Below are 115,343 nucleotides of genomic sequence, written 5' to 3'. Positions count from 1 at the left end.
TAACAGAAAATTTTCAACCGCAAAAAAATACGACTTTTGTTGCCGTCTGCGGTTTGCATATGAGAGGGTTTCCGCTCGAAAATGAAATGCATCAATTCGGCGGCAAATTCGTATGTGAAGCAACAACTGCTCCTAATTACCGGCTGTATAAGCTGCCTACGGATCCTGCCAAACCTGGGCTTATCAAAACAAACCACAATGGCGCCTCCATTCAATTGGAGATATGGGAAATGCCATTAGCTTCATTTGGTGCTTTTACAGCATCTATTCCAGAACCTTTAAGTATAGGAACAGTAGAACTGATCAACGGAAACAAAGTGCCGGGCTTTCTTTGTGAAGCGTATATAGCCAATCAAGCGGAGGATATTACAGCTTTTGGAGGATGGCGTTCCTATTGCCTGAAAGAACTCAATTCATAATACAAAAGCCGTCAAACATGTTGGCGGCTTTTTCACGTTCAAGCGCAAAATTCTAATTTTAAGAGATTGACAGGATGGAGTGACTGAACTATTTAGATAAAATCGACGTGTACGTACAGTGTATTAGGAGACAGAAAGTTAGCTGCATACTTCTGTTTTGTTTATTTTTTAAACTGTAAAATACGACTTTTACCTCTGCTGGTTACTTGAATATTGAAAATACCAATGTATCAATTCATTTCCAAATTGCTTGAAAAAATAGTATTTCCTCTTAGTTAGATTTATTACATAAAATTTTAAAATATTGTATTTAAATTACAATTTTGGTAAAATTACTATATATTGTAAAAATAACTAGGGGGTGTGGGAATTTATAAAAATTAAGAAAACTATTTTTTTTATAATATTCTTCATCTTCTTAGCTTCATGCAATCATCAATTATCCTATGATCAAAAAATTGATTGTAATCAGAATTGGGCTCTATGCTCCATACAGAAGGAATATGCTGATCCTAACTCTTTAACAGACACACCTATAAAAATTGCCATTATTGATAGTGGAATTGATGAAGAAAAGGCTCGTGTCAAAGTATCAAAAAGGTTCAACGAGAAAAATAATCAAATAGATTCATACGGACATGGTACAGCGGTTGCTAGTATCATTAGAGAATGGAGAAATCATTACTCAACATTTTGATGTAGTGTTGCAAGAAATTGACGGCACCGATTTTATTGCAACACTCATTGATCAAGATACTGGAGAATCTTACCAGATCAATACCATTGATGCTCAAGCTTCGGTTCTGCCGGCGGTTATAATCGGAGTAGTTGCAAAACATGGAATCAAGTATGCCATAAAAAAATTTGGAAAAAAACTTATCGTTAAGTCGATAAAAAGCTCTAAAGCCGTTCTTAACACATTTGCAAAGGCAGCCGTTAAAGCAGCAAAAAGTAAAGTTTCCAAATTCAATGTAAGTAATAAGCATTTAAAAAATGCTGGAGGTAATTTTTCTAAATTCAATACTACTGATAAAAGCCAAATACGTAATTGGGTTAAAGAAGGATTAAATTCTAAGAACGCATCTTATTCTTTAAATCCAGAGGAAGAAAAAAAGAATGCGGATTTGTCATTTGTAGTTATAGCGGACCTTGGTAAAGTAATAGGTACAAAAGGTCAGAAAAAATAAAAATTGTAGTAGGGTGGGATGGTGAAATATGGACAGCATATCCAATCAATTAGAGTTTGTCTATCACTTTACAACCGATGAATCTTACATTCCTAAAAAGTGGAAAAAAGATTCTGCTATCGTACTTAGAGTTGATGGAGATTTTGACATAAAAGTAGATGGAATCTCCTATTTCCGAGATGATATCGCATTGTTGGAGTTTTATTTATACCTAGAGAGATGGCTCGCCATTATCGAAAGTGGCAAATATGATATCCCGGAATTTCATTATTATACTCTTGAAATTGACGAAGATGAGCCGTTAATTTCAATCATCCCTTTTGACAATAACGATAAGGCTCGACTCACTTCTATTTGGAGAAAGGAACCGTTTGATCCTGTATTTAAGATGGATTATATAGTGAACCAATTGACAGAATTACGCGATCAATTAAAAAAAGATATCGAGGCACATTATAACATTTCAGTAGAACCGTTTATTGATAAATTTCCGATAAAAGCTTTAGCAGTTGTAGACAAAAAAAAGGGTAAGACGAAATGGCTTTAGTCATTGAACGTTACTTGTTAAAGACTATGTCAATGTTTGTAGTTGATAACATTTCTTGGGGCTGCCTATTATTTTTGAAGCCCCATTTATTTTTTCAAAAAGTGTCCGAATTATGCTAATTCAACACTACTGATAAAAGCCAAGTACGCAATCGAATGAAAAGGATTCAATTCTATAAATCCAGAGGTAGAAACAAAGAATGCTGATTTATCATTGTAGTGATAACCACTCGGTAAAACATAGGTACGAAAGAGTAATAGGGGATGGGATGGTGAAATATGGACAGCATATCCAGTCAAATAGAATTTGTCTATCACTTTACAACCGATGAATCTTATATTCCTAAAAAGTTGAAAAAGAATGCTGCCATTGTGCTTAGAGTTAGTGGAGATTTTGACATAAAAGTAGATGGAATCTCCTATTTCCGAGATGATATCGCATTGTTGGAGTTTTATTTATACCTAGAGAGATGGCTCGCCATTATCGAAAGTGACAAATATGATATCCCGGAATTTCATTATTATACTCTTGAAATTGACGAAGATGAGCCGTTGATTTCAATCATCCCTTTTGACAATAACGATAAGGCTCGACTCACATCTATTTGGAGAAAGGAACCGTTTGATCCTGTATTTAAGATGGATTATATAGTGAACCAATTGACAGAATTACGCGATCAATTAAAAAAAGATATCGAGGCACATTATAGTATTTCAGTAGAACCGTTTATTGATAAATTTCCCATTAGAGCTTTAGCTGTCATCGATAAAAAGAGAGGCAAGAAGAAATGGTTTTAGTATTCTGTAAAAAATTAGGGATACAAATCCTTTAGAGTATAGGAACAGTAGAACTGATCAACGGAAACAAAGTGTCGGGCTTTCTTTTGGAAGGCGTATATCGCCAATCGATTCGAGGATATTACAGATTTTGGAGGATGGCGTTCCTATTGCCGAAAAGAAGCCGAATCATAATGGCAAAAGTGGCTGTCAAAGTAGTCGATTTTTTCGGCTTATAGGTGCCCTTTCAATATTCAATGTTTATGTTTTTCGTTTCCAAAAGATTTTGGCTTTCTGGACAACTGCTTTTCCTATGTTTCCCTATCTTGATCATGTCCTTCGGGAATCTTATGAAGGACTTTTTCTATGCACGCCATTTTCATTCTGTCCTTCAAAAGTTATGACGGACATTCAGTATATGCAATTTCCTTTTTTTGGATTCCATCACCTCCATGAAGGACGTTTATAAATTTTATTAGATTATTTTTGTCCTTCACAGTTGTATTTCTTTAAAATCCATCTCAGTTCGGATTCTAAAATCAAATCAGTGAACCTTTAAGTAATAAAAAAAGGTTTCTGCCTTTTTGTTCATCTCAACATTTATTAAATGGAGAGATGCTTCCAAAAGTTTGAACAACTTTTGTGAAGCATCCTCCTGTTTTAATTATGTGGTTTAAATATTTTTAACATAGTTTTCATGTCATCATTGTCACTAACGATGTTTCACTTGTGAGTTAGACAGAAATTTAAAACGATACTGAACTTTTTTCTTGTTTGATCCGTATTAAAAGATGAGAGGAGGAAAATACATGACGTTGAAGCTAGAGCAAGTGACGAAAAAATTTGGCGATTTCACCGCTGTGGATAAGCTGTCTTTATCCATTCCGGAAAAAGAAATGTTTGGTTTTTTAGGGGCAAACGGTGCCGGAAAAACGACAACATTTCGCATGATTTTAGGGCTGCTGGCACCAACTGAAGGAACCATTACATGGAATGGAGAAAAAATTGATTATAGCACGAGCCCGTATATCGGATATTTGCCCGAAGAGCGGGGATTGTACCCGAAATTAAAGGTAAAGGATCAGATTGTCTATTTAGCCAGATTAAGAGGGATGAACAAAAAAGATGCGCTGAAGGAGCTGGCAAATTGGCTCGAACGGTTTAAAGTGCCGGAGTACGCTGAAAAAAAAGTCGAAGAGCTGTCGAAAGGAAACCAGCAAAAAATTCAATTTATTGCTGCTGTCATACATAAACCGAAGCTGCTCATCTTGGATGAACCGTTTAGCGGATTGGATCCGGTCAATGTTGAGCAATTGAAAGAGGCTGTCATTGATTTGAAAAATGCCGGTACATCCATTGTGTTTTCCAGCCATCGGATGGAGCACGTTGAGGAATTATGTGAACATTTATGCATATTACATAGGGGAAGCCCTGTAGTTCATGGGTCGCTCAAAGAAATTAAACGTTCCTTTGGCAAAAAAAATCTCGTGATTCATGCGGATTTTGATCTCAATTTCTTGAAGGATTTCCCAGGTGTCGTAAAAGCCAAGACAACAGTTGAAGGGATTCAATTGCAAATTGAAAGAGAAGAGACCGCACAACAATTGTTACAGGAGATTGTCGATAAAGGATTTATTCGCAAATTCCAAATAGAAGAGCCTTCATTACATGATATTTTTATAGAGAAAGTGGGTGCGGCCTATGCATAACTTTTGGACTGTTTTGTTCCACACTTATTTTACCAAACTAAGATCGAAGCAATTTATCATTTCCACGGTTATTACATTGCTTATTATTCTAGTTTTGGGAAACATATCAAAAATTATTGATTTTTTTAATTCTGGTGAAAATCAAGAACGCCTTGCAGTCATTGATCAATCAAATTCTTTATTTGAACCGTTTAAAAAGCAATTAAAAGAAGTTAATCCGGACATTCAATTGCAAAAAACTAATGCTTCCGAAGAAGAGCTGAAAAAGAATGTATTAAATGATGAGATCAAAGGGTATCTCGTTTTATCTTTAAATGATGAAAACCGGCCGATGGCGGTATATAAAGCAGCGTCTCTTGCAGACTCAACCGTTCCAAACGATTTGCAATATGCCCTCCAACAAGTGAGCATGGTATGGACAGCAGGTCAATTGAAATTAACGCAAGAGGAACTGATGAAGCTGAATGCGCCAGTATCTTTTGAAATGGAAGCGTTGAATGCCAACGCAAAAACGGTGGAAGAATTGAATCAAGCGAGAGGTCTCGTATATGTACTTTTATTTGTAATATATTTTGCAGTGATCATGTATGCAAATATGATTGCGATGGAGGTAGCAGTAGAAAAATCTTCTAGAGTGATGGAAATTTTAATTTCCAGTGTTCCTCCTATTACACAAATGTTTGCGAAAATTTTAGGTGTTGCTCTATTGAGTTTAACGCAGCTTGCCTTATGGCTTATTGTCGGCTACGTTTCCATTAAACAAAATTTAGAATCGATGGATGGAGGATTTTTCTCTTTCTTTGGATTCCAAAACACGTCGTTGTCGACCATTCTATATGCAGTCATTTTCTTTATTTTAGGCTATTTATTATATGCGACGATGGCTGCCTTTCTAGGCTCGCTGGTCAGTCGTATAGAAGATGTTCAGCAGTTGATCACTCCGATGATTTTAACGGTTGTGGCGGGCTTTATGCTAGCGATATTTGGTTTGAGCAATCCGGAAGCTTCCTATGTTACGATCACATCATACATTCCGCCGTTTACCCCGATGCTGATGTTTTTGCGGGTTGGAATGCTGGATCTTCCAATTTGGGAGCCGCTTTTAGGAATCGGTTTATTAATAGCATCCATTGCTATATTAGCTGTCTTCGGGGCAAGAGTTTACAAAGGCGGCGTATTGATGTACGGAAAATCCAATGCGCTTAAAGATATTAAAAAAGCTTTGCAGCTATCGAAAAATAAATAAAGAAGACATTACGCAAAATGGTTTTCTTTTGATTTTGAGCAGATAATAATAAACGTAGCAAGCAGCCCGATTCCTGTATACTAGGAGTTTGGCTGCTTAATTTTTTGGAAGCTTTGATAATGATGAAAATGAGTCAATTTCTGCGCAGTATTTTTTCTCAACTACCGAAGTTGGGGGAGCTCCCTTTTTCATTATTCCTGCAAATATTCGCTTCTTGACGATGTGATTTTTAATAGTAAAGAGAAAACCCCCAGTCAATCAAGACATTTATTGTAATTGAAAGCGGTTTAAAATTTTTTGAAGATGTATGACAGCATCGGAAAGAATAACCGATTCCTTTGCAAGCTCATGGATCCCTTCAATATGTTCCTCCAATGCTGCCGTTGTTTCGTTGACTGTGTTGGTGAAATCATGTGCGATTAAGTTTACATTTTCTATTAAACCTTTTAAATTGTTGCCGTTTTCACGAATGTTTATGACGTTTTCTCGATTATGCTTTAACAGAGAATGAATGTCTGAAAACATTCGCTTAAATGTCTGCATGCTTTCTTTTGTTCCAGATATAGACAAGGAAGCTTGATCAACACTTTCTTCATTTTTTTTGACGGCAGTAACGGCATGAGCTAAATCATTTCTCGTTTCTTCCAACGAAGATAAAATTTTAGCCGCAAAAGAATTTGTATCATCTGCCAGTTTGCTCACTTCTGCAGCTACAATCGCAAAGCCTTTTCCAGATTCACCTGCTCTCGCTGCTTCAATGGAAGCATTTAATGCTAAAAGATTCGTTTGCTTGGCAATTGCTGTGATCGCAGAAGCCATTTCCATCGCTTGATCCGCTTTTTTGGATACCATTTGGATGAGAGAAGTTGCCTTTTTCGTGTCATTTTCAATATTTAGCATAAGCTGTTCCGTTTTTTCAATCATTTGTTGCCCTTCATCTGCTGAACGCATCGTTGATTGAGCGTATTCAACAACACGTTCAATTTCCGATCCCATATTTGATACACCTTCTATCATCGAATTTGCCAGTTCGCTAACTTTTTTAAACGAATCGGTCTGCTGTTTGGAGCCTTCGCGGAACACTTCCATTGTTGCAGCAACTTCATCAAAAATTTCCGATAAGCGATTCGCTTCTTTTTTTTGATCTTGACTGACCTTCTTGACAGTTTTGACGGCATTGGCAAACTCGCTTAAAATCGACCGGATTCCAAAAATAATTTTATTGATTTCATAACCTATTTGATGAAACTCATTGCGTTTGCCGACAATATCTACTTCGACATGAAGGTTGCCTGATGATACAGTACGAGTGACGTTATACCATTGTCTAAGATTAGAAGTGAACGAGCGGTAAACAAAGAAGCTGTTTACTGCACTGGCGCAAATAGTTACGAAAAATAAAATAATTGCTTGACGAAAAGATAATTGCATAAATAAAGCTGTCATGAGGCAAAGAAAGCTTGGCAAAAACGATAGCATGGCAAAATTCATTTGCAAATACGGGCGATGAATGAGTCTTCCTAACCGGATATTATAACGTTTTCCAGTACTGTCTGTAACGAGCGGACAGCTCGCATCAACAAGAATTTCTCCTGTATCACGGATATACAGCTGCAAAAGCGGTTCTTTTGTTGTAGCGGCTTTTTTGCCGACCTCATCCGAAAATACTCTTCCTTCACGAAGGCGATTGGTATGTAGCGGAGAATATCCTGTTTCATCTACGACCAAAAAATATTCGTCTTGGTCCAGCCTTTCATCGAACGTTTTTCGAATTTTGTCGAGCTGTTCGGTTAGCGGAAGCTGAGGATCTAGCTGTTTCTTAATGATATCGCTTACATGCACGACTTTTTTGAGTGCTTGTTGAGCAGCTTTTTTCTTTATTAAACGGCTCATACTTCTCCCTCCCCTTACTACAAATGTATACCCCATTTACAGAATTTTCAATAATTATTTGTTAAAAATTTAATTTCTAGTAAAAAAGGAACAAATGTTCTGTTTTTTATAGATTCAAAATTTAGTATTTGATATAATGAAAATGCAATAGAACGGTAGACTCAAGGGTGGTTGGCATTTACCCCGTACAGAAAGGGGGTGTGCCGATGACAGTATTCGAAGCGTTAATGTTTGCGATCAGTTTTTCAAGCCTTATAATTACAATGCTGTCAAATCCGCAAAAAAAATAATCCACCCTTGAGTTGATAGCAGTGGTGGATTATTTTTTACCTGCTGCCTGATCCCCTTGAAGGGAACCGTCTGTTGCAGGGCCAAAGGTGTCGCAGCACCTTTGGTCGTCTGGTTGTTGATGCAATTTTTCAACTTCATTATACATTATTCCCCTCGTCTTGTAAAAGAGAGCAACTATATGATCCTGCCTGATTATATTCCCTTCATATTTTGATCCCTTTTTTTATGTTGATTTACCTTTTATTTTTCCCTTGATTGAAAAATCCCAAAATAATAGACGTGAAATCAACAAGTAAACAATATACGTTTCAAATCTTAGCTATAAATAAAATATTCAAAACAAAAAACAAAAATAAAAAAATATATTCAATAATAAACAATCATATGTTATATTTAAAATAAATAAAAACAAAAATGGAGGTCAACAGATGGTCAAAAGTTTGTGGGATTCAGAAAAAGCTAAAAAATTGTCGGAAGGTTTAGAACAGTTAGTCTACCGTTCCAATTTAATCGGAGCAGATCGCGCTGTATGCAACTGGGGCGGAGGCAACACTTCAATGAAAACAATTGAAAGCGATTTCCGCGGCCGTGAAATTGAAGTCATGTGGGTAAAAGGAAGCGGTTCAGATTTAGCGACAATGAAAGCACACAATTTTACAGGACTTAAATTGGAAGATATCCGCCCGCTTATAGAACGAGATGAAATGTCCGATGAAGAAATGGTTGCCTATTTATCTCATTGCATGATTGATCACAAGCATCCACGCCCTTCGATTGAAACTTTGCTGCACGCATTTCTTCCGTTTAAGCATGTTGATCACACGCATCCTGATGCGATTATCAGCATTTGCTGTGCGGACAACGGAAAGCAAATTGCTGAGGAGATTTACGGCAACCGATTTGTTTGGGTGCCTTACGTGCGTCCTGGATTTACGCTTTCCAAAATGATTGCTGAAGGCGTGAAAAACAACCCGAATGCAGAGTTAGTGTTGATGGAAAAACACGGCTTAGTCACATGGGGCGATACTTCAGAGGAATGCTATGCAAAAACGATTTCTATTATTAATGAAGCAGAAAACTATATAAAAGAGCGAATCGATGAAGAAAAAGCATTTGGCGGATTAAAATATAAAGCCCTTTCCAAAGATGAAAGAAAAGAAATCCTAGCGGAAATATTGCCAGTTATTCGTGGTGCTGTAAGCGATGAAAGAAAAATGATTTTAACTTGGGATGACGGAGAGGATGTTCTTCAGTTTGTTAACAGCCGAAACGCAAAGGAACTTTCTCAAATAGGCGCAGCATGCCCTGATCATTTAGTTCACACGAAGCGGGTTCCTTTATACATCGAATGGGATCCGCAAACAGAAAATAAAGAACAATTAAAGGAAAAAATAAAAGAAGGAGTTTCCAATTATAAAAAAGACTACAAAGCTTATTTTGAGCGGAACAAAAACGAAGGGGACAAAATGTTTGAAGCTGCCCCTAGAGTAATCTTAATTCCTGGTATTGGAATGGTGAATACAGGGAAAAATGAAAAAATGTCAAGGATCAGCGGAGCTCTTTATCATCGCGCCATCGCTGTCATGAAAGGGACAGATGCGCTCGGGAAGTTTGTCTCATTAAACGAAAATGAGTCTTATAATGTAGAATATTGGCCGCTTGAGCTCTACAAATTAACGCTTGCTCCACCAGAAGCAGAATTTTCGCGCAAAGTGGCTTTTGTCACAGGCGGTGCAGGAGGAATTGGCAGTGCGACGTGCCGACGTCTAGCCAGCGAAGGCGCACATGTTGTCATTGCTGATTTAAACATCGAAGGAGCAGAGGAAAAAGCTAAAGAAATTAACGAAAAATATGGCGAAAATCGTGCAATTGCCGTCAAAATGGACGTAACAAAAGAGGAAGAAGTGCAAGCTGCCTTTAAAGAAGCTGCCCTTGCCTTTGGCGGAGTCGATATTATTGTCAACAACGCTGGACTTGCTACATCCAGTCCGTTCGATGAAACAACTTTGCAAGAATGGAATTTAAATATGAACGTTCTTGGTACAGGATACTTTTTAGTAGCTCGCGAAGCGTTTAAACAAATGAAGGCGCAAGGTATTGGCGGGAATATGGTATTTGTTGGCTCGAAAAATTCAATTTATGCTGGAAAGAATGCGGCTGCTTACAGTGCTGCAAAGGCGCTTGAAACTCATTTGGCAAGATGTATTGCTGCTGAAGGCGGCCAATACGGAATACGTGTAAACTCCGTTCTTCCGGATGCCGTTCTTCAAGGCTCTGCAATATGGGATTCCAAGTGGCGTGAAGAGCGTGCAAGAGCTTATGGAATTTCACCGGATGAATTAGAAGATTATTATAAAAAACGAACAACATTATTAGTAAATGTGTATCCTGAAGACATTGCAGAGGCGATTGCATTTTTTGCATCTTCTAAAGCTGAAAAAACAACCGGATGCATGATCACAGTTGACGGTGGTGTTCCAGCGGCATTTACTAGATAATCTTTCAACAATACAAAAGAGCAATAGCCTATTGGCCATTGCTCTTCATGAAAATTCTCCACATAACAGTTATCGGTTATTATAACGAATTCGTGAATAAGAAAGATTTAATCATTGCAGCAGGTCATCCCCCTTCAACAACGTACGGAGACTTAACCATCAGGAGGCTTTCGGAAAGCGGAAAAGGGCATAAAAACCTTTTCCGCTTTAAAAAATAATAGATGCGCTGTGAGAAAACTGCTTTGAGCCTGATGTGCTAAAAATATTGGTGACAATGATTTAATGATTCATTTTATTTATAATGTGGTATATTATTTTCTGGCAGTGCTTGAAATCTTTAGGACATATTGTGGTAATGTGGTATATTATTTTCTGATAACTATTGAAAAACTTTTGAACATATTGGGGGGACGTGCAAGGTGCTTGTAGCCGAAAGACATAGGAAAATAGTTGAAATCGTTAACAAAAAATTAAGTGTACGAGTATCGGAGCTTAGCAAAATGTTTTCAGTCACGGAGGAGACGATACGAAGAGATTTAGAAAAGCTGGAAAAGGAAGGGAGGCTTCTGCGCAGCCACGGGGGAGCGGTCAGCATTGAAAGAGACCAGCAGCTCGAATTGTCCTATTTAGAACGTGAAGTCACAAATGCCAAAGAAAAAAAAGCAATCGCTGCAGAAGCAGTTAAGCTCATACAGCCAGGAGACCAGATTGTTTTAGATGCAAGTTCGACGGCATGGTATATGGCAAAGGAACTGCCAAATGTACCACTAACAGTTATAACAAATTCCATTAGAGTAGCAATTGAATTAAGTGTCAAAGATCAAATTAAAGTAATGTCAACCGGCGGAATGCTCTCTTCAAAATCGTTATCGTATATTGGTCCTCTCGCAGAACGATCTTTGGAAACATACCATGTCAATAAAGCTTTCCTATCCTGCAAAGGTGTGCATCTTGAAGGCGGACTCAGCGATTCGAATGAATGGCAAGCATTAATAAAAAAGCAGATGATGGAGATAGCAGATAAAACCATTTTACTAGTTGACTCCAGCAAGTTTGGCGTTCGGACGTTCGCTTTAATCAATCATATTGAGAAAGTGGACGAAATTATTACAGATTCCAATATCCATCCAGCATATAAAAAAGAGTTTGAGGGAAAAAACACAAAAATCACAATCGTTCCTTTATCGTAAAAGGGGTCAAATTGTTTCAAAATAAAACAAAAAAAACAAAAAATTTTTTATAATAGCACTCTTTATTTTTTTTGGTATATTTGATAATATAAAAACAAACAAAAATAAACAAAGGTTGTGTAAGCGTTGTTAAAAGGTATTCCAAAGAATCTTTCTCCTGAGCTGTTAAAAATTTTGATGGAAATGGGCCATGGTGACGAAATTGTCATTGCAGACGGGAATTTTCCGGCAGCAAATTTTGCTCAAAGATTGGTTCGAGCTGACGGACATGGTGTTCCTGAGCTGTTGGATTCTATCTTAGATTTGTTTCCGTTGGATACTTTTGTGGATAAACCGGTGGCTCTCATGCAAGTAGTAAACCAAAATGAAAGCAAACCGGCCATTTGGGACGAATATAAAAAACTTCTGGAGAAAAAATGTTCCGAACCATGGGATATAGAATTTATGGAGAGATTCAGCTTTTATGAAAGAGCCAAAAATGCTTATGCAATTATCGCAACGAGCGAGAGTGCGCTTTATGCCAATATCATTTTAAAAAAAGGTGTCATTTCATAATAGATTTCATTGGGAAACTAGTACATTTTCCGTTCAAGATGGAAGCGATAGGATGGTGGAGACAATATGGTGCAAAAATTTATTCTTGCTCATGATCTGGGGACAAGCGGAAATAAATCCACATTAATATCGCCGGACGGTGAAATCATAGCTCATACTACCTATCAATATTCCACCATTTTTTTGAAGCAGCATTGGGTTGAACAAAATCCGAATGATTGGTGGGATGCCGTGGCAAATGCATCAAAACAACTTATTGCAGAAGCAAAAATTGATCCGAAACAAATTGCATGCATTACGTTCAGCGGCCAGATGATGGGGGCTGTCCCAGTCAATCATAAAGGAGAAGCTGTAAGAAATGCAATTATTTGGGCTGATATGCGTTCGGCGCAAAAAACAGAAACAATTGCAGAAAAGATAGGAATGAAAGAACACTATGAAATTACTGGAAACAGATTATCCCCATCCTATTCTGCAGCAAAAATTAATTGGATTCAAGAAAATGAACCAGCTGTTCATAAAGAAACATTTAAATATTTACAAGCAAAAGATTATATAATTGCTAAACTAACGGGTAAATTTGCCACCGACTATTCTGATGCAAGCGGCACGAATCTATTAAATATTAAAAAGAAAGAATGGTCGGAAGAATTAATAAAATTATGGCAAATTGATGATGAAAAATTGCCTGAGATTTTGCCTTCAACAGCGGTTGTTGGTGAAGTTCATTCAAAGGCGGCGGAAGAAACAGGTCTGATGCCTGGTACACCTGTTGTAATGGGCGGTGCAGATGGGTGTTGTGCTGCATTAGGTGCAGGTGCGATTGATGAGGGAGATATTTTTAATTACATTGGCTCTTCTTCCTGGATCTCATTTTCATCATCTCGTCCAGTTTTTGATCAAGAAATGCGGACATTCAATTTTATCCATTTGGATGAAAATAAATATATTCCCATCGGAACGATGCAAGCAGCAGGGACTTCCTTTCAATGGTTAAGAGACATACTGTTTCAAGACGTTTTGAAAACGGATGCAGCGAAGCATATTTATGAAATGATGAATGAAGAGGCTGAAAGCTCACCAATCGGCTCCAATCAATTGATTTTTCTTCCGTATTTAATGGGGGAGCGGTCTCCTTGGTGGAATCCAAACGCAAAAGGCAGTTTCATAGGATTAACGATCAATCATAAACGTTCTGATTTGATTCGTGCTGTTTTGGAAGGGATTTCAATGAATTTAAAACTTATTTTCGATGCTCTGCAAGAAAATTATGATCGACCATTTCAAGACATATGGCTGTTTGGAGGCGGAGCGAAAAGCAGAATATGGCGGCAAATGCTGGCTGATCTTTTCGGTGTTACCATCCGTATACCGAAAATTTTGGATGAAACGACCTCGATGGGCGCTGCGGTTGCAGGCGGTGTAGGAGTAGGCCTTCTGAAAGATTTGACAGCAGCGAAAGCTTGGTGTGTTGAAGCTGAATCATTTGAACCAGATCAACGCAACCATCAATCTTATCAAACAGCTTTGAAAGCGTTTGAACAAGTTTATAAACAAGTGGAGCCGATTTTTAATCAATGGAACGGGGTTGAATAAATGTACAAACAATTGTGCGAGAAAGGGGGAAAATCATGGACATTTATTTAGACACCGCAAATGAACAAGAAATAGAATTTGCTTCAAAATATGGCTTTTTAGCAGGGATTACAACCAATCCAAGCATTATTTCAAGAGAAAATAGAGAGTTTCGGCAAATTATTGTGGATATTTCCTCCAAAATTAATGGAGAAGTCTGGTGCCAGGTAACAGGAGAAACAGCTGAAGAAATGATTCTTGAAGGGAGAGAAATGTCCACATGGGGAAAAGATATTGTCATTAAACTCCCGATGACTGAAGAAGGATTATCCGCAGCTTATCAATTGAAACAGGAAGGCATAAAGGTGAATATGACTCTTATTTATACACTGCCTCAAGTTGTATTAGCTGCCAAAGCAGGGGTGGATTTTATAAGCCCTTACATCGGAAGAATGGATGATCATGCGATTGACGGGCTGCAATTTATTAAAGAGGCAAAAGAAATTATTCATCAAATGCATGCGGAAACGAAAGTTATTGGAGCAAGCATCCGAAATCCGCAGGTTGTCGTTGATCTTGCAAAATCAGGCGCAGATGCTGTAACGATGCCATTTTATATTTTTAAGAAAATGTTTGCGTCAGATCTTACAAATATCGGGTTAAAAGGGTTTTTAAATGATTGGAAGCAGTACCAATCCGCGAAAAAATCTGAAAAATCTTATTAATGTAAAAGTGGAACAAAAATTCAGGACGGATAATGACAGTTACGTAAAGTAGGTGATAGGATGTCAGCTCAATTATTAAGAATGGAAGGGATAAGCAAAAGTTTTCCTGGAGTAAAGGCATTATCAAAAGTTCGACTGGATTTAAACTATGGGGAAGTTCTAGCATTAGTTGGCGAAAATGGTGCTGGGAAATCGACTTTAATGAAAATTTTGTCTGGAGTCTATCAAAAAGATGAAGGTGAAATCTACTTAGAAGGCAACAAAGTTGAAATTCCTAATGCGAAAGCAGCACAGGAAATGGGCATTAGCATTATACACCAAGAACTAAATTTAATGCCTGATTTAACGGTTGCCCAAAACATTTTTATTGGCAGGGAGCCTCGCACCGGATTTAATTTCTTTTTGAAGGAAAAGGAATTGAATGAAAAAACAGCCGAGTTGCTTGAGAAACTCAATATTAATTTAAATCCTAAAGAAACAGTATCAGATTTAACAGTGGCAAAGCAGCAGATGGTGGAGATTGCGAAAGCGTTATCTTACAATGCGAAAATTATCGTGATGGACGAACCAACTGCCGCATTGACGGAATCTGAAATTAAAACATTATTTGATTTAATTGAAAATTTGAAAAACAAAGGTGTTGGCATCATTTATATTTCACACAGAATGGAAGAATTGAAAGTCATTTCTGACCGAATAACAGTCATGCGCGACGGTCAATACATCGACACGTTATATACGAAAGATACAGATATGAAAAAGGTTATTTCGTTAATGGTAGGCCGTCACATCCAGGATGAATCTCGCCCTACAACGACGGTTTCAAAAGAGGCTGAAACAGTCCTGGAAGTGAAAAACTTATCGACCAAAAACTTTTTAGAAAATATCAGCTTTACTTTGAAAAAAGGAGAAATTTTAGGCTTTGCCGGTTTAATGGGAGCTGGACGCACAGAAGTAGCAAGAGCCATTTTCGGTGCTGACAAAATCGATGAAGGGCAAATTTTTATCAATGGAAAAGAAGTGAAAATCAAAAAGCCTGAAGATGCAGTAAAGCACGGAATCGCCTATTTGTCTGAGGACAGAAAGCGATATGGCTTAATGCTTGAAATGGACGTGAATTCGAATATTTTAATTTCTTCACTGAGCAATTATGTGAATTGGCTGACCTTTGTCAATGACTCAAAAGGATATGTAACATCAGAAGAGTATGTAAAGTCGCTGAAAATTAAAACGCCAAGCATCAAACAGCTAGCGAAGAATTTATCGGGAGGAAACCAGCAAAAAATTGTCATTGCCAAATGGCTTGCTAAAAACTGCGACATTTTAATCTTTGATGAACCTACACGCGGAATTGATGTTGGGGCGAAAACTGAAATATATCAGCTGCTAAATGAACTGGCTCAGCAAGGAAAATCCATTATTATGATTTCTTCCGAATTACCGGAAATATTAAGAATGAGCCATCGAATCATCGTCATGTGTGAAGGAAGAATCACCGGAGAGTTGACAAACGAAGAAGCATCTCAAGAAAAGATTATGGATTATGCAACACGAACTAGATCATAAATTGTAAGTTCGATTGAAGTGTCCTTTATGTCAAAAGGATTTGGAATACAAAACGAGGAGGATCAATATGAGTACAGGAACTGCACCTAACACAGAGACAAAAAAGAGTGGAAATCTATTAAAATCCAATGCACTGCAACAAATATTGGCATTTGCTAGTTTAATTGTACTTATTCTGTTTTTTACCATTTCCTCCGATAACTTTTTAAATTGGACTAATATTACTGGGATATTATTATCAACGACAGTTATCGGAATCATGGCGTTAGGAACTACATTTGTTATTATGACTGGAGGAATTGACCTTTCCATTGGTACAGGAATGACGCTATGTGCTGTTATGACAGGGGTATTTATCGTCTTTTGGGATTTGCCAATTATAGTCGGCATTTTAGGCGGAATTCTGACTGGTGCATTAATGGGATTTATAAGCGGATTCAGTGTTTCAAAATTAAAAATTCCTCCATTTATTGCAACATTGGCGATGATGATGATCGCGAAAGGATTAGCACTTGTTATTTCAGATGCAACTCCAATTTATTTTAGTGATAAACCTAGCTTCAGTGAAATTGCATTAGGTTCAATTATACCAGGATTTAATTTGCCTAACGGTGTCCTAATTTTCATTATTATGGCAATTATTGCAGGAATTTTATTAACGAAATCTATTTTTGGCCGCTTTACAACTTCTATTGGAAGCAATGAAGAAGCAACAAGATTATCCGGTATCAATACGGATAAATGGAAAATCATCATTTACACGGTTGCAGGTGTGTTTACAGGAATAGCAGGAGTTTTAATGGCTTCAAGGCTTAATTCAGCACAGCCTGCTTTGGGAGCCGGGTATGAGTTGGAAGCAATTGCAGCTGTCGTTATCGGAGGGACTTCGTTAAGTGGTGGCAAAGGAACTATTTTAGGAACAGTTATTGGGGCTCTTATTATGAGCGTATTAACAAACGGTTTGAGAATTATGTCAATCCCTCAAGAATGGCAGACAGTTGTTGTTGGATTTGTCATTTTGGTTGCAGTTTATATCGATATTATCCGTCGAGGCAAAAGCAGTTAAATTCCGTTTTTTATCTCTAGTTACAAACTAGAGTTAAAAAATAAAAAAATTATAAGGGGGAAAATTCAGTGAAGAAATGGTTGTTAACTCTATGCGGTATTTTAATGTTGTCGCTCGTTTTGTCAGCATGCGGAAGCTCCTCGAAAAACGAGAGCGAAGGAAGCTCTGAATCCGCAGGAGGCGACAGTGGAAAACCCTATATCGCTATTGTCTCTAAAGGATTCCAGCATCAATTCTGGCAAGCTGTTAAAAAAGGTGCTGAACAAGCAGCAAAAGAGTTTGACGTAGAAATTACGTTTGAAGGTCCAGAAAGTGAATCTCAAGTCGACAAACAAATTGAAATGTTAAGAACAGCTATTGATAAAAAGCCGGATGCAATTGGTTTTGCTGCTCTAGACAGCCAAGCATCAATTCCTTTATTAAAAGAAGCGGATGAAAAAGGTATTCCTATTATTGCATTTGACTCAGGGGTTGACAGCGATATTCCTTTGGCAACTGCATCTACAGATAACAAAGCTGCTGCAGCGTTAGCGGCAGACAAAATGGCTGAAAAAATTGGAGGCAAAGGAAAAGTTGCGCTAATTGTTCATGACCAAACAAGTATAACTGGTGTTAACCGCCGAGATGGATTTGTTGAGAGAATAAAAGAAAAATATCCAGATATTGAAATTGTCGACATTCAATATGGTGGCGGTGACCAATTAAAATCTACAGACTTAGCGAAAGCAATCATCCAAGCGCATCCTGACTTAAAAGGGATCTATGGTGCAAACGAAGGTTCAGCTATCGGTGTAATTAATGCAGTAAAAGAAATGAATAAACAAGGCAAAATTGTTGTCATCGGCTTTGACTCTGGTAAACAGCAAATTGAAGCGATTAAAGACGGTACAATGGCAGGAGCCATTACACAAAATCCGGTCGGTATCGGCTATGAAACAGTAAAAGCTGCTGTTCAAGCAATCAATGGCGAGAAAGTAGAAAAGGTTATTGACACAGGATTCTATTGGTATGACAAAACCAATCTTGATAATGAAGAAATTAAATCTGCCATTTACGAATAATAACCTGAAAGCTGGGGGTGCATTTTGCAGCCCCAGTTATACAAATACTTGAAGGGGAAAAAGATTAACCAGCTCATAAAAACAGGGTGAAACGAAACTTAAAAATTGTTTTCAAGATGATAAACATATACTAGAGGTGGAATTTAATGTCAGCAGTAATCGGAGAACTAAAAAAATATGCACATAAAATTGTAGATGCTGGTTTAGTTGTTGGAGCCGGTGGAAATCTCAGCATGCGTGATGGTGAATATATGTACATTTCACCAAGCGGCTTTGATTTAAAGGAGATTGAAGATGATCAATGGGTTAAAGTAAAAATTGACACTGGAGAAGTTTTTGGAGATTTAAAACCTTCCTCCGAATTGCTCATGCATTTAGAATGCTTTCGGCGAAATCCAGAAATCAATGCAGTGTTGCATGCGCATCCTAGCTACTCTGTTGGAGTCTCTAGTGCAGGGAAAGATATCCCAATGCTTTTCCCCGATTTTCCTGCAATGGTAAAGAAAGTTTCCTACTTAGATTATATTATTCCTACAACCAATCTTTTAGCAGATGCTGTTGGAGAAGTCATCCATGACAGCGATGTCATTGTGATGAGGAACCATGGAGTGCTCACAGTCGGCAAAACGATGAAAGAAGCATTTTTTTATATGCAATTAACCGAAGAATCAGCAAAAGTATTTACCATCGCTTCAACTGTTGGTACTCCGAGAATTTTAACGGAACAAGAGTGCGAAGATTTACGAAATTTGTCATCCGAAAAGTATCGGGCCAGTCTGTTAAAGAAGAAGTCATAAACAGGCTTTTTTACGGGAGTGCGAATGACATGAAAAGAGTACTAGCTTTTGATTTGGGTGCTTCGAATGGTCGATTAATACTCGGAGAATATGAAAATAGAAAATTAAACATAACAGAAATTCACCGTTTTCAAAATAACCCCATCACGATCGGAGATCATTTGCATTGGGATTTAAACTACTTATTTGCTGAAATGAAAAAAGGAATAAAAAAATTTGTCGAGGTTTATGGAAAAAGGATCGATGGAATTGGTTTTGATACGTGGGGAGTAGATTTCGGTCTCATTTCTGAGGAAGGAGATCTATTAGAAAACCCGTATTCTTATCGGGATACACATACCGTTCTCTTTATGGATGAAGTCCATGAGAAGATAGATAAGAAAAAACTTTTTCAAATGACTGGCGTAGAGCCAGCTGCCATCAATACGCTTTATCAGCTGTATGCGATTTTGAAAACAAGGCCTGAGCTAATAGAAAAGGCAAAATATATATTAATGACACCGAGTCTGTTCGCCTATTTGTTTACAGGGGAAATCAAAAATGAATTTACAATCTCGTCGACTTCTCAACTATTAAATTGGGAAAAAAAAGATTGGGATGAGACGATTTTAAATAAGCTGTTTGCAGATAAGGTGAATTTTGCACCTCTGGTAGAAACGAATCGCATTTTGGCCAAAACGAAAGCATCTATTAATAAGGAATTAGGGATCGATCCGGCCAATGTCATCGCGGTTCCAGGACACGATACAGCTTGTGCTTTAGGTGCCATGCCGATCCAAAATGATCAAACAAGCTGTTTTATGAGCTGCGGAACATGGGTGCTGATCGGTGTGACGGTTGAAAAGCCGGTTGTTTCAGATGAAGCTTATGAATGGGGCTTCACAAATGAAGGGACATTTGACGGGAAGTTCCGTTTGCAAAAAAACAATACCGGCTTATGGTTTATTCAACAGTGTAAAAAAGAATGGAACGATAATGGCGAAGGCATCTCCTATGAAGAAGAAAGCCGGCTGATAGAAGAAGCAGAACCGTTCCGTTCTTTTATAAATCCAAATGATCCATCGTTTTTTAACCCGCCAAGCATGCTGAAAGCTATTCAAGATTATTGTCAAAAAACTTTACAGCCTATTCCGGAAACGAAAGGGCAATTTTTGAGATGTATATTGGAAAGCTTAGCTTTTCAATACCGTTTCGTGATCGAACGGCTGGAAAATTTAATCCACCATAACATCCGGTCGATTCATATGGGAGGCGGGGGAATACAAAACAAATGGTTTTGTCGATTTATTGCTGGCGCCGCAAAGCGTACCGTTTATGCAGGGCCGGTGGAAGCCAGCGCAATCGGCAATATGCTTTCTCAATTAATTGCCCTTGGAGAAATTGCAGACTTAGAAGAAGCAAGAAAAATTGTTAACAACTCCTTTAGCTTTAAAACATATGAACCCGAAAACTGTGATCATTGGGAAAAACATTATAAATCATTTCTAGCAATCATTAAATAAATAACATACAGGAGGAATGAAAGATGGCAAAAGATCCACGATATGTAGGAAATCTACCAAAGATAGGAATACGCCCGACGATCGACGGCAGAAGAAAAGGAGTTCGTGAATCATTAGAAGAAACAACAATGAACATGGCAAAAGCTGTAGCTAAATTACTGGAGGAAAATGTTTTTTATTATAATGGACAGCCAGTGGAATGTGTGATTGCAGATACATGTATTGGAGGAGTAAAAGAAGCGGCAGAAGCAGCTGAAAAGTTTGCAAGAGAAGGCGTTGGCGTTTCAATTACTGTTACTCCATGCTGGTGCTATGGAACTGAAACAATGGATATGGATCCTCACATTCCGAAAGCAGTTTGGGGATTCAATGGAACAGAAAGACCTGGCGCTGTCTATTTAGCTGCTGTTCTAGCAGGTTATAACCAAAAAGGACTTCCTGCCTTTGGAATTTACGGTAAGGATGTTCAAGATGCAGGAGATACGAATATACCTGAAGATGTAAAAGAGAAGCTCATTCGTTTTGCAAAAGCAGGACTGGCTGTTGCTATGATGAAGGGTAAATCTTATCTCTCCATTGGATCTGTATCAATGGGAATTGCAGGAAGTGTTGTGCAAGAAGACTTTTTCCAAAACTATCTTGGAATGAGAAATGAATATGTTGATATGAGCGAATTCGTGCGCAGAATTGAACTGGAAATTTACGATAAAGAGGAATATGAAAGAGCCTTAAAATGGGTGAAGGAAAACTGTAAAGTTGGTCCGGACAACAATCGCGACGGCTTTAAAAGAACAGAAGAGCAGAAGGAAAAAGATTGGGAAATCAGCGTAAAAATGGCTCTTATCGCACGCGACTTAATGGTTGGCAATAAAAAATTAGAAGAAATGGGATATGGAGAAGAAGCTCTAGGAAGAAACGCCATTGTTGCTGGTTTCCAAGGACAGCGTCAATGGACCGACTATTTCCCAAATGGAGATTTTATGGAAACGATTTTAAATTCATCTTTTGACTGGAACGGAAAAAGAGCGCCATATATTTTTGCAACGGAAAATGATAACTTGAACGGCATTTCCATGTTGTTCGGCTACCTTTTAACTAATACGGCGCAAATTTTTGCCGACGTGAGAACTTATTGGAGTCCGGAGGCTGTCAAGCGGGTAACTGGCTATACTCTTGAAGGGAGAGCGGCAAACGGAATCATCCATTTAATTAATTCTGGAGCGGCTGCATTGGATGGAACAGGAGAACAAACAAAAGACGGCAAACCAGTTATTAAACCATACTACGAATTGACAGATGAAGATATTAAAAAATGCTTGGAAGCAACACAATTTAGACCTGCTTCAACTGAATACTTCAGAGGCGGCGGATATTCAACTGACTTTTTAACAAAAGGCGGCATGCCTGTAACGATTTCGCGCTTAAATATTGTTAAAGGGCTGGGTCCTGTTCTGCAAATTGCAGAAGGATATACGGTTGATTTGCCGGAAGAAGTTCATGACGTGCTTGACAAACGGACCGATCCAACTTGGCCTACCACTTGGTTTGTTCCGAATCTAACCGGAGAAGGTGCATTTAAAGATGTTTACTCGGTTATGAATAACTGGGGAGCCAACCATTGTTCCATCAGCTATGGTCATATTGGAGCCGATTTAATCACGCTGGCATCCATTCTTCGCATTCCGGTAAATATGCACAATGTACCTGAGGAAAAAATATTCAGACCAGATGCTTGGAGCATGTTTGGAACAAAAGATCTTGAAGGCGCTGATTACAGAGCATGTAAAAACTTTGGGCCGATCTATAAATAACAAGTAACAAAGGAACGGGATGCTTATGAAAAAATACGCAATCGGAGTAGATTTTGGGACTGAATCTGGAAGAGTTGTCTTAGTAGATGTTGCAACTGGTGAGGTTGCTGGTACTCATTCCACACAATATAAACATGGAGTCATAACGGAAACTCTTCCTCATAAGCAGAAGAAGCTGAAAAACAGTACAGCTCTTCAGCACCCGCAAGATTATTTAGATGTGCTGGAAACGTCCATCCCGAGAGTGTTAGAGGATTCCGGGGTGAGCAAAGATGATATCGTCGGCATAGGAATTGATTTTACATCCTGTACAATTCTGCCTGTCGATGAACAATTAACACCATTATGTTTTCTGGAAAAATGGAAAGATGAGCCGCATGCATGGGTAAAATTATGGAAACATCATGCAGCGCAGCCAGAAGCAGATACAATTAATCAATTAGCAAGCGAGTCGAATGAAGAATGGTTAAAGCGTTATGGTGGAAAAATTTCGTCAGAATGGATGCTGCCGAAAATATTAGAAATTATACATGATCGTGAGGAGCTCTATCATGAAGCGGCATTGTTCCTTGAAGCAGCTGATTGGCTGACGTCGCTGATGGTCGGTGAAGTGAAACGAAATAGCTGTTCTGCCGGCTATAAAGGAATGTGGCATAAACAGGAAGGCTATGTAAGAAAAGAATTTTTAAAAAGACTTCATCCATTGATGGAAAATATTTATGAAACAAAACTGTCGGGTGAAGTGGTTCCGATCGGCAGCAAGGCTGGCGAGCTGACGGAAGAGTTTGCAGCAAAAATTGGACTAAAACCAAAAACACCGGTTGCCATTGGAATTATAGATGCTCATGCTGCTGTTCCAGGTGCAGGAGTTACCGCACCTGGAAGCATGGTTATGGTTATGGGAACCTCCACCTGTCATATGCTGTTAAGCACAAAAGAAGAGTTTGTCGAAGGAATCAGCGGAGTCGTCGAAGATGGAATAATCCCTGGCTACTACGGATATGAGGCAGGCCAGGCTGCTGTTGGCGACATTTTTGCATGGTTTGTCAAAGAGCTTGTGCCGGGTTATGTCGAAAGAGAAGCGGAGGCCAAAAATCTATCTATTCATCAATATTTGGAACAAAAAGCCAGCACATTGCCTCCAGGATCAAAAGGATTGCTGGCATTGGATTGGCATAATGGAAATAGAACTCCGTTAGTTGATGCCAATTTGTCAGGTTTATTAGTCGGTCTTACGCTGAATACAAAACCTGAAGAAATTTACCGTGCATTAATTGAATCAACAGCATTCGGGACACGCTTGATCATTGAAAGCTTTGAGAATGCAGGAATCGAAATTAATGAATTGGTTGCATGCGGCGGACTGCCTCATCAAAATGAAATGCTCATGCAAATATATGCAGATGTAACGGCAAGACCAATCAAGATCGCATCTAACAAAATCACATCAGCCATCGGAGCTGCAATGTTCGGAGCTGTTGCTGCAGGATCAAAACTAGGTGGATACGATACGATCGAAGAAGCAGCAGCAAATATGGCCAAATTAAAAGACAAAGTTTTTTATCCGAAACAGGATCACGTAGAAAAATATAATTTGTATTATGAAGAGTATAAAAAATTGGTAAACTATTTCGGCCGCGGAACGAACAATGTGATGAAAAAAATAAAAAATTAATACAAAATACGGGGGTGTCTAATAAGTCGCTTTTACGGCTTATTGATGCCCCCTTTAATGTTTTGAAACGTTGATATATCGATGTTTATGATTTTTTGCTTTCAATGGGGCCTGATTTTATGGAGGCTTCTTTTTTATTTTGCACTGGCGCACAAAACTACTGATGCTAAATGTTTTAATAGAATCAAAGCTTGATGCAAAATGGCGATTATGTTTCTATTAAATCAATATAATAATTAGTTTGGTCAAATTCACTCTTTTTGTTTATAGGTTTCAAATTATATCCATTTTATTTTACTTCAATCATCACGGCATCTCCCTGACCGCTTCCAGAACAGATCGCTGCGATTCCAATCCCTCCTCCGCGACGGCGTAATTCGTACGCTAGTGTCAAAAGAATACGCGCGCCGCTTGCGCCGATTGGGTGACCAAGGGCAACAGCACCGCCATTTACATTCACTTTTTCCGGATCGATTCCCGCAATTTTTATACTAGCGAGTGCAACGACTGCGAATGCTTCATTAATTTCGAACAAGTCGATATCATCGACAGATTTCCCCGTCTTTTTCAATAGCTCAAGAATGACAAGGCCCGGTGTTATTGGAAAATTTTCTGCTTCAACCGCAACTTCTGCATGGCCAATGATGGTTGCAAGAACGTTTTTACCTTCTCTTTTTGCCCGTTCATCGCTCATCAGTACAAGCGCTGCAGCTCCATCATTAATTCCAGGTGCGTTGCCGGCTGTAATCGTTCCATCTTTGCCAAATACAGGAGGTAATGTTGCCAGAATCTCTTTCGTTGTGTCTTTTCGCGGTGATTCATCTTTATAAATGACAAGCGGGCTGCCTTTACGCTGTGGAATTTCAACCGCTGCAATCTCTTCTGCCATCTTGCCTTCTTCGATTGCTGCAATTGCTCTTTTATGGCTTCTCACAGCCCAATTGTCCTGTTCTTCACGCGATATTTCATACTCTTTCGCAATTTTGTTTCCGTACGTCCCCATATGAACACCAGTAAAACTGCATGACAGGCCATCATGAATCATTAAATCAACCATCTGTGCATTACCCATTCTTAACCCCCATCTTGCGTTCTTCAATGCATATGGAGCGTTTGACATTGACTCCATGCCGCCTGCCAAAATGATTTCTTCGTCGCCTGCCCGAATGATTTGATCAGCCATTGTTACACTGCGAAGACCGGATGCACAAACTTTATTCACTGTTTCTGTTTTAATGCTCCAAGGAATACCTGCTTCACGTGCTGCCTGGCGCGACGGGATCTGTCCCTGTCCAGCCTGAAGAACATTTCCGAAAATGACTTCATTCACATCTTCAGGCTTTACTTCTGCTCGCATTAAAGCCTCTTTCATCGAAATACCGCCAAGCTGTGATGCTGTTAATTGAGCAAGCGATCCGTTAAATTTTCCAATCGGGGTACGCGCTCCTTCTAAAATAACTGTCTTTACCATTTAATTCACCTCCGAAAGTTCAGGAGAAACTGTGAATTTTGCCTCTGTTTTTGCTATCACTTCATCAACTGAAACACCATCCATTGTTTCAATCAGCACCATCCCTTGATCTGTAAAGTCAAACACGGCTAAATCGGTAATCAATCGATGGACGACACCTTTTCCAGTAAGTGGAAGTGTACATTCTTTCTTCACTTTCGATTCCCCGCTCTTGTTCAAATGTTCCATAATGACGATGACGCGTTTCGCACCGTTTACAAGATCCATTGCTCCGCCCATACCTTTGACCATTTTTCCTGGAATCATCCAATTGGCTAAATCGCCGTTCTCTGAAACTTCCATACCTCCTAAAATAGCAAGATCAATATGTCCTCCACGAACCATTGCAAATGATTCGGCACTGTCAAAAAATGAAGCGCCGAGCACTGTAGTAATCGTTTCTTTACCAGCGTTAATCAAATCGGGATCTTCCTCCCCTTCAACCGGATAAGGTCCAATGCCAAGCAGCCCATTTTCTGAATGTAATAAGATGTTGAAATTGGACGGAATCTCATTGGCAATAAGTGTTGGCATTCCGATGCCAAGATTGACAATCATTCCGTTTTCAATTTCCTTTACCGCACGCTTAACAATCTTTAATCGATTGTTAGACATCCTGATCACTCCTTCTTTTATTTAGTAACCACTGTTCTCCGCTCAATGCGTTTTTCATAATTCGTTCCTACCAGTAAGCGTTGAACATAAATACATGGTGTGTGAATTTCGTCCGGATCAAGTTCACCAGGTTCAACAATTTGTTCCACTTCCGCTATGGTGATTTTACCTGCCATTGCGGCAAGCGGATTAAAATTTCGCGCTGTTTTCCGATACACAAGATTCCCATAAGTATCAGCCTTCCACGCTTTTACAAAAGCAAAATCTGCAACGATGGCTTCCTCTAGCAAATATGTTTTTCCGTTGAACTCTCTTTCTTCTTTTCCTTTTGCGATCGGCGTTCCGACACCTGTTGCGGTATAAAAAGCCGGAATTCCTGCTCCACCTGCTCTCATTCGTTCTGCAAGAGTACCTTGTGGTATAAGTTCTACTTCTAAATCGCCGCTTAAAAATTGCTGTTCAAAAATTTTATTTTCCCCGACGTAGGAAGCGACCATTTTTTTTATTTGTTTATTTTTGAGTAGAAGACCAAGTCCCCAATCATCGACACCACAATTGTTGCTGTAAATAGTCAAATTCTTTGTCCCCTTGTCACGTAAAGCTTGAATAGTCTTTTCTGGAATTCCGCACAACCCAAATCCGCCTACAACAATGGATGCACCGTCTTGAATGTCTGAAACCGCTTCCGAAAATGAATTCATGATTTTGTTCATGAACATCTCCTCCTTTCTTTGTCTTATGTAAGAGTTTACATTCCCATTATCTATAAGTAAAATAGATAAAAAGAATACAATTTATTCCAATAGTGAATAAATAAGGGGGGAGTATGGTGGAATTTCGTGATATTCAATCTTTCATTGATGTTGCCAATCATAACAGCTTTACAAAGGCTGCTGAATATTCCTACTTATCACAGCCTTCATTGAGCAAAGCCGTTAAAAAGCTTGAAGCTGAGCTGCATGTTGAACTGATCGAAAGGTCAACTCGTCATCTCCGTTTGACAGATGCAGGTCAAATTGTATATCAGCAAGGAAAAAAATTGATTGAAACGTTGGAAGAAATGAAAATGTTATTAGATGAACTTTCTAATCTTGCGACTGGAGAGATTAAGATGGGGGTTCCGCCGCTCATTGGAACTTTGTTTTTTCCTTCTATTGCTAGAATGTTTCATCAAAACTATCCGAATGTGAAACTTGAACTTATAGAGCTTGGGGCAAAGGTCATCGAACAATTAGTGGAAGAAGGAGAGATTGACATTGGCATAGTTGTACTGCCTGTAGACGAATCCGTTTTTCATATTCATCCGTTTATTACAGAAGAATTTGTCTTGTTTATTCATCGTGACCACCCAATTGCACAAAAACAAACAGTTTCAGTACATGAATTAAAAGATGAACCGTTTATATTGTTTTCGAAAAACTTCAAACTCCACGATTACATCATCAACACATGTAAAAATGCAGGCTTTACTCCAATTGTTTCATATGAAAGCTCGCAATGGGATTTAATTCTTGAGCTTGTTTCATCAAAACTAGGTATTACTTTAATGCCGAAAATGATTTTTCATAAACAGAACAGCCCCAACATCACGATTGTTCCGCTTAAAGATCCGCCTCTTCTTTGGAGACTCGGCATCATTACGAGAAAAGGCAGATATCACTCATTTGCTTTAAAAAAATTGCTGGAAATGCTTAAAGAAAATCCATTATGATTTTTCAAACGTATTTATCGTTTCGATAATGGCGACTTTCATCAAAGTATCAACTGTTTCCAACTAAAATTTCAGAACATTCAAACTTGTTTTTTACTTAGAAACAAAATGAAACTGCAGTTATTGTTCATCAAATTTTCCATCATAAAATTAGGACGGTACAATAGTGGCTTTGTCATTCAAGTCGTCTTTGTTGTCCCTTGGAAAATTCCTTGTCGTTATTTTTATGTTTACTAGACTAAAAGATGGTCTATTTTTTTACAAAAAATCTCTTGATCGAGCTTAAGCTGTCTGTCGAATTGTATGGAGCAAGCAACAAAATTCTATGGGCGAATTGCAACAAATTCTTTTTTAGCTGTATTGTTGTACGAAAAAATTGTAGCGAAACAGTGTAGCGATTCGCTACAATTCATCATTCTCTTTCACCATTCTCTAATTTTCGAAAGCCTTTTCTCTTCTCAACTTTTTGATAATTTTTAATATTGGCACGAATGTTGCAAAGTAAAAAGCGAAAACAAAATCAATTTTTGAAAAAAGAAAGGAGAGAAATGGATGGAAGCAGTAACAACTCGCAATGCACAAATACTTGCTATCGATGCAGGGGGAACGATGACAGATACCTTCATTATTGACGACAATGGTGAATTTGTCGTCGGAAAAGCACAATCCACACCTGAAGATGAATCAATTGGTCTTCTCAACTCTGCAAGGGATGCACTAACTTACTGGAACACAACAGTAGAAGAAGAATTTCCTAAATTGCTTGCGGGTGTCTACTCCGGAACAGCGATGCTGAATCGTCTCGTGTCAAGGAAAGGACGCCGCGTCGGTCTGATCGTTAATAAAGGGATGGAGGATTTCCATCGAATGGGCCGGGCGATCCAGGCTTACCTAGGATATTCTTATTCAGACCGTTTACACTTGAATACTCATCGTTACGATCCTCCACTTGTACCGAGAGAATTGACAAGAGGCGTAACAGAAAGAGTCGATTTATTTGGAAACGTTGTCATTCCACTTTATGAACATGAAGTGGAACCAGCAGTATTGGACCTTCTGGAACAGGATGTCGAAGCAATTGTGATCAGTTTGCTTCATTCTTACAAATATCCGCAGCATGAACGAAAAATTAGGGATATTGCAAAGGAAGTCATGAAGAAAGTCGGAAAAGAAGTGCCTGTGTTTGCATCGGTTGATTATTACCCTGTTAGAAAAGAGTCTCACCGCACAAATACAACCATTATTGAAGCATATGCAGCAGACCCGTCTCGGGAGACATTGTCGAAAATTGATAACATGTTAAGAAATCACGGGGCAAAATTTGATCTTCGGGTCATGGCCAGCCACGGTGGAACGATAAGTACGCGTGCAAATGAACTGGCAAGAACGCTCGTTTCAGGTCCGATTGGGGGAGTAGTTGGCGCGAAATATCTTGGTGAACAACTCGGTATTCGCAATATTGCATGCTCGGATATCGGCGGAACAAGTTTTGATATGGCTCTTATTACTCAAGGGGATTTGAGTATTAATACAAGCCCAGATATGGCAAGGCTTGTACTATCATTACCGCTTGTTTCCATGGATACTGTTGGAGCTGGGGCAGGCAGCTTTGTGCGAGTGGATCCGAACTTCAAATCATTAACACTTGGACCGGACAGCGCAGGTTCGAGAGTCGGCGTTTGTTATCCGGAGGGCGGCATAGAAACGGTAACAGTAACCGACTGCCACGTTGTTCTTGGACTAATCAACCCGGATAATTTCCTTGGCGGCGAGGTTAAGCTATATCCGGAAAGAGCTTATGAAGCATTGAAGAAGCAGGTCGCCGATCCGCTCGGATTATCTGTTGAAGACGCAGCATACGGTGTTATCGATCTGCTTGAGTCGCAACTGCGCAATTATCTTGAATCTATGATCCTTGGAAAAGGGTATTCGCCATCTCAATATGTATGCTTCTCTTATGGAGGCGGCGGTCCGCTTCATACTGCCGGCTACACAAAAGGTCTTGGCTTTGAAGATGTTCTAGTACCGGCGTGGGCAGCTGGATTTTCTGCTTTTGGCTGCGGTGCGGCAGACTTTGAATACCGCTATGATAAAACACTTGATATCAATGTAAACAACGGGGATGAAGACAGCAGTAAGCTGAAGGCAGGTAAAGAATTGCAGGATGCTTGGGATGAACTAATCGAAAAAGTGGCAGCTGAATTTGAGAAAAATAACTTTAAACGACAAGATGTGAGTTTCCGTCTTTATTTCCGCATGCAGTACCAAGGTCAGTTAAACGACCTTGAAATTGAATCGCCGATTCAAAAGTTTAAGGATATTAACGACTGGGAAGAGCTTGTCAAAGCATTCGAAGAAACGTATGCGAGAATTTACGCAAAAGCGGCCAAATCGCCTGAACTCGGTTACAGCATCACAGGAGCAATCGTACGCGGTATTGTTGAAGTGGCAAAGCCGAAAATTCCTGAGGAGCCTCTATCTGGAGAAACTCCGCCGTCAGAAGCGTTTCTTGGCCAGCGTGATGTGTATTGGAAGGGCGAGTGGATCAAAGCAAACATTTGGGAAATGGAAAAATTGAAGCCAGGGAACAAAATCGGTGCATTTTCAATTTTAGAATCTCCAGCCACAACGTTTGTGATTCCGCCTGGTTTTGAAACATATCTTGATGAGCATCGCATTTTCCACTTAAAAGAACTTTAAGGAAAAAGGAGGGTATTTTTTCATGACGATTACTGAAAAAACAATACAAAGCCAGAAAAATATTGGTTGGCACGGAAAAACACTCAAGCAAATGCGTAAAGAAATTGATGAAATCAGCCGAGAGACAGGACATTACGCAGGTTTAAAAACATTGCCATTAAAAGAGTCATATCCAATCCGCTATGAAAAGATCTTTTCAAAATTGCGGGGAGGAGTTGTGCATGCAAGGGAAACGGCCAAAAGAGTGGCGGCCTCCCCGATTGTTGAGCAAGAAGGGGAATTATGCTTTACTTTATACACTCCTGAAGGAGATTCGATTGTAACTTCTACTGGAATTATCATTCACGTCGGGACGATGGGCGCAGCGATTAAATACATGATTAAAAACGATTATGAAGAGAATCCGGGAATTGAAGACGGAGATATTTTCTGTAACAATGATTGCCAGATCGGAAATGTGCACCCATGTGACGTTCATACAATTGTTCCAATCTTTTACGAGGGCGAGCTGATAGGCTGGGTTGGCGGAGTTACCCACGTAATTGATGTTGGGGCGACTGCACCAGGAAGTATGACCGTTGGACCAGTTAGCCGTTACGATGACGGTTATCAAGTGGCCTGCCGTAAAATCGGTAAAAACGATACGCTCTTAAAAGATTGGCTTATTGAAAGCCAGCGTTCTGTCCGAACAACAAAGTACTGGCTTCTTGATGAACGGACTCGCGTAGCCGGCTGCCATATGATCAGAGACCTTGTCCTTGATATTGTCAAGGAGGAAGGTGTCGACACTTATAAACAATTTATTCGCGAGGTAATTGAGGATGGACGGCGCGGTTTTGTCAATCAAGTAAAAACGTTGCTGATTCCGGGTAAATACCGCCAAGTTTCATTTGTGGACGTACCGTATAAAAACCTAGATGTTCCTCCTTACGCTCGTGTAAACACGATTATGCATGCCCCAACAGAACTGACTGTTCACAAAGATGGCAAGTTCCAAATCGACTTTGAAGGCGTTAACAGATGGGGATGGCACAGCTACAATGCTACACCTGTTTCGATTACGAGCGGAATATGGGTCATGATGTCGCAAACGCTCATCCCGAACGATCGGGTTAATGATGGCGCTTATTATGCGAGCCAGTTCGACTTGCCTTACGGTTCATGGCTAAATCCGGACGATATTCGGACCGCTCACAGCTATGCATGGCACTTCCTTGTATCTGCATGGAGTCCATTATGGCGTGCACTTAGCCGCAACTACTTTGCACGCGGGTATTTAGAAGAAGTTAACGCCGGAAATGCCAACACTTCTAACTGGCTGCAAGGAGGAGGATATAACCAATTTAACGAAAATCATGCCGTTAACAGCTTCGAATCAGCAGCCGAAGGGGTCGGAGCAAGTGCGGTAAGAGACGGTATTAACCATGCGGCAGCCATCTGGAACCCTGAAGGTGATATGGGAGATATGGAAATTTGGGAGCTCGCAGAACCGCTTCTTTATTTGGGACGAAGCATAAAACCAAATACAGCAGGGTATGGAAAATACCGGGGAGGCAGCGGCTACGAGACTTTGCGGATGGTATATGGTGCAAAAGACTGGACGATGTTCTTTATGGGAAATGGCTATATGTCAAGTGACTGCGGTTTAATGGGAGGCTATCCAGCAGCATCAGGATACCGTTTTGAAGCACATGGAACGAATTTGAAAGAACGGATCGAAAAAAGACTGCCTATTCCTACAGGGGGAGACAGTGATCCGGATAATCCAGAATACGATACTTTAATGGAAGCAAAGGAAATTATCCGTGATAAGCAATCCATTACAACAGAAACAATTTTTGAAAATTACGATCTGTATTTAAATTACCTTCGTGGGGGACCTGGTTTTGGGGATCCGCTTGAGCGCAAGCCGAAAATGATTGAGGATGATTTAAATGAAGGACTGCTGCTGCCGCGTTATGCAGAAAGCGTTTACGGAGCAGTTGTCAGCAAAAATGAAAAAGGCAAGTATATCGTTGATGAAAAAGCGACAGAAAAACGCCGCAAAAAAATGAGAAAAGAGCGTCTAAAGCGCGGGGTTCCTGTAAAAGAATGGATGGAGCAGGAGAGACAAAAAATTCTAAACAAAGAAGCGGCTGTACAGGTTCGTCATATGTATGCCGGCAGCTTTGCCTTAAGTGAAAAATTTGCGAATGAGTTTAAACAGTTCTGGAATCTGCCGACAGAATGGCATTTATCAGAAGATGAGTTAGGTGTACCAACCTTTGGAGCAAAAATAAATCATCAGAAAAAAACGGGGTGAGAACATGGCACAATATGATCGTAAGACGATTGAAGAGCTGATCGACGGAACAATTGATTTTTACAAATTAAAAGAAATGCTTTCAAATTTTAAGGATACTGACCGATTTGATAAATATATCAGCATTTTGCAGGAAAGAGTTCCATGGGATGATCCAATTCTATTGCCGGCTGGACTTCACCTTTATATCGTTTTGAAGCCAGATGGCAAACGAGTCGTAAAGTGTGATTGCGGACATGAATTTTGTGAGGCAAGTGACAACTGGAAACTTCATGCGCTTATATACGTTCGTGATACAGAGGAAAAAATGGTGGAGCTGTATCCGAAGCTGCTTGCTCCAGATCCGGAGTGGCAGGTTATACGTGAATACTATTGCCCAAATTGTGCAAGTCAACTGGAGGTAGAAGCTGTAACACCTTGGTATCCAATCTTAAAAGATTTTGAACCAGATATTGATGCATTTTACAATGAATGGCTGAAGCGTCCGATACCTCAAGTGAAATAAACCATCAACGGTATCCAATCTTAAAAGATTTTGAACCAGATATTGATGCATTTTACAATGAATGGCTGAAGCGTCCGATACCTCAAGTGAAATAAACCATCAACCAGGAGTTCGTTTCTGACTAAAGGCTGACACAATCGAACAGCAAGTGGATAACCGAGTGTTTTCATCACAAAGGTTATCCACTTTTATTTAAAGCAGTTTTAAAAAAACTATAGAAAGTTGACACATTATTTCATTTTTAGAGAGAATACCATAAACAAACAGAATTTTTCACGACAAGCAGTTCAAAACGTATTGCTCAAAATTAATCTGTCGCATGCACACTTGAGCAAATGCGTTAAACATTTGACATCGTTTTGATAAAGCGATGGTGAACGCATGAATTTGATTCAAAAGATTAAAAATGCGAATCTAGACACTTGATATCTTCGAGTAAATACGTTAATAATTGTGGTAACACTTGTCACTTCCTTGCTTATCATCACTGGTGTGTAATTCCTTAAGAACTACGGGGGTGGTAAGTTTTTTGCTTTTAAAGCCCCGAATAAAGTATTTTTATAATCTATTTTCGAAAAATTTTGATAATATGTTCAAGAGGAGGGGGGAGTACATGGGCAATCCATATATATCTATTTTCTCTACGCACAACTTGCCAGATAAAAAAAGAGATTTGGAAACTTTATGGGAAATGTTTGTGGAAAGATCGTGGGAAGATAAAATATCGGGCAAAATACGAAAAAATGTTTTAGATTCTTGGAGCCGCTGTCAGGAAACTGGAGTTGACCCGATGCAATTGCAAACGAAGGCAGCTTTAACAGAATACGAATTAAATCATCTGTTAAAAGGATCTGAGCTATATCAAATTGCGAAACCGATTATTGATAATTTATTTTATAAGTTGAAAGGTACTAGGTATCTTATCACGCTGACAGATGAAAACGGTTGCATAATTTATTTGAAAGGTGAACCGTATGTTTTGCGGGAAGCGGAAAAAATGAATTTCACAGTTGGCATGGACTGGAGCGAAAATGCAGCAGGTACAAATGCGATTGGAACGTGTATCGTCACCCAAAATCCCATTCAAATTTTTTCTGCAGAACACTTTTGTCAAGGATGTCATCCATGGACATGTTCTTCAGCTCCTATCATTCATCCCTTCACAAAAGAGGTCATCGGTGTCATCGATTTTACAGGATTTTGGGAAGATGCTCAGCCTCATACACTTGGTTTAGCTGTATCCACTGCACAAGTGATTGAAAAACAGCTTGCATACGTCTATATGAAAGTGAATAACTATTTAATAGATTATTTTTTTCAATGCGCAAATAAATGGAAAAACGATCATATTCTAGTACTGAACCATGCCTTTTATGTTGTGAAGAGCAGTGAAAAGCTAATGGAATTATTTAACCTGAAACATGCAGGAGATTTGGCGGTAAATCCTGATTTTCATCCTTTAATAAATGAGATGAAAAGGATGTCCAAATTCTCTGCGAAAAACGATATTTCCAGCGATTTGATGGTTCGAGATTTCAAGGTTTTAGCAATCGAGCCGATTCATTTTAAAGGGGAAGTTGCTGGATATATGGTCGTGTTGAAGGATAACAAAAAGGTATTCCGTACCACTGCGCGATACATTCTCAAGGATGAACCATGGAACGATATTATTGGGACATCGGATGCATTGTTAACAGCACTAAACAAATGTTATAAAGCTGCTCCTTCAAATGTTCCGATTCTTCTGTTGGGAGAAAGCGGTACAGGAAAGGAAAAAATTGCAAAATCAATACATCAATCTAGTCAGAGAAGAGACAAACCTTTTTTAGCAATAAACTGTGGCGCAATTCCGAAAGAATTGATTGGAAGTGAACTGTTCGGTTACGAAAGTGGAACTTTTACCGGAGGTTCGAAAGAAGGGAAGAAAGGAAAATTTGAGGAAGCAAACGAAGGAACCTTGTTTTTAGATGAAATCGGCGAGATGCCGCTAGATCTGCAAGTCCATTTGCTTAGGGTGCTGCAAGAAAAGGAGATTATGAGGCTGGGTTCATCTCAAACGATTCCAATCAATGTGAGAATTATTGCTGCAACGAATAAGAACTTATATGCCTTGTGTAAACAAGGGCTTTTTCGCGAAGACTTATTTTTTAGACTTAACGTTGTTACGGTTAATATTCCTCCTCTTCGTGAGCGAAGGGAAGATATTCCTCTGATTGCTGATTATTTCTTAAAAAAATTTGCAAAAAAGTATGCGAGAGAATCCCTTTCCATTGCGCAAGAAACTTTAAATTACTTTTTAGAATATTCGTGGCCCGGCAACATAAGAGAAATGCAAAATGTCATTGAGTATGCCGTCATATTTAGTGATTCTCCTGTTATTAGGATAGAAGACTTACCGGCATACTTTATTGAAAACAGAATGAGCCTCTCCATCAATAACCAGCTTAAAGATTTATCTTTAATAGAAGTCGAAGAGCAAAAAGTGCTTGTCAGGCTTTTAGAGGAAACAGGCTGGAATTTATCAGCTGTCGCCAAAAAAATGAATATTGCCAGGTCCACTCTTTATCGGAAGTTAAAAAAATATCAGCTAAAACAAACATAAGCCGATTTTCTCGCGTAAATCCAATCATATTCACTAAACTCTTCACATGTCATCACATCTCAAATTTTTTAAAACAAAAGAATGCCTAGGCAAGGCGCTTTTTTTTACGGTGTCATAGATAATAGAAGCTAGTGTGTTGAAAATAAAAAGATCCTCAAACAAAGCTATCATACCTTATCCATTCCTTCCATACAATTGAAATGAACGACGATCATGGGAGGATGGATGATGCAATTTTATTACGGTCAGCAAATGCCGCTTCGCATATTGGATGAAGCGGAGTTTTGGAAGCATCAAGAGGAAGAGCATACTGTTGTGATCCGAGAGCTGGTGGCAAATTTAGAGCAAAACTATGTAGATGCTTTGTTAAATTGGGAAGAAGAATTGTCGAAGACGCATCAAAAGGTTGTGCGCTATATTGAGTCTGTCATACGCTCCCCTTACTATATTCCAGCAAAGCTTTATCAACGAGTATTGAATTTGGTGTCATTTTGCTTAAAGCAAAGTCTCGATTTTATTAAATTATGCCGGCAAATTAAAACGGAAAGCGCTGCTGTTCGAAAAAATCCGACCGCCAAAGTTGTTTTGAACCATATTATTCGTGAATCAGAATATTTTGTCGGCATAGCGCAAGTGCTGTTGTATGGCAGCAAGTAAATTTTCAAGGGAATTCCTTTTTTGAAGGAGTTTCCTTTTTGTTTTCCTGGATTTTATTATTATATCTATGATGTGTAATTTCGAGAGTATGAGGATATTTTTACATACTATGGAATACTAGTAAGAAAAAATTTTATTTATAAAAACCGCTGGAATATTGATTTTTATGCGGTTTTTACATTAACTAATTAGATATAGGAATTGTTATTGTTAGTTATAGGATTTAGTTAAAGACATCGGTTAGATTAAACCGGTGTCTTTAATTATAGAGGTTGTTATTTAGAAATGTTGAATTCTAAAATCACAGGGTAATTATTTTGGAGAGAATAAGGGAGGAGTTCAGTATTTTAATTAATTGGTACATGATTTGAGAAATGTCCGACATTTCTTTTGAAAAGCCGTTGACATTCTTTTATAGTTTCAGTAGGTTGATAGTAGATTACAAAGGGTGGGATGTCAGTGAAGGCTTTTTTATTCAGAGTGTTTGTTTTTGCCGTTTTATGGACGTACTTTTTATTTTCAGCTTTTTTGGATCATTCAGCACATCTCACCTTATTGGTATTTTTAAGTGCTTGTACAATTGGCTGCTATTTTTTTCTGCCTGTTGTCAAAAATACTCTTCTGTTGTACATCATCGTGGATCTTTTCATTTTGTCAGCGGGATGGCTTCAGTCTGCTGCAGGCAATCATGCCTCTCTTTTATTAATTTTATATCTTTATGTCGAAGCAATTTTTCAGCTAAAAAAACAGCCCTTTCGTCTGTTTGCCGTCATTCATGTTTCTGTTTCGATCCTGATCGCCTTATTCCTTCCTAATCCTTTTGAATGGCTGACGGTGTTTGCTATATTTACTTTCATTTCTGTTGTTTTAAATGAATATATCTTTGAAAGGAAGGAACAAAGGGAGCTGTATGAACAACTATTAGGAGAATATAGAGGATTAAAGCGTATCAGCTATGAAAACGAGCGGTCGGCCAGATTGGAAGAACGAACGAGAATTGCCCGTGATATTCATGATTCTGTCGGGCATAAATTAACGGCATTGCTGATGCAGCTTGAGATGCTTTCGATCAAAGAGAAAAGGAAGGAATATGAAGAATTAAAATCTTTAGTTCGCGAAAGTTTAGAGGAAACGAGACATGCAGTTAGGGCGCTAAAAATGGATGAAAGTGAAGGGATTTCGTCAGTGCTTCAGCTCATTCGTAAGCTGGAATCGGAAAGTCATATTATGGTGCATTTTACGACGAAGCAAGGGGTTTTGTCGGCCCGTCTTACTAATCAGCAAAATGTCGTTTTGTACCGAGTCATCCAAGAGGCGCTAACGAATGCGATGCGGCATGCGCAATCAAGGGAAGTGTATATCATATTAGGAAAAAATGCGATCGGTGACTTGGAATTTACGATAAAAAACCGGATATCGGATGCCAAACCGTTTCAAAAAGGCTTCGGTTTAACGAATATGAAAGAGCGTGTGAAAGAAGCTGGAGGAAGCTTGAACATATTTCAAACAAATGATGAGTTTGTTGTTCATGGGACTTTGCCAATAAAGGAGTATGAATGATGACCATCCGTATTTTACTTGTTGAAGATCAAGCCATTGTCCGCCAGGGCTTGAAAATGATGATCGAACAGGACGAGCAATTAAAAGTAGTCGCGGAAGCTGATCATGGGTTAAAAGCAATCGAAATAATGGAAAAGACAATTGTAGACCTGATTTTAATGGATATTCGCATGCCAGTTATGAACGGAGTAGAAGCGACTAAAAAAATAAAAGAGCGGTGGCCTGATGCGAAAATTCTTATTTTAACAACGTTTAATGATGAGGAATATGCCGTACAGACGTTGAAGGATGGGGCAAGCGGTTTTTTGCTGAAGACATCTGAACCGGCAAAGCTGATTGATGCGATACATAGCTGCATGAAAGGCGGAATGTCCATTCATGAAGATGTAGCGACAAAAATGGTACCGAAGCTGCTGGAAAAGCCAAAAAAAGAGATGGTGAACGTGCCTTTAACACCGCGTGAGCTGGCGATTGTGAAGCTTGTCGGCGAAGGAAAAACGAACAAAGAAATTGCGTCTGACCTTCATTTGTCCGTCGGAACTGTCAAAAACCATATGACGCAAATTTTAAATAAAATTGGGCTGCGGGATAGAACACAGCTCGCTATTTATGCCATTAAACATGATATTTGCTAGCTGTTTGATTAGGATCGGCTATTTAGGCCGGTCTTTTTTGTATTGAAATAATGCCGTGAAATTTTAAAGCTCTATGTTAATGAAGCGTTCATAATTGAAAAATGTTTGCTTCGACTCGGAATGTTTGCTGATTTTCAGCGCTATTCCTAGAGACTTTGTAAATGTATGACCTAAGTCATAGTTTTTCAGTGAAAAGAGTGACTGCAGATAGTATGTGAGAAAGTGCGGACGCTGTAATATACAAATAGAACGTTGAGAGGGAGGATAAAAAATGCTGGAAGCTGTTGAAATAACGAAAAGGTTTAAACAAACGCATGCTGTAAACGGTGTGAATTTATTTTTGGAAAGAGGGGAAATCATCGGGCTTTTGGGGCCAAACGGCGCCGGCAAATCGACCACCATTTCAATTATTTCTACTCTGATTCCGCCGACAAGCGGTGATGTTCGTTTGAATAACGAAAGTGTCATCAAAAGGCCGGAAAAGCTCAGAAAAATTTTAGGGGTTGTACCGCAAGAAATTGCATTATATCCCGATTTATCAGCGCGGGAAAATTTGCTGTTTTTCGGCAAAATTTATCGGCTGTCAGGTTCGCAATTAAAACAGAAGGTAGAGGAAGTTTTGGAAATGATCGGTTTAACGGATCGCCAGCATGATCTTGTTAAAAATTTTTCAGGCGGAATGAAGAGAAGATTGAACATCGGGGCTGCCTTGCTGCACGAACCTGAATTGATCATTATGGATGAACCGACAGTCGGCATTGATCCGCAATCAAGAAATTATATTTTGGAAACGGTCAAAAGGTTAAATAAGGAGAAAAAAATGACCGTATTGTACACGAGCCATTATATGGAGGAAGTCGAATTTTTATGCAATCGCATTTACATTATGGATAAAGGGAATATTTTGGCGGCCGGTACTAAAGAGGAGATAAAAAATATTTTATCGGCAGAAAACACAATCCAAATTACTGTCGAGCGCGTGAACGATTCATTTATTCAAGCGCTGCGTGATCATCCGGTTGTCAATCGCGTGACTGTGCAAGATCGGGTAATTACCGTATTAACGCCAAAAGAAGCGAATGCTTTTTCCATATTGTTCAAAATTGCTGAGGAAACAAACACAATGTTGACATCTATCGAGATTAAAACACCTACTTTGGAAGATGTGTTTCTTCATTTAACTGGAAGAGCATTACGAAATTAAAAGGGTGATGACCATGATTGGACAATTTATTAAGAAACAATTTTTAATAATGATCCGCAATAAGCAGGAATTGCTTCTTCTATTAGTAATGCCGTTCACTCTTATATCTATTTTAGGTTTTGCGCTCACAAGTGTAATGGACAGCAAAAAAATGGATATTCAAGCGAAAGTAGCGATTGTCGAACATGGCAATGAACAAAAGGACTTCGAAAAATTCGCCAACGACGTAAAAAACGTGCAAATGCCGGATGAGGAAAAGGAATTTCTATTAAAACAAGTGGAAAAAATGATGCCTATTTCCATTTTAAAACAAGAAATTTTAGGCTCAAAAGAGCTGGAACCGTATATACAAATGGCAGAGTTTCAGCCTTCTGAATTGGAGGAAATTCGTGAAAATGACAAATATACAGTCATTGTTGAAGTGCCGGAGCATTTTTCATACACGTTGTTAAACCATTTAATATTTGGTGAGAAAACGAAGCCGAAGCTTAGTATATATGTCAACGAAGGCAAAGAAATTACAGCCCAATTTGTTCAAGAACTCATCACTGAATTTCAAGAGCAATATTCTTTGATTTCTAAACTGGATCAGGCTGGCTTAAACGAATCACTTGAACTGCCTGTCGTAAAAGTAAAGGGAGAAATGGAAACCGTGACAAAACGGGAGCCTATTAATTCTTTTACTTATTATACAGTCGGCATAAGCGTTATGTTTGTGTTGTATCTGGCCTCGTATATTTCGTCTCATGCTTTGCAAGAAAAACAGTCGAACGCATTCCATCGTTTGTTGCTTGCCAATGTACCGAAAAATTTATACATGGCTGCTATTTTCATAACTTCCTTGATCATTGCCTTTTTTCAGCTCTCCTTGTTATATGCTTTAGCAGCCGTTTTTTACAGTGTCAAGTGGCCGGATCTCTTCTCGTTTATCATTGTTACGCTTGCTCTTTGTGTGGCAGTCGGAGGAATAGGAACCTTTTTAACATCATTGAGCTATCGAATAAATTCAGATAATGTTTCCATTTTCTTCTCAAGCGGAGTCGTTTCTATTTTGGCTTTTCTTGGCGGCAGCTATTTCCCGGTTTCGCAAATGTCGGAATTTATGCACAAATTGGGGGATATGACGCCAAATGGAGCCGGCATGACAGCTTATTTAAAAATTTTGCAAGGCTATGATCTGTCGCAATTTATTTGGCCTGTCATATACTTATGTCTTTTCGGTTTTGTTATGTTTGTATTGAGCTTGCTAGTTTTCCCAAAAAGGGGTGAAATGGCGTGATCGGAGTTTTGACAGCAAAGCTGCGTCTTTTTATCCGGAAGCCTTGGCTATTTTTAATGGTGTCGATCCTTTCTGTCGTTTTTGCTATGCTCATCAGTTCCGTAAACAAACAGACTATAGTTGTTCCAGTATACAGCGCGCTGCCTGAAAGTGAAGTGAAGGAAATCATTCGCTCTCTTGAGCAGTATAATCTATTTTCGTTTAAAAGGATGAAAAAAGAGGAAGTTGAAAAGCTGGTTGGCGAAGGTAAGGCGGAAGCAGGTGTGGAGCTTAAAAAGGACGATTTCCGCATAATCGTTGCTTCCAATACCCCCAATAGCTATTTGGTTCAGCAAACGGTTCAAAAAGTTTACGCAAAAGCATTACAATCCAAGTCGATCATCGATCAGGTGAAGGAAAAACAAGGAGAATCAAGCGCAAAGCAAGTGGCAAAATCGCTTGCGGAAGCGAAAAACGATCCGGTGTTTACCATAGAGACAAAACATTTCCGTGCGGATGAAACTGTTATCATCAACAGCAAAATGCAATCGATTTTCGGCAGTGTCTTATTTTTTGTCATTTATACGATTGCGTACAACGTTTTTAATATATTAATGGAAAAGCGAAACGGCATTTGGGATCGAATGATTTTGTCGCCGGTCAAAAAATGGGAGATGTATGCCGGAAATTTAATTTACAGTTTTGCAACCGGCTATATTCAGGTGGCGCTTATTTTTGCAGTCTTTCACTTTGTGTTTGATGTAGATTTCAGCGATAAATTTTGGTTTGTGCTCGTATTGCTCATCCCTTATGTACTGGCAATTGTCGCAATATCAATTTTTATAGTAGGAATTGTCAATAATGAGCAGCAGTTTCATGCGGTGCTTCCGCTTGTTTCTGTCAGCATGGCGATGCTCGGAGGATCTTATTGGCCGCTGGAAATTGTTTCTTCGGATGCACTTCTCTTGCTTTCAAAATTTGTCCCCGTTACGTATGGAATGGACCTGTTAAAAGGGGCGGTAGTTTACGGCTACTCATTCAGCGATTTGCTCTATCCGATGAGCATCCTATTCTTGATGGCTGTTGTGTTCATGGGGTTAGGGATCAACATTATGGAGCGGAAACGGGCTTAAGCGGTCAGCTTCCATTTGTAAATTATATGCGGCTCCCGCCTTAATCGTTGGCGGGAGCAAAATTTTGCATTTGTCGGCTGACAAGCTTTTGATACAACGGATGGGACTGCAATAACTCATTATGTGTTCCCTGACCGGTAATTTTACCATTTTCGAGGACGATGATTAAATCTGCATTAATAATAGTTGAAAGTCGATGGGCGATGACAAATGTTGTACGATTTTTCATAAGATGAAGGAGAGCGTTTTGCACTTTTTGCTCGGAGTTGCTGTCTAAATTGGATGTAGCTTCATCCAGCAGAAGAATTTTTGGATTTCTCAACAGTGCCCTCGCGATGGCAATGCGCTGACGCTGCCCACCGGATAGTTTGATCCCTCTTTCGCCGACTTCCGTTTCATAGCCGTCTTGCATTTGTTCGATGAATTCATCTACATTGGCCAATTGCGCTGCTTTTCTCACTTCTTCTTCGCTGACTGTACGATTTAGGCCGTAGCAAATATTTTCACGAATCGTGCCAGACATAATCGGGCTTTCTTGAGAAACGTAACCGATCTGTTGGCGCCACTCAAAAAGCGGAAATTCGCGAATGTCGGTATTCCCTAATTTTATTGCCCCGTTTGTTGGCTGATAGAACCGTTCAATAAGGGAAAAAATAGTTGTTTTACCAGCACCGCTTGGTCCGACGATCGCGACGGTTTGGCCGGGCTTCACTTCAAAATGAACGTTTTGCAAAATCGTTTTTCCTTTTTCATAAGCAAACGAGATGTTTTGAAACACGATTGGTTTATGAACATCAATTCTTGTATTTCCATTATTATGTTCTGTTTCTGTATTCAAAAGCTGCTGAATTCGTTCTGTCGCACCCATTGCCTTTTGGAAAGCTGTAAAAAATCCTGCCATTTGGCTAAAAGGTACAATAATTTGCACCATATATATTATGATGGCAACGAGCGAACCTGCGGATAATTCCCCTCTGGCAACACGAATTCCTCCATAGCCGATAATGACGACTAACACCGCCATAATAATCGTTGCCATTAAAGGTGAAATAATCGCTTGGATTTTTGCTTCCTTCAAGCCGAATCGGAACAACTGCTGAATTTTTTGATTTCCGTTTTGTTTTTCGACAGGTTCGGCAATGTTTGATTTTACCAACCGGATATCGCTCAGCACGCGGCCTAGATTGCCGCTGAAAGTGGCCATTTCGTCTTGGGTTTGCATGGAAATTTTATAGATTTTCTGTCCAAGTGGAAGAACCAATACGATAGCAAGCGGTACAAAAATAAACAGAATGAGCGTCATTTTCCAATCAATGATAATTAAAATAGCGACAGCCCCTAAGACCGTAACAATTCCTGAAACGAAATTAGCTAAATGCTCGGTCACAAGCGACTTTACTGTATAAGTGTCCTGTGTTATGCGGCTCATCAATTCTCCAGATTCATGGCGGTCAAAATAAGGTATCGGCAAATACAGCACATGGTTCCAAAGCTTTAAACGGATTTTTGCCACAATATATTCGCCAATATAAGACATAAGATAATAGGAGAAGCCTGATGTGGCTGACTGAAGAATAAAAACTGCAATCAATAAAAAGATTAAATGAGTTTCAATACTTGAAGTTGAAAAACGATCAATCAAATCCCGTGTAAAGATCGGAACGACTAATCCTGTAGCTGCTTCCAAAAGACTTAATGCGATTGCCGCAACAAAAATCCAGAAAGGAGGGTTAGCCATTTTTATCAGCTTTTTAAAATTTTGCCAGGAAGTTTGATTTTTTTCAAAATTATCCACAATGAATCTCTCCTTTACGTTCGGGCCATTTTGAATCAGGATTGCTGGATAGCTTCTCTCCTTCTTAGTTTTATCTTAAAACCTGACGTAACGTTAGAATCAATATATTTTTTGAAAAAATGATTTAAATTTTGAAATTGTATGGAAAGGAAGAATTGCGGCTGTCTAAGTGGAACAGATTTGACGTCTCAGTCCTTTTCATATCGTTAAAACGGTTACATGAAGCCCGCCTCTAAGCAAGTGGGAGGGGGTAGTTCATCGAAATATTTTAAAGAAAGAATTAATGAATCACTAAGTGCAAGAGAGAAGAGTTTGGCTTTGTGTTGCGCCGGCTAGTATCCAGCAAGCCCGGCCAAACAACGAAAAGCGAGCGCGAATCTTGACCTTTGATTATTTTTTCAATTTGAAAGGGATTTACTTCTTGGTTGTCAAAATATATTTTTGTATCAATCATAGATGGGAAAGGAGAATTCATCATGAAAACTGCTGATTTATGCGATCAATATTTAGAAAAGCTTCAAGTTTGTAAATTGCCGCTTATCAGTTATGGGGGAAAAAAGAAATTTTCAGGTCCAATTGCAACGGTTGAAGTGTTTGAAGATAATGTGCTAGTTCGTCAAGCTCTAGAAACGATCCCAAAAGGTTCAGTTCTTGTTGTGGATGGAAAAGGTTCACGAAACTGCGCGCTTTTAGGAGATCGTTTAGCTCAGATTGCATGTGAACGTGAATTATCTGGCGTGATTATAAATGGATGTATACGCGACTCCGCTGAAATTGCGACGATGCCGATTGGGGTAAAGGCACTCGGCACCTGTCCGGTTAAAAGTAAAAAAGAAGGGAAAGGAAGCCGTGATGTCGCACTTGAATTTGGTGAAGTGCGCTGGACCCCAAATGCGTATGTGTATGCTGACAATGATGGCATTGTTGTTTCGGAGGAGTCCCTAAATATCGATTCATTTGATTGATTCGCATACCGTCATTATGTAGGAATCATAGTAAAGGTACGCATAAGTGATAAGCAGTCAAATGATACAGAATACAAATTGAAAAAAATGTTTTTTTCTAAATACATGCGTGTACAGCAGCATACATAATAACAACAGTTCAGCAATGTAAGATTTATGGATATAAGTCAGATTTTTGAACACAAATTTTTTCATGAAGTTCCTGTCCGTATAAGTGTGGTAAGGCAGTGACACTCGACAATGAGCCTCTGCGGGCGTGATTCTTCTGTCAAGAAGGAGATGTGTAAAACATCGGCAGGCAATCATGTCCGTTGCTCCAGTAAAGTTGCTGTAATCTCCATTCTATTTAATGTATATTAAATGTACGTTTTTTATTGGTATTGACGATTTAAAAAAGAAATAAAAGATTTTCGGGTCGTTTTTACTGTAGAAGCGGAAAAACAAATTGACAAAAAATTCAATGTAACTAAGACATTTTCCATAAAAAGGGGTGTGATATACAAAATTACTCCTCAGAGCTGAAGGATTTCTACTTCACTTGATATGACGGGTACTAGCCCGTTCGCAACTTTATTATAGAGAGTAAAGGCATATATCCTTATTTGGTAAGCCCAAAATGCTTCAAATAGTCGAGAAGAGAATACTGGTGAGATGGCACATACATTCTAAAAAGAACATTGTAATTACTGTTTGAGGAAAGAATATACAAACTAGGGGGAAACAGAAGAAATTGAAACCATTTATGTACTTTTCGTAGTAGATTAATAGGGTAACTTGACAAGCTCTTTTATCGATTGTTACAGTTTATTCATAAAATATCAAAGCAGTGTGCTAGTAATTTTACTTTTTACTGTAGATGGGCAAATGAACTACATAATCTGTAGGTGAGCAAATTATCTAACAAATATTTACATCCAAATAAGAAAATAGGCATGCCCCCGCCTCCTTGGTTAAAATAGATGTGCCAACAAACCATTTATACAAGAAGGTTCATGTCTTATGAATAGATTAGCACATTGGCACTTTATTTATTAAAAACCTATCATGAAGCATTCCGTTCATCTTGAAGATGCGATGATTATGAAAGGCTTTCTAAAACATTTACTGATCACTACCTGGGAACTTTCACCGAATCATCGCTCGACACTTAGCCATTTTTCTCAAAAAAACCTGGAATGAAGAGACATTACTTCGCAAACTCAGTATCAGTAGGGGATGCTTCATCGCATTGAACGCATTGCTAAACATGAAAATCAATCCATTTTTGTTTCGCTCGACGATACAATTTGGCAAAAAAAAACAAATCCTTCGTCACGGACAAAGCATATCATTCAAGGATGTTGATTGGAATGATTCTCACGCCGATAAATAGTTAATCTGGGTACATTCTCTCGCTTGGCTCACGGTTCATGTGATGACTCAAGACTTTCTCTTTCGTGTTTCGCCCCTACGACAATACGGCTGGGGAAAAAAGTGGAAACTTGCGGTTGAAATGCCTTCTTCTTTGGATGTGAACCGTCCCGTTTATGTGCTAATGGACTCTTGGTATCAATCTCAAACGCTCATGGAAGCTTGCTTGAAAAAAAGATTCCACGTGATTGCAACGCTCAAGACCAATCGTTTTTTATCCAAAAGACATGGCGGTTCAGGCAAAGGAGTTTGACCACTCTCTTTGAAAGACACTCATCTCGTCCATGGTGGGAGAAGAACGTTATCGCGTTGACCGCTACGAAGGGGCGCACAAAAGTATCAGATATGCCGTGGTGCTACTCTGCTTAAAAAGACGATCAACCATGACGCTTGACAATCTTCATTGCGTTTTGAGTACCGATCGAAAGCTATGTAACAAAGACATCTTTGCGCTACTATGTCGACGTTGGTCGATCGATTCTTTTTCCATCAAGCGAAAGACCACTAAGCCCGATGGGTACCGTATTAGCAGGCGTTGGGCGGTGAAACGGTATTGGATTCTAGTTTTATTAGTTTATGTGTACAGTATGACGAGAAATCCAACAGCGACTTTAACTAGAAGGGACGCATCTTTGTCGAGTTTATTTATCAGAAAACAAAGCAAGATACTCCCAAAAAAACAGTTTCATATAGCAAAAGGGATACTTGTTTGTTGTTTTTTTTAGATGACAATTGTTGTGTAATTTACATGGCGTAACTATAGTTATTTATTGTATTTTTAAAGTAAGGGAGTGACTTATTTGAAAGAAAAAGCATCTAGCCAAACATGGGCAATGATATTATTTACAATTGGCGTGTTTATGGCTGCTTTAGATAATGGAATCATTAGTGCTGCACTGACAACGATTAACAATTCGTTCGAAGTTTCTGCTAATTGGGGGGCATGGGGAGTTACCCTTTATACATTAGGATTAGCTATCAGTGTCCCGATCATCGGAAAAATATCGGATCGATATGGACGAAAAAAATTATTTATTGTTGAAATTGCTTTGTTTGGTTTGGGATCTTTACTTGTTGCTTTAAGCCCAAATTTTATTTTTTATTTAAGTGCTCGATTCTTACAGGCTCTTGGTGGAGGGGGAATCTTCATTATCGGTAGTTCACATGTACTAAGTACGATGCCGGTTGAAAAACAAGGAAAAGCCCTTGGAATGTTGGGTGGAATGAATGGGATTGCCGCCGTTTTGGGACCGAATATTGGCAGCATGTTATTAGATTTAACAGGTAAATGGCATGTATTATTTTTTATCAATGTCCCGATAGCGATATTTTTAATTATCTTTGGATGGGTAAAATTAGAAGAAACGAAAGACCCGGAAACTGGGCGTCTCGATTTGTTCGGAACGGTTTTACTATCTCTTTCCGTTTTAGGAATCATGTATGGATTGACGAATATCGAAGGTGTCGAATTTGTAGACAGCTTGTTGAGCCCAAATGTGTATGGTTTTATTTTATCGGGGATTGTTCTTTTCATTGCTTTGATTTTTCATGAAAGCAAACTCGAAAGAAATGGCGGCGACCCTGTTCTTCCTTATCGTTTGTTAAAACAACCTACGTACCTTTTAACTTTATTAATAGGGACTTTCTCTGGGGCGTTGCTGGCAGCCATGATTTTTATCCCGGCATTTACAGAACAAGTGCTCGGGATTGCGTCAGAAAATTCCGGGTATTGGTTAACACCCCTTGCAATAATGGCGGGAATCGGTGCATCTATGGGTGGAGCATTCGTTGATAAAAGAGGACCAATTTCAGCGGTGATATTATCGGGAATCATAACTTCCATCGGTTTTCTCTTGTTCCCGACATGGATTGATTCAAAATGGCAGTTCATTATTTCTTCGTCGGTTGCAGGTTTGGGAATGGGAATACTTCTCGGTGCCCCGTTAAATATTTTAGCGACAGAAACGCTGAAGTCGGATAAAGGTTCCGCACTTTCTACCTTATCGTTAAGCCGACAAATCGGTATGACCCTCGCTCCAACGATCTACGCAGGTTTCATCGCTAGGGGATTCAATCACATTCCCGAGTTATTTAAATCCCATTTTCCTATTATACTAAAGGAAAAGATAGGAGGGACGAGTTTAAGTTCGGAAGCCATGAAGGAGTTTTACCAACTATCTCAACAATTTGGTACGTCATCTGGGGAATTTTCCGAAAATCAGATGCTGGGAATCATCAATCAAGTCAAAGATCCAGGGTTAAAAGAAGTGATCCAATCGAGTGTCGATCAAATCACCTTAATGGCAGCACAAGATGGTTACAATGGACTCTTTTATTCTGCCGTAACCTTAGCGATCATGACAATTTTCGTTACTTTGATCCTAATTCCCATTCGCAAAAGAAAACTTGGGGAGACAAAGCAAGTTCATTCTTCATAAGCAGTTGATCATGTTTAAAGATGTTCACTTTTCATAAAGAATGAAGATCACCGGGAGGAGAAATGAAATTCGGTTAGTTAAGATGGTTTACATTTATCCGTTGGCTTTTACCTCCTAAATTCTTGCAAAAGAGAAATAACCTACAAAAATGTATATGACATTACCCATGGTGCTAGTTGAGCGTCAACGCTCAACTAGCCCAAGAACAACGAGCGAATAGGCCAATAAAATGGCATCAAGCGCCGTTTCAAATCCAGAGATCGAATTGGCGCGAATTTTCGTGATCCGAAATGAATCCACTAAAACCGAGAACGCGGTTTCGACGATTTTGCGTTTTCACTTCATCCATTGTTTCCATTCTTTTGATTGCACCACACGTTGATTTTTTCGGGCAGGCGTCCAAAAAGCGATCTTGTATTCATCGTACAGCTTCTTTTGCAGGGCTTGGCTCACATATCCTTTGTCGCCAAGTGTATACGGATGAGGAAGTTGAGTCATCACTGTTTCCGCAGCTGTCCGATCGTGGCAGGATGCCTCGGTCAGGACATATCCCATCGGAAGCGCTTGGTCGGTAATCTGAAGATGAAGCTTAAACCCATAGTAAACCATCTTTTTGGATGCACAATACCCAATATCTGCGATTCCTTGAAATCGTTTGACGCGATACATTCGTGCGTGGTGGCAGAGTTCAATGGGTAAGCTGTCCACTACCGCATAAGCGTGATGTTGTCCACGTTTGGCGAGTTGGTGACGAATCCATTTGATCGCCCAACGCAAAGAACGGCATCGACGGTTGTATCGAGAGCGCTCTAGGAACTTTTCCTTGGTGAACAGGTTTCCAATGACAAATCGATGCCAAGCCCGTTCCGAAGTAAAACCCAGCAATTTTCCAAGAACGTGAATGGCGATGATAACCTCATCCTCTTGCTTCAACAAATGACGATTTCGACGTTGCAAATACATCTGAATACAAGACAGTTGTGCTGATACAACGAATAAGATCGCGGTATATTGCTTTTGAATTTTTGCTTGGTTTATTGTAAAATGAAAGTGCTCTTGCATGGAACTTCTCCTTTTGAATGTTTGTTCGCACTTTCATTTTAAAGGAGATCCTCATGCAAGGGCTGTTTTTATGTCTCGAGATTTTATCTAGCACCACGGGTATATGACATTATCATTGTACACACATTTTAGCCGATTGTATCAATCGGCTTTTTTTTTTGTATGTCATGTAAAGCCTGATTCAAAAGGTCAAGATGTTTTATGTTTTTATCTAAAATTTGTTGAACAAGTCTGTAGCTTTGGTCATCTAAAGTTCCATTTACAATGTTCTGTGATATTTCAATACCACGTTTTTCACCAGCTAGTGCATCTTTTACTATATGGTCCGGTTCATTGTTGTGGTCTGTTAACATTTTAAATATCTCCATACTTTTCCCTTTGATTCCAGGATGATCAACTGGTTTTCCGCCAAGATCTTGTATTCTTTTCGTTATCTCCATCGCATGTTGCTGATGATTTTGCTGTAACTGTTGTAACAGTAATTTAAGTTCCGGTTGCTTAGCACGATTTATATATTCATTATAAGCGTGAATTGCCATATAATTTCCTTTTAAAAATTCATTTAAACTGTTTATAGCACGTCTCACTTCATGTCCTCCGCAATTTATTTTTAAAAGTATTTATAGTTTGATTTGTGTGGTAAAAAAATATGCAAGCTTTATTGTAACAGTTGGTCTTATATGTATTTTCCGATTTATATTTGTTATGATAAGACAAAGAAGAAATGGTTGTATGATGTCAATATGAAAACTCCTAAAGGTCGCACAATTGAGACATCATTGAATTGTTCAAATTCGTTCAAAAAACGATCGTGGATATAACACAATAAGGTTTAAAGTATCGTCTAATAGGGTTTCCGTAACTAGGAGCTGACTGTCAGTATACAAATTCATATTTGTATAAAAACGGAGGTTGATATTAATGAAAATCGTTATTAACGATACTGAATTGGAGGTAATAAAAGGCGATATTACAAAGTGTACTGTTGACGCGATTGTTAATGCGGCTAACAACGGACTTTTGGGAGGCGGGGGTGTCGACGGCGCGATCCATAGAGCAGGCGGGCCGGAGATTATGGAGGAATGCAAAAAGATCAGGGAAAGAACAGGAGGATGTCCGACCGGGGAAGCAGTTATTACTACTGCAGGAAATTTGCCCGCCAAATACGTTATTCATACTGTCGGACCAGTATGGAAAGGCGGAGCCTATCAAGAAAGGGAGTTGCTAAGAAATTGCTACATAAACTCCTTAAAGCTTGCGGAAGAGCATTTCGTGAAAACGATCGCATTTCCAAATATCAGTACTGGTGTTTATCGTTTTCCAAAGCATGAAGCGGCCCAAATTGCTTTAGAGACCGTTAAGGAGTGTATTCAAAATCAATTCATCCGAAGCATTCAATCAATATTGTTCGTTTGTTTTGATGACGAAAATTATCATATTTACAAGACGATGATCAGATAGGAAAAAACACTTTTTCGAATCAATGGCCACCATACAAAAATCATTTATTCGTTGGCGAGCTTTAATTGTAAACAATAAGTTTTTGCGACATATTTATCAAAAACTAAGAAAATATGCAGCGTTGAGACGAAAATCTCCATCGCCCGTTTCGTTTATAATGAAACTTTTTCAATGAATGCAGAAATTTGGAAGTCGGAATACAACATTTGATGATTTTCAAAGCGATCAACTTCAAAGGTCGCAATATTCCAAAAAATTTTTTCCATAAAACATCAAGCAATCGGCAGTTGTTTATTTTATGTGAAACGTGCACAGTGAATATGAAAATACGAACGACTTTGGAGATGAATTCAATGTATTTGAAAAGCCTCGAAATTTTAAGAAATAAAGATATTGATTTAAATAGCTACCCGTTTTCGATTCCTGCAATAAAAAATTTAAAATCCATTTCGTTTCGTTCCAATATTACTTTTTTTGTCGGGGAAAACGGTTCCGGAAAATCAACGCTCCTTGAGGCAATAGCTTATCAGTGTGGCTTTAATACAGCCGGAGGAGGCAAAAACAATAATTTTCATGTAGATGCTTCCGATGCGGCCCTTGGGGAATACATACGGCTGTCATGGATGCCAAAAGTGACGAACGGGTTTTTTTTGCGAGCTGAGACCTTTTATCATTTTGCGTCGTATCTCGATACAATTCCTGAAAGTCTCCCTTATTATGGAGGCCGTTCTCTTCACAAACAGTCGCACGGGGAAGCTTTTCTCTCACTTTTAACAAATCGTTTTGGAAAAAAAGCGATCTATCTGTTGGATGAGCCTGAAGCAGCACTTTCACCTGCTAGACAGCTGACTTTATTAAGAATCATAAAAGATTTGGAAAACGATGCGCAGTTTATTATTTCTACTCATTCTCCCATTTTACTCGGCTATCCAAATGCCCAAATCTTAAATTTTGATGAACATCCGCTAAAGGAAGTAAAATATGAAGAAACTATGCATTATATTATTACTAGGCGGTTTCTCGAAAATAGAAAAAAGGTGTTAAGTGAACTGTTTAACGATTGAGACACAACAGCCTGTGTTGGAGATGCCGTCCATTTATATTTTCCATCACATCGCTCATCCTAAAATATTCTGTTTTTGGAGAGGTATAAACAATGAACACAAAAACAAACGCAATGCGAATTCTTGATAAAGAAAAAATACAATACAACGTGATTACTTACGATGTCCAAAAGGGGAAGGTTGATGGGATTTCTGTTGCACAAATGATTGGCAGAAGCCCTGAATCAGTATATAAAACATTAGTTGCTAAGAGCAGCGTCGGCAACATTTATGTATTTGTCATCCCTGTTGAGGCAGAATTAGATTTAAAAAAAGCTGCGAAAATAACAGGAGAGAAAAAAATCGAAATGCTGCCAGTAAAAGATTTACAAAAATGGACAGGCTATATCCGCGGAGGCTGTTCGCCGATCGGCATGAAGAAACATTACCCGACGATTATCGATTCAACTGCATTGGAACACGAGCATATTATTGTCAGCGGGGGCAAAATCGGCGTGCAAATGGAGCTCAGCGTCAAAGATTTGCAGCAAGTAACAGAAGCGAAGCTGGAAGATGTGACGAAATAACAAAAATAGCCGAATTTTATAAGATGTGGTTGTTGTTTACACTTCGAAAAGAAAGTGAAGGAATTTTACTGAATAAAATAGAAGATTAAGGTGATAACAAGGATAAAGCCTCGTGTTGAAATTCGAAAGAAATGGAGGGCAAGCATAATGGATTTATTCAAAAAGGGATTGGCGTTCGGACTTGGTTTAGCTGTAGCAAGCAAAGAACAAGTGAAAAAGTTTGTAGATGAACTCGTGAAAAAAGGCGAGATATCGATTGAAGAATCAAAAGAAGTTTTTAACCAGCTAATCAAGCGCGGTGAAGAAGAAAAAACTGAACTGCAGCGTCTTGTTCGAGAGCAAGTGGCTCAGGTGATCAACAAACTAGATATAGCAACGAAAGAGGATATCCGAGAACTGGAAGAAAAGATTCGCAAATTGGAAAAGGAAGATGAGTAAAAGAGGACCTGTTAAAAGGTCCTTTGTTGTTGAGGAGGCGGTAAAGTGGTTGGAAAAAGGATGCGGCATATTGGCCGTTATCGGGATATCGCGTCTGCTTTAATTCGAAATGGATTTGGATTCGTCGTAGAGGAAATGGGTATTTCGCAATTTCTTTCTTTGCCGCAAAAAGCTTTTTTTGGCAGAAAAACTGAGCATCATTCCAAAACGATAGGTGAACGGGTAAGGCTTGTATTGGAAGAATTAGGCCCGACATTTATAAAATTAGGTCAAATTGCGAGCACCCGTCCTGATTTGCTGCCGGAGGAGATTATTAGTGAATTGGAAAAATTGCAGGATCGAGTTCCGCCTTTTTCTTTTGATGAGGTGCGTGAGATTGTTCAATCAGAATTGGGCGGTGAAATAGAAAAAATTTTTCGCCACTTTGATCATGCTCCGTTAGCTGCTGCTTCAATAGGACAAGTTCATCAAGCCGTTTTGCATTCGGGTGAAAAAGTGGCTATAAAAATTCAACGCCCTCATATTTCGAAAGTGATTGAAACGGACTTAGAAATTCTTCAAGATTTAGCGGTATTAGCGGAGCATAGGCTAAAATGGGCTGCAAAGTATCAGGTCAGGGACATGATTGAAGAGTTTTCAAAGGCTCTTCGTGCTGAGCTCGATTATACCATTGAAGCCCGAAATGCAGACAAATTTTCTAAACAGAGTGCAAATGAACAAGCTGTCTACATTCCGAAAGTGTTTTGGGAGTACTCGACGAAAAGAGTATTAACAATGGAATATGTAGAAGGAATTAAACTAAATGAGATTGAAAAACTAAAAACAAATGGATACCATTTGGATCATATTACAGAAAGTTTATCAAAAGAAATTTTCCGGCAAATATTTATGGATGGTTTTTTTCATGCCGATCCCCATCCTGGAAATGTCATCATTAAGCAGGGCGGAATCATTGCCTTCATTGATTTCGGAATGACCGGCCGGCTTACATCGGACATGAAGCATCATTTCTCATCATTAGTGATTTCTTTAATGAGACAGAGTACGGATGGCGTCATGAAAGCCATTTTGCGCATGGGCATCGTTCCTGAAGATATCGATTTAAAGCAATTGAGAGCGGACATCGAAGATTTACGGGAAAAATATTACGGTGTTCCGTTACACCAAGTCAGCATCGGTGAAGCTGTGAACGACCTTTTTCGAGCAGCTTTCAAACATTCCATCAAAATCCCTTCTGATTTAACACTATTAGGAAAAACGCTTTTGACGGTTGAAGGCGTGGTCGAAAAATTGAATCCAGATTTTAGAATTATCGATGTTGCTGAGCCTTTTGGTCGCCGGCTGGCAAAGGAGCGCTTGCATCCGAAGTATATCGCTGAAAATGCATGGAAACACGTGACAGATTATACAGAACTGCTAATGGATTTTCCAGCTTATGTAGCAGAGATCGCTTCTTTAATGAAGCGGGGCAGACTCCGCCATGAGATCACGATTCCGGAATTAGATCTTTTTCTGAAAAAACTTGACCGCATCAGCAATCGGTTATCGTTCAGCATCGTGCTATTGGCATTCAGTATTATTATGGTAGGGATTATTATTGGTTCTTCAATGGGAAGGCAATCAACACTGCTTTGGAAAATTCCAGCGATTGAAATCGGTTTTGGCGTAGCAACGCTCATGTTTTTGTGGCTGTTATTTTCCATTTTTAAGTCAGGAAAGTTTTAGGCAAAAAGAGCCGTCCAGAAAGTCAAATCCCCATTGAAAACAAAAAATCATTAACGTCGATATTTCAACGTTTTCTAAAACATTAATTCATATCTCCAAAAGAATTTAAAAAAGTACTTGACTAAATGTAAGAAAGGGGTGTCAATAAGCCGAAAAAACGACTTATTAGACAAGCCCCTTTTATTAACGCGGAGATGTGATGATAAATGTTTTTTGCCGCTCTTTATAGTATTTCGTACTTTTTATAAAAAGCTCCCAGCTCTCCTTTATAGTTTTTTTGCCAAGGCTTGTCTTTCCCGCAATAATGGATAAAAACAGTATTCTCTTTTATCCACTCCATCCCATGCTTTGCATTTGGAAGCAATTTAATAATTTCATAATATCTTGCATCATAATTGTATCGATAACAATCAACAGGTTTAATTTTATCCCAGTATAAAGCATTGAGCACATCTTGATCAGGAAGGACAAGCTTTAAACGGTTTTCATTAATAAATGCATATATATCTTCCAATTTCACTTCTTTCCGAATCCGTTCCAAATTCATAAGCAAAACGCCCGTATTAAAATATCCTTTCGCATTCGGGGTTTTAAGCCTTAATTTATTAAAAAGGTTGGCAACTTTTGTAGAATGTGTATGTTCAGAAGCAATAAACAAGCAATTTTCAAAATCACTATAGTAAAAATCTTTGATGGGATTGATAACAACGATGTCGGGATCAAGGTACAGAATTCGGTCCAAATCGTCGGGCAAAAATTGATGGGAAGCTAATCGATAATACATTTCTGATGTATAATGGCGAAAAACGGGTGCATCTTCAAAGAGCTTAGGGTCTACGTATATTGGATATAAACTTTGGTTATGACGTTTTACAAATTGATCCAATTCGTGTAAATCTTGATCGGAAATATTTGAATACATGATATATATCGAAAATTTTTCTTCAATATTATTTTGAAATAATGAATTTAACATAACTTTCAGCGGGGGAATATAATTTGAATTCAGTGTGACAAGAATATTGATCATTTGTACCATCCTCGCAAAAGATCGTAGCAAAATTTTTAAAAGCGTGGATAAAGCCACAGCTATTTAACAAATTACCATCAACGTTTTCATTTTTCAAATAAAATTTGTACGCAGCATTTGTTTTTGCTTAAATTGAATTATAGCATGTTTTTCATTTTTCGAAATATTGACACAAGCTTCTTCAAAAAGGAGGAGTTCTCTTTGACAGAATCAAAACGGGAAAAATTAATGAGAAAGATTGAAAATCATTTGCGAAAAACGGCTAGACATCTAGTGAAAATTGATACGGAGGAAGAGGCATTGCAATTTTTGGCTGATTCCTTCCGCTCCCAGTTTTCATGTGATTTTGTCGGCATCATTTTACAAGAGGGAGAGGAGCTGAGTTTGAAAGTTTGGAGCGGAGATTTGCAGCAAATAACGGAATCCTTTCCGCTGCAGGTTCAAAACTGTTCGCCGAATCTCCTTCACCAAAGCTTAACATATGATAAAGCAGAGCAAGCAGGCGACTGTCAGTTTACCAATTTAATGAAAAAAGAAAAAGTAAAAACGTGGTTTACAGTTCCTCTCAAAGACGATATGAGCAGCTTGGGCTTTTGCATTATTGCCTATCTTGACTACGTACCTCTGTTGGATATGAAGGCACATTTTGACGAATTCGGCAAAGATGTAGCTGTTGCGATTGCAATGGCGAAACAAAAAGAAGCACAAATTAAAAAAATCGAAGGGATCGAGTGGATCAGCAAAAATTTGTCGCTTGATGTTCCGCTTGAAAAAAATATTGAAACACTTGTGGAACGCGCCGGAAAAGGAACTAATGCAAGGATGGCTTGTATTTATTTATATAACGAAAAAGAAAACCATTTTATTTTTCAGCCTCCATCCTATGGTCCATTTGAAAAACCGGAACGGATTAATATTGAAACAAATTATGTTTTAAAAGAATACTTTCCGTTTTTGGATACTCCAGGCGGGTCTGAACTGACCGTTCCATTAATATTTGATTTGAAAACAATCGGTGTGCTTCATGTAGAAGGGAAACAAAAGGGAGTTTTTAATGAAGATGATTTGGAGATATTAAAGCTGCTTTCCAATCATATTGCCGCTATTTTGGAAAATGCCCGTTTATATAAAAACGAAAAGGAGCATAAAGAACGTCTTTACTTTCTGCTTGATTATCAGCACGCTCTTGTGAAAGAAACAGTAGAGCATGACAATTTTGACGGTATTACTTCTGCTTTAAGAAGTCTTTTTTCCAAATCCGTCCTTTTGTTCGACCGTTTTATGAGGCCGATTTCTTGTTCCTTCCATCATTATGATTTATCAAATAAAGATGTAGAAAGGCTGATGAGCAGCGGAAATAAAGAGAGATTGATAGAAAACGGAAGGAAAATCCACATCCAATTGGATGACGGAGAAGAGCTTCATTTCCGGCTGTGGAAGGTGAACGGCGGAGGAAATTTGCTTGGGTTTTTGGCTGTTGAAATTGGCGAAAATGACATGGATGAATTTGACCAGCTGACAATTGATTTGGCAAGAAATATTTGTTCGATCCAATTTATCAAGCAGAAGCTTGTTTTGGATACAAAAGAGCAGGTAAAGGATAGTTTTGTCAGCAAATTGCTTGTGGAACGTATAGAGGATCAAGAGCGGATTTTACAATATGCGAATTTATTCCAATGGAACTTATTTCATCAGCACCGATTAGCGGTGTTGTCGATTTTATTAGATGAGAAGGAAACGGAAAACAGTAATTTGCTTGTTCAACAATCTAAAAAAACATTGATTTGGGACCAGTTGAAAACACAAATTTCCCGTTTCAGCAAAGAAATTATCATGGCGACAAACGATGGAAACTATATATTGATTGTTCCGGTAAAAGAAGAAGGCAAGCATCCAAAAAACTATTGGAAAGTATTTTATAGAAATATAAAAAATTGGGTTCGAGAAGGCAATATTGAATGCCAAGTATTCATGGGGATCGGCGGTAAAACTGAAAATTTAAATGATTATTATATTAGCTATCAGCAGGCTATCCAAGCTTTGAATGTCGTGTTTCACAGGTTTCGCCAAAAAGGGTTTGCTTTGTTTGAGGAATTGGGTGCTTACACTATTTTACATCATTTAGATAATAAAGAAGCGGTGGAATTTTTCATCAAAAGGCATCTTGAACCGTTATTGAATTATTCGGAAGGGAAAAGTATGGATTTATTCCATACGCTGCGAGTGTTCCTTTATAACAACGGAAATATTAAAAATTCGGCAGAAGAGCTGTTTATTCATCGAAGCTCCCTTCTTTATCGTCTTGAAAAGATTGAATCGCTGCTGGAAATTGATTTAAATGATGCTGATCATAGATTTAATATGATGATGGCTTATAAGCTTTATGACCTGTATTATTCAAAAACAACTGAAAGAATATAAAAGCGCCACAGCGTTTTTTCCACAAAATTGTTGATAGAAGAGAAGCTTTTTCCGTATTTTGTAGGTGTTTATTTCATTTTATATTTTCTATAATAATTTACAGAATATTAATAAAGTTATGTTTTTAAAAGGAGTTGTGACTATGACGATATCTAAAGTCGGGGTAGTTGGAGCAGGCTCGATGGGAAGCGGCATCGCCAATTTGGCCGCCATTTCAGGATTTCAAGTTATCTTGCATGATGTCGAACAAAAATTTCTTGATAACGGCTTATCAAGAATAAATAAATTTATGGAAAAAAGCGTTGCAAAAGGAAAAATGACCGAAGAGCAAAAAAAGGAAGTTTTGGAACGAATTCAAGTTACGACAAATTTGGAGGATTTTAAACAGGCTGATATTGTGATTGAAGCTGTTATAGAAGATTTGGAAGTGAAAAAAAGCGTTTTCGCGAAATTGGATCAAATTACATCTGACCATGTGATTTTGGCAACAAATACTTCTTCCATGTCCATAACAGAGATTGCGTCTGCAACGAACAGGCCGGAACGCGTCGCAGGAATGCATTTCTTCAATCCTGCGCAGATCATGAAATTAGTGGAAGTTGTTCGAGGATATAAAACAAGCGATGAAACAGTAGTAGAACTGAAGGAATTTGCGAAAAAGCTGAATAAAGAGCCGGTGGAAGTGAAAAAAGACACTCCAGGATTTATTGTCAACCGTATTATGATTCCGCAATTTATTGAAGCGATTAAGCTGCTCGAAGAAGGGGTAGCTACAGCGGAAGATATTGATAAAGCGGTTACGCTCGGACTGAACTATCCTATGGGGCCGTTCACACTTCAAGATTTTGCCGGTGTTGATATCGGCTACTACGTAATGGAATATATGAAAAATGAGTTTAATGATAACCGCTTCGCACCTCCAATGCTTCTAAAGCAATTAGTAAGAGCAGGAAGACTTGGAAGGAAAACAGGAGCCGGTTTTTACGACTATGACTAATCATGAGAATGGGGGACTGAAGATGAGCTTGGAATTTTTAACATGCGATATTGAACAGCATGTAGCAGTTGTCACCATCAACCGCCCGCCTGTCAACCCGCTGAATTCAAAAGTATTTAAAGAGCTTGTAACCATTTTTAACGAGCTGGAAGAAAACAGCCAAGTAAGAGTCATTATTTTAACAGGCAGCGGTGAAAAAGCATTTGTTGCCGGAGCAGATATTAACGAAATGGCTGATCTCGATCTTGTTGGCATGATGAATATGAACCGTGTGTCAAGGGAAGCTTTTTCAAAAATTGAAAACGCATCCAAACCTGTCATTGCTGCCATTAACGGTCTTGCTTTAGGCGGAGGCTTAGAGCTTGCATTGGCTTGTGACCTGCGGATTTGCTCGGAAAAAGCTAAATTTGCTTTCCCTGAAGTCGGTCTTGGCATTATTCCTGGCGGCGGAGGCACCCAGCGTCTGCAAAAAATTGTCGGTCAAGGCATTGCTAAAGAATTACTTTATTTTGGCGACATGTTTGATGCTAACAGAGCGTTGGAGCTTCATATAGTGAACAAAGTTGTACCTGGCGAAGAACTGCTGGCAACTGCCAAACAATGGGCAGAAAAGCTAGCCCAAAAACCGCCTGTAGCTCTTCGTATGCTGAAAATAGCTGTCAATGCTGGCAGCAATGCTGATCTGGAAACAGGATTGACCCTTGAAGCATCTAGTTTTGCCAATGCCTTTTCAACAGAAGATCGAAAAGAAGGATTGAAAGCGTTTGTAGAAAAGCGCAAGCCGGTTTACGTTGGAAAATAATAAAAGCGATACAACCGACTTCATGTTGAAAAGGTTATTTTATATAGAAAAAGTCATCGAACAAATCATGTAATTTCACGAAGTGTCCGATATGAAATGACTCAGGATGCTTCGTGTCTTACATGTTTTGAATATTTGCGTAAGAGGAGATGGCGAAGCAATGAACAATTATTTGTTTTCGGTGTACGAGTTGGTAGAACATACGGTGAAAGCCTATAAAGATAAAGAAGTGCTCTATGACCTGAAAAACAGATTGACCTATGGCGAATTTTTTCAAGAAGCTAACCGGCTGGCTGCGGGTTTGAAAAAGCTGGGGATCAACAAGGGAGATCGAGTCGCTGTTTGCTTGCCAAACTGGAACGAAACAGCCGTTATTTTTGTAGCAGCGGCCAAAATAGGTGCAATTCTAGTTCCGTTTAATCCGAAGTATAAGCATCACGAAGTGGAATACATTCTCAAAAATTCGGAGCCAAAAGTGTTGTTTGTAACGGAACAGTTTGATGAAAACATTGGATTTAAGCAAGCGTTCCAAGTTGTAAAAACTTTGATTTCTGTTCGTTTTGAACATCCTGATCTATTATCCTATCAAGAAGTAGCGTCTTCCGCGTCAGAAGATGCTCCAGCTGAAAAGCTTGATGTCAACAACGATTTGTTTTGTTTATTGTATACATCAGGAACGACAGGCATTCCGAAAGGTGTAATGATTAGCCATCGCGCCATTGTTCAATCAGCTAATATTATGGCTAAAACGATTAGATGTACTGAAAAAGATGTGTTTATCGTTCCTGCTCCTTTATTCCATATTTTTGGAATGGCCGTCAATTTGTTTTGTGCGATCTCTTGCGGCGCAAGAATCATTTTGCAAGAGAAATATCATCCGAAGGAAACATTAAAATTAATTGAACAGGAAAAAGTGACGATCAAACAAGGAGTTCCCGCCATGTTTATAAAAGAATTAGAACAAGAAGATTTTGAAGATTATGACCTTTCTTCATTGCGAGCGGGTATTGTCGGGGCATCACCTATTCCACCAAACAAAGTGAAAGAAATTCGGGAGCGGATGGGAATAAACTTGTGCCAATCATACGGAATTACCGAAACAGGATCTGTTACTGCGACTGACTATGATGAACAGGATGAACGAGTGATATTGGAAACTGTAGGAAAACCGATCGAAGGTGTAAAGCTGAAAATTGTAGACGAAAATCGGCAGGAGCTCCCTCCAGGCGAAGTTGGTGAAATTGCCATCCACAGCTTTGGCACCATGAAAGGGTATTACAAAATGAAGGAACAAACAGAGCAGGTTTTGGATAAAGAAGGATGGTTTTATACGGGAGATCTCGGAGTGTTGGATGAAAAAGGAAACCTTCGTTTCGTCGGGCGAAAAAAAGAAATGATCATTCGTGGAGGCTTCAACATTTATCCGCAGGAAGTCGAGGCAGTTTTAACTAAACACCCTCAAGTTGTCGAAGCAGCTGTCATAGGCTTGCCTGATGAAGTAATGGGCGAATCAGTTTGTGCTGTTATAAAGCTGAAAAAAGGCGCAGCTTGCACAGAGGAAGAATTAAAAGAGTTTGTTAAAGCGCAAATGGCATCATACAAAGTTCCAAACAAAATTATTTTCACAGAAGATTTTCCTGTCACAGCGAGCGGTAAAATTCAAAAGGTAAGACTGAAAGACCAAGTGATGGAAAAATTTAATTTCAATGCGTAAATGGTTCGATGAAAAGAAGAGTTTAAGAACAGCTTATCGGCTGAAACATTGAAACTCCGGCGATGATTTGGAAAATATCGGGATATCTTATGAAGTAAGCATCAATTCCATATAATGTTTCCTGTTGGTTTCTTTACACTGCCGGCCGGCATTATTATTTATTTAACTCGTCGTAACGGACAGTTTTGCCATGGTATTGAAGTTATTCATGCGTTTGATGTCCATGCTGCGATTTGGAAGCTGGTTTATTGACTGAATAAACGAGTTATAATTTCCGAAAATTCAGATAAAATAACAATATCTCAAATCTATTATTTTTACTTCCAATCTTTTAAAATTTGAAAACGATTGCAAAAAATGTTCATAAGCGTTTGGTGATTGTGCATGCTCATTTGATTTCATTTGCGAGATCCGGATTTTCTTAATCTTTTGGCGGCTCCCTGCTTCTATTCTTGTCTTTTTTCGATATTGCAGCAGCAATTACTTACCTTCCATATAAATTGTCGTCTCATGATGAGTTTTTCAGCCGTTATTTCGGCTGGCTCCGCCTCTTTTTTTTGGACGCAAAGGAAAAGTGATGTATGATTTGGAATTTCCCGCTATTCTTTCGTGCCTTTAGCTTTTGTTCTTTCCATTAAGTATGTGATGCCATTATGTTTTGCGCTTCCATTCAGCAAGCTTATACAGATGCCGGTAGTTATGGGGACTGTTTTCAGCTTATTGGAGCAAATGCACTTTTCTTGATTTTGCTCTAATAACAGATGAAGCAGCTTTGGGAGAAAAATGAATGGTAAAAAACAGAGGTGTTATAAAATGGAACAATTTTCAAGTAACCCTTTTTTGAAAAAAGTGATTTCTTTAGATGATATATTTACACCGGAGAATTTTACTGAAGAACATCGCATGATAGCTAGTACTGCATCAGCCTATGTGGAACAAGAAGTTTTGCCTGTTTTGCCGGAAATAGAAAAACAACAATTTGATCAATCGATTGAGCTCTTGAGAAAAGCAGGAGAATTAGGTCTATTAGGATCAGATGTGCCTGAAGAATACGGAGGGCTTGATTTAGACAAAATCAGCTCGGTTATCATCATGGAGGAAATTGGAAAGACGAGATCTTTCTCAACAACATTTGGAGGGCAAATTGGAATTGGCTCCCTTCCGATTGTGTATTATGGAACAGACGAACAAAAGGAAAAATATTTGCCTTACGTAGTTAGCGGCGAAAAAATTGGTGCGTATGCATTGACAGAACCGTCGGCAGGAACGGATGCCTTAAGTATCAAAACGACAGCACGATTGTCTGATGACGGCAAATACTATTTAATTAATGGCGAAAAACAATTTATTACTAATGCATCTTTTGCAGATTTCTTTATTTTGTACGCGAAAGTGGACGGTGAGAAGTTCACCGCCTTTATTGTCGATAAAAGTGAAGGGATTACAATAGGGCCGGAAGAAAAGAAAATGGGTTTAAAAGGCTCTTCAACAACACCGGTCATTTTGGAGGATGTAAAAGTTCCGGTTGAAAATGTATTAGGGGAAATTGGCAGGGGACATTTGATTGCGTTTAACATTTTGAATAACGGCCGCCATAAAATATCAGCGGCAAGCCTCGGCATGGCAAAAAGAGCATTGGAGCTCGCCGTTCAGCATGTAACAGAGCGGAAACAATTTAATCGGCCGCTGTCGCAATTTCCGTTAATTCAAGAAAAAATAGCCGACATAGCTGCAAAAATATTTACGATTGAAAGCATGGTATATCGTTCTGCTGGCGAGTTGGATCGGGGATATCAGTACTGTAAAGAAAATAATATTCCGTATAGAGATATTTTAAAGCAATTTGCAGTGGAAGCTTCGATCAACAAGGTGTTTGCCTCCGAAGCGCTGGATATCATTGTGGATGAAGCGCTGCAAATGCATGGCGGATACGGTTATATTTCCGAATATGAAGTGGAGCACCTTTACCGCGATTCAAGGATTAACAGAATATTTGAAGGAACAAACGAGATTAACCGGATGATTATTGCCCAAACACTGCTGCAATCAAAAGCGGAATGGCCGGATTTCAGAAAGCTCGATGAAGGTCCATCTGAAGAAATGGCGCAGGAGTGGGAGCTGCTGTCCAACTTGAGAAGGCTCGCGGGACAAGCGATGGAAATGATTTTACAGTCATCTGAAAATTATAAGGAAGAACAAGAAATTTTAGCATGGTTGGCAAATTTGGCCATTTCGATTTATGCAATTGAAAGCAATTTATTTCGAGTGGAAAAATTACTTGCAAATAAAGCTCAGAAAAAAATAAAAGAAAAGAAACTATTGGCAAAAATTTTCGCATATGAGGCATCTAGTAAAATCGTGTCAGAAATGTTCAAGTTCAGTGTGTTACACGATGAACAAATAAAGCAGCAACAAGAAAAATTATTTAAAACGATTCAATCAAGCAACAATGATTTTGTTCATGATAAACGATTGATAGCATCTGCCGTTATAACTGCCGGAAATTATTCAGGCATTCACAAGCTATAATCGATTGTTTCTTACATGGGTGTCCGATAAGTTCCAAAAATAATTCAAGTAGGGCTGTTCAGGAAGTCAATTCTCCATTGAAAACAAAAAATCATAAGCACATATATAACGTTTCTAAAACATTTAAGGGGGCGTCATAAGCCGAAAAAAACGACAGCCCCCTTAATATATTTCGATTTTTGTTTGAAGGGGCTGTCCAAAAAGTCAGGGTTAACTGACTTTTTGGAGCCCCTTCATTTTAGGGACTTATCGGACAAACCATTTTTTCTATCTGTTTATATCCTTCAGAAGTCTTATGAAGGACTTTTCTTAATTACGTTCTCCAAACGTTTTATGACGAACATTCAGCACATACAATTGCTTCTTGTTGAACTTCATGACCTATATGAAGGACATTTACAAATTTTATTCGATTATTTTGTCCTTCACGGTAGTATTTCTCCTAAATCCTTCATTTTAGGAACTCATCGGACAGCTCCTTTCAGCATGTATGAGCTGATGCCGCAATCCCAAACTCAACATATACCTTATCGAGCTCCCGCAAAGAAAATCTGGCACCTTGCAGACGCGAGGGGCATTCAATTTAAAAAAATAGCAAAGGTATTTTATTTGTCCCGCATAGAGGAACAAATGAGTGACAAATAAAGAAAAAATGCCATTATAATAGAATCATAGTAAGCGTTTCCATCAATCAATCCATCCATTTCATTTATGTAAAGGAGAGATATGTCATGAGCAACAAGCGTACAGTTGTCGTTGTAGGCGCCGGTCCAGTTGGCCTTGTAGCAGGATTGGCACTCAAAAAAAGAGGAATTTCTTCTGTCGTGATTGAAGCAGAGCCGAAAGGGCGGCCAAGACCTGGAAGCCGAGCAATTTATATTCATAACGCAACGTTGAAGCTGCTTGAAAGCATTGATGAAGGACTTGGTTTTGAAATTGCGAGAAATGGTGTTGTCTGGCCGATAAAACGCACGATTTATAAAGGGAAAGAAGTGTACGTAAGAAATTACGGTGTGACGGATACTAGTGATCCGACAACGCTTCCGCCATTTACGTCATTACATCAAAATCATATTGAATCGATTATATATGATTATTGTGAAAAAGCCGGCGTTGAATTTGTATGGGATGCCCCTGTGAAAGAAGTGATTTCAGAAGAAGACGGCATTAAAGTGGTGACAGAAAAAGGGGATGTTTGGGAAGCGGAATATGTGATTGGTTGTGACGGCGCTCGTTCTGTCGTCCGTGAAACAGCAGGATTAAAATTTGAAGGGCCAAGAACAAAAGATACATTTCTTGTCGTTGATGTTGAAGAAGATGAAAATGATCCGCTGCCGCTTGAAAGGGTTTTCCACTATCAGCATCCGGCAATGGGCGGGCGGAATGTGATGTTTGTGCCGTTCAAAGGCGGGTGGAGAATCGACCTTCAACTGCTGGAAGACGATAATCCAGATGAATATTCAGAAGTGGAAGGAGTAAAAAAATGGCTTCCGAAAGTTATGGATCCTAAATATGCAGAACGGATTACGTGGGTATCATCATACAGATTTCATCAAGTTGTCGCCAACTCATATACAGATGAAAAACGAAGAGTTCTGTTGGCAGGAGAAGCTGCCCACTTATTTGCACCATTTGGTGCTAGAGGGCTGAATTCGGGGGTTCCTGATGCTTTAATTGCTGTTAAAGGAATTGAAAAGGCTCTTGATGCTTCAAGCGAAGAGAAAAGACGCGAAGCGATTGAAAAAGCGGCAAATGAACGGAGAATTGCAGGCTTGTGGAATCGCAACAGCTCTTCGACTGCATTGCATCACCTGCAAGGAAATTCTCCAGAAATGAATTTAAAAAGGGAAATTGCTGCATCTTTAACAGCCATTGTGCCGAAATTAGGAAGATGGCTTGATGAAGGCCCTTATGGCCCGAAATTTGGTCCGCCTGAATTAACAACAAAATATTAATCGCTTTTGATTTTAGATAAAGGGGTGGAAAACATGTCAATTACGCTCATTGAGAACCAGTCTTCATATGATTTCAAGCATGAACGAGTCAATCAAATGGCGGATCGTCTGCTAAACATTAACTGGTACCAGCATGTCGGAACAATTCATGATGACGTCCAGAATAAAGCAGAAAAATTTTTGCAATCACTGAATATAGCAAATTACGAAATTAAGTGGATTTCAAAAGATGAAATTGGAAATATATACGATACCATACGGTTAACTAACAGCTCTTTATGGGAAGCATTGAAGGTGCTGCCTGACAGGCTGAAAGAGAAAATTGATCAATCCGGACAAGAGGAAATTTTGAACGAAATCGTCTATCACTTGCCGGAAGCTGTATTTCATGAAGTCTATAAAGGTGCCTTCAAAACATTTTCAGATGAATCATTCATTCGATTTTTAGTTGGCCATGCCATGTACATCAGCGTGTTGGCATGCGCATGGGAATTGGCTGCAAATATAAACGGATGGGGAGAAAATCCATTTGCCTATTTAGTTGATATTTTAGAAATGGGACATATTCCATTAGGTTCAAACAACCAAACATTTTATATCATGTAGGGGTTCCATATGTGTGCGGCAGCCATATTTTCGTGCGAAAAGCATGTAAAGGAATCGCTGAAGCTGTTAGATGCACCGCATGTCATTATATTAAGTCATTACACGAAAAAGAAATGCAAGTTTTGTCAGAAAAAAGCCGTTTTTAAGTTTGAAGAATAAAATTATGCAAAATAGCAGCCTTGTCTTCTTACAGATGAAGCAAGGCTGCTTTATTTTTTGGAGATAAGAAAATCTTCATCCTTTTCTAGTTATGCGGAAAACGTTTTCAAAAATATATATGTGTTTATCTTTTTTTTCGATTGTCCACAACCCTTCTCGCTTTCATTGTAAAGCGAGGCAGCTCGTTGTCTGGAACTTTTTCAACTTGAATTCTTAAACCGACTCGTTCTCTTAATTTTGTTGCGAGGATAGGGACGATTTGTTCAGAATCGGATTCAATTTCCACTTTGATTTGATCCATCTCATTTTCTGTGTAGTACACGATGCGAAATTCTTTCACTTCTTTGAATTCGCGAATAATGGATTCGATGGAAGACGGGTAAATGTTAATGCCCCGTATTATGACCATATCGTCTGCGCGGCCGAGAATTCCTCCAGGGAAAAATTGATAGGAATTGCCGCATTCACATTGCTGATCAGACCGGATCACGATATCGCCTGTCCGATAGCGAATAACCGGATAGCTTTCTCTTCCTAAATTGGTTAATACTAATTCTCCTTTTTCACCAACTTCCACCGGCTCCAACGTGTTAGGATTGATCACTTCTACGATAAACTCCGATTCATTGACATGAATCCCTTTTTGTTCTGAACAAGAATAACCGTATGCTCCCATCTCTGTCATGCCTACTTGGTCATATAAAACGGCTCCCCACAAACTTTCAATTTGCTTTCGTGTAGAAGGGACAGAGGCCCCAGGTTCACCAGCCGTAATGATTTTTTGGACAGGGCCATTTTTTATATCAATGTCGTTTTCTTCCGCTACTTCCGCCAGATGTAAAGCGTAGCTTGGAGTACAGACTAGTACTGTTGCTCTGTTTTCTATCATGCTTCTCAATCGCTCAATCGAAGTTTGGCTGCCGGATGAAATCGAAAGGGCACCTAATCGTTTTGCTCCTTCAAATGCAGCCCAAAATCCAATAAAAGGACCGAACGAAAAGGCGAAAAATACTCTGTCTTTTTTCGTAACTCCGCTGGAGCGATAAACTTCCAGCCAGCATGTTTCCCACCATTCAAAGCTTTTTTTTGTATCTAAAATTTTCAGCGGTTTCCCTGAAGTGCCGGAAGTTTGATGGTATCTTACATATTCCTCTAAAGGGTATGAATGGTTTTTGCCGTATGGAGGATGATTGTTTTGATCGTCGACCAATTCCTTTTTCATTGTGAAAGGAAGCTTTTTCATTTCTTCCAAAGATTGCAGCGGAAGCTTTAAACCGGCAAGTTTTTCTTTATAAAATTCATTATGATTCAAAACAAAATGTAACAATCGATTCAGTTTTTGCAATTGCAGCGACCTAAGTTCGTTTTCTTGTGTTTGTACTGTATGAACCATGAATATTCCTCCCTTTTAGACTTGTAGCTAGTTTCTTATCATAGTGAGAAAAGAAAGAAAAAGGAATATTCTAGTTCTTTTATACAAAACAAAAAATTCAAAATTTTAAAAAATGTACTCATTTTCCGTCGATATAACCTAGATGCTCTGATATGCTTTTAGCTGCTTGCGTAATATGTTCAATAAAGACTGGAAACCGATCATCTGTCATTCTGGCAGTTGAGCCAATCATGGATAGTGAAGACACCACTTTGCCGGAATAATCGCGAATTGGTGCTGCGATCCCGACATACCCGACATAAAATTGGTCTTTTGATATGGCAAATCCTTGTTTTTTAATTTTTTTTAACTCATTTTTTAAAATGTCTGGATCGGTGATCGTATAGGGAGTGTATGCATATAATTTTTTCGACAAAACTTTTTCAATTGTTCGTTTGTTTTGATAAGCCAGAATGCATAACCCTTCACTTGTGCAATGAATCGGATTTTTCCGCCCTATATATGTTAACAGCCGATCGGGCTGGCTGCTTTCAATTCGGAACAAATACACTACTTGATCCTCTTCCAAAAGACAAATATGTGCGGATTCATTTAATGTGTGAACAAGCTTTTTTACAATGGGCAGCGCTTCTTTGTACAACTCATGATTGCTGAAAATCACGCCTCCTAATGTTAGAATCGAAAGGCCTAATCGATACTTGTTTGTCCGGGGATTTTTTGATAAAAATCCTTCCTTTACAAGCAATGAAACAAGGCGATGGGCGCTGCTTTTGGAAATATTTAATTTTTTTGATATTTCGGTAATCCCTAGCTCTTTTTGTTTATGTGTAAAAAGACGCAGAATTTTCATTGCGTTCTTCACAGATGACAGCAAATATTTTTCGCTCATGTTAGTCCTCCAGTCTAGTCGTCATTTCCGAACAATTGCTTCGTTTTTCTCTGTTTTATTAATTCAGAAATTCTTTCTCCCGCATTCACCACTTTTTTTATAAGCTGCTTGATGTTAATGGAATTGATTCGCTTCGTAGAGCCGGTAATGTTCACTGCTGCAACCACTTTGTTATGTTCATTAAAAATGGGCGCACCGATTCCGATGATCCCTTTTTGGAACTCTTGATTGCAAACGGCGTAGCCTTCTTTTTTTATTTTCAAAAGCTTTTCTTTTAATTGCTCGGGTGAAGTGATCGTGTTCGGACCGTATTTTTTGAAGGGCTGCGAGCAAATTTTCTCGATTACTTCTTCGTCTTCAAAGGCTAAAATGGCTTGACCGGGACTTGTGCAGTAGACAGGATTCCTTCTGCCGATATGGGTATATTCTTTTTTTGAAGGATACGTGCATTCAATTTTTTGCAAATAAATAATTTCGGTGCCTTCTAATATGGAAATGTGCGAATTTTCGCCTGTCTCCTCTGTTAAAACATTTAGAACCGGCGTCGCCTCATTTAAAATTTTCAATTGGGAGCTAACGATGCTTGTTAATGTCAAGATCGAAGCACCTAAACTGTAATGGTTTGTGTTTATATCTTTGTATACAAATCCTTCGCTGGCTAAGCTTGTTAAAAGTCTGTGGGCAGTGCTTTTTCCGATATTTAGCTTTTCGGCTATTTCTGACACACCCAGTTCCGGTTCGTCCATTGAAAAGCTTTTCAAAATTTTTAAAGCGTTTTCAACGGAAGAAATTCTTTTTTTATTTTGAGAAGCCATCCATATCACCTGTAAAAAATTTTTTGATTGATGAGGAAATCCATTTTTGTTCTGTATATAAGAAAAATAATGTATTTTTAGATTTTTTTCAATATTAAGATGGTAACAAGACCATAATCAATGAAAGGGGTTTCAATAGTGAAACTGATCACGTTTACAGAACAAGGCGTCACACGCATCGGTGCAATTGAGGATGGAAAAGTGATTGATCTGCATGCCGCATTTGAAAAAAAGCTGGAATCAGAAGGGAAATTGCGCTTCAAACAAATTGCTGAGGCGTATGTGCCGGCAGATATGAACGGATTTTTACAAGGCGGAAAGGAAAGCTTGGACTATGCAAAAGAAGCAGTTGCATTTGCTTTAAAACATGAAAAATATAAAGGAAAGCAGCTTGTGTTTTCCAAAGAAGATGTAAAAGTGGAAGCACCAGTGCCATCGCCGGGGAAAATGATTTGCGTAGGCCATAACTACAGGGAGCATATTTTGGAAATGGGAAGAGAGATTCCTCCATATCCTGTAGTTTTTGCGAAATTCGCGAATACTGTCATCGGACCGGAGGATGACATTCCTCATTATCCAATTTCCGATCAGCTAGATTATGAAGCTGAGTTTGCTTTTGTGATTGGAAAACGGGCGCGCAATGTTTCCCAAGCAGAAGCATTGGATTATGTTGCAGGCTATACAATTGTGAATGATGTGACTTACCGGGATCTTCAACGCCGTACGCTGCAATGGCTTCAAGGCAAGACAGTGGATGGAAGCGCTCCGATGGGACCGTGGTTAGTAACAACCGATGAGCTGTCAGATCCTTCTGGGCTGGAAGTAGTCTTAACGGTTAACGGTGAAGAACGTCAGCGTTCTAACACGAAAAATCTTGTCTTTTCCGTACAGTACTTGGTTGAATTTCTATCTGGACTTATGACCCTTGAGCCGGGAGATGTCATTTTGACAGGAACTCCAGGAGGTGTTGGTGTAGCAAGAGACCCTCAAGTATTTTTAAAAGATGGAGATGTTGTCCGCATCGAGATAGACGGCATCGGTGCATTAGAAAATAAAGTGAAAAAAGTGACGGGGGAGATCAGCGAATGACTAATATGAACGAAGCGATTGAAAGCATAAAACAATCCATTGACCAAATGATTGAAACTACAAAAAGTCTTTCAGAAGAGACCATTCGTTGGAATCCATCAGAAGAAGAATGGTCCATCATGCAAATTCTTTGCCATGTTGAAGAAGCGATTCCATACTGGTTAAACGAAATTGAGCGGCTGCTTGAGTCGCCGGGTGCAGAATGGGGAAGAGGACTTACGGATGAAAACAGGCTTGCTGCTGTTGCTAATACAGAAAAACGTGAAGTTTCAGACGTGCTAAACAAGCTTGAAAACGTAAAAGATCAAGTGGAAAAAGTGTTGAGCAAGCTGTCAGAAGAAGATTTAAAATCAGAGGCCCCGAGCCGCAATCCTCGTTTCGGAACAAAACCGATGTCTTTTATTGTCGACCACCTGCTTGTCGAACATGCAAGCAAGCATTATAGCCAAATTCAACGTAATTTATCAAAGCTTTAAAAGAATAGAGGAGGTTAGTTCATCATGGCGGAAAAAAATGAGTTTTTTAAAAGTAAAATTGTCCGAGATTTCACAAAAGATATTGAGCAATACCATCTAGGACCGCTTTGGGATGCTATTCCAGATTTAATGCATCGCCAGCCAACTCCGCAAGCTGAAGCGTATCTTTGGAAATGGAAAACCCTTTATAAAAAATTGATGGAAGCAACTGAAATTTTTACTCCTGAGCGCGGCGGGGAAAGACGGGCGATTTATTTTCAAAATCCTGGATTGACTTATCGAAAGCCTTGGGGATGGGCATCAACAACACAAACGCTTTATGCTGCCGTACAATTAATTCTTCCCGGTGAAGTAGCGCCTTCGCATCGCCATTCGCAAAGTGCGCTGCGCTTTATCAGTCAAGGAAAAGGCGCTTATACAATTGTGCAAGGCGAGCGGATTTTTATGGAGGAAGGCGATTATCTCATTACTCCGAAAGGGCTTTGGCATGGTCATGGACATCCGGGTGATGAGCCGATGATTTGGATGGACTGTCTTGATATTCCAACTATCTATTCGATTGGCGGCACGTTCTTTGATCCTTATCCAGACGGAATTGAACAACCGAAAGTTCCTGATAATTACTCATCGCAAAGATATGAAGGTGGCATGGTTCGTCCAATTTCTGACCGTGAACCAAAAATCGCTCCGTTAGGGTCTTATAAATGGAAGCAGACTGAAGCAGCTATTCAAGGTTTAAAACGCTTTGATCCAGATCCGTACGATGGATATGCGGTTGAATATATCAATCCTTCAACAGGCAAACAAGCCAATCCGACGATTTCCGCTTGGATGCAATTGCTTCCAAAAGGGTTTCATTCAAAAGCTCACCGTCATACGCACTCGACTATTTACCATGTCTATAAGGGATCTGGGTACAGTATTATCAACGGTGTGCGCTTTGATTGGGAAAGCGGCGATTTCTTCGTTGTTCCGAATTGGGCGTGGCATGAGCATGTTGCCGAAAAAGATTCTTACCTGTTCTCTGCGAATGATTTGCCGATTATGGAAAGATTTGATGTGGAACGTGAAGAAGCTTATGAAGAAAATAATGGATTCCAACAAGTGACCGATGAATTTCAACCTGTATTCGTTTAAACTTAGCAAGCATAATGGAGCAGTTGACGGTCCAAATTAAAACTGAACCTTTTGACGAGGTTTTCAAAACCCCTTTTTCACAAAGCTATTGTTGAAAAAGGGGTTTTGTTTTTTAGCGCGCCCAGCTAAGATGTAATGGAAGATGGACAGTTTCATAACACCGAAAAGGGTACCCCGCAGGGCGGAGTCATTTCGCCTCTTTTAGCGAACAGCTACCTGCATTATATGGACACGATATGAAAGAAGAAGTTCCTACACTTAGGAGAACTGGTGCGATACGCAGATGATTTCGTGATCATGTGTCGCACGAAAAACGAGGCGCTGGAGAGCATTCAAGTACTAAAAGCCATCATGAAGAAACTCGACCTTGAAATCAACACAGAGAAATCCAAACTGGTCAGCCTATGGGACGACACAAACGGATTTGACTTTCTAGATCTACACCATCGGAAATTTCCTGTGATGAACAAGGGTGGCTCGAAAGTTTATGTCATGTCTCACATTTCCAAGTAAGAAAGCCATGAAGAAAATGAAAATGAATTTAAGGAATATACGAGTCCAAGGAACAAGCGATTTATGGACATCAAAGAACTGGTGAAAGGGCTCAATCGAATTTTACAAGGATTTAAGAATTACTACAGTATTTCGTCCATCGCCAAGAAGTGGCTAAATAAAGTGGACTGGTATGTATTAGAAAGACTTACTCTGTACTGGAATAAGAAGAAGAACCAAAGGAAGAAACATGCGAGAATGAAAGAAGTTATAAAATTAACACAAGGCTTATTAGTGAAATTAGCAAGTTAGACAAGAACGAAAGCCAAAGGAAGAACGTCGGAAAGCCGTATGAGGGAAAACCTCACGTACGGTTTGATGAGGGGAAGCTGAGAGCAAAAGAGACAGCATAGGCTGTCCCTTTGAAAACAGTTTTCTACTCTACTAGTAAATTGGAAGCCTTCCCCATCTTAAACGACCTAAGCTTTTAGAAGAATAAAAAATGGTTGTGTGGATTTTAAGCAGCCCTTCAGCTTACCGATTTCATAAACTCAATATTTTAAAAATTAAGAAATCATTTCAATAAAGTTATGAATGTTTTGTCAAAAGATGCTAAAACAAGGCAATTTTTTACCGATAAATAAAATAGCAAGAATTCCTCGGAGGAGAAGGAATATGGGAATACAAAAGATAACCGGTGTTAATAATAATGCTTTTTTGCAGGATATGCAAGGAAAAGAGGAAAAATTGTCAATGCCTGAAAACCAGCAGCCTGTCCAAGAAGAAGAAAAAAAAGCTAAAGTTACGCTGGAGGAAGCAATTGAGGATTTGAACAATTTTTTGAAGCCGATTAAAACATCGATTCAATTTGTACTTCATGAAGAACTGAAAGAATATTTTGTACAAGTTGTCAATGTAGAGACGAACGAAGTCATCAGGGAAATTCCTCCGAAAAAAATGCTTGATATATATGCGGCAATGGCAGAGCTGATGGGATTAATCGTGGATCGGAAAATTTAACTAGGGGTGGAAAAAATGCGAATTGTCGGTTTGGCAAGCGGAATGGACATTGACGCTCTCGTAAAAGATTTAATGAAGGCGGAAAGAATTCCGCTCGATAAAATGGTCCAACAAAAGCAAATTTTTGAATGGCAGCGCGACAGCTACAGGGAAATCAACAAGCTGTTGGACGAATTGGACAGATTGATTTTTGACGGCGTATACAGACTGTCGAATTTCCGACAAAAAAAAGTGACGAGCTCTGATGAGTCAGCTGTTGTGGCAAAGGCAATCAACGCTTCAGCTAATACGTCAACAGCGATTGAAGTCCAACAATTGGCTAAGGCTGCCACATATAGTGCAGCAACGTTAAATAATTTTACATCTGGTGCAAGAACGCTAAAATTTGAAGTGACCGATCCAGGTTCAACAGAAACGAGAGAAGTGACGATTAATATTGGTGAAAATGATACGCTTGATGATGTTATCTACAAAATCAACAGCTCAAATCTAGGCGTTACGGGGATGAAATTAAAGGATTCATCTGGTGTGGAAAGGCTCGTTTTAACGAATAATAAAACAGGTGAAGGCGGAACGATTAAAGCTGCCGATAGTGAAACATTTGATTTTTTGCAAAGCCTAGGTTTTTCACTTGATGATACAACGTTTAACCTAATCCCCGAAACTGCGGGTCAAAATGCAAAAGTTAAAATCAACGGCTACGAAACTGTCCAAACATCTAATACGTTTACGATTGCGGGGATTGAATATACAATTAAAAATGTAACGACAAGTCCTGTTACGATTTCTACATCAACAGATGTTGATGCAATTCTCGATACTATTGTAAAATTTGTTAATAAATATAATGAAGTGATTGAAAAGATTAATGGCAAATTAACAGAAGAGCGCTTCCGGAATTTTCCTCCCCTAACGGATGAACAAAAAGAGGAAATGACGGAAAAGCAAATCGAGCTGTGGGAAGAAAAAGCGAAAAGTGGCCTTCTTCGCGGCGATGCGATTTTAACAAGCGGTCTTAATCAAATGCGGTTGGATTTATATTCTCCTGTCGCCGGAGATACTTTGAAAGGGTTTAAGCAGCTTACGGATATTGGGATTTCAACAACAGCCAATTATTTGGATCGAGGCAAACTTACAATTGATGAAAATAAACTCCGGGAAAAAATTCAGGAAAATCCAGAAGCGATCTATAAACTATTTATGTCTGACGGCGAATCTTACAATGATAAAGGGATTGCCCGCCGTCTCCGCGATTCTTTGAAAGGTATGATGACAAAAATCAAAGACAAAGCGGGAACGTCTTTGTCTACAAATGACCAGTTTACGATTGGAAAAAACTTAAAAGATTTGGATAATCGAATCAATGCCTTTCAAGATCGGCTTATACAAATCGAATCAAGATATTATCGGCAATTTACGGCAATGGAACAGGCGATTCAGCGGGCGAACCAACAGTCAGCATATTTGATGCAATTATTTGGAGGCGGCGCTTAATCGTCTGCCTTTACTATTTACTTTTTAATGGATATGATATCTGAGGAGTGTCTTAAATGGCAATGAACAATCCTTATCAATCTTATTTGGAAAACAGCGTACAAACTGCATCACCGGGTGAACTCACGTTAATGCTTTATAACGGGTGTTTAAAATTTTTAAAGCTTGCGAAAAAAGCAATAGAAGAAAAATCTATCCAACAAAAAAACGAAAATTTGCAAAAAGCACAAAGAATCATTTGTGAACTAATGGCCACGCTAAATATGGATATTGAGATTTCTAAAAATATGTACGCACTGTATGAGTACATGAATCGACGGCTTGTTGAGGCCAATTTTAAAAACGATGTCACCATTATTGAAGAAGTGGAAGGATATGTGACAGAGTTCAGAGATACGTGGAAAGAAGTAATCCAAATCAACCGGAAACAGCGGCATAGTGAAGGCGGACAAGCGTAATGGACGAAGTGGAAAAATTGTTGGAAATAACGGAAGAGTTAGTGGAATTGACAAAACGGTCTAAAGATCAACATCGCGACCGTGATCAAGTGATACAAAAAATAGAAGACTTGCTAGCAAAACGGGAGGAGTTAACAAAAAGCATGAATCCTCCCTTCACGCCCAAGGAGAAAGAAGCAGGAAGAAAAATTATCCAATTGAATCAAATTCTTGTTGAGCAGCTTAAACTAATAAAACAAGAGATACAACATGATATCGTCAAGATGAAAGCCCAGAAAGAGATGACAAAAAAATATATGAACTCTTATGCGAATGCCACTATTGATGGCATTTTTTATGATAAGAAAAAATAGCAATATATGTACAAAAAGACACGATCATGTAGCGATGGATGAAAGTGTGAAAATCGTTTTCCCCGCTCATCAGCATTCATAAAATGTTCACGATTTTTTTTATTTTGTGAAAGGAAAAACGAACGAAACATCGAACTATATATATATCCCTTAATAAAAGGAGGAGCTCAATATGAAATACAACATTAGAGGGGAAAACATTGAAGTAACTCCAGCATTAAGAGAATATGTACAAAAAAAGTTATCTAAACTTGAACGTTATTTTGATAATGGAGTACAAGCCGATGCAAATGTGAATTTAAAATATTATAATGACAAAGAATCTAAAATTGAAGTAACGATTCCAATGACGCATTTAGTGATGCGTGCTGAGGAATATCATGAAGATATGTATGCTGCGATTGATCTTGTCGTTGATAAGCTTGAACGTCAGATCCGCAAGCATAAAACAAGAGTAAACCGGAAGCTTCGTGAACAACAAGTTGATGCTAAATATTTCATCAATGCGGAAACGAATGATGACACTGATGTGAATGAAGAGGATATCGAACTTGTAAGAACAAAACGGTTCAATTTAAAGCCGATGGATACTGAGGAAGCTATTTTGCAAATGAACATGCTCGGCCATAACTTCTTTGTTTTTACGAACTCTGATACAAATAGAACAAATGTTGTCTACCGCAGAAAAGACGGCCGCTATGGATTAATTGAACCGAATGAGTAAAATTTATTATATAAAAAAAGTGCAGCCTACCTTGGCTGTACTTTTTTTACCTTCAAGCAAATAAAATGTAGACAAATGGGACGGGTTTATGGAAAGACTTTCACACAGCAAAAGTTGTACGCTTGGAAAAGCAGTGATAAAATTTAAAAGAAACTAAAATAATAAAATAAATTAAGGAGCGTTAAAGATGCTTGGACTTTTAAATAAAGTGTTTGATCCGAATAAACGCACTTTAGCTCGTTATGAAAAAATAGCTGAAAAAATAAATGCTCTCGGTCCAGATATGAGAAAGCTTTCTGATTTGGAATTGAGGTCAAAAACAGCTGAGTTTGCGGAACGGCTTGAAAAGGGAGAAACACTCGATGATCTGCTTGTGGAAGCCTACGCAGTTGTAAGAGAAGCCGCTCACAGAGTGCTCGGCCTGTATCCATATAAAGTACAGCTTATGGGAGCTATTGCCCTTCACGAAGGCAATATTGCGGAAATGAAGACAGGTGAAGGGAAAACATTAACCTCAACGATGCCTGTTTACTTAAATGCGTTGACGCGGAAAGGCGTTCACGTCGTTACCGTCAATGAATATTTGGCAAGCCGGGACGCAAAAGAAATGGGCAAAATTTTTGAATTTCTCGGCATGACTGTTGGTTTAAATTTAAACGGTATGTCAAAAGAGGAGAAAAAGGCTGCTTACGAAGCTGATATCACCTATTCAACAAATAACGAACTTGGGTTTGATTATTTGCGCGACAATATGGTTTTATACAAGGAACAAAAAGTGCAGCGCCCTCTGCATTTTGCGGTAATCGATGAGGTAGACTCCATTTTAATTGATGAAGCAAGAACTCCGCTTATTATTTCTGGACAAGCACAAAAATCCACCAAACTGTATATTCAGGCAAATGCTTTTGTCAGAACGCTTCAAAAGGATAAAGATTATACTTATGATGAAAAAACGAAATCCGTTCAACTTACAGAAGAAGGGATTGAAAAAGCGGAGCGTGCTTTCCATATTGATAATTTGTTTGATTTAAAAAACGTCACACTAAACCATCATATCAGCAATGCGCTGAAAGCCCACGTCGTCATGCATAAAGACGTTGATTATGTCGTTGAAGACGGACAAGTGATCATTGTAGACCAATTTACCGGACGGTTAATGAAAGGCCGCCGTTACAGCGACGGTTTGCATCAGGCAATCGAAGCGAAAGAAGGCCTTGAAATTCAAAATGAAAGCATGACGTTGGCAACGATCACGTTCCAAAACTATTTCCGAATGTATGAAAAGCTGGCGGGAATGACAGGGACTGCGAAAACAGAAGAAGAAGAATTTCGCAACATTTATAACATGCAGGTTATTACCATCCCGACAAACAAGCCGGTTATCCGCGAAGATCGTCCGGACCTCGTTTACCGTACAATGGAGGGGAAATTTAAAGCGGTTGTAGAAGACATCGTTCAGCGGCACATGATTGGTCAGCCTGTTCTAGTAGGTACAGTCGCGGTTGAAACATCTGAATTGCTTTCTAATATGCTTAAGAAGCGGGGAATTCCGCACAATGTGTTGAATGCAAAAAACCATGCAAAGGAAGCAGAAATTATTGAACAAGCCGGACAAAAGAATGCTGTGACGATCGCGACAAATATGGCCGGACGGGGAACGGATATAAAGCTCGGCGAAGGCGTAAAAGAGTTGGGTGGATTAGCTGTCATCGGCACAGAACGCCATGAATCCCGAAGAATTGACAATCAGCTGAGAGGACGTTCTGGACGTCAAGGAGACCCGGGTGTTACGCAGTTTTATTTGTCAATGGAAGATGAACTGATGCGCCGATTCGGTTCGGAAAGTATGATGAGCATGATGGATCGGCTTGGGATGGACGATTCCCAGCCGATTCAAAGCAAAATGATTACCCGTGCTGTGGAATCGGCGCAAAAACGGGTGGAAGGAAACAACTTTGATGCGCGGAAGCAGCTTCTTCAATATGATGATGTGCTCCGTCAGCAGCGTGAAATTATTTATAAACAAAGAGATGAAGTGCTTGAATCTGAAAATCTGCGAGAAAATGTTGAAGACATGATTCAACAAACGATTACCCGTGTTGTACAGTCATTTACGCCTGAAGAAGAGCTTCCAGAAGACTGGAACCTTGAAGGATTAGTCGACTGGGTAAAAGCCAATATTTTGGATGAAGCAGATGACTTTAATGTAAATGACCTTCGCGGAAAAGAATCGGATGAAATTATTGATATCATTTGGGAAAAAGCGACGAAGCGTTATGATGAGAAAGAAGCTGCTTTTGGCGAGGAAAACATGCGTGAATTTGAACGAGTCATTGTACTCCGCGCCGTTGATACAAAATGGATGGATCACATCGATGCAATGGATCATCTTCGCCAAGGTATTCATTTACGTGCATACGGACAAACCGATCCGCTTCGTGAATATCAATTGGAAGGCTACACAATGTTTGAAAATATGATTGCGTCCATCCAAGAAGAGGTTACAAAATATATAATGAAAGCTGAAATTCAAAACAATTTGGAACGTCAGGAAGTGGCGGTCGGCGAAGCCGTGCAGCCGAAAGAAGGAGACGCCCAGACGAAAAAGAAACCTGTCAGAAAAGCAAAAGAGGTTGGCCGCAACGAGCCATGTCCGTGCGGAAGCGGCAAAAAATACAAACATTGTTGCGGAAGATAACGATTTTAAATAGAATGGGTGTGGCGAGATGTCAGTCTCGCCTGCCCCATAAATTTTTTAACTAATGTATAAGTGGACAAAGCGAATCTGCAAAAATATAGTATACTGTGCAAAAAATTTTTAGAGGTGATGGACTAATGGATTTAGTAGAAATTCGGAATGAACTGGAGAAAATGGCTAAACGATTAGCGGATTTTAGGGGGTCTCTTTGACTTAGAAGAGAAGGAAGCACGCATAAAAAAATTAGAGGAGCAAATGGCTGCGCCAAATTTTTGGGATGACCAGCAAGCAGCTCAGAAGGTAATTAATGAAGCAAACGCCTTAAAAGATCTTGTCGGAGAATTTAACCATTTAAATGAATCATATGAAAATCTTCAAGTAACTTACGAGCTTATTAAAGAAGAGCCGGATGATGATTTGCAAAGAGAGCTTGAATCCGAATTGAAAAAATTAACGAAGGAATTGAATAATTTTGAATTACAGCTTCTTTTAAATGAGCCTTACGATAAAAACAACGCGATTTTAGAGCTTCATCCGGGAGCAGGAGGGACGGAATCTCAGGACTGGGCATCTATGCTCCTGCGAATGTATACGAGATGGGCGGAAAAGAAAGGATTTAAAGTTGAAACGATCGATTATCTTCCGGGTGATGAAGCAGGAATAAAAAGTGTAACGCTGTTAATTAAAGGACACAATGCATACGGCTATTTAAAAGCGGAAAAAGGAGTCCATCGGTTAGTGCGCATTTCTCCTTTTGATGCATCAGGCCGCCGCCATACTTCCTTTGTTTCCTGCGAAGTGATGCCAGAATTTAATGATGAAATCGATATTGAAATTAGAAGCGAGGATTTGAAAATTGACACGTACCGTTCAAGCGGTGCGGGAGGGCAGCACGTAAATACGACCGACTCGGCGGTACGGATTACACACTTGCCAACTGGAATTGTCGTGACATGTCAAACGGAGCGCTCTCAAATTAAAAACAGAGAACGAGCAATGAAAATGTTAAAATCTAAGCTATACCAATTAAAAATTGAAGAGCAGGAAAAAGAATTAGCGGAAATTCGAGGAGAGCAAAAGGAAATTGGCTGGGGTAGCCAAATCCGTTCTTATGTCTTCCATCCATATTCATTGGTGAAAGATCACCGGACAAATGTCGAAATCGGCAACGTCCAAGCTGTAATGGATGGGGAAATTGATGCATTTATTGATGCATATTTAAGAGCAAAATTGTCTTAAGGCTGTTATGAAAAGGACGATGACTCGTTACAAAAGATGAGCGAATAGAAATGTGATGACGGAAAAATGACGAAGAAAAACTGCCCTAAATTCCATTTGATTAGAGAACTTGTGGGGCTGTCCAGAAAGTCAAAATCCATTGAAACGAAACATCATAAACATTGATATATCAACATTTAAAACATTAAAGGGGCGTCTATAAGGCGTAAAAACGACTTATTAGACACCCTTTTTCTTTTTTATCAATATTCAAGTTATTTTCACAGGATTGTCAAATGTTGGTCAATTTGTTTCAGATTGAAACCTCAATAATTAGGTTATAATATCTTCGAGACTAATTGGCGAAGGGGGATTTCGCAGTGAAAAAGTTCTTGATCTTAGTATTTGGTCTTTCACTCGTATTAGCTGCATGCGGGGGCGGCGGGAATGACCAAGAAAGCGGAACAAATGGCGGAACAGATCAAGCTGAGAATACTGCATCTGCAGAAGATCTGATAAAACAAAATTGTACAAGCTGCCATGGACAAAATCTTGAAGGTGCTTCCGGTCCGAGTTTACAGAAAGTTGGAAGCAAATATAGCAAAGATGAAATAAAAGATATTATTTTAAACGGCAAAGGCGCTATGCCAAAAGGTTTATTGAACGATAGCGAAGCAGATGTTGTCGCTGAGTGGCTTGCAGGACAAAAGTAACATAAGAAGCGAGGGGACATGATCACCCTCGCTTTTTTATGCTATAGAAAAAAATAGCAGATAATAGAAAATTTTGTAGTTTTTTTTACAAGAATTTTAAAAATTTTCCCTCGAAATATGATATTGAAACAAAAATGTAATATGAAAAAGTCTATTTTTGACGAAAAATGATGTTATAATGTTTTTTGTGGGAAGGATGTAAGATTTGTTTTCTGCTTCATAATTAATAGACGAATAGAAAATAACATTAGTTTCAAGTTATAAAAATTTTTTTGACTAAGTACTGAAATAATTCAATGACTTCAGGTGATAGCATGATCGAAATGAAGGATGTTTATAAAACCTATTCGAATGGTGTTTTGGCCATTAACGGTATTTCAATAAAAATCAATCAAGGCGAATTTGTATACATCGTAGGTCCTAGCGGTGCTGGAAAATCGACATTTATCAAATTGATGTATCGGGAAGAAAAGCCTACAAAAGGCAGTATTGTCATAAACGGTATACAACTAGAAAACCTTAAAGAAAAAGAAGTGCCGTATTTGCGGAGAAATATCGGGGTTGTCTTTCAAGATTTTAAATTATTGCCGAAATTGACTGTTTATGAGAATGTTGCCTTCGCTTTGGAAGTGATCGGGGAAAATCCGAAGAACATTAAAAAGAAAGTATTAAATGTGCTTGATCTTGTGCAATTGAAGCATAAGGCCCGTTCCTTCCCTGACGAATTGTCTGGCGGTGAACAGCAGCGCGTATCAATTGCTAGATCCATAGTAAACAATCCGCCTGTTATAATAGCAGACGAGCCGACAGGGAATTTGGACCCTGAAACCTCTTGGGAGATTATGAGATTGCTAGAGGAAATCAACAATCGGGGCACAACGGTGTTAATGGCCACCCACAATAAAGTGATCGTGAACACGATTCGAAAGCGGGTTATCACGATTGAGGACGGCAAAATTGTACGCGATGAGGCGAGAGGGGAGTATGGTCTTTATGAATAAAACTCTCGGTCGTCATTTGCGGGAGGCGGTAAAAAGTCTTGGGCGAAACGCTTGGATGTCCATAGCCTCTATATCAGCCGTAACAGTGACCCTTCTTTTGGTCGGCACGTTTTTGGTTATTATGATGAATTTAAATAATATTGCCAGCAACATTGAAGAAGATGTTGAAATAACCGTGCTAATTGACAGGACAGCAGATCAAAACGCTCAAAAGCAACTTGAATCGAAATTGAAAAATCTAGAAAAAGTAGAGAATGTCCAATTTTCTTCCAAAGACCAGGAGCTGGAAAAATTAATTAAAAGCTTCGGTGAAAAAGGAGAGTCATTCAAGCTATTTGAACAGGATAATCCTTTAAACGATGTTTTCATCGTCAAAACGAAAGTTCCCGAAGATACTCCAGTTGTAGCGGAAGAAATTAAAAAAATGCACTATGTCGAAGATGTTCAATATGCAGAAGAAACTGTGAAAAAATTGTTTGAAGTTGTCAACGTTTCAAGAAATATCGGCATAGTTTTGATCATCGGGCTTGTGTTTACTGCGATGTTTTTAATCTCAAACACTATAAAAATCACTATATTTGCCCGCAGACGAGAAATAGAAATTATGAAACTTGTTGGTGCAACAAACTGGTTTATACGCTGGCCGTTCTTTTTAGAAGGTTTGTTTTTAGGAGCGCTGGGAGCTGTCATACCAATTACAGTTTTAGTTGTCAGCTACAATAGCTTAGTAAATATTGCCGTTCCTTATATTCAAGGTTCTTTTGTTGAGTTGTTGCCATTTTCTCCTTTTGTTTTTCAAATATCGGCTATCTTATTGTTAATCGGCGTCTTAATCGGCATATGGGGAAGCTTAATGTCTGTTCGAAAGTTTTTGAAAGTGTAGTTTGTCTTAGGCAGCTCTTACCATACCAGATCGAATTGATTGAAAACATGAATTAAGAGGAGGAACCGGATTGTGAAAAAGAGAATAGTGACATTAAGTCTTACAGCTATATTGGGGACAAGCGGGGTATTTGTACCGCTGAGCAAAAGCGCTTATGCGTCATCCTTTGAGGAGAAAAAAGCAAGAATTCAAAATGAGCGGTCCAATGTTCAGTCGAATATAGAAAGCAAGAAAAGTGAAGTAAAAGAATTAGAGACAAAACAAAATCAACTTAATCAAGAGATTAAAAAGTTAGATGAAAAATTGCTGGATACTGGTGAAAAAATCGAAGAGAAAGAGAATGAAATCAAGAAAACTAAAGCTGAAATTGAACAGTTGAAAAAACAAATTGCTGAAGTAAAAAAACGGATTGAAAAGCGGAATGAACTGTTAAAAGAACGGGCAAAATCCTTGCAGGAAACCGGAGGTACAATCAGCTATCTCGACGTTATCTTAGGTGCGAAAAGCTTCAATGATTTTGTAACTCGTATAAGCGCTGTTACAACGATCGTTGATGCGGATCAAAAAATTATTGAAGAGCATGAAAGAGATATGAAACTGAAAGAGGAAGCGGAGGCTAAATTAAACAAACAGCTGTCCTCTTTGGAAGAAGCTTTATCTGAATTGGCTTCATTGAAACAAGAGCTAGATAAGCAAATTGATGAAAAAGATAAATTGTTGGCGCAATTGGAAGCGGAACATGGCCAGGCAATGGATCAATTAGAAGATTTGGTACAACAAGATGCTATGCTGGCAAAGCAGCAAAAAATTATTGAACAACAGCAGCAAGAATATTTAAAAAGACTAGAAGAAGAAAAGACTAGACAGGCTCAAGCTTCACAATCTGCTTCTAAATCAAGTGATAAAACTGTTGCTTCAAGCGATAAAGCTGCTGCTTCAAGCGATGGCGGATCTTCACCAGAACCATCTGTATCATCAGCTGCAGGAAGCGGATCTTTTATCTGGCCGGCTCCAGGTGTTCTTACCTCTAAAATGGGTATGAGATGGGGCAGATTCCATGCAGGAATTGATATTGCGAAACGGGGAACGGTTCCAGTTTACGCTTCTGCTGGCGGCACGGTTAGTTATGCTGGACAAATGAGCGGCTACGGCAATGTTATTATGATCATCCATAATATTAACGGTAAAACGTATACTACACTTTACGGGCATTTGAGAAGCATTAACGTTTCAAGTGGTCAAAAAGTGAGCCAAGGTCAGTTTATTGGATATATGGGAAATACAGGAAGATCAACAGGGCAGCACTTGCATTTTGAAGTACATAACGGAACATGGCGAGGCAAATCCAGCGCGATCAATCCTTTAAGCGTTCTTCCATAAAAATTTATTAACAATGCACAATAAGCTCTCAAGGGAAGAAGAGTTTGTTGTGCATTGTTATTTTTTTTATAAATTGCAAAACAGTTTTCTTCTGATCGTGTTTCATCGATGCAAAAAATAGAGGAAACGGGAGATTACATCAAGCTTCAATGGATTGATTTTCACAATAATTCTTTTTCATGTAGTGATAGATAATTACAAAAAATATAGTTACTCCTCCCGTATGATTATGCCGGTGTAGGCAGTTTGCTTGACTAAAAGAAAAGGAAAGCGTTTCATGAGAACAAAACACCTTACCCATTTTCAAAGCAAAGATGATCGTTGGCTGATTTTTCTATTTTCTTGATGGAACCTGGCTAGAAGCGGTCAAATTCTTGTCAAAGGGCGGTATATTAAGTTTTTTTGAATTGCTTTTCCTTTTCCTGTAATCCGCACATGATTTGTACAAGCTTTGCATACGCTATAAATAATTCGGATTGTTGGAAAGGAAGGCAAAAACATATGAAACAAATAATAAAATTGATTACAGTGTTTTGGATAGTGACCAGTTCCATCATCGTTTTGGATGTGCACGGTCATGCTGAAAATAATGAATCGCTGGAAAATAAAACAATTGCTGCATCTGCGCAAAGTTCAGATGAAACCATTCCAGGATTGGAGAAATTTATAAAAACGTATGAATTAATTTCTGAAAAATATGTCCATCCAGTCGACAAAAAACGTCTCCTAGAAGGTGCCATTCAAGGGATGCTATCTTCTTTAGGCGATCCATACTCAGTCTATATGGATAAAGAAACTGTTAGACAATTTACAGAGTCCCTTGATTCTTCATTTGAGGGAATCGGTGCCGAAATCGGGATGAACAACGGCAAAATAACCATTATTTCACCATTTAAAAATTCGCCGGCGGAAAAAGCGGGCTTAAAGCCAAATGATGAAATTGTGAAAATTGATGGTAAAACAGTTTCCAGTTCAGATCTTCATGATGCAGTACTGAAAATCAGAGGAGAAAAAGGAACAACCGTCAAACTTACGATACGCCGCCCTGGAAGTAAAGATTTATTGTTTTTTGAAGTAAAGCGGGATGAGATTCCGATTGAAACAGTGTTCAGCTCCGAAATCAATAAAAATGGCAAGCGGTTAGGCGTCTTGCATATTACTTCATTTTCTGAAAGGACAGCTGATGACTTTAAACAAAAACTAAAAATGTTAGAAAAAAAGAAAATTAACGGTCTAGTCATCGATGTTCGCGGCAATCCGGGGGGATATTTGCAGGCTGTAGAGCAAATTTTGCAGCAGCTCGTCCCTAATCATGCACCATATATTCAAATAGAAAAGAGAGACGGAAAAAGGGAGATGTATTATTCAACATTAAAAGAAAAGAAGCATTATCCTATTGCAGTCTTAATTGACAACGGCAGCGCATCTGCTTCGGAAATTTTGGCAGCTGCGTTGAAAGAAGCAGGAGGGTATGCCATTGTCGGCGAAAAATCCTTTGGAAAGGGAACAGTTCAGCAAACAATACCGCTGGATGATGGAAGCAACATAAAGCTGACGTTATACAAATGGTTGACTCCTAAGGGAAATTGGATTCATGAAAAAGGTGTGGAACCAACGGTAAAAATATCGCAGCCGGATTATTTTAAAGCTGGACCGCTCGATATTTATCAGCCATTAAAGAAAGAGATGAATAATGAACAAGTTCGCATAGCACAAATATTATTATCAGGATTAGGTTATGATCCTGGGAGAAAAGACGGTTATTTCAGTTTAGAAACCGAGCTGGCTGTAAAGGCGTTTCAAAAAATGAACGGTTTATCCGTGACGGGGAAAGTGGATCAAAAAACAGCTATAAAAATGAATGAATTGATCACAAAAGAAACTCGTTCAAAACAAAATGACTTGCAGCTGCAAACTGCCATTTCACTATTAGCACGATCTTCTTAAGTATTGAAAAAATACGGCAGCTTTTCTTTTGCATTTTGTTTAAGGGGCTGTCTAATAAGTCGTTTTTACGGCTTATTGACGCCCCCTTTAATGTTTTAGAAACGTTGATATATCGATGTTTATGATTTTTTGTTTTCAATAGGGATTTCACTTTATGGACAGCCTTTAAATGAGATTTCACTTCCTTGTGCAGGCTTTTCAGTTGAGAAAATTTCTGCTTTCATATCGTAGTGAAATTTACAATTATACAGAGGATGGACGCAGCTTTATGACAATATGGCTGCGTTTTCTTTTAAATCATCGGGAAGTGACAGAGCGGCATTGTTAAGTGGCTGTTTCTTTGCTCAATTTTTTGATCGATTTGCTGCAAGTCTGATTCATTCAGCTTTTTAGAAAAAAGCGGTATGAAGCCAAAAAAGCCGCTGCTCCATGAATTTGGTCAATCGGCCTTTTTACCTATTTCCAGTTTTTTATATGACGTTCTAGCTTCTTTTTTAAAAGATTTGATAAAATAGAGGAAAGTCTCATATGATTCGTAAAAGGGGTGGGCCGTTTGGTTGGACAATGGCTTTTAGAATTGCTTTTCAGCATAGGCCGTTTTTTCTTGCATCCGCTTTTGTATTTCTTTCTTATTTTTTCCTTTTTAAATGGATATTGGCGGGTTAGAAGAGAACGAAAATCTTTTCATGTGCGCGTATATGATGTGTTTGACGATATTCGTTTTACTTATACGAAGGGAATTATCGCTGGCCTTATCCTTTCTGTTCTTTTCATGCTTCTAGGACTGTGGATTCCATTCGGAACACTCGTTTTATTGACTATTTGGCTGCTGGCTGTTAGTTTAACTTTTCAGCCGCGTTTTTTGTCATCAAGTATCTCATTGGGCGGAACGATTTTTTTAACAGCTTTATTAAATGGAGTGGCAGATCAATCTCCTTGGATCGATGAATTTTTTGTGAGCCTTGATAAAACAAACTACAGCGTCTTGTCGCTATTTTTGAGCTTTTTGCTTATTTGTGAAGGGATTCTCATCTATCGAACAGCACATTACCATACATCCCCATTTATCATAAAAAGCAAGAGAGGAATGCCGATTGGGAATCATGTAGCGAACAGAACATGGATGATTCCGTTAATGCTTTTAGTTCCAGGCGGTTCATTGGAATCTCCTTTTTCTTGGTGGCCAATTATTTCTTTAAATGGTGAACCATTTATGCTCGTGATGATTCCGTATTTTGTCGGTTTTTATCAAAGAATTCAAGGGTCTTTGCCAAAGGAAAGCATTCAAGTAACAGGCCGGCGCATCTCGATTCTTGGAATTATTTCTCTTGTTGTTGCTGCTGCTTCGTTGTGGGCTCCATTTCTGTCGTTTGTTGCCGCGGCTCTAGCATTGATAGGAAAGGGATTAATAACTGTAAAACAAAGGATGAATGATAATTCGGCCGCTTTTTATTTCTCGAAACAAGATTATGGACTGGTCGTATTAGGCACGCTTCCTCAATCCCCGGGAGAGAAAATGGGAATAAAAGCGGGAGAAGTTATAACAAAGGTGAATGGAAAAAATGTAAAAACAACGTACGAATTTTACGAAGCGCTGCAGATAAGCAGGACGCATTGTAAGTTGGAGGTACTAGGACATAACAAAGAAATCCGTTTTGTCCAACGCGCCTTATACGAAGGGGAGCATCATGAACTCGGCTTGCTCTTTGTGCAAGATGAGAAGTGGAAGTCAGAAGCCTCTTAACCGGTATGAATGGTTCATAATCAACCGGAATAGCGACATAATTTTTAGGAATAGGCCATAATTCTTCGGAATGAGTTTCATTTTTTTTCCGGAACGATAAAGGTATATTTTCTCTATCACATCAAACCACTTAGTCAATGATTGGCTAAGTGGTTTTTTACGTCAAAAAATGTTATAGCTAGCAGAATTAGGCTCGAGAATTATTGTACAAAGTAACTGACATTGTTCAATGATATTTGAAGCCTTTCAGTAAATATGTCTAATCATGAAAATAGCCGCGGCAAGAAAAGCTCTAGCTAAACATTGCAAGCACCTTCAATGGTTTAAAATATCATTTATCAAGTACTCTGCATCGGCGCCCACCCCTCCGATAAGAGCGGAGCCTCTCCGATATTGCCAAGGCAATCCTAAGAAGTACAATCCTTTCACAGGAGTAACCCCTCTTTGGTGAACGGGCTTTCCTCTATGGTCTAAAACATTAGGAATTTGTATCCAGCTGTAATCAAAATAAAATCCGGTTGCCCAAATGACATTTTGAACTTGAATTTGACTGTTATCTGCAAAAGAGATAACATCTCCTGAAACACCCTCTGTTTTAGGCTTCATTTTTATTTTGCCTTCTTGTAGTAAATGTTTCAGCTCTTTACCGAAAATAGGATCTTTTTGTTTACTGATCAACCTGCCTAACGGGCTATTGATATGGACGTCTAATAAACCTATTTTTTGAAACCACCAGAAAATACTTTTCCCCATAATTTCAAGTGGAAGAAATCTCATTTTATGACCTACTGATAAATAAACTTCTCTGTCTTCGGACAATTCAACTGCAATTTGCGCTCCAGAATTTCCTGCACCGACTACTAAAACAGAGCCATCTTGCAATTGAGATGGATTCAAATAGCCGGATGTATGCACTTGATACACTTGATCGTATAAGCTTTCGGCAAATGGTGGAAGATAAGGCTTTTGAAAAGGCCCTGTTGCTATAACCACTTTATTTGCCATATATCTCCTATGGTTGGTTGTCACTTTAAAAATCTCATTTTCTTTTTGAAGAGAAATGACTTCTGTATTCAGATGAATAGGTAATTCGAATTTTTGAGCATAATCCTCTAAATAATCGGCTATTTCATCCTTAGTTGGATATCCGTCCGGGTCACCCTTTAAGACCATTCCTGGCAAGGAGCTAAACGATCGAGGGGTAAAAAGCACTAAAGAATCGTAACGATTTCTCCAAACATCTCCGATTCGATTTTCCTTGCCGACAATGGCAAATAATATATCGTGTTGCTTTAGATAATACCCCATCGCTAATCCTGCTTGGCCAGCACCGATTACAAGAACATCAACATTTTGTCCCATTTCAATCAACTCCGAAAAAAGCTAGACTTTCATTTTTCCATGATGGATTTGAGAGGTTTCAATTTGAATGGTTGTATGCAAAATCTTAAATTTTTCTTCAATCATGTGAATGGCAGCTTGTAACACCTTTTGACTGTCTTGATGATCTTCAATTAAAATATGGCAGCTTAGTGAATCTAAACCTGATGTAATCGTCCAAATATGCAGGTCGTGAACATCCTTCACACCTTCAATACTTTTTAAGGCTTTCTTCACTTCATTTTGATCAATGGTAACGGGCGTTCCTTCCATCAAAATGTGTATGCTATGCTTCAAAACTCCCCAAGCGCCTTTTAATATTAATAAAGCAACTAAAATGGAAATAATAGGGTCTGCTATATACCAGCCAAAGAGCCACATGATGAATCCTGCAGCAATGGCTCCGACAGAGCCTAAAGCATCGCCGATAACGTGTAGATAAGCGCTGCGAACATTGACATTATGTTTCACATCACCTTTTCTCATTAACACCCAGGCACTTAAAAGATTAGCAAAAAGACCAATAGACGCAATCAACATCATCGAGCCACTTGCTACAGTCGGCGGATTGAAAAAACGCTGAACAGCTTCCCAAATGATAAATCCAGCGATAACAAACAAGGTAACTCCATTAAACAAAGCGGCTAAAATTTCAAAACGATAAAAGCCATACGTTTTATTTGGGGAGGCTGGTTTGGCCGCAAACCATATAGCAATTAGGCTAAGAGCAAGCGAACTGGCGTCACTAAGCATATGTCCAGAGTCAGAAAGAAGGGCCAGACTGTTTGTCATTAACCCCCCGAAAAACTCTAACAGCAAAATTCCAACAGTAATGAGCAGTGCAATTATAAGTCCTTTTTTATTGTTTTCCCTGTTAAAGTCGTGATGGTCGTGAGAGTGGTGATGGCTGTTCATGGCCAAATGCCTCCTTACTGATGTTCAGAATGATCAATGGCTTGTTTTAATAATGAAAAAACGTGTTCGTCATTACAGGAGTAAATCAGTGTTTTTCCTTCACGGCGATACTTAATAAGTCTAAGATTTCGCAATATACTAAGCTGATGGGAAACTGTTGATTGAGACATTTCCAACACTTCGGCAATATGATTTACGCTGCACTCTTCTTGTGATAACAAATAAAGAATTTTAATTCGAGTAGGATCGGCTAACACCTTAAATATTTGCGATATATGTTCAATTGTTTCAGGTTTTAAGAAAGAATGATCTTCCGTCTTCATTCATAATTCCCTCGTTCTTTATTATATATGAGCATATGTTCATATTTTATTGTATTTTGCATTCTGTTTTTTGTCAAGTTTAGGAAATCTGTTTAACAGTACATAATGAGGAGGGAACCTTTCAGATTGGAAATACGGTCAACTAGTTCTGAGGCATTTTCAGTGGGCTTAAGAAATCTAAGAGCTCTTTAAAAGTGACATTAGCAATGAGATAAATGAAGCAGTTTTTAAAAGATGATTGCTTCAAAGTAGATTGCAGCTGGAGAGAATGTTCTAAATTGATCGTATAAAGACATTTCAGGGTACTTGCGAGCAATCATTGAGAAGTCGATTCATTTATCTTTTTGAGAAGCTGCCAAGCATGGAAATTGAGCATCTCAATATGTTTATTTTAATCATTGACTAGCAAAGATAACCTCTCGTTCTTGAACAGCCTTGCCTAAACGTTAACTTGGTTAATTCACGCTGTCGGCTAGCCTTCATACAGGAACGGGTGAAGCCGGGCATGAATAGCAGCTTCTGCCAGATCAGACAATGTCGGAAAAGGGCATACTTTGTCCGGTTTAGCCGTAAAGGAATCCCTCTTATGGTAGACAGGTCTACATAAGAGGGATCATATCAAATGAAACCTGAAGGATCTTTGTGTCAGCAGATCTAATTTTACAAGAACAAGCCGCCAATGGCGCCCGTTAAGACGATGATCCATGGAGCTATCTTCCAATAAGCGAGCATACTGAATAAAATTGCAGCAAAAGCAAAATCAATCGGACGATTAATGGAGCTTATCCAGATCGGATCATAAAAAGCGGCAATTAAAATTCCGACGACAGCAGCTTGTATGCCCATTAACGCACCATTAATCTTTGAATTGCTTTGAAGCTTTCCCCAAAACGGTAATGTACCAAAAATGAGCAGAATTGCCGGAAGAAAGATGGCGCAAGTTGCAACGAATCCCCCAGCCCATCCATTCATGACCGCTCCAATATAAGAAGCAAATGTAAACAAAGGACCAGGAACTGCCTGTGCTGCTCCGTAACCAGCCAAAAATTCTTTTTCTGTTAACATTCCTGTTGGAACAAATTCCTGTTCAAGCAGCGGGAGCACCACATGTCCTCCCCCAAATACGAGAGATCCAGAGCGGTAAAAGCTGTCGAACAAGCCGATCCAGTAAGAAGAAGTCCACACTTTTAATAAAGGAAGGAAAAGGAGAAGCCCGAAAAATAACAATAAACAGCTTGCGGCAAATCGTGTTGAAATCGGCACCTGCAACGAAGTCTGGGTATCTTCTTCTACTTTTTTATATAATAAAAATCCAATAAAAGCCGCTAGCAACATGACGACAACTTGGGAAAAAGCATGTTGCCATAATAAAGTAACGACTAGCGCGCCTAATGCGATGGCTTTTCTCCCTAGGTCAGGGGCAAGTTTTTGTGCCATTCCAATAACAGCATGGGCGACTACAACAGCAGCAACAATCTTTAAGCCATGAATCCAGCCGGCATCAACAATATGTAACTCTTTAAGAATAAGAGCAAAGATCATCAGTGCGATTGCAGACGGAAACGTAAAGCCGATAAAGGCGCAAAGTCCGCCTAATATTCCTCCCCGCATGAGACCGATGCCGATCCCGGCTTGGCTGCTGGCAGGTCCGGGTAAAAAATGGCATAAAGCAACCAAATCTGCATAGCTCTTTTCATCCAACCATTTTCTTCTCCGAATATATTCTTCATGAAAATATCCTAAATGGGCGATTGGCCCCCCAAATGAGGTCAATCCAAGCTTTGTGGAAATGGCAAATATCTCGAACAGCGTTTTCCATTTTGATTCCTTCATGTTATCCCCCACCTTCATTATGTATTTCTTTAAAAAGCTCGTACGCTTTCGTCCGGGCTTCTTTCAGAACGGCTTTCCCTTTCTGTGTAGTTGTATAATATTTTCGTATTTTTCCTTCTACATTTTGTTCTGTTTTTTCCAACAGTCCGTCCTTTTCCATTGCGTGGAGAATCGGATAAAGAGTCCCTGCACTTATGTTGTAGCCATGACTTTTCAGTTCCTCAAGCATCCACAAGCCGAATATAGGATGTTCGCTTGCATGATGTAAAATATGAATATGTATAAAACCGAGAAAAAGCTTGCGCAACACTTTATCTTCCATTTTTACCCCCCCATTTTGAGAATCGATATCGAATTTCGATAACATTAATATTGTAAGGTTATTCATATGTACATGTCAAAATTATATTTACGAAAATATTTGACAATTGAATTGTCTTTTCATAAAATGGACATATAAAATATGAACACTTATTCATATAAACACATATACTGTATACTGCAATGTGTACTCTATTTCATTGGAGGATTAGAGAATGATTCAGTATCGGGTAAAGGGATTGTCTTGTGCAAATTGCGCAAAGAATCTGGAAGAGGAAATCCAAAAGCTTGAATATGGAGAAAATGCAAAATTAAATTTTCAATCTAGCAAACTGTATGTCAATGAAGAAATTAATATTGCTAAAGTCAAAAAAATTTTAGCATCGGATGGGGCCTATATTGAGGAAGAAAATAAACATGAAGATACACATTCTTATTTATTGTGGCTCGTTTTGCTCTCGGTTTTAGCTTTTATAGCTGCTGTTGTGTTCGAAAAAACATTATCACCATCCGCCGCTGTTACAATGTATATAATTGCTACGGTGATCAGCGGATATAAAACATTTTTGAAAGGGGCCAAAAACCTCGTTCGATTGAAATTTAATATTGACACCCTTATGACAATTGCTTTGATTGGAGCTTTTGGCATTGGAGAGTGGAAGGAAGGTGCTGTTGTTGCCATTTTATTTGGAGTGAACGAATATTTAGAGGGCTTGGGAATGGAAAAGGCCCGTCGTTCTATCGAATCGCTTTTAGAAGTTGCGCCGAATGAAGCTACGATTGTTATAGATGGCCAGGAAAAGAAAGTTTCCATTCATGACATCAAGGCAGGGGATATTGTTCTTGTCAAAGCCGGTGAAAAAATTCCATCGGATGGGATAGTGGTGGAAGGGAAAAGCTCAGTTAATGAAGCGGCCATTACTGGAGAATCTCTCCCTGTTGAAAAGGAAGCAAAAGATGAAGTGTTTGGCGGAAGCATTAATAATGAAGGAATTTTGAAAGTTCGGATAACAAAGCCTTACGAAGAATCGTCTCTAGCGAAAATTTTGCATTTAGTTGAAGAAGCGCAGGAAACAAAAACGCCGACTGAGCAATTCATTAATAAGTTTGCGAAATATTATACTCCTTTGATCATGCTTATCTCTCTTGTCGTTATTTTTATTCCGCCGCTTTTCTTAGGAGTTGATTGGAGAACATCTTTATATCAAGGATTGGCAGTGTTAATTGTCGGCTGTCCATGTGCATTAGTTTTATCCTCTCCCATTGCTATCGTTTCAGGAATCACGAGAAATGCACGCAAAGGCATTCTTGTAAAAGGCGGGGTTTATTTAGAGCAATTAGGGAAAATTGGAATAATAGCTTTTGATAAAACAGGAACACTGACAAAAGGGGAGCCCTATGTAGAGAAGTTTGTAGAATATGATCCTTCTTTTTGGAGCATCATCGGATCAATTGAAAAATCCTCTACTCATCCGATCGCTAAAGCCATTATGAAAAAAATAGATGAGTTAAACGTTTCCCTTTTGGAGGCTCACTCCGTTGTTGCAACATCAGGTGAGGGAATAAAAGCGGAGATAGACGGGAAGGAATACCGTGTCGGCAATGAAAAAACGATTCAACATCTTTCGCTCAGCGAAAATGTAAAGGAAGACATAAAGGCCTTTAAACAGGAAGGACTAACAATCGTTTTGGTTTCAGATGACAAAAACGTTCTCGGTATGGTCGGTATAGCGGATGAAATTCGACAGGAAAGCAGCCAGGTGATCCGCATGCTTCACCGAACAGGTGTGAAGAGAACTGTCATGTTGACAGGAGACCACGAAAAAACTGCTGAAAAAGTGGCGAAAAAGGTTGGTTTAAGTGAATATTTTGCAAACCTTCTGCCGGAAGAAAAGGTGGAAAAGGTAAAAGAGCTGTCTCTCTCAGGAAAAACGGCAATGATCGGAGATGGTATTAATGATGCGCCTGCGCTCGCAGCTGCTGATTTAGGCATTGCAATGGGAAAAGGAACAGACAGCGCAATTGAAACGGCTGATATCGTTTTAATGCAAGATCATTTAGGAAAGCTACCTGATGCTATTTCAACTGCCAAAAAAGTGAACAGAATCATCAAGTTAAACATCGGGATTGCTCTAGGTTTAAAAGCCGCTGCACTGCTGCTGACGATTCCAGGCTGGCTTACGCTTTGGATAGCCATTCTGTCGGATATGGGGGCGACTGTTTTAGTGACCCTCATTAGTTTAACGATTTTATGGGAACGAAATAAAAAACTTCTAAATGAGGCTTTCAGCTAATGGCTGATCGCCTTTTTTCTTGCATTTTTTAATATTTCTCTTCCATAAACATAATGACATTTATTATAATCTTATTAATTTGACAACCTGCCGCTAATGAAAAATTGGACATAACATTATGGACAAAATCATGGGAGGAATTGTGAAATGCTTTTAGGTGCAATTGAAGCGGGCGGAACAAAATTTGTCTGCGGAATTGGAGATGAAAACGGAAATATTATCGAGCGGACTTCTTTTCCGACGACAACGCCTGATGAAGTGCTTGAACAAGTGGTCAAATTTTTTCGGGATAAAGATATTAAAGCACTTGGAATTGGTTCATTCGGTCCGATTGATTTAGATCGCACAAGCGAAACATTCGGATACATAACATCTACTCCGAAGCTACAGTGGGCGAATACAAATCTTGTCGGAGCGATAAAAAAAGAATTCCCTATTCCAATTGGCTTTGATACAGACGTCAATGCAGCAGCGCTCGGGGAAATGAAATGGGGGGCTGCGAAAGGTCTGAATAGCTGCATTTATATGACGATCGGTACCGGGATCGGAGTCGGTGCCATCTCTGAAGGACATCTAGTACACGGGCTAATCCATCCGGAAATGGGGCATATGCTTGTTCGGCGCCATCCTGAAGATTCGTTTGCCGGCAATTGTCCGTATCACAAAGATTGTTTGGAAGGAATGGCATCCGGTCCTGCTATAGAAAAACGCTGGGGAAAAAAGGGGCAAGAATTAGAAAAAAATGAGAAAGTATGGGATTTGGAAGCGTACTATATTGCACAAGGAATTGCCAACCTTATACTCGTTTTATCGCCTAAAAAAATAATAATTGGCGGCGGAGTCGCCAAACAAAAGCAATTGTTCCCCCTTATACATCAAAATGTTCAAGCTTTATTAAACGGTTATGTTCGCCATGAAGTGGTGCTAGAAAACATTGCAGATTATATTGTTCCGCCCGGATTAGGGGATAATGCGGGACTTTGCGGAGCAATCGGTTTAGCATATGAGGCGTTTTTGGAGAATAATCAAAAATAAAGCTCAAGAACATTTATCGGCAAATAATCGTTACAGATAACCCAAGCCATAAAATAAAATCAGGCATACAAAAAATGTGTACAAGAAAAGGAAACTTTCAAGAATGCAGTTAAGAACCAAAAAGAATTAGATAAAGCTAAAACTAATGCTAAAGAGAATTGATCCAAGATATTGCTCGGTGACCTAACAGCTCTTTATGTTACAGCTGAGATGATTAAGTTTAGGTGGCTGGAAGCATTCATTTTTTGATAAGTGGAGTTCAGGAGTATTGCAATGTATATGCTGAAACAAAACGAATATTGAAAAATATTTTTTAATCTTTAAATAATTATTAAACATCTCTACATTTAGAGGGAGAATCAATTAAATTATATATCTTAAAAAAGACAAATTAGACTTAGGGATTTAGAAATTTATTTATTATTTAAAAACAGTATGTCTATGGGATATCTTATTATCGGGGATTAAGAAGACCTTTATAAATACATGAATGAAGAGGATATTCAACAATTTCAAAATGTAATAAAAATCTATGTATTGTCAGATGAACAGTTAAATGAAGAAGATGCAGATATTTTTAGAGAGTTTGCAATGGATTTAGTTGATGGTAAAGATTTTTGTGCATTAATACTGGATTTTCATGTAAATGGAGAATTGTTTGAAAATCTACCACTAGATCTTAAGGTGGAAGATTATCAAAAAATATTACATGCAGTAAATTCTGAATACGATATTTCATATGTAAATTTAGATCATTTGTTTTATCTATCTCAAGATTAAGAAAGAGTATCCAATAGTGAAAAAAGGCGGCTATTGGATGCTTTTTTATATGCTTAGGGTAGTCTTAGGGGGTGACCGTAAGAAAAAAGTAAATATAGTATAAAAGTTGCTTTCATAAAGGCGAATTTTTTAGCCTATGAGCTTCATTATTGCATTTAAATATAATCATAAAGCTATTTCTATTCGTTTATTTTGACTTCATCGATTTCAACTATTTCCCCTGTATCCTAGGTTTTCTGACCGCTATACATCGCATCATTTTTTATTCTTTGCATTGGCTTATTTTTCCCTTCTCTTTTGTGGTTTTGCTTGAAAGCTTTTTGAGGGCTTCAATATAATAAATGTATAACCGTTGACGAAAAGAGGTTTTTTTATGATCAAGCTTGTGTTTGCCGCATTCGCCCCTTTTTTGCTTGTCTTATTTTTCACAAGAGTTACATATAGTCATGTCGTTGGGACATTGTTGACGGCTGGTTTATTAATTGCCTCTTATTTTGCAGGTCATATGGATACTATTTATATCGCCATTTTGGATGTAGCCAGCTTAGCAGCTGGTTTTATCGCTGCCAGAAGCATGAAAAAGGATAAGAAAACATCTACTTAAACCTGTTCAACACGATTGACAGGTTTTTATTGTCTATGAAAATCAAACGTCAGTTCGTATTTTTGGTGATTCAGCCTGATTATATGTTAAAATAAAATATAAGTTTCTGAATTGGAGGATGTTCCATGGATCGGTTTGAATTAGTTTCAAATTACCAGCCTCAAGGAGATCAGCCGAAAGCTATCAAAGAGCTGGTGGAGGGAATCAGGCAAGGAAAAAAACATCAGACATTGTTAGGTGCAACTGGAACTGGCAAAACGTTTACGATATCCAATGTGATTAAAGAAGTGAACAAACCGACGCTGGTCATTGCCCATAATAAAACGCTTGCCGGACAGCTGTATAGCGAGTTTAAAGAATTTTTCCCGAACAATGCAGTTGAATATTTTGTCAGCTATTATGACTATTATCAGCCGGAAGCGTATGTTCCGCAAACAGATACGTATATTGAAAAAGATGCGAGCATTAATGATGAAATTGATAAATTAAGACATTCGGCCACCTCTGCATTGTTTGAACGGAAAGATGTTATTATTATCGCAAGCGTTTCTTGCATATATGGTTTAGGTTCGCCAGAAGAATATCGTGAGCTGGTCGTTAGTCTTCGCACAGGAATGGAAATCGAGCGCAATGACTTGCTGCGCCGTTTAGTGGATGTGCAGTATGAAAGAAATGATGTAGATTTTCGCAGGGGAACTTTTCGCGTGCGCGGGGATGTAGTGGAAATTTTCCCTGCTTCGCGCGATGAACATTGTATCCGCGTGGAATTTTTCGGAGATGAAATCGACCGTATCCGTGAAGTTGATGCGCTGACAGGCGAAATTATTGGAGAGCGGGAGCATGTAGCGATTTTCCCGGCATCACACTTTGTGACAAGAGAAGAAAAAATGAAAATCGCCATTGCTAATATTGAAAAGGAGCTTGAGGAACGGCTGCATGAACTGCGGGAGAATGGAAAGCTTTTGGAAGCGCAACGCCTCGAGCAACGGACAAGATATGATTTAGAAATGATGCGGGAGATGGGCTTTTGCTCCGGGATTGAAAACTACTCCCGTCACCTTACATTAAGACCGCCCGGTTCGACTCCTTATACGCTTTTAGATTATTTTGGAGATGATTTTTTGATCGTCATTGACGAGTCGCATGTGACGATTCCGCAAATCCGCGGGATGTACAATGGCGACCAGGCGAGAAAACAAGTGCTTGTCGATCATGGATTCCGTTTGCCTTCAGCACTTGACAACCGTCCGTTAAAATTTGAGGAATTTGAAAAGCATATGAAACATGTCATTTATGTTTCTGCCACCCCTGGGCCGTATGAGCTGGAGCATACGCCGGTTGTTGTCGAACAGATTATCCGCCCGACTGGACTTTTAGATCCAACCATTGACGTCCGACCTGTTGAAGGGCAAATAGACGATTTAATCGGCGAAATTCAAAAGCGGGTTAAACGGAATGAGCGGGTGCTTGTGACCACATTAACGAAAAAAATGGCGGAAGATTTAACGGATTATTTGCGGGAAATCGGGATTAAGGTGACATATCTCCATTCCGAAATTAAAACGCTCGAGCGCATTGAAATTATCCGCGACCTGCGGCTTGGCAAACATGAAGTGTTGGTCGGGATCAATTTGCTCAGGGAAGGGCTTGATATTCCGGAGGTCTCTCTCGTTGCAATTTTGGATGCAGATAAAGAAGGATTTCTCCGTTCGGAACGTTCTCTTATTCAAACAATCGGACGGGCGGCTCGGAACGCAAACGGGCATGTCATTATGTATGCTGATACAATCACAAAATCGATGGAAATCGCCATAAACGAAACAAAACGGCGTCGTGCGATTCAAGAGGAATATAACCGTCAACATGGCATTACGCCAAAAACGATTCAAAAAGATATTCGCGATGTAATTAGGGCGACATATGCAGCGGAAGATGAAGCAGAATATAAAACGGAAAAGGCTGTGAAGCTGAACAAAATGTCGAAAAAAGATCGAGAACAACTGATAGCCCGTATGGAAAAAGAAATGAAAGAAGCTGCAAAAGCATTAGATTTCGAAAGAGCTGCTGAATTGCGCGATCTAATTTTGGAGCTGAAAGCGGAAGGATGATTGGATATGGCAATGGATAAAATTGTTGTAAAAGGTGCACGCGCTCATAATTTAAAAAACATTGATGTCACGATTCCAAGAGACAAGCTTGTCGTTGTAACAGGTTTATCGGGATCGGGCAAATCTTCTTTAGCATTTGATACAATTTATGCAGAGGGACAGCGGCGATATGTGGAGTCTTTATCTGCCTATGCCCGCCAATTTTTAGGACAAATGGATAAACCTGATGTCGATGCGATCGAAGGCTTATCGCCGGCCATTTCGATTGATCAAAAAACGACAAGCAGAAATCCGCGTTCAACGGTCGGAACGGTGACAGAAATTTATGACTACCTACGGCTTCTTTTTGCCCGTGTCGGGCGGCCGACATGTCCGGTGCATGGGATAGAAATTTCTTCGCAAACAATCGAACAGATGGTTGACCGGATTATGGAATATCCAGAACGGACAAGACTGCAGGTTCTTGCGCCTGTTGTGGCTGGAAAAAAAGGAATGCATGTGAAAACATTGGAGGAAATAAAAAAGCAAGGGTTTGTCCGCGTGCGGATTGACGGAGAAATGATGGAGCTTACCGATGATATTTCTCTTGAAAAAAATAAAAAACATTCCATCGATGTCGTTGTGGATCGGCTGATCGTGAAAGAGGGGATTATAAGCCGGTTGACCGATTCGATTGAAACAGCTTTAAAATTAGGTGATGGAAAAGTCATAATTGACATCATCGATGGCGAAGAGCTGCTTTTCAGTGAACATCATGCCTGCCCGATTTGCGGTTTTTCGATTGGAGAGCTTGAACCGCGGATGTTTTCCTTTAACAGCCCGTACGGAGCTTGTCATGCTTGTGACGGCTTAGGTTCAAAACTAGAGGTGGATTTGGATCTCGTTATTCCAAATAAAAACTTGACATTAAAGGAACACGCAATTGCACCGTGGGAGCCGACAAGCTCTCAATATTATCCGCAGCTTCTTCAAGCGGTTTGCAACCATTACGGTATTGATATGGACATTCCAGTTAAAGATATACCGAAACATCTGCTCGATAAAATTTTATTTGGAAGCGGCGGGGAAAAAATTTATTTTCGCTATGAGAACGATTTCGGGCAAATCCGGGAAGGCTATGTAGAATTTGAAGGTGTGGTCCGCAATATAGAACGGCGCTATAAAGAAACGACATCTGATTTCATACGCGAACAAATGGAAAAATATATGACGAATCAGCCGTGTCCGACATGCAAAGGGCATCGACTGAAAAAGGAAAGTCTGGCTGTTCTTATTAACGGACGCCATATCGGACAAGTCGCTCAATTATCTATTCGTGAAGCCTATCAGTTTTTTGACCAATTGGCATTGACAGAAAAAGAAATGAAAATTGCCAATTTGATTTTAAGAGAAATAAAAGAACGGCTGAATTTTTTAATTGAGGTAGGTCTTGATTATTTAACATTAAGCAGATCAGCTGGTACGCTCTCTGGTGGAGAAGCGCAAAGAATCCGTCTTGCCACGCAAATCGGATCAAGACTGACAGGAGTACTTTATATATTGGACGAGCCGTCTATCGGTTTGCATCAACGGGACAATGACAGGCTGATCCGTGCTCTTCAAAATATGCGGGATATCGGCAATACGTTGATTGTAGTTGAACATGATGAAGATACGATGCTTGCAGCTGATTATTTGATCGATATTGGGCCGGGAGCTGGCGTGCACGGCGGTCAAGTTGTAGCTGCGGGTACACCAAAAGAAGTGATGAATGATGACCGTTCGCTTACAGGACAATATTTGTCAGGGAAAAAGTTCATTCCATTGCCGGTCGAAAGAAGAAAACCGGATGGTCGGTATATTGAAATAAAAGGAGCAAGCGAGAACAATTTAAAAAATGTAAATGTCAAATTTCCTTTAGGTGTATTTTTGGCAGTAACAGGTGTATCTGGTTCGGGGAAAAGTACGTTAGTCAATGAAATATTGCAAAAAGGCTTGGCGCAAAAGCTGAATAACAGTAAAACAAAACCTGGTGCCTATAAAGAAATGAAAGGGATTGAACATCTCGATAAGGTCATCAGCATTGACCAATCTCCGATTGGAAGAACGCCGCGTTCAAATCCAGCTACGTATACCGGCGTATTTGACGATATTCGTGATGTGTTTGCAGCAACGAATGAAGCGAAAGTAAGAGGCTATAAAAAAGGACGCTTCAGTTTTAATGTGAAGGGCGGCCGCTGTGAAGCATGCCGAGGCGATGGAATCATTAAAATTGAAATGCATTTTCTTCCAGATGTATATGTTCCGTGTGAAGTATGCCACGGAAAAAGATATAACCGGGAAACTCTTGAAGTCACATATAAAGGAAAAAATATTGCGGATATTTTAGAAATGACTGTGGAAGACGCACTTCAGTTCTTTGAAAATATTCCAAAAATCAAACGGAAGCTGCAAACCATTTACGATGTAGGACTTGGTTATATGAAACTTGGTCAGCCGGCTACGACAATGTCCGGTGGGGAAGCACAACGGATAAAGCTTGCTTCAGAGCTGCATCGCAGATCTACTGGAAGATCGCTGTATATTTTAGATGAACCGACAACAGGGCTGCATGTTGACGATATTGCTAGACTCTTGAAGGTTTTGCATCGGCTTGTTGAAAACGGAGATACAGTTCTTGTAATTGAGCATAACTTAGATGTGATTAAATCAGCTGACTATATCATCGACCTTGGACCAGAAGGCGGGGACGGCGGAGGAACAATCATTGCAACGGGTACCCCTGAAGAAGTGGCAGAAGCGAAACAGTCTTATACAGGAAAATATTTAAAACCGATTTTGGATCGGGATCGGGAGAGAATGAAAAATTTCATTTTGAAAAAAGAGGCAGCGGCAAACAGTTAAATAGGCTGTTGCCAGTCTCTTTTAAATGACGAAGAATGTTCCTGAAATTCCTGAAACGGATGGTTTTATTCCATCGGTTTTCAGGAGATGAGTTGTAGATTTTTACTAGCCCTTTCAGCGAAAAATCGAGGAAATACTGATTTTCTTTGATATATGAACATTTCGCATAAAACAGAGCTTGAGCCCTTTGTGTGACAAAGGGCTCTTTTTTTATAAACTGATGTTTCTCCTATCATTCATTCAAATTCATAATTTTGAAGACTCGATGAATCGGATTCTCCGGCGTCTTAGTTATTGTGCTCACGATGTCTACAATTACCGAATGTATTGAATATCTTTGATGCATTGCTAATTCATAAAAAAGCTGACCCAAAAAAATATTTGACGGCCTTGGATCAGCTTTTTTAAAATCAGTCCCTGTGAAAAGAAGGCATTATATAAATTATTTATTTTCCATTTCTTGAATGGCTGTTTGAGCCAATTTAGAAATCGTCATATCATCCATTGGCGGATTGTGAAGCCCTGCTCTCACATCACGATAATACCGCTGCAGCGGATTTGACAGTTGAAGGCTTTTTGCTCCAACTAGTCTCATCGCCTTATCGACAATGTTGATGGCTGAGTTCGTCACAATATGCTTCGCAACACTAAGCTCGTTTGTAATGTATGGACGGCGTGCTTCATCATCATAAATTTCCGCTACGCTATACAAGAAATGTCTAGCTTTCATTAATTCTAAGTCAATCTGACCGATTAAATTTTGTACATTTGGCAATTGGCTAATGGTTCCATTTATACTATTTGGAGAATATTCTGTCGCAAATTTCACTGCATAATCACGCGCCGCCTGTGCAATACCTAAATAACAAGCGGGAATATGCAGAATCCAACCATTTATTGTATTTCCTCTCGGTCCATGGTTTAGCTCTACAAAATTTTCTTCTGCTACTTCAACGTTATCTAACACAAGATCGTGACTTTCTGTTCCTCTCATGGCGATAACGTCCCAATTTTTTTCAATTGATAATCCCTTTGCTTCTCGTTCAATTAAGAAAAATCCAATTCCTTCCTTTTCTTCAACCCATGCAGATACAAGAAAATGTGTCAGCACAGGTGACATAGTAGTATATGTCTTTCTGCCCGAAATAATCCACTTGCCATCTCTTTTCACTGCTTCCGTTTCAGGGCGCCCGCCGCGGGTTGGACTGCCTGTTTTTGCTTCACTAACTGCTCTGTTCACCAAAGCGCCGTTTAAAATTTCTTTTGCAAAAGAGACAAGCTTTTCTTCCCTCCAAAGTTTTTTCTCATACAACTCCCCAACGACGCCCAGATGCCAACCGATGGCTAGGCCTGTAGCACCATCAAAGCTAGCAATGGTTTCTTGGAATAGAACTAGATCTGTAACACCAATGCCGCCGCCTCCATATTCTTTTGGCAGCGAGAGCTTCGTATACCCCATATTGACAAGCGCTTGGATATTTTCTTTTGGAAACTTTGTCTTTTCATCGCTTTCCCTAGAATGACTTTTAAACGACTCTTCATGCTTTAACAGCTTTTCGATCCACAATCTTTGCGCATCCGTTTTCACAAATAATTTTTTTGACATGTTCTACACTTCCTTAAGCAAACTCTGTTCAGATTAATATTTTAATAGGTTCAATGAACTATTAAATTTACGAACATTTTCCATTATAACAATTTAATTCATACTTTACAACTAGGAATAGTTGTGTTATAGTTTAGATTATTCAATTAACCCAATGTTTTGATATTTTTGATAATAAAGAGAGGTGATTCGTATAATCGAATTAAAGGACATTCAAAAAAGCTTTAAAAAAATTCAATTCTTAAAGGAATTGATGTAAAAGTAACCAAAGGGGATGTCCTAGTTATTATCGATTCAAGCGGATCTGGGAGAATCACCCTTCTTCGATGTATGAATGATTTAGAAAGACCTGACGGAGGTACTATTACTATTGATGTGTTTTCCGTGGAAGGAAAACATGCGTCAAAAAAAGTCATTTTAACGCTAAGACGAAAGACCGCAATGGTTTTTCAGCATAATAATTTATTTAAAAAATAAGACGGTGCTGGAAAACGTAATGGAAAGTCTTATCGTTGCAAAGAAAATGAAAGCTGCCAAAGCGCGTAAAATTGGCATTGATTTACTTAAAAAAGTTGGCCTGGAAGAGAAAATGAATGACTATCTTGGCCAGCTGTCCGGCGGTCAACAGCAGCGTGTTGGTATAGCGCGAGCACTTCCCTTTAAACCCTTCCGTCATTTTATTTGATGAACCTACTTCCGCGCTCGATCCTGAGATGGTTGGAGAGGTTTTGTCGATTATTAAAAAAATTGCTGATGAAGGCAAAACAATGGTGATTGTAACTCATGACATTCACTTTGCAAGAGAAGTAGCGAATCGTGCTGTGTTCATGGCAGACGGCGCCATTATTGAACAGGGACCGCCTGAAGAAATATTAGTTCATCCAAAGCATGAGCGAACAAAACAATTTTAAAAAAGGCTTCTAATAGAGCCTGAATATACTATTTTAAAATTTACATGGGGGGAAAATTACTGCATGAATCGTAAACGTATTTGGACAAAATTCTTTTTATTCATTTTATCTATTTTCGTCATCGCTGGTTGTTCGAACAGTGAAAGTAAAGAAACTGATGACGGCAAAAAAGTGATTAAAGTGGCATTAAGTGATGAAGTAAATCCACCATTTTTATATACGGATGATCAAAATAAACCTATCGGTTATGATATGGATTATTTAGCGGAAATTGAAAAGAAATTGCCAGAATACAAGTTTGAGTATACGTTTGGAGAAGAAGAATCGAATTTAATCGGGGTTGACACAGGAAAATTCGATTTTGCGATTAACTGGTTTTTCAAAAATCCGGAAAGAGAACAGAAATTCCTTTATCCAGAACATGAGTATGGATACTCTTTAACTGTATTAGTGACGAAATCAGATCGAAATGATATTAAATCGTTAGATGATATGGTGGATAAAAAACTCGCTCCAATGGCGCCAAGCGGTGGACTTCGTGCTATTTTAAACGGGTACAACGAAAAGAATCCAGATAATCCGATCGAGATTGAAAGTATGGAAAATCCGTCAGCAGCAGATAACTTAAAACGTGTTGCTGAAGGAAAAGCAGATGCTGTTTTTTTGAACAAAACTACATTTGATGCTCTTCAAAAAGAGCTGAAATTGGATTTGAAAATAGGTGGTATCGTTTCGAAAGAGCCGGTTTATATTGTTTATAACAAAAAACATAAAGAACTAGCTGAGAAAATTGACAAAGCAACTGCTGAATTAATTGAAGACGGTACGCTTCCGAAACTTGCTGAGAAATGGTTTGGTGTAGACTTTTTCAAAGACCTTGACTATATTAAAAAAGAAGGATTCCAATACGAGAAATAATCAAAAACCGTATTGAATGATTATTTAATCATTCAATACGGTATATTTAAATTCGTATATATTTCTTAATGAAGGTGGTGAGCAAAATTAACACGAGTTTACAAGATTGGGCAGATTTATTTTTGAAAGTGTTAGATAAGCTCCCTCTAACATTGTTCATGCTGGTCACATCTTTATTTTTCGCTTTAATTTTAGGTGTTATTATCGCGATTATTCGAATCCAAAAACCGCCTATCCTTTATGGAATTGCAACATTTTACTTGTCATTCACACGTTGTACTCCGTTATTAGTTCAGCTGTTTCTTGTCTATTTCGGACTGCCTCAATTATTGCTAGTTTTTAATATTGATATTAATAGTTGGAACAGACTTGTTTTTGTTATTATTACATTCTCATTTCATACAGCAGCTTATTTATCAGAAGTTATCCGTTCAGCTTACTTAGCTGTCGGCACGGAGCAATTAGAAGCAGCATACAGCGTTGGCATGACGTATACACAAGCTCTAAGGAGAATTATTTTGCCTCAAGCTTTTGTCATTTCATTGCCTAATTTAGGCAATAATATTATTGAATTGTTAAAAGATACATCACTTGCCTTTTCGATCGGTATTATTGATATTATGGGGCAAGTTCGAATTATTTTAGGGAATAATCATGGTATGGGAATGTTTGAGATTTATGTCGTGATCTCTCTTGTATATTGGGGTACTTGTATCCTCATTGAAGGTATTATCGGCTATGCCGAAAAAGTGTTTAAAAAAGGTCGAGTTAGTTTATCTAAGTAATTTTTTGCTAAGGATCGTGATAACTCGTGGCAACAACTATTGATTTTAAATTTGCTTTAGAGCAAGTGCCTGAAGTGTTAAAAGGTGTGCCAGTGACATTGACGATTGCCATTGTTGCGATGGTGCTTGGACTTGTATTCGGGCTGCTTATTGCTCTTTGCAGAATATATAAAGTTCCTGTACTAAATCAATTGTCCATCGTTTATATTTCTTTTATTCGGGGAACACCGTTAGTTGTCCAATTGTACGTCTTTTTCTACGGTGTTCCGGTATTGTTTGATTTTCTTAATCATCATTTCGGATTGAATTTAAATGCGGATGAAGTTCCGACGATGATTTATGCATTAATTGCTTATACAATCAATACAGCTGCTTATGAGGCAGAAATATTCCGCGCATCGATCAATGCAGTAAACGCTGGACAAATGGAAGCTGCGTACTCAGTCGGCATGACAACTGCACAAGGATTATATCGAATCGTCCTGCCTCAAGCATTCGTTGTGGCTTTTCCGAATTTAGGCAATACGTTTATTGGACTGATCAAAGCAACATCTTTAGCTTTTGCTGTAAAAGTCGTAGAAATTTTAGCCATTACAAGAATTATAGCAAATAATGGATATAAATTTTTAGAAATGTATTTAGTTGCATCGATCATCTACTGGATTATTTGTTGGGTATGTGAAGTCATATTTGCCAAACTCGAAAAGAAAATGAGCCGTTATGAAAAACGGATGGATCTAAAAACAACTGCATAATCGGATGAAATTTTCCTAATTTACGGAAATATTAAAAAAACACCAAATGACATTGAACCAATTGAAAAAAAGAAGCCCCACATGTGTAAACATTGCACGTTGTGGGGTCTTTTTACAAAAAAATTAGGTCGAGATAATTAATTGTTTTAAATTTATCCCTTGATCGCTTCATGGCTTTTCGGACTAGTTGCTGCACTATTTAAAATTTCGGTTGTCCTTCAGTTTCTTTTATAGATGAAGATACGATTTGGTGAAATTTTTCCTATATAAAGTATGAATTGTGCTGCGAACAAAGTGTGGACTAATATGATACAGCAGTGCGCGTTTCGTGATAATTGCTTGGTGGACAAATGAAAAATTCGCAGCTTTTGTACAAAAGCTGCGTTCATTGCAAATGCCAGTTTCCAACTAATTGCACACAATTTGTGCTAATAAATAAATGAAAACATATTTCTCTAGCAAAAAATTAAATTTATTTAGCATGAAAAAATGCCCTGACATCGTTCGAGAAAGGAGAACGGCCTTTTTCTTACATTGTGTCATAACGTATGCAGGGCTGTCCATAAGTCAGTTTTCTGCTTATGTAACAACCCCTTTCAGAAAAAATTATATAAACGATCATGAAACATCCATTCCAATTCAAGAAAAATTCATTTTACAAAATAACGAAAAAATGGTATAATTTTCTCCGTGAGTTTAATTTTATTGTACATTTATGTTAGGAGAGGAAAGGACAATTCCTCTTCTAACAATTTCTTCTTCTAATAAAATGATAAACTCTTCACTAGCCTCGATTTGAATGGCTTCATAATAGGCTTTCATTAACAGGTAATCAGATAAAAGATACAATGAGTTCATTTGAACTGCTGCCCCTCCTTTCTGTTAAAATAAACAAACGTTTACGTCAGGACAGAAAGACGAGTCGTCTAGGGCAAGCGAAATATGAAAATTCAGAAAATATAAAGCCTATCAACTCCTTTCCCATTTGTGTAAAGAATGTTACCAAAATAGTGAAAAAATGTCAATCTGTTTCATACTTTCACATAGAAAGTGTTATAATAATTTGTAAATAGAAAGTGAAAAGGACGAATTTCGATGTTTATTAGATGGTTGACAAGCATTTTATTAAATGCACTGATTTTGATTGTTGTAGCTGGGTTCTTTGATTCGTTTTATTTAAGCGGAGTTGGAGCGGCTATTGTAGCCAGTATGATTTTGTCAGTGTTAAATGTTTTTGTGAAGCCGTTTCTAATATTATTGACATTGCCGATTACGGTTTTTACTCTCGGAACATTTTTATTTGTCATCAATGCAGTTACGTTGATGATTGCCCAGGCAATAATGGGAGATGCCTTTAATATTGATGGCTTTGGAACTGCCCTCCTCGCCTCCATCTTCATTTCGTTTTTGAATCTGCTCATTCAATTGGTGTTTATGAACCGTTTTAAAGACTAATGAAAAAGATTTTTTCATTCATATCTCCTATCGTTTCGGGAATGATACGAATAGGTGATATAAATGAAAAAAATCTTTCCTCTTATTATTTTTGTTTTCATGATTTTATCTCCCGCATTTCCTAGCTTTGAGCTTGCAGCTTCGCCAAATGATTCAAACGTCTACACGATCGTATGGCTTTCAGACACTCAATACTATTCGGAAAAATACCCTCATATTTTTCGTAATCAAATGGATTGGATTGTGCAAAATCGCGATAATTGGAATATAAAATATGTTGTTCATACCGGTGATATTGTCAACCGTGCGGAAAAGAAACAGCAGTGGGTTCAAGCAGACCGCATGTTCCGAAAACTGGAACAGGTGTCTATTCCTTATGGAGTGCTTGCGGGCAATCACGATTTAGTAAACGGAAAATCATATAAAATGTTTCATCAATATTTTGGAAAAGATCGTTTTTTCACGAAGCCTTATTATGGTGGGGGATATCGGAATAATCGAGGACATTACGATTTAATTACGCTCGGACATCAACATTTTCTTTTTTTGTATATCGGCTGGCATGTTGACAAAGACAGCATCAGCTGGATGAACGAAGTCTTAAAACGTCATTCAGACCGAACAGCAATCATAGCTGTCCATAAATATTTGCATAAAAATGGAAAACGAACGCTTGTTGGAAATCGTATATTTCGCAATATCGTCAAAAAGAATCCGAATGTAAAAATCGTTTTGAGCGGCCATTATGATGACAGTGAGTTATTAAAAACAAAAATTGATGATGATCATGATGGGACTCCTGATCGGATTGTTTATGAATTATTGGCGGATTATCAGGGGGCTCCTGAAGGAGGAGAAGGCTTTTTACGCTTGCTCCATTATTTTCCGAGTCGCTCCAAATTTTATGTCCGTGCATATTCACCTTATTCCAACAAGCATTTTTTTTTCTCTCCTAAAAAAGAAGAGTTTTGGATTGAATAGCCTTTATCTTTCGCTCCGATGCCCTTGTCTCTGCTTTTAAGCAATGAATGTCCTTGATGAAAGATGTTTGTTGCCAAAAAGAAAAGTGCTACAATAAAAAGATGAAAAAAGTTTTTTAAGTCTAAGGAGGAAAGACTTCGTGTCGAAAGTACGAACAAAAGATATTATCGAAAAATTCCAACTTGAATTGATCAGCGGAGAAGAGGGAATCAGCCGGCCCATTATTACAAGTGATCTTTCCAGACCTGGTCTTGAAATGGCTGGTTATTTTACATATTATCCAAAAGAGCGTATACAGCTGCTGGGAAGAACGGAGCTTACGTTTTTTGCAAAATTGACGCCTGAAGAAAAGAAAAGCCGGATGGAGCAGCTATGTACAGATGTAACACCGGCAATCATTGTGTCAAGAGAGATGGAGGCTCCGCCGGAATTAATTGAGGCATCTGAAAGATCAAATGTTCCAGTGCTGCGCTCACCATTGAAAACGACCCGCTTGTCAAGCCGCTTAACCAATTTTTTGGAAAGCAAGCTTGCTCCAACGACAGCTGTACATGGAGTGCTTGTTGATATTTACGGGGTGGGTGTTTTAATTACAGGAAAAAGCGGGGTAGGCAAAAGTGAAACTGCTCTTGAACTGGTGAAAAGAGGGCATCGCTTAATTGCAGATGATTGTGTTGAAATTCGTCAGGAGGATCGGGATACATTAGTCGGCAGTGCGCCGGAATTGATCCGCCATCTTTTAGAGATCCGCGGTCTTGGAATCATTGATGTGATGACATTGTTTGGTGCAGGAGCCGTCCGCAGTCATAAGCGAATTTCTCTTGTCATCGATTTGGAATTATGGGATCCGAACAAACAATACGACCGTTTAGGACTCGATGAAGAGAAAATGAAAATTTTGGATGCAGAACTGACAAAATTAACAATTCCTGTACGTCCTGGAAGAAACTTGGCTGTTATTATTGAAGTTGCGGCAATGAATTTCCGGTTAAAAAGAATGGGATTCAATGCGGCGGAACAATTTACAAATAAATTGGCGGATGTTATCGAAGATGGAGATCACGAAGATTTTTAATTGATGAAATAGGAGAGATGAGAGAATGAAAGAGGCAATTCAGCCCATTGATCCAATCGCATTTCAGCTAGGACCATTACAAGTTCATTGGTACGGGATCATTATAGGAATCGGCGCATTGCTCGGCCTATATTTGGCGATGCGTGAAGGGGAGAGAAGAGGTCTTCATAAAGATATATTTATCGATCTTGCATTGTTTGCTATTCCTATTGCGATTATATGTGCCAGAACTTATTATGTCATTTTTCAATGGGAATATTATTCTGAAAATCTTTCGGAAATCCCTAAAATTTGGCATGGTGGCCTTGCCATTCACGGCGGGTTAATCGGTGCTGTGGCAACCGGGATTGTGTATGCAAAAGTAAAAAAACTATCTTTCTGGCAACTGGCTGATATAGCTGCGCCGAGTATTATTTTAGGGCAGGCGATCGGCAGATGGGGGAATTTTATTAACCAGGAAGCTCATGGAGGACCTGTTTCAAGAGAATTTTTGGAAAATCTCCACTTGCCTGAATTTATCATTAATCAAATGTATATAAATGGACAATATTATCACCCGACTTTTTTATATGAATCCATTTGGAATCTCGCTGGGTTCGTCATCTTAATTTTGCTAAGAAGGTTTAATTTGCGGCGTGGAGAGCTGTTTTTATCATATGTTATTTGGTATTCGATCGGGCGATTTTTTATCGAGGGCATGAGAACTGATAGTTTGATGCTGACGGAAACGGTAAAAATGGCACAGGTCATTTCGATTTTACTTATTCTTAGTGCAATTGCTCTTATAATTTACCGGAGACTAAAAAAAGTAGAAAGATATTTAGATGAATATTGATAAATTGCTGGAATGAAGGTGAAACTTTGAAACAAACATTGAAAAAAGGATTACAAACAGGATTGGAAACAACGTGGACTCTCGGTAAAGTCATTTTCCCTGTAACGTTGATTGTTTCATTTTTACAACATACTCCTTTGATTGATTGGATGGTTCATTTTATAACGCCGGTCATGAAGGTAATCGGGTTAAATGGAGATGCTGCAATCCCCCTTGTGATTGGGAATTTTCTTAACTTGTATGCGGCGATTGGAGCCATTTTGTCCATTGATTTTACGGTAAAAGAAGTCTTTATTTTGGCAGTCATGCTGTCATTTTCCCACAACTTATTAATCGAAACGACTGTAGCAAGCAAAGTCGGTGTGAAACTGTGGATCATCTTGTCCGTCCGGCTCGGACTGGCATTTTTTTCGGCTTTTATCATCAATCTTTTTTGGGACGGCGGTGGAGAAAAAGCTCAATACGGATTTATATCTCAACAAGATGCCGTGCCTTCAGACTGGGGAATGATCTTACTTGAAGGGCTTGAAAAAGCGGCAATGGGAGTCATTCAGCTTGCGACCATCGTCATCCCGCTAATGATTGCCATTCAATTTATGAAAGATTTAGGCTGGGTCGACGCTTTCTCAAAAAAGATGGAGCCGGTAACCGAAATGCTGGGAATGAAGAGGAACACTTCAACAACGCTTGCGGCAGGATTAATTTTCGGGCTTGCCTACGGGGCTGGCGTGATGCTGCAAGCAGTAAAAGAAGATGGAGTGGAGCATCGCGATTTAACGTTGGCGTTTATATTCCTCGTTGCCTGCCATGCTGTGATAGAAGACACATTGATTTTTGTTCCGATCGTCGGTTCAGTTTGGCCGCTTTTACTCATCCGGCTGTTCGCAGCCATTCTTTTAACGATGATTATCGGTTTTGTCTGGAAAAAACAAGCACATATCGGGAAAAGGGGAACGGTTTATGAACATTGACACCGTATTGTTTGACTTGGACGGCACGTTAATAAACACAAATGAATTAATTATTGAATCGTTTTTACATACGCTGAACTATTATTATCCGGGCAAATATCAACGGGAAGATATACTTCCTTTCATCGGGCCTCCGCTTATTGACACATTTCAACGTATTAACCCTGAAAAAGCGGAGGAAATGGTCCGAAGATATCGGGAGTTTAATCATGCCCAGCATGATCTGCTTGTGAAGGAATATGATCATGTGCACGAAACGGTTCGAGCTTTAAAAGAAAAGGGATTGAAACTGGGCATTGTGACAACGAAAATTCGCGACACTGTTATGATGGGGCTGAAATTAACGGAAATGGATTCATTTTTTGACGCAATTATCACACTGGATGATGTACAGCATGCGAAGCCTCATCCTGAGCCGGTCTTGTCCGCTCTTAAATTGCTCGGTTCCGAGCCGTCTAATGCATTAATGGTGGGAGATAACCTTCATGATATAGAGGCGGGAAAAAATGCAGGAACATTAACGGCAGGAGTTGCTTGGAGCATAAAAGGGAGAGAGTATATAGAATCGTTAAAGCCAGATTTTGTGCTGGACAAAATGAGTGATTTATTGAACATTGTGATGGAGTGAAGATTGTGAGAAGAACGGATAAATTTCCTGTTGAAGGAGCAAACTCCCTTTGGCAGGTGTACAAGACGGTTTCTTTTTGGAAAGTTGTCAAAAATGTCATCGTGATTCTTATCGCGCGCTACACTCCATTTATGCCTATCAAAAATTGGCTTTACCGCACATTTCTTGGCATGAAAATCGGACAGCAAACATCGTTTGCATTTATGGTTATGGTGGATATTTTGTTCCCGGAAAAAATTAAAGTTGGGCGCAATTCTATTATCGGATACAACACGACGATTTTAGCACATGAATATTTAATCGATGAATATCGCATCGGCGAAGTGGAAATTGGAGATGAAGTCATGATCGGAGCAAACACGACTATTTTGCCTGGTGTGAAAATTGGAAATCGAGCTATCGTTT

96 protein-coding genes and 4 pseudogenes (2 of these 100 only partly in view) are annotated in these 115,343 nt (G+C 38.9%); 81 read left to right on the top strand and 19 right to left on the bottom strand.

The window, feature by feature from the left end:
- From atzF to NSQ61_RS12335, 6 genes are all read left to right on the top strand, one after another.
- Positions 1–419: the 3' portion of an allophanate hydrolase gene (gene atzF, locus NSQ61_RS12360; protein ID WP_144598064.1), read on the top strand. Its footprint begins 1,354 nt before the window's first position; only the last 419 of its 1,773 coding nucleotides appear in the window; its start codon lies beyond the left edge, outside the window; its stop codon occupies positions 417–419.
- A 638-nt stretch (positions 420–1,057) separates the two neighbouring features.
- Positions 1,058–1,606, top strand: coding sequence for an SAR2788 family putative toxin (locus tag NSQ61_RS12355; protein ID WP_130156700.1), 549 nt, complete (start codon positions 1,058–1,060; stop codon positions 1,604–1,606).
- 28 nt (positions 1,607–1,634) lie between these two features.
- Positions 1,635–2,153: a DUF7878 domain-containing protein gene (locus NSQ61_RS12350; RefSeq protein ID WP_144598063.1), complete on the top strand. Its 519-nt coding sequence runs from the start codon at positions 1,635–1,637 to the stop codon at positions 2,151–2,153.
- Positions 2,154–2,431: 278 nt separating this feature from the next.
- The gene (locus tag NSQ61_RS12345; protein WP_144598062.1) at positions 2,432–2,950 is read left to right on the top strand and encodes a DUF7878 domain-containing protein; all 519 of its coding nucleotides are present in this window, start codon (positions 2,432–2,434) and stop codon (positions 2,948–2,950) included.
- A gap of 788 nt (positions 2,951–3,738) precedes the next feature.
- Positions 3,739–4,638 carry an ABC transporter ATP-binding protein gene (locus NSQ61_RS12340; protein ID WP_144598061.1) on the top strand — a complete coding sequence of 300 codons (900 nt, stop codon included), beginning with the start codon at positions 3,739–3,741 and terminating at the stop codon, positions 4,636–4,638.
- A complete protein-coding gene (locus tag NSQ61_RS12335) occupies positions 4,631–5,884 on the top strand; it encodes an ABC transporter permease (protein ID WP_063389255.1) in 1,254 nt (417 codons plus the stop codon). Before NSQ61_RS12340 ends, NSQ61_RS12335 begins: the two co-directional genes overlap by 8 nt.
- Positions 5,885–6,151: 267 nt before the next feature.
- Here the strand turns inward: NSQ61_RS12335 and NSQ61_RS12330 are convergent, their stop codons facing one another.
- Positions 6,152–7,777: a methyl-accepting chemotaxis protein gene (locus NSQ61_RS12330; RefSeq protein WP_094245152.1), complete on the bottom strand. Its 1,626-nt coding sequence runs from the start codon at positions 7,775–7,777 to the stop codon at positions 6,152–6,154.
- 206 nt (positions 7,778–7,983) lie between these two features.
- Here NSQ61_RS12330 and NSQ61_RS20315 point away from each other — a divergent pair, with 206 nt between their 5' ends.
- Positions 7,984–8,067: a putative holin-like toxin gene (locus NSQ61_RS20315; protein ID WP_375338799.1), complete on the top strand. Its 84-nt coding sequence runs from the start codon at positions 7,984–7,986 to the stop codon at positions 8,065–8,067.
- Here the strand turns inward: NSQ61_RS20315 and NSQ61_RS12325 are convergent.
- Positions 8,036–8,206: a hypothetical protein gene (locus NSQ61_RS12325; protein ID WP_158640191.1), complete on the bottom strand. Its 171-nt coding sequence runs from the start codon at positions 8,204–8,206 to the stop codon at positions 8,036–8,038. The genes NSQ61_RS20315 and NSQ61_RS12325 overlap by 32 nt on opposite strands.
- Positions 8,207–8,496: 290 nt before the next feature.
- Between NSQ61_RS12325 and NSQ61_RS12320 the strand changes: the two genes are divergently transcribed.
- From NSQ61_RS12320 to NSQ61_RS12265, 12 genes are all read left to right on the top strand, one after another.
- A complete protein-coding gene (locus NSQ61_RS12320; RefSeq protein WP_066246794.1) occupies positions 8,497–10,566 on the top strand; it encodes a bifunctional aldolase/short-chain dehydrogenase in 2,070 nt (689 codons plus the stop codon).
- Positions 10,567–10,985: 419 nt separating this feature from the next.
- Entirely contained in the window at positions 10,986–11,756 is a 771-nt protein-coding gene (locus NSQ61_RS12315) for a DeoR/GlpR family DNA-binding transcription regulator (protein WP_066246791.1), read from the top strand.
- Between the two features lie 126 nt (positions 11,757–11,882).
- Entirely contained in the window at positions 11,883–12,311 is a 429-nt protein-coding gene (locus NSQ61_RS12310) for an RbsD/FucU family protein (RefSeq protein ID WP_063389250.1), read from the top strand.
- A 66-nt stretch (positions 12,312–12,377) separates the two neighbouring features.
- Complete coding sequence (gene xylB, locus NSQ61_RS12305; RefSeq protein ID WP_082829345.1) at positions 12,378–13,907, top strand: xylulokinase; 1,530 nt, start codon at positions 12,378–12,380, stop codon at positions 13,905–13,907.
- A gap of 35 nt (positions 13,908–13,942) precedes the next feature.
- Positions 13,943–14,611, top strand: a complete 669-nt coding sequence (locus tag NSQ61_RS12300) for a transaldolase family protein (RefSeq protein ID WP_066246789.1) — start codon at positions 13,943–13,945, stop codon at positions 14,609–14,611.
- Between the two features lie 60 nt (positions 14,612–14,671).
- Entirely contained in the window at positions 14,672–16,177 is a 1,506-nt protein-coding gene (locus tag NSQ61_RS12295; protein WP_340807164.1) for a sugar ABC transporter ATP-binding protein, read from the top strand.
- 67 nt (positions 16,178–16,244) lie between these two features.
- Entirely contained in the window at positions 16,245–17,243 is a 999-nt protein-coding gene (locus tag NSQ61_RS12290) for an ABC transporter permease (protein WP_063389247.1), read from the top strand.
- 104 nt (positions 17,244–17,347) lie between these two features.
- Positions 17,348–18,304, top strand: a complete 957-nt coding sequence (locus tag NSQ61_RS12285) for an ABC transporter substrate-binding protein (protein ID WP_063389293.1) — start codon at positions 17,348–17,350, stop codon at positions 18,302–18,304.
- 146 nt (positions 18,305–18,450) lie between these two features.
- Entirely contained in the window at positions 18,451–19,101 is a 651-nt protein-coding gene (locus NSQ61_RS12280) for a class II aldolase/adducin family protein (RefSeq protein ID WP_066246786.1), read from the top strand.
- A gap of 29 nt (positions 19,102–19,130) precedes the next feature.
- Positions 19,131–20,603, top strand: coding sequence for a rhamnulokinase (locus NSQ61_RS12275; RefSeq protein ID WP_340807162.1), 1,473 nt, complete (start codon positions 19,131–19,133; stop codon positions 20,601–20,603).
- A 23-nt stretch (positions 20,604–20,626) separates the two neighbouring features.
- Positions 20,627–22,414 (top strand): L-fucose isomerase, encoded by a 1,788-nt coding sequence (locus tag NSQ61_RS12270; protein ID WP_063389244.1) that lies wholly within the window; start codon positions 20,627–20,629, stop codon positions 22,412–22,414.
- A gap of 25 nt (positions 22,415–22,439) precedes the next feature.
- Positions 22,440–24,089, top strand: coding sequence for a ribulokinase (locus NSQ61_RS12265; RefSeq protein ID WP_082829344.1), 1,650 nt, complete (start codon positions 22,440–22,442; stop codon positions 24,087–24,089).
- 289 nt (positions 24,090–24,378) lie between these two features.
- Here the strand turns inward: NSQ61_RS12265 and NSQ61_RS12260 are convergent, their stop codons facing one another.
- Genes NSQ61_RS12260 through NSQ61_RS12250 form a run of 3 tightly spaced genes read right to left on the bottom strand, consistent with a single transcriptional unit; the run spans position 24,379 to position 26,927 of the window.
- The gene (locus tag NSQ61_RS12260; RefSeq protein ID WP_066246782.1) at positions 24,379–25,560 is read right to left on the bottom strand and encodes an acetyl-CoA C-acetyltransferase; all 1,182 of its coding nucleotides are present in this window, start codon (positions 25,558–25,560) and stop codon (positions 24,379–24,381) included.
- Positions 25,561–26,214 (bottom strand): CoA transferase subunit B, encoded by a 654-nt coding sequence (locus NSQ61_RS12255; RefSeq protein WP_063389241.1) that lies wholly within the window; start codon positions 26,212–26,214, stop codon positions 25,561–25,563. It abuts the gene before it with no gap.
- A 17-nt stretch (positions 26,215–26,231) separates the two neighbouring features.
- Positions 26,232–26,927 carry a CoA transferase subunit A gene (locus NSQ61_RS12250; protein WP_094245162.1) on the bottom strand — a complete coding sequence of 232 codons (696 nt, stop codon included), beginning with the start codon at positions 26,925–26,927 and terminating at the stop codon, positions 26,232–26,234.
- A 116-nt stretch (positions 26,928–27,043) separates the two neighbouring features.
- On the opposite strand from NSQ61_RS12250, the gene NSQ61_RS12245 reads away from it, so the two are divergent.
- The 12 genes from NSQ61_RS12245 to NSQ61_RS12190 all read left to right on the top strand — a co-directional run bounded on the left by NSQ61_RS12245 (position 27,044) and on the right by NSQ61_RS12190 (position 42,481).
- A complete protein-coding gene (locus tag NSQ61_RS12245) occupies positions 27,044–27,925 on the top strand; it encodes a LysR family transcriptional regulator (RefSeq protein WP_063389239.1) in 882 nt (293 codons plus the stop codon).
- A 552-nt stretch (positions 27,926–28,477) separates the two neighbouring features.
- Complete coding sequence (locus tag NSQ61_RS12240; RefSeq protein WP_063389238.1) at positions 28,478–30,625, top strand: hydantoinase/oxoprolinase family protein; 2,148 nt, start codon at positions 28,478–28,480, stop codon at positions 30,623–30,625.
- 22 nt (positions 30,626–30,647) lie between these two features.
- The gene (locus NSQ61_RS12235; RefSeq protein WP_066246781.1) at positions 30,648–32,927 is read left to right on the top strand and encodes a hydantoinase B/oxoprolinase family protein; all 2,280 of its coding nucleotides are present in this window, start codon (positions 30,648–30,650) and stop codon (positions 32,925–32,927) included.
- 4 nt (positions 32,928–32,931) lie between these two features.
- The gene (locus tag NSQ61_RS12230) at positions 32,932–33,432 is read left to right on the top strand and encodes an acetone carboxylase subunit gamma (protein WP_063389236.1); all 501 of its coding nucleotides are present in this window, start codon (positions 32,932–32,934) and stop codon (positions 33,430–33,432) included.
- On the top strand, positions 33,399–33,527 hold the full coding sequence (locus NSQ61_RS12225; protein WP_445659450.1) for an acetone carboxylase subunit gamma: 129 nt from the start codon (positions 33,399–33,401) through the stop codon (positions 33,525–33,527). Before NSQ61_RS12230 ends, NSQ61_RS12225 begins: the two co-directional genes overlap by 34 nt.
- Positions 33,528–34,045: 518 nt before the next feature.
- On the top strand, positions 34,046–36,034 hold the full coding sequence (locus NSQ61_RS12220; RefSeq protein WP_066246779.1) for a sigma-54-dependent Fis family transcriptional regulator: 1,989 nt from the start codon (positions 34,046–34,048) through the stop codon (positions 36,032–36,034).
- 228 nt (positions 36,035–36,262) lie between these two features.
- Complete coding sequence (locus NSQ61_RS12215) at positions 36,263–36,691, top strand: DUF2935 domain-containing protein (RefSeq protein ID WP_063389235.1); 429 nt, start codon at positions 36,263–36,265, stop codon at positions 36,689–36,691.
- A 459-nt stretch (positions 36,692–37,150) separates the two neighbouring features.
- Positions 37,151–38,251 carry a sensor histidine kinase gene (locus NSQ61_RS12210; protein ID WP_066246778.1) on the top strand — a complete coding sequence of 367 codons (1,101 nt, stop codon included), beginning with the start codon at positions 37,151–37,153 and terminating at the stop codon, positions 38,249–38,251.
- Positions 38,251–38,886 (top strand): response regulator transcription factor, encoded by a 636-nt coding sequence (locus NSQ61_RS12205; RefSeq protein WP_339212212.1) that lies wholly within the window; start codon positions 38,251–38,253, stop codon positions 38,884–38,886. The genes NSQ61_RS12210 and NSQ61_RS12205 overlap by 1 nt, the downstream gene beginning before the upstream one ends.
- A 271-nt stretch (positions 38,887–39,157) precedes the next feature.
- On the top strand, positions 39,158–40,090 hold the full coding sequence (locus NSQ61_RS12200) for an ABC transporter ATP-binding protein (protein WP_063389232.1): 933 nt from the start codon (positions 39,158–39,160) through the stop codon (positions 40,088–40,090).
- Between the two features lie 13 nt (positions 40,091–40,103).
- A complete protein-coding gene (locus NSQ61_RS12195; RefSeq protein WP_340807157.1) occupies positions 40,104–41,369 on the top strand; it encodes an ABC transporter permease in 1,266 nt (421 codons plus the stop codon).
- Positions 41,366–42,481, top strand: coding sequence for an ABC transporter permease (locus NSQ61_RS12190; RefSeq protein WP_063389230.1), 1,116 nt, complete (start codon positions 41,366–41,368; stop codon positions 42,479–42,481). Before NSQ61_RS12195 ends, NSQ61_RS12190 begins: the two co-directional genes overlap by 4 nt.
- Positions 42,482–42,521: 40 nt before the next feature.
- Here the strand turns inward: NSQ61_RS12190 and NSQ61_RS12185 are convergent, their stop codons facing one another.
- Positions 42,522–44,219, bottom strand: a complete 1,698-nt coding sequence (locus NSQ61_RS12185) for an ABC transporter ATP-binding protein (protein ID WP_063389292.1) — start codon at positions 44,217–44,219, stop codon at positions 42,522–42,524.
- Between the two features lie 533 nt (positions 44,220–44,752).
- Here NSQ61_RS12185 and rraA point away from each other — a divergent pair.
- From rraA to NSQ61_RS12170, 3 genes and pseudogenes are all read left to right on the top strand, one after another.
- The gene (gene rraA, locus NSQ61_RS12180) at positions 44,753–45,241 is read left to right on the top strand and encodes a ribonuclease E activity regulator RraA (protein WP_066248830.1); all 489 of its coding nucleotides are present in this window, start codon (positions 44,753–44,755) and stop codon (positions 45,239–45,241) included.
- Positions 45,242–46,187: 946 nt separating this feature from the next.
- A pseudogene (locus tag NSQ61_RS12175) lies at positions 46,188–47,408 on the top strand (transposase).
- A 76-nt stretch (positions 47,409–47,484) separates the two neighbouring features.
- Positions 47,485–49,089, top strand: a complete 1,605-nt coding sequence (locus NSQ61_RS12170; RefSeq protein WP_066248868.1) for an MFS transporter — start codon at positions 47,485–47,487, stop codon at positions 49,087–49,089.
- Positions 49,090–49,272: 183 nt separating this feature from the next.
- On the opposite strand, the pseudogene NSQ61_RS12165 reads toward NSQ61_RS12170, so the two are convergent.
- Both NSQ61_RS12165 and NSQ61_RS12160 read right to left on the bottom strand, forming a co-directional pair.
- Positions 49,273–50,151, bottom strand: a pseudogene (locus NSQ61_RS12165) (IS982 family transposase).
- Between the two features lie 128 nt (positions 50,152–50,279).
- The gene (locus tag NSQ61_RS12160; RefSeq protein WP_130158378.1) at positions 50,280–50,738 is read right to left on the bottom strand and encodes a ferritin-like domain-containing protein; all 459 of its coding nucleotides are present in this window, start codon (positions 50,736–50,738) and stop codon (positions 50,280–50,282) included.
- A 334-nt stretch (positions 50,739–51,072) separates the two neighbouring features.
- On the opposite strand from NSQ61_RS12160, the gene NSQ61_RS12155 reads away from it, so the two are divergent.
- The 5 genes from NSQ61_RS12155 (at position 51,073) to ubiB (ending at position 55,405) form a co-directional block, all read left to right on the top strand.
- Positions 51,073–51,612, top strand: a complete 540-nt coding sequence (locus tag NSQ61_RS12155; protein WP_144597367.1) for an O-acetyl-ADP-ribose deacetylase — start codon at positions 51,073–51,075, stop codon at positions 51,610–51,612.
- 353 nt (positions 51,613–51,965) lie between these two features.
- A complete protein-coding gene (locus NSQ61_RS12150; RefSeq protein ID WP_063389224.1) occupies positions 51,966–52,676 on the top strand; it encodes an AAA family ATPase in 711 nt (236 codons plus the stop codon).
- A 92-nt stretch (positions 52,677–52,768) separates the two neighbouring features.
- The gene (ybaK, locus tag NSQ61_RS12145) at positions 52,769–53,242 is read left to right on the top strand and encodes a Cys-tRNA(Pro) deacylase (RefSeq protein WP_327856554.1); all 474 of its coding nucleotides are present in this window, start codon (positions 52,769–52,771) and stop codon (positions 53,240–53,242) included.
- A gap of 147 nt (positions 53,243–53,389) precedes the next feature.
- Positions 53,390–53,680: a phasin family protein gene (locus NSQ61_RS12140; RefSeq protein ID WP_063389222.1), complete on the top strand. Its 291-nt coding sequence runs from the start codon at positions 53,390–53,392 to the stop codon at positions 53,678–53,680.
- 45 nt (positions 53,681–53,725) lie between these two features.
- Positions 53,726–55,405, top strand: a complete 1,680-nt coding sequence (ubiB, locus tag NSQ61_RS12135; RefSeq protein WP_340807151.1) for a 2-polyprenylphenol 6-hydroxylase — start codon at positions 53,726–53,728, stop codon at positions 55,403–55,405.
- Positions 55,406–55,628: 223 nt separating this feature from the next.
- Here ubiB and NSQ61_RS12130 read toward each other — a convergent pair whose 3' ends face one another.
- Positions 55,629–56,435: a glycosyltransferase family 8 protein gene (locus NSQ61_RS12130; protein ID WP_066248838.1), complete on the bottom strand. Its 807-nt coding sequence runs from the start codon at positions 56,433–56,435 to the stop codon at positions 55,629–55,631.
- Between the two features lie 201 nt (positions 56,436–56,636).
- Between NSQ61_RS12130 and NSQ61_RS12125 the strand changes: the two genes are divergently transcribed.
- From NSQ61_RS12125 to NSQ61_RS12095, 7 genes are all read left to right on the top strand, one after another.
- Entirely contained in the window at positions 56,637–58,856 is a 2,220-nt protein-coding gene (locus NSQ61_RS12125) for a helix-turn-helix domain-containing protein (RefSeq protein ID WP_340807149.1), read from the top strand.
- A gap of 142 nt (positions 58,857–58,998) precedes the next feature.
- On the top strand, positions 58,999–59,853 hold the full coding sequence (locus tag NSQ61_RS12120) for a 3-hydroxyacyl-CoA dehydrogenase family protein (RefSeq protein WP_063389218.1): 855 nt from the start codon (positions 58,999–59,001) through the stop codon (positions 59,851–59,853).
- 22 nt (positions 59,854–59,875) lie between these two features.
- Positions 59,876–60,655: an enoyl-CoA hydratase/isomerase family protein gene (locus NSQ61_RS12115; RefSeq protein WP_063389217.1), complete on the top strand. Its 780-nt coding sequence runs from the start codon at positions 59,876–59,878 to the stop codon at positions 60,653–60,655.
- A 160-nt stretch (positions 60,656–60,815) separates the two neighbouring features.
- On the top strand, positions 60,816–62,369 hold the full coding sequence (locus NSQ61_RS12110) for a class I adenylate-forming enzyme family protein (protein WP_130158388.1): 1,554 nt from the start codon (positions 60,816–60,818) through the stop codon (positions 62,367–62,369).
- An 813-nt stretch (positions 62,370–63,182) separates the two neighbouring features.
- On the top strand, positions 63,183–64,898 hold the full coding sequence (locus NSQ61_RS12105) for an acyl-CoA dehydrogenase family protein (protein ID WP_340807143.1): 1,716 nt from the start codon (positions 63,183–63,185) through the stop codon (positions 64,896–64,898).
- 731 nt (positions 64,899–65,629) lie between these two features.
- Positions 65,630–66,853 carry an FAD-dependent oxidoreductase gene (locus NSQ61_RS12100; protein ID WP_063389213.1) on the top strand — a complete coding sequence of 408 codons (1,224 nt, stop codon included), beginning with the start codon at positions 65,630–65,632 and terminating at the stop codon, positions 66,851–66,853.
- A gap of 33 nt (positions 66,854–66,886) precedes the next feature.
- Entirely contained in the window at positions 66,887–67,459 is a 573-nt protein-coding gene (locus NSQ61_RS12095; protein ID WP_311066886.1) for a hypothetical protein, read from the top strand.
- Positions 67,460–67,742: 283 nt separating this feature from the next.
- Here the strand turns inward: NSQ61_RS12095 and NSQ61_RS12090 are convergent, their stop codons facing one another.
- The 3 genes from NSQ61_RS12090 to NSQ61_RS12080 all read right to left on the bottom strand — a co-directional run bounded on the left by NSQ61_RS12090 (position 67,743) and on the right by NSQ61_RS12080 (position 70,715).
- Entirely contained in the window at positions 67,743–69,011 is a 1,269-nt protein-coding gene (locus tag NSQ61_RS12090; protein WP_311066887.1) for a phenylacetate--CoA ligase family protein, read from the bottom strand.
- 118 nt (positions 69,012–69,129) lie between these two features.
- On the bottom strand, positions 69,130–69,900 hold the full coding sequence (locus tag NSQ61_RS12085; protein ID WP_063389210.1) for an IclR family transcriptional regulator: 771 nt from the start codon (positions 69,898–69,900) through the stop codon (positions 69,130–69,132).
- Positions 69,901–69,914: 14 nt separating this feature from the next.
- Positions 69,915–70,715, bottom strand: a complete 801-nt coding sequence (locus NSQ61_RS12080) for an IclR family transcriptional regulator (RefSeq protein WP_063389209.1) — start codon at positions 70,713–70,715, stop codon at positions 69,915–69,917.
- Positions 70,716–70,853: 138 nt separating this feature from the next.
- On the opposite strand from NSQ61_RS12080, the gene NSQ61_RS12075 reads away from it, so the two are divergent.
- The 18 genes and pseudogenes from NSQ61_RS12075 (at position 70,854) to NSQ61_RS11990 (ending at position 89,542) form a co-directional block, all read left to right on the top strand.
- Positions 70,854–71,804 (top strand): fumarylacetoacetate hydrolase family protein, encoded by a 951-nt coding sequence (locus NSQ61_RS12075; protein WP_094245184.1) that lies wholly within the window; start codon positions 70,854–70,856, stop codon positions 71,802–71,804.
- Positions 71,801–72,280 carry a DinB family protein gene (locus NSQ61_RS12070; protein ID WP_066248864.1) on the top strand — a complete coding sequence of 160 codons (480 nt, stop codon included), beginning with the start codon at positions 71,801–71,803 and terminating at the stop codon, positions 72,278–72,280. Before NSQ61_RS12075 ends, NSQ61_RS12070 begins: the two co-directional genes overlap by 4 nt.
- Positions 72,281–72,304: 24 nt before the next feature.
- Positions 72,305–73,417: a cupin domain-containing protein gene (locus NSQ61_RS12065; protein WP_063389206.1), complete on the top strand. Its 1,113-nt coding sequence runs from the start codon at positions 72,305–72,307 to the stop codon at positions 73,415–73,417.
- Between the two features lie 270 nt (positions 73,418–73,687).
- The gene (locus NSQ61_RS12060; RefSeq protein ID WP_066249849.1) at positions 73,688–73,930 is read left to right on the top strand and encodes a reverse transcriptase domain-containing protein; all 243 of its coding nucleotides are present in this window, start codon (positions 73,688–73,690) and stop codon (positions 73,928–73,930) included.
- Positions 73,931–73,990: 60 nt separating this feature from the next.
- Positions 73,991–74,221 (top strand): annotated as a pseudogene (locus NSQ61_RS12055) (group II intron maturase-specific domain-containing protein); the annotation flags it as partial.
- 363 nt (positions 74,222–74,584) lie between these two features.
- A complete protein-coding gene (gene flaG / locus NSQ61_RS12050) occupies positions 74,585–74,929 on the top strand; it encodes a flagellar protein FlaG (RefSeq protein ID WP_063389205.1) in 345 nt (114 codons plus the stop codon).
- Positions 74,930–74,944: 15 nt separating this feature from the next.
- Positions 74,945–76,423, top strand: coding sequence for a flagellar hook-associated protein 2 (locus NSQ61_RS12045; RefSeq protein WP_066249845.1), 1,479 nt, complete (start codon positions 74,945–74,947; stop codon positions 76,421–76,423).
- 56 nt (positions 76,424–76,479) lie between these two features.
- The gene (fliS, locus tag NSQ61_RS12040) at positions 76,480–76,881 is read left to right on the top strand and encodes a flagellar export chaperone FliS (RefSeq protein ID WP_063389203.1); all 402 of its coding nucleotides are present in this window, start codon (positions 76,480–76,482) and stop codon (positions 76,879–76,881) included.
- Positions 76,881–77,234 carry a hypothetical protein gene (locus tag NSQ61_RS12035; RefSeq protein ID WP_066249842.1) on the top strand — a complete coding sequence of 118 codons (354 nt, stop codon included), beginning with the start codon at positions 76,881–76,883 and terminating at the stop codon, positions 77,232–77,234. Before fliS ends, NSQ61_RS12035 begins: the two co-directional genes overlap by 1 nt.
- Positions 77,235–77,406: 172 nt before the next feature.
- Complete coding sequence (gene hpf / locus NSQ61_RS12030) at positions 77,407–77,958, top strand: ribosome hibernation-promoting factor, HPF/YfiA family (RefSeq protein ID WP_063389201.1); 552 nt, start codon at positions 77,407–77,409, stop codon at positions 77,956–77,958.
- Between the two features lie 187 nt (positions 77,959–78,145).
- Complete coding sequence (secA, locus tag NSQ61_RS12025; protein WP_340807137.1) at positions 78,146–80,656, top strand: preprotein translocase subunit SecA; 2,511 nt, start codon at positions 78,146–78,148, stop codon at positions 80,654–80,656.
- Positions 80,657–80,793: 137 nt separating this feature from the next.
- A protein-coding gene (prfB, locus tag NSQ61_RS12020; RefSeq protein ID WP_130158800.1) for a peptide chain release factor 2 occupies positions 80,794–81,895 on the top strand; the annotation gives its coding sequence in 2 pieces (ribosomal slippage) (positions 80,794–80,865 and positions 80,867–81,895; 1,101 coding nt in all).
- Positions 81,896–82,254: 359 nt separating this feature from the next.
- Positions 82,255–82,587 (top strand): cytochrome c551, encoded by a 333-nt coding sequence (gene cccB, locus NSQ61_RS12015; RefSeq protein WP_063389198.1) that lies wholly within the window; start codon positions 82,255–82,257, stop codon positions 82,585–82,587.
- 314 nt (positions 82,588–82,901) lie between these two features.
- A complete protein-coding gene (gene ftsE, locus NSQ61_RS12010) occupies positions 82,902–83,588 on the top strand; it encodes a cell division ATP-binding protein FtsE (protein WP_063389197.1) in 687 nt (228 codons plus the stop codon).
- A complete protein-coding gene (gene ftsX, locus NSQ61_RS12005) occupies positions 83,581–84,471 on the top strand; it encodes a permease-like cell division protein FtsX (protein ID WP_340807134.1) in 891 nt (296 codons plus the stop codon). The genes ftsE and ftsX overlap by 8 nt, the downstream gene beginning before the upstream one ends.
- A 72-nt stretch (positions 84,472–84,543) precedes the next feature.
- A complete protein-coding gene (locus NSQ61_RS12000) occupies positions 84,544–85,851 on the top strand; it encodes a murein hydrolase activator EnvC family protein (protein ID WP_340807133.1) in 1,308 nt (435 codons plus the stop codon).
- Between the two features lie 501 nt (positions 85,852–86,352).
- On the top strand, positions 86,353–87,798 hold the full coding sequence (locus tag NSQ61_RS11995; protein ID WP_340807131.1) for a S41 family peptidase: 1,446 nt from the start codon (positions 86,353–86,355) through the stop codon (positions 87,796–87,798).
- A gap of 553 nt (positions 87,799–88,351) precedes the next feature.
- On the top strand, positions 88,352–89,542 hold the full coding sequence (locus NSQ61_RS11990; RefSeq protein WP_066249828.1) for a PDZ domain-containing protein: 1,191 nt from the start codon (positions 88,352–88,354) through the stop codon (positions 89,540–89,542).
- Positions 89,543–89,857: 315 nt separating this feature from the next.
- On the opposite strand, the gene NSQ61_RS11985 is transcribed toward NSQ61_RS11990, so the two are convergent.
- The 5 genes from NSQ61_RS11985 to NSQ61_RS11965 form a co-directional block, all read right to left on the bottom strand.
- Positions 89,858–90,904, bottom strand: coding sequence for a flavin-containing monooxygenase (locus NSQ61_RS11985; protein ID WP_327847709.1), 1,047 nt, complete (start codon positions 90,902–90,904; stop codon positions 89,858–89,860).
- Between the two features lie 21 nt (positions 90,905–90,925).
- Positions 90,926–91,837: a cation diffusion facilitator family transporter gene (locus tag NSQ61_RS11980; RefSeq protein WP_340807126.1), complete on the bottom strand. Its 912-nt coding sequence runs from the start codon at positions 91,835–91,837 to the stop codon at positions 90,926–90,928.
- 14 nt (positions 91,838–91,851) lie between these two features.
- Positions 91,852–92,160 carry an ArsR/SmtB family transcription factor gene (locus NSQ61_RS11975; RefSeq protein ID WP_340807124.1) on the bottom strand — a complete coding sequence of 103 codons (309 nt, stop codon included), beginning with the start codon at positions 92,158–92,160 and terminating at the stop codon, positions 91,852–91,854.
- 660 nt (positions 92,161–92,820) lie between these two features.
- Entirely contained in the window at positions 92,821–93,993 is a 1,173-nt protein-coding gene (gene chrA / locus NSQ61_RS11970; RefSeq protein WP_340807122.1) for a chromate efflux transporter, read from the bottom strand.
- A gap of 1 nt (position 93,994) precedes the next feature.
- The gene (locus NSQ61_RS11965; protein WP_063389188.1) at positions 93,995–94,315 is read right to left on the bottom strand and encodes a PadR family transcriptional regulator; all 321 of its coding nucleotides are present in this window, start codon (positions 94,313–94,315) and stop codon (positions 93,995–93,997) included.
- A 214-nt stretch (positions 94,316–94,529) separates the two neighbouring features.
- Here NSQ61_RS11965 and NSQ61_RS11960 point away from each other — a divergent pair, with 214 nt between their 5' ends.
- From NSQ61_RS11960 to uvrA, 6 genes are all read left to right on the top strand, one after another.
- Positions 94,530–96,608: a heavy metal translocating P-type ATPase gene (locus NSQ61_RS11960; RefSeq protein ID WP_340807120.1), complete on the top strand. Its 2,079-nt coding sequence runs from the start codon at positions 94,530–94,532 to the stop codon at positions 96,606–96,608.
- Positions 96,609–96,755: 147 nt separating this feature from the next.
- Positions 96,756–97,643 (top strand): ROK family protein, encoded by an 888-nt coding sequence (locus NSQ61_RS11955; RefSeq protein ID WP_340807118.1) that lies wholly within the window; start codon positions 96,756–96,758, stop codon positions 97,641–97,643.
- A 486-nt stretch (positions 97,644–98,129) separates the two neighbouring features.
- A complete protein-coding gene (locus tag NSQ61_RS11950) occupies positions 98,130–98,423 on the top strand; it encodes a hypothetical protein (protein ID WP_144597336.1) in 294 nt (97 codons plus the stop codon).
- A gap of 373 nt (positions 98,424–98,796) precedes the next feature.
- Positions 98,797–99,027, top strand: coding sequence for a CsbA family protein (locus NSQ61_RS11945; protein WP_063389185.1), 231 nt, complete (start codon positions 98,797–98,799; stop codon positions 99,025–99,027).
- A gap of 125 nt (positions 99,028–99,152) precedes the next feature.
- Entirely contained in the window at positions 99,153–101,135 is a 1,983-nt protein-coding gene (gene uvrB, locus NSQ61_RS11940) for an excinuclease ABC subunit UvrB (protein ID WP_063389184.1), read from the top strand.
- Between the two features lie 6 nt (positions 101,136–101,141).
- Complete coding sequence (gene uvrA, locus NSQ61_RS11935) at positions 101,142–104,018, top strand: excinuclease ABC subunit UvrA (RefSeq protein ID WP_340807114.1); 2,877 nt, start codon at positions 101,142–101,144, stop codon at positions 104,016–104,018.
- Between the two features lie 442 nt (positions 104,019–104,460).
- Here the strand turns inward: uvrA and NSQ61_RS11930 are convergent, their stop codons facing one another.
- Positions 104,461–105,624, bottom strand: a complete 1,164-nt coding sequence (locus NSQ61_RS11930; protein ID WP_327873123.1) for an acyl-CoA dehydrogenase family protein — start codon at positions 105,622–105,624, stop codon at positions 104,461–104,463.
- Between the two features lie 193 nt (positions 105,625–105,817).
- On the opposite strand from NSQ61_RS11930, the pseudogene NSQ61_RS11925 reads away from it, so the two are divergent.
- The 4 genes and pseudogenes from NSQ61_RS11925 (at position 105,818) to NSQ61_RS11910 (ending at position 108,993) form a co-directional block, all read left to right on the top strand.
- A pseudogene (locus NSQ61_RS11925) lies at positions 105,818–106,535 on the top strand (amino acid ABC transporter ATP-binding protein).
- Positions 106,536–106,598: 63 nt separating this feature from the next.
- On the top strand, positions 106,599–107,453 hold the full coding sequence (locus NSQ61_RS11920) for an amino acid ABC transporter substrate-binding protein (RefSeq protein ID WP_063389181.1): 855 nt from the start codon (positions 106,599–106,601) through the stop codon (positions 107,451–107,453).
- An 86-nt stretch (positions 107,454–107,539) separates the two neighbouring features.
- Positions 107,540–108,238 (top strand): amino acid ABC transporter permease, encoded by a 699-nt coding sequence (locus NSQ61_RS11915; RefSeq protein ID WP_235600504.1) that lies wholly within the window; start codon positions 107,540–107,542, stop codon positions 108,236–108,238.
- Between the two features lie 26 nt (positions 108,239–108,264).
- Positions 108,265–108,993: an amino acid ABC transporter permease gene (locus NSQ61_RS11910; RefSeq protein WP_063389179.1), complete on the top strand. Its 729-nt coding sequence runs from the start codon at positions 108,265–108,267 to the stop codon at positions 108,991–108,993.
- 702 nt (positions 108,994–109,695) lie between these two features.
- Here the strand turns inward: NSQ61_RS11910 and sda are convergent.
- Positions 109,696–109,851 (bottom strand): sporulation histidine kinase inhibitor Sda, encoded by a 156-nt coding sequence (sda, locus tag NSQ61_RS11905; RefSeq protein ID WP_082830388.1) that lies wholly within the window; start codon positions 109,849–109,851, stop codon positions 109,696–109,698.
- Positions 109,852–110,088: 237 nt separating this feature from the next.
- Between sda and NSQ61_RS11900 the strand changes: the two genes are divergently transcribed.
- The 7 genes from NSQ61_RS11900 to NSQ61_RS11870 all read left to right on the top strand — a co-directional run.
- Complete coding sequence (locus NSQ61_RS11900; RefSeq protein ID WP_063389178.1) at positions 110,089–110,448, top strand: phage holin family protein; 360 nt, start codon at positions 110,089–110,091, stop codon at positions 110,446–110,448.
- Between the two features lie 63 nt (positions 110,449–110,511).
- Entirely contained in the window at positions 110,512–111,429 is a 918-nt protein-coding gene (locus NSQ61_RS11895; protein ID WP_063389177.1) for a metallophosphoesterase, read from the top strand.
- Between the two features lie 139 nt (positions 111,430–111,568).
- Entirely contained in the window at positions 111,569–112,504 is a 936-nt protein-coding gene (gene hprK / locus NSQ61_RS11890) for an HPr(Ser) kinase/phosphatase (RefSeq protein ID WP_327847912.1), read from the top strand.
- 25 nt (positions 112,505–112,529) lie between these two features.
- Positions 112,530–113,339, top strand: a complete 810-nt coding sequence (gene lgt / locus NSQ61_RS11885) for a prolipoprotein diacylglyceryl transferase (protein ID WP_063389175.1) — start codon at positions 112,530–112,532, stop codon at positions 113,337–113,339.
- Between the two features lie 26 nt (positions 113,340–113,365).
- Positions 113,366–114,310: a nucleoside recognition domain-containing protein gene (locus tag NSQ61_RS11880; protein ID WP_327847913.1), complete on the top strand. Its 945-nt coding sequence runs from the start codon at positions 113,366–113,368 to the stop codon at positions 114,308–114,310.
- Positions 114,300–114,938 carry a pyrophosphatase PpaX gene (ppaX, locus tag NSQ61_RS11875; RefSeq protein ID WP_063389174.1) on the top strand — a complete coding sequence of 213 codons (639 nt, stop codon included), beginning with the start codon at positions 114,300–114,302 and terminating at the stop codon, positions 114,936–114,938. Before NSQ61_RS11880 ends, ppaX begins: the two co-directional genes overlap by 11 nt.
- Before the next feature lie 5 nt (positions 114,939–114,943).
- Positions 114,944–115,343 carry the 5' portion of an acyltransferase gene (locus NSQ61_RS11870; RefSeq protein WP_063389173.1) on the top strand. Its footprint extends 107 nt past the window's final position, so 400 of the gene's 507 nt are visible here — the first part of the coding sequence; the start codon lies at positions 114,944–114,946; the stop codon falls past the right edge of the window.

It is taken from the genome of Aeribacillus sp. FSL K6-1121 (assembly GCF_038003725.1).
GTDB lineage: Bacteria > Bacillota > Bacilli > Bacillales > Aeribacillaceae > Aeribacillus > Aeribacillus composti.
The sequence above is the reverse complement of the archived record's forward strand: the minus strand, read 5'-3'. Positions and strand labels throughout refer to the sequence as shown.

Bases quoted from the DNA above. Each gene is read 5' to 3' on its own strand.
- NSQ61_RS12355 (WP_130156700.1), top strand. From the start codon at position 1,058: ATGGTACAGCGGTTGCTAGTATCATTAGAGAATGGAGAAATCATTACT.
- NSQ61_RS12350 (WP_144598063.1), top strand. From the start codon at position 1,635: ATGGACAGCATATCCAATCAATTAGAGTTTGTCTATCACTTTACAACC.
- NSQ61_RS12345 (WP_144598062.1), top strand. From the start codon at position 2,432: ATGGACAGCATATCCAGTCAAATAGAATTTGTCTATCACTTTACAACC.
- NSQ61_RS12340 (WP_144598061.1), top strand. From the start codon at position 3,739: ATGACGTTGAAGCTAGAGCAAGTGACGAAAAAATTTGGCGATTTCACC.
- NSQ61_RS12335 (WP_063389255.1), top strand. From the start codon at position 4,631: ATGCATAACTTTTGGACTGTTTTGTTCCACACTTATTTTACCAAACTA.
- NSQ61_RS12330 (WP_094245152.1), bottom strand. From the start codon at position 7,777: ATGAGCCGTTTAATAAAGAAAAAAGCTGCTCAACAAGCACTCAAAAAA.
- NSQ61_RS20315 (WP_375338799.1), top strand. From the start codon at position 7,984: ATGACAGTATTCGAAGCGTTAATGTTTGCGATCAGTTTTTCAAGCCTT.
- NSQ61_RS12325 (WP_158640191.1), bottom strand. From the start codon at position 8,206: ATGAAGTTGAAAAATTGCATCAACAACCAGACGACCAAAGGTGCTGCG.
- NSQ61_RS12320 (WP_066246794.1), top strand. From the start codon at position 8,497: ATGGTCAAAAGTTTGTGGGATTCAGAAAAAGCTAAAAAATTGTCGGAA.
- xylB (WP_082829345.1), top strand. From the start codon at position 12,378: ATGGTGCAAAAATTTATTCTTGCTCATGATCTGGGGACAAGCGGAAAT.
- NSQ61_RS12300 (WP_066246789.1), top strand. From the start codon at position 13,943: ATGGACATTTATTTAGACACCGCAAATGAACAAGAAATAGAATTTGCT.
- NSQ61_RS12295 (WP_340807164.1), top strand. From the start codon at position 14,672: ATGTCAGCTCAATTATTAAGAATGGAAGGGATAAGCAAAAGTTTTCCT.
- NSQ61_RS12290 (WP_063389247.1), top strand. From the start codon at position 16,245: ATGAGTACAGGAACTGCACCTAACACAGAGACAAAAAAGAGTGGAAAT.
- NSQ61_RS12285 (WP_063389293.1), top strand. From the start codon at position 17,348: ATGTTGTCGCTCGTTTTGTCAGCATGCGGAAGCTCCTCGAAAAACGAG.
- NSQ61_RS12280 (WP_066246786.1), top strand. From the start codon at position 18,451: ATGTCAGCAGTAATCGGAGAACTAAAAAAATATGCACATAAAATTGTA.
- NSQ61_RS12275 (WP_340807162.1), top strand. From the start codon at position 19,131: ATGAAAAGAGTACTAGCTTTTGATTTGGGTGCTTCGAATGGTCGATTA.
- NSQ61_RS12270 (WP_063389244.1), top strand. From the start codon at position 20,627: ATGGCAAAAGATCCACGATATGTAGGAAATCTACCAAAGATAGGAATA.
- NSQ61_RS12265 (WP_082829344.1), top strand. From the start codon at position 22,440: ATGAAAAAATACGCAATCGGAGTAGATTTTGGGACTGAATCTGGAAGA.
- NSQ61_RS12260 (WP_066246782.1), bottom strand. From the start codon at position 25,560: ATGGTAAAGACAGTTATTTTAGAAGGAGCGCGTACCCCGATTGGAAAA.
- NSQ61_RS12255 (WP_063389241.1), bottom strand. From the start codon at position 26,214: ATGTCTAACAATCGATTAAAGATTGTTAAGCGTGCGGTAAAGGAAATT.
- NSQ61_RS12250 (WP_094245162.1), bottom strand. From the start codon at position 26,927: ATGAACAAAATCATGAATTCATTTTCGGAAGCGGTTTCAGACATTCAA.
- NSQ61_RS12240 (WP_063389238.1), top strand. From the start codon at position 28,478: ATGGAAGCAGTAACAACTCGCAATGCACAAATACTTGCTATCGATGCA.
- NSQ61_RS12235 (WP_066246781.1), top strand. From the start codon at position 30,648: ATGACGATTACTGAAAAAACAATACAAAGCCAGAAAAATATTGGTTGG.
- NSQ61_RS12230 (WP_063389236.1), top strand. From the start codon at position 32,932: ATGGCACAATATGATCGTAAGACGATTGAAGAGCTGATCGACGGAACA.
- NSQ61_RS12225 (WP_445659450.1), top strand. From the start codon at position 33,399: ATGGCTGAAGCGTCCGATACCTCAAGTGAAATAAACCATCAACGGTAT.
- NSQ61_RS12220 (WP_066246779.1), top strand. From the start codon at position 34,046: ATGGGCAATCCATATATATCTATTTTCTCTACGCACAACTTGCCAGAT.
- NSQ61_RS12215 (WP_063389235.1), top strand. From the start codon at position 36,263: ATGCAATTTTATTACGGTCAGCAAATGCCGCTTCGCATATTGGATGAA.
- NSQ61_RS12205 (WP_339212212.1), top strand. From the start codon at position 38,251: ATGACCATCCGTATTTTACTTGTTGAAGATCAAGCCATTGTCCGCCAG.
- NSQ61_RS12200 (WP_063389232.1), top strand. From the start codon at position 39,158: ATGCTGGAAGCTGTTGAAATAACGAAAAGGTTTAAACAAACGCATGCT.
- NSQ61_RS12195 (WP_340807157.1), top strand. From the start codon at position 40,104: ATGATTGGACAATTTATTAAGAAACAATTTTTAATAATGATCCGCAAT.
- NSQ61_RS12185 (WP_063389292.1), bottom strand. From the start codon at position 44,219: ATGGCTAACCCTCCTTTCTGGATTTTTGTTGCGGCAATCGCATTAAGT.
- rraA (WP_066248830.1), top strand. From the start codon at position 44,753: ATGAAAACTGCTGATTTATGCGATCAATATTTAGAAAAGCTTCAAGTT.
- NSQ61_RS12170 (WP_066248868.1), top strand. From the start codon at position 47,485: ATGATATTATTTACAATTGGCGTGTTTATGGCTGCTTTAGATAATGGA.
- NSQ61_RS12155 (WP_144597367.1), top strand. From the start codon at position 51,073: ATGAAAATCGTTATTAACGATACTGAATTGGAGGTAATAAAAGGCGAT.
- NSQ61_RS12150 (WP_063389224.1), top strand. From the start codon at position 51,966: ATGTATTTGAAAAGCCTCGAAATTTTAAGAAATAAAGATATTGATTTA.
- ybaK (WP_327856554.1), top strand. From the start codon at position 52,769: ATGAACACAAAAACAAACGCAATGCGAATTCTTGATAAAGAAAAAATA.
- NSQ61_RS12140 (WP_063389222.1), top strand. From the start codon at position 53,390: ATGGATTTATTCAAAAAGGGATTGGCGTTCGGACTTGGTTTAGCTGTA.
- NSQ61_RS12130 (WP_066248838.1), bottom strand. From the start codon at position 56,435: ATGATCAATATTCTTGTCACACTGAATTCAAATTATATTCCCCCGCTG.
- NSQ61_RS12120 (WP_063389218.1), top strand. From the start codon at position 58,999: ATGACGATATCTAAAGTCGGGGTAGTTGGAGCAGGCTCGATGGGAAGC.
- NSQ61_RS12115 (WP_063389217.1), top strand. From the start codon at position 59,876: ATGAGCTTGGAATTTTTAACATGCGATATTGAACAGCATGTAGCAGTT.
- NSQ61_RS12110 (WP_130158388.1), top strand. From the start codon at position 60,816: ATGAACAATTATTTGTTTTCGGTGTACGAGTTGGTAGAACATACGGTG.
- NSQ61_RS12105 (WP_340807143.1), top strand. From the start codon at position 63,183: ATGGAACAATTTTCAAGTAACCCTTTTTTGAAAAAAGTGATTTCTTTA.
- NSQ61_RS12100 (WP_063389213.1), top strand. From the start codon at position 65,630: ATGAGCAACAAGCGTACAGTTGTCGTTGTAGGCGCCGGTCCAGTTGGC.
- NSQ61_RS12095 (WP_311066886.1), top strand. From the start codon at position 66,887: ATGTCAATTACGCTCATTGAGAACCAGTCTTCATATGATTTCAAGCAT.
- NSQ61_RS12090 (WP_311066887.1), bottom strand. From the start codon at position 69,011: ATGGTTCATACAGTACAAACACAAGAAAACGAACTTAGGTCGCTGCAA.
- NSQ61_RS12085 (WP_063389210.1), bottom strand. From the start codon at position 69,900: ATGAGCGAAAAATATTTGCTGTCATCTGTGAAGAACGCAATGAAAATT.
- NSQ61_RS12080 (WP_063389209.1), bottom strand. From the start codon at position 70,715: ATGGCTTCTCAAAATAAAAAAAGAATTTCTTCCGTTGAAAACGCTTTA.
- NSQ61_RS12070 (WP_066248864.1), top strand. From the start codon at position 71,801: ATGACTAATATGAACGAAGCGATTGAAAGCATAAAACAATCCATTGAC.
- NSQ61_RS12065 (WP_063389206.1), top strand. From the start codon at position 72,305: ATGGCGGAAAAAAATGAGTTTTTTAAAAGTAAAATTGTCCGAGATTTC.
- flaG (WP_063389205.1), top strand. From the start codon at position 74,585: ATGGGAATACAAAAGATAACCGGTGTTAATAATAATGCTTTTTTGCAG.
- NSQ61_RS12045 (WP_066249845.1), top strand. From the start codon at position 74,945: ATGCGAATTGTCGGTTTGGCAAGCGGAATGGACATTGACGCTCTCGTA.
- fliS (WP_063389203.1), top strand. From the start codon at position 76,480: ATGGCAATGAACAATCCTTATCAATCTTATTTGGAAAACAGCGTACAA.
- NSQ61_RS12035 (WP_066249842.1), top strand. From the start codon at position 76,881: ATGGACGAAGTGGAAAAATTGTTGGAAATAACGGAAGAGTTAGTGGAA.
- hpf (WP_063389201.1), top strand. From the start codon at position 77,407: ATGAAATACAACATTAGAGGGGAAAACATTGAAGTAACTCCAGCATTA.
- secA (WP_340807137.1), top strand. From the start codon at position 78,146: ATGCTTGGACTTTTAAATAAAGTGTTTGATCCGAATAAACGCACTTTA.
- ftsE (WP_063389197.1), top strand. From the start codon at position 82,902: ATGATCGAAATGAAGGATGTTTATAAAACCTATTCGAATGGTGTTTTG.
- ftsX (WP_340807134.1), top strand. From the start codon at position 83,581: ATGAATAAAACTCTCGGTCGTCATTTGCGGGAGGCGGTAAAAAGTCTT.
- NSQ61_RS11995 (WP_340807131.1), top strand. From the start codon at position 86,353: ATGAAACAAATAATAAAATTGATTACAGTGTTTTGGATAGTGACCAGT.
- NSQ61_RS11985 (WP_327847709.1), bottom strand. From the start codon at position 90,904: ATGGGACAAAATGTTGATGTTCTTGTAATCGGTGCTGGCCAAGCAGGA.
- NSQ61_RS11980 (WP_340807126.1), bottom strand. From the start codon at position 91,837: ATGAACAGCCATCACCACTCTCACGACCATCACGACTTTAACAGGGAA.
- NSQ61_RS11975 (WP_340807124.1), bottom strand. From the start codon at position 92,160: ATGAAGACGGAAGATCATTCTTTCTTAAAACCTGAAACAATTGAACAT.
- chrA (WP_340807122.1), bottom strand. From the start codon at position 93,993: ATGAAGGAATCAAAATGGAAAACGCTGTTCGAGATATTTGCCATTTCC.
- NSQ61_RS11965 (WP_063389188.1), bottom strand. From the start codon at position 94,315: ATGGAAGATAAAGTGTTGCGCAAGCTTTTTCTCGGTTTTATACATATT.
- NSQ61_RS11960 (WP_340807120.1), top strand. From the start codon at position 94,530: ATGATTCAGTATCGGGTAAAGGGATTGTCTTGTGCAAATTGCGCAAAG.
- NSQ61_RS11955 (WP_340807118.1), top strand. From the start codon at position 96,756: ATGCTTTTAGGTGCAATTGAAGCGGGCGGAACAAAATTTGTCTGCGGA.
- NSQ61_RS11950 (WP_144597336.1), top strand. From the start codon at position 98,130: ATGAATGAAGAGGATATTCAACAATTTCAAAATGTAATAAAAATCTAT.
- NSQ61_RS11945 (WP_063389185.1), top strand. From the start codon at position 98,797: ATGATCAAGCTTGTGTTTGCCGCATTCGCCCCTTTTTTGCTTGTCTTA.
- uvrB (WP_063389184.1), top strand. From the start codon at position 99,153: ATGGATCGGTTTGAATTAGTTTCAAATTACCAGCCTCAAGGAGATCAG.
- uvrA (WP_340807114.1), top strand. From the start codon at position 101,142: ATGGCAATGGATAAAATTGTTGTAAAAGGTGCACGCGCTCATAATTTA.
- NSQ61_RS11930 (WP_327873123.1), bottom strand. From the start codon at position 105,624: ATGTCAAAAAAATTATTTGTGAAAACGGATGCGCAAAGATTGTGGATC.
- NSQ61_RS11920 (WP_063389181.1), top strand. From the start codon at position 106,599: ATGAATCGTAAACGTATTTGGACAAAATTCTTTTTATTCATTTTATCT.
- sda (WP_082830388.1), bottom strand. From the start codon at position 109,851: ATGAACTCATTGTATCTTTTATCTGATTACCTGTTAATGAAAGCCTAT.
- NSQ61_RS11900 (WP_063389178.1), top strand. From the start codon at position 110,089: ATGTTTATTAGATGGTTGACAAGCATTTTATTAAATGCACTGATTTTG.
- NSQ61_RS11895 (WP_063389177.1), top strand. From the start codon at position 110,512: ATGAAAAAAATCTTTCCTCTTATTATTTTTGTTTTCATGATTTTATCT.
- lgt (WP_063389175.1), top strand. From the start codon at position 112,530: ATGAAAGAGGCAATTCAGCCCATTGATCCAATCGCATTTCAGCTAGGA.
- ppaX (WP_063389174.1), top strand. From the start codon at position 114,300: ATGAACATTGACACCGTATTGTTTGACTTGGACGGCACGTTAATAAAC.